The sequence below is a fragment of the Paenibacillus sp. FSL F4-0100 genome (genome assembly GCF_037993005.1).
Classification (GTDB): Bacteria; Bacillota; Bacilli; order Paenibacillales; family Paenibacillaceae; genus Paenibacillus_AQ.
In genome coordinates, this window is sequence record NZ_CP150303.1 from 778,839 (window position 1) to 894,181 (window position 115,343).

Here is a 115,343-nt window from a genome sequence, read left to right on the forward strand (position 1 = left end):
AAAAATATAAAGATGGCGCCAGAGGAAACACCCTCTTGAAACGCCATCTTTTTTATTCCTATTATGAAATAATCGCGATGTTATCGATCGGAGTCATGTAATGACTTCCAGTACCTGTAGTCATGAATGGCGAACCCGGAGAACGAAGGGTGCTTCTCCGCTTTGATACATACTTTGGACAACTGCTCTTCCATATAGGACGTGCCTTCCTCAAAAAAGGTAATATAAGCTCCCTCATTGCTCGATTTGGTCTCTACGGCAATCAGGGCTTCCTTGCCAAGTTCATCGGCTTCCTTAAGCTCGGCAGCAGCGACGCTGTAAATGTTATCTGCCTGATCACGATAGGCCATAATGACAACCTGGTCGAACTGCTGGATCATCCACCGACTGATCGACATCGACTGATCCGGCAGCTGGTAGCCATGCAGCCAGAATGTCATGTCAGAACCGATGGGTAGATTCATTGTGTGCGCTTCATGGACCAGATAGCGGACGCTCGCTTGCCATTGCTTTACCAAGGAGGGCTGGTTTGTTTTCCACTCGGCCAGCACATGTGGTTCGATATCGACATGAATGCCGGTGAAGCGCTCATTCGGAGCAGCGGAAGCCTGATAATCAGCGGTCCATTGAATGAAAGTTTCTAATCGATGACGCTCCGTTTCCAGCGCCCAGTTAGGCGCGCCGCCAAGGGCATGAACCTCGATCCCCTGTTCACCTGCTTGGCGGATAAAGCTGCGATAATATTCGGGCCGAACATCACGGTTCATCTGCAGATAGAGCACATTGACGCCTTGACTGGTGGCGAAATTCAGAATGTCATCAGCCGATTCTTGAATCTGCGGGGTATCCCAGAACCAGGTTGCCTTCTGGCGGGATTCGGCTGCAGCCGCATCAGGCTGAAGGGAGAAGCTGCTTAGCAGCAGACTGCTTGCGAGACAGAGGGCCAGCAAGTGGACGTATTTTATTTTCATTGTATGGATAATCTCCTTTACATTACGATAACGTCATAGAAAAACGACAAAATTCCAGCAAACACACGACCTTAGTAATGCGAATTAAGTCATTATGCAATATATATATATTCATAAAAATGCATCTATGTATTCTATCGGTGAAAATAATATTGTGATACATAGGTCTAAAGATCTATTGTTTTGAGGAAAAATGAACGAGTGGAGTTTGAAGAGGTCTGTAAGGGGATAAGTAAATAGGAGGTACGACAGCCCGGAACGGCTATAGTTGGCACTAGGTGTTTATAATACTACTTAAGATTCAGTAAAGAGCCATTCATCACCAGGGGTGATATAGTATAATTTCTAAGCGAAGGAGCGATGAACATGAAGGTAGCATTAATTGGAGCAAGCGGAACGATCGGGAGACGAATTACGGAGGAAGCGCTGCGCCGGGGGCACGAAGTCATGGCGGTATTGCGTAATCCGGATCGATTGGATTCAGAGCATGAACGATTAAAGAAAGTCAAAGCGGATGTCATGGATCCTTCATCATTAGAAGAGGCGATTCAAGGGCATGATGCTGTCATTAGCGCTTTTGGTCCGAAGTTCGGCCAGGAAGAGGAGCTCGTTGCAGCCGCACGCACGATTGTAGAGGGAACGAGACGCGGCGGCGTTACCCGTCTATTGATCGTTGGCGGTGCTGGCAGCTTGATTGCCGATAGCGGCGTACCGCTTATGGACACCCCGGAATTTCCGGAGGAGATCAGGCCGCTTGCCCGTGCGCATGCGGATGCTTACGACCTGTATAAGGAAAGCGATCTGGAATGGACGTATGTCAGTCCGGCGGCGATCATCGAGCCGGGGAAACGCACCGGACAGTTCCGGATCGGCATGGATCGCCTGGTGACCGATGATAGTGGAAGCAGCCGAATTTCGGTTGAAGATTTCGCGGTAGCCGTGATCGACGAGCTGGATGATCCGCAGTTTATTCAGTCCCGTTTTACTGTTGCTTATTAATAGAGGGGCATCCTGAGTCGACGGAACGTTTGTGTAGGATATATCGAAGCAAAGGGGAGAGCTTGGATGTATGTTGTAACGTCTGAACAGATGAGGGCACTCGACAACCATACGATTCATCGAATCGGTATTCCGGCGATTGCGCTGATGGAGAATGCGGGTAGGGCAATTGCCGAGGAAGTTCTGAAGCTGTGCCTAGAGCATGATAAGTGAGCCGTTCGCATTCCGCAACAGCCGCTCGGACAGCTGGACATGCTCATGCATTGATGCGGGAGGATGGGCGGTATGAACAGCGGGTATCCATATCATATCATTCGGCAGCGGTGGAGCCCCCATCCGCCGGGAATGACCGGGTTCTGGAGATGAGCCGCCCGTCGCCTGTCGTAGACGGGGAGGTTCCACTGCCCACCGCGCTCGCGGCGCAGGAGCACTGGCTCATTTTGGTGGGCAAGGGCAATAACGGCGGCGACGGGGTGGTCGCTGCCCGGCATTTGCGTGACGCCGGTATGCGCGTGACGCTGCTCTATGCCGCCGAGCCGTCCGCGCTTGCCGGCGAGGCGGCGGTGCAGCGGGATGCCGCGGCAGCGCTCGGCATCCCGGCTCTGGTCCACGGCCGTGAAGCCGTGGACTACGGCGCGTACACCGGCATCGTGGACGCGCTGCTCGGCACGGGCGCGTCGGGCGCGCCCAGCGGCGCTTACGCCGCGCTCATCCAGGCCGCCAATGCAGCGGCCTGCCCATCGTGTCCGCGGATATTCCGAGCGGACTGGACGCCGATACCGGCGCGCGGCACGAGCCGTGCATCTCGGCCGGGGTGACGGTATGCCTCGCCTTCCTGAAGCGAGGCTTGGTGCAGTACCCCGGCGCCGAGGCGGCAGGCCGGGTGGTGGTCCGCTCCATCGGCATCCCGGCATCGCTGTACCGAACGCAAACAAAGGAATCTTTTTGAATACATAAAACCAATGCTATATTCGTAACTTTTCTTTCATTTAAAACCTCAAAAAAGCTTAGGAACAACTCCTAAGCCTTTCTATTATTGAGTAATGCTTGATTGAAATCAGATTTTTTTAATAGCTAATTTAAACAAACTCCATTCTGAAAAATATAAATCAAAATGGAGTTTAACCTTTTTTATTTAGTATTAGATTTTTAATAAAGTTTGATTATTTTTGTACTCCTTATTTCACTAAAGCCGTTAGATTTGAGAGTCTAAGTATTATTGGACTCAATAAAAGCATTTTTAGCAACCATAAGAAACTCTTTTACAGCCGGAGATGCTTCAGAAATTGCAGAACAAGCTAATGCAACATATAGGTAACTTGTTAAATTAAGTTTTCTTATCTCGATGTTTTGTTGACTTTTTAAAAATAACTCTGTACCGATGGTAACGCCAAGCCCTTCTTGTACCATACTAGCAATGGTAGTGCAATCGCGTACTTCAAAACGGATAGATGGTTTGATTTGTGATTCTTTAAATAACTCCTCTATATGTGATTGGTACATTCCAGTTGGCATAATAAAAGGCTCTTTCTCTAAATCGTGCATATCTATCGTTTCTTTATGAAGGAATTTGTGCTCGGGATGAAAAGCTACAACCATATAGTCTTTCATGAGAGGAACTAGATCAAAGCTAGGATTTGCCTTCCCTTTTACAACAAACCCAATGTCTATAATTCCAGATTGTAACCATTCCGTAATCTCTTCATATGTCCCTTCATAAAACTTAAATTCTATTTTAGGATGTTTTTTCTGAAATTTCGCAAGCAATTTAGGTAATAAGCAGGAAGAAGCGCTCGCAAAAGTACCAATACGAATGGTACCCGTTTCTAAGTTCGTTGCTAATGCAACTTCTTGGTTAATTGCATCAATTCTTTTCAACACTTCTCTTATATGTGGTAGTGTTCTTTGTCCTATTTCTGTGAGTGCTATTCCCTTTCTACGGTCCCTAATCAATAATGGGGCTCCTAATTCTGTTTCCAAACTGGAAATAGCATGACTAACAGCTGATTGAGTCATACTTAATTTTTCAGCGGCTTTTGTAAAACTTCCTAACTCTATTACTTTAGATAAAATCTCGAAGCGAACGATGCTCATGAGTAATAACTCATCTCCATTATCAAAAATATCAATTTTACTTATGTTAACATGGCATTTAAAATAAATTCTACCCAAGAAATACCTAAGGAGATGTAAACGTTGGTAAAGAACATCAATCAATTTATTATTATTCTCTTAGCTTTAGGAGCCTTTGTTACAGGAACGGCAGAGTTTGTTGTTTCTGGAATATTAGAAACCATTTCTTTCGATTTAGAGGTATCAATCTCAACTGCAGGACAACTAATAACCATTTATTCGTTATCGTATGCAGTTGGTGCATTCGCACTGGTTTCGTTAACCGCCAAGTTTGAACGTAAAAAAGTATTATTATATGCTATTTTTACTTTTATTTTAGGGAATCTTGTAGCGTTTATTAGTAATGATTATATTATACTAATGTTGTCAAGAATCATTATGGCAATGAGTGGTGGGCTTTACATTGTTGTTGCAACAAACTATGCTGCTCAAATAGCTACAGTAGATAAACGTGGTAGTGCCATGGCAACGATTATCACTGGCTTTACCGTTTCATTAGTACTTGGTGTACCTATAGGGACATTTTTAGCTGCTTATTTAGATTGGCGTAATATTTTTCTAATTATTGCTTTCGTTACAGTACCTCTTTTACTTTTACTTTATAAATTATTACCTAGTATAAAAGGTAATAAGCCCGTACCATTAAAAAAACAGATACAAATTATAAAGGATAAACGGGTCATCACTGCATTAACAACAACTATCCTTTGGATATTAGGATACACCATGGTGTTTGCTTATATCTCTCCGTTGTTAAGTAATTCTGCAGGCTTTTCAATAGAGATGACTAGTATCGCCTTATTTGTTTTAGGCACGTTTTCTTTTATTGGCTCACGTTTTGGTGGATATGCTGTAGACAAATGGGGGCCAAATCAAACGATATCTATTAGTTTATTCGTTCATGCAGTTACTTTACTTGTATTAACATTTACACAGCATTCGATAATATACTTATTTATAACGTTAGCATTTTGGGGAGTAGTGTCTTGGACAGTAACACCTGCCAAGCAATTTTATTTGATTTCACTAAAACCACAATCATCTGAAACTGTACTCAGTTTTAATACAGCATTAATGAACATCGGGATGGTGATAGGCTCTGCTTTAGGAGGTATCATTATAAAGTATACTAACATTATAAATTTGAGTTGGATTGGTAGTTTATTTGTTATTCTTGCTCTCGTTTCTATCAAATACTCTTTTTACTTAAACAACTCTGATTCACGGAATATTGAAATGAAACTACAAACTAGTCAAGAGGAATGACACTTGAATAAAAGTTGCGTAAACAATTAAGGAGTGATTATATATGACTTTAGAGAATTTAAATAAATGGGCGTTTTTCTACTTTTCTCCCGAATTTTCCCCTAAAGAAAATACTGTCATTAACCGTAATGCAATGGGAACATGTGAAATGATAACAATTGGTTTTGATCCTAACGCTAAAAAAGATGGAAGTATTATTGAGATGGCTAAAAAGTTAAAAATGGAAGGTGTCCAATTCATTGAACTATGCGGTGGTTTTGGCCCTACTTGGGTTACTAAAATTAACGAAGCTTTAGATTATGAGATTCCAGTGGGGACCGTAACTTATGGACCCGAATTCAGAAAACAACTATATGATATTATGAATTAAATTAAGCTCCACTACTTATGATGAAATTATGGCAATAGTAAAGGAGGGATTTCATAATTTCACCACTACTTACAGCCAATAAAGCAAAGATTAAGTGTTGAACTCCATATAATGACCGTAAACACAAAAAGCCCAGTTGGCTGACATTACACAACTCTTCACAAATTAGAGTTTCTTTATATGGATGAAAAATCAATATATAGATCCCACGTTTGCATCAATTGAGTGATTGCTTTGTCGATATTTTCATATGGAACAGCATCCCATGCTTGTGTAGATATACCTTGAAGAAATGTATCAAAAAGTACAATCAACATGGAAATATTTGTTGAATCAGGCAACTCCCCATTGGCTACAGCCCGTTCAATACAGTCTTTTAACCAACCACGGCGCCTTTCTCGTTCCTTGACCAGCATCTCTGTGATGTGTTTTTGCTCAGGAGAACAGTTAACGGCTGTCAGAACCAGTAGGCAACCTAAAGGATGAGATTTGTCCGTCTGCAGCCGCGCTTGGCGTGTGGCTGCACGGCCGTGCCGGCGAGCGGGCCGCGCGGCACCGGGGACATCCCGCCTCGGTCATCGCCGGGGATGTCATCGCAGCACTTTGAAGTGAAGATCAAGGGGAGGGCCCTCGGAGGGCCCTTTTTGCATGGAAGGAAGCTATGGGCACTTGAATCAGATCACCCAGCACAAGAGGGGAACGGCCAAGGCAAAGAACGGGGTGGCCAGAGAATTGCTGGAGAACGTATGCTTTCCCCACAAGAAGAGCAGCAGTGTCAAGGCTCCCGCTGCTGCGCGAAGCCAGAGCTGCTCCGGATTCCCGCCTGTGGATAAGGCGAAGAACAGAAAACCGACCGCTCCGTACACGGCGGCTTGTTTACCCTTATGCAGGGAAGGTAGGAACGAGAGAATGGCATCCGCTGCAAGAGACGCGGTCAGCGCGTAACCGTATACCCAGTGCTCTTGCGGCATATAGAGGCCTAACCATTCCGAAGCTTGATCAGCGCTGGAAGGCCACACCCAATCAAGCAGGCTCAGCAGCAGCACAACGATGCCGGCACTGGCGAGCTTGTTTAATGCATAAAACCCCATGTCCATCCGGGCAGACCGTTTGGGAATTTCGGTGTTCATTGTACACATCCTCTGCTCGTTATTCATAGAATTCTCAGATGCTTGCGACATCCATGCTAGCTGGTTACCATCTGCCCTCCGTTGACGTGAATAGCCTGACCCGTGACAAAAGAGGAACAGATGGATGACGCCAGGTAAACATAGGCGGGTGCCAGCTCGTAGGGCTGTGCGGCCCGCTTCATCGGTGATTTCGTTCCGAATACGGCGACCTCTTCAGCGGAGAAGCTGGATGGGATGAGCGGCGTCCAGACTGAGCCGGGAGCGACGGAATTGACGCGGATGCCTTGATCGACCAGCGAAAGGGCCAGGGATCGGGTAAGGGAAACAATGGCGCCTTTGGTTGAGGAATAGTCGATGAGCTCCTTTAAACCGTCATAGGCGGTAATGGAGGCCGTGTTGATGATCGACGCCCCGGATTTCATGTGGGGCAGCGCTGCCTGGATCATGAAGAAGAAGGGAAAGATATTCGTTTGATAGGTGTGATGGAGCTGTTCTTCCGTGATGTCCAAGATGCTGCGCTGCACATACTGGACGCCATGGTTGTTCACGAGAACATCCAGCTTGCCGAAGCAGGCTATCGTTTCGTTAACCACGGCTTCGCAGTTTTTTTTGTACCGCAGATCAATCTTCATTAAGAGGCATCGTCTGCCGAACGATTCAGTCCGTTGTTTCGTCACCTCCGCATCCGAAGTCTCATATAAGTATGGGATGACCAGATCGGCACCTTCCTTGGCGAAGGCAATGGCGGCCGCTTTGCCGATACCGCTGTCTCCCCCAGTCACAATAGCGATTTTGCCATCCAGTTTACCGCTGCCTCGGTACGCGGGATCTTCGCTGATCGGACGCGGAGACATTAGACTCTCCAGGCCCGGCTGGCAGTGTTGATGCTGTGGAGGGAAAGCGATGGGCTGTTCCTTGCATTCGGTTTTGGAGCCTACGTAGGGAATGGGCTGTTGGGGATTCATTTCAGTCCTCCTTTTAGGTTGTTATCGTTGAACGTCGATGCTTTATCTCTATGCATTCGCCTAGTCCGGGGTGCCGCTTGTGAACAGAATAGGTGAAAGGTCGTGCTTTTACGTGTCGGCGCTATTGGGAATGGATGAAGAAGAGTGGCGAGGAATTGATCGCGGAATAGCGATCCAGCGCCGCTTTCGCTGCATCGCTATGAAGTATATGAACGGGATCATCACATTACCCAGGAAGTTTGGGGAGGAAATGAGCGTAGTGGTTCGCGAAATACCAAGGTTCAATTGCCGGTGCTGCTGCATTGACAAAAGCGCAGACACATTGATACGATGATATTAATTCTGACAAGTTTGCTCTGATTTATATTGGCAAACGTCGGATTTAAGAGCGACTGCTTACGGAAGACTTTGCCGTACCTTTGTAAAGTCTTCTTTTTCTAAAGATGTTGGCTAAGGCCGTCTGACTCTAAGTCGAGAGGACCTTACATAGCGATCTTATGAATGGATGAGATGGCGACACTATAAGATAAGCCGAGGTGAATGATTATGGCGAAAGCTGTTATTATTAACGGGAGTCCCACAGCCGGATCCCGATTGAATGCGATTATGGAGCATGCGGAGCAGGCATTGACTGCTGCGAATTTCGAGGTTAGCCGAATCGACGTGGCCGGGCTGCCGCCTGAGGATTTGATTCATACCAAGTTTGAGAGCGAGCATATTGTCAAAGCGAACGGGCTTGTGGCCGAGGCTGATGCCGTGATTGTGGCAAGTCCGGTTTATAAAGCTTCGTTTACGGGCGTTCTGAAAACATTTTTAGACCTGATTCCGCAAAAAGGATTGGCCGGCAAAATCGTGCTTCCGATGTTCATCGGCGGCAGTCTCGCGCATCTGCTGGCGATTGATTATTCGCTTAAGCCCGTGCTTTCTTCGATCGGAGCCCGTCATATTCTAGGAGGCGTGTACGCGGTGGATGCCCAGGTGGCACGTACTGAGGATGGCGGATTCGATGTAGCGGAAGTGCTTCAGGAACGCTTGACCTCTGCCATGGAGGAATTAATTGAAGAAACCCGTTACCGGATAGAACGTGCTTAAGGATGGCATGAGTGAACGGCAGCGATATGAAAGCGATAGAGATCATATGGAGGGATACCATTTGCAAAAGCTAGTGTTTTTTGTCGGTGTGGCCGGTACAGGCAAGACAACCGTAGCCAAGAAGCTTGCAGTCCGTATACCGGCTGCATTTCTCGACCGCGATACGGTGGGGGGACGCTTTGTTGAGAAGTTCCTGGAAAGTAACGGACTGGATCCGAACGATCGCGACTCTTCCTTTTATAAGGAGAACCTGCGCGATCTGGAATATGATACGACCAAGGACATTTGCATCGAGAACCTGGGTGCCGGACAAAATGTCTTTATGATTTCTCCGTTTACCGCGGAGCTCAAGAGCCGCCAATGGATTGAAGAAGTCATCGCATCGGCAGGTTTAACGAAGAGCGACGTTGACGTGAAGGTCATTGTGGTCGCGCTCAAAGACATGGATTTGCAGAAGGAACGGATCGTTGACCGACAGACCGAGCGGGATCAGTGGAAACTGGATCATTGGGACGACTTCAAGAAGCGCGTCGATTTCGTTCCGGAAGTGAACTGGGACATTCCTCAGACGTCCATTAAGGTATTCGATAACAGCGGCGATCTGACGGAAGAGAAGGTCGAGGAGCTCTATCAATTTATCGTAAGCGAATAGCATATCGGGACAACCGCATTCGATATAATATAAAAAAGTGCGTCATTCCAGGTGCCGGTGAGCCCTGTGATGGCGCATTTTTTGGATATCGACGAGGCATCAACAACTCTAAGGAAGCCTTCCTCTTATGGCAAAAAAGGAGGCGCTGCACGTGTTCATTCTTCAGGGAAATGTCCTATGCTTATGCTCATATATATCGAGCGATGATCCTGAATTGGAACCATTGCTGGAATAATATATAGTAGACTAGTAATTATAGGTTTCACAATCAAGGAGGGGAAGCGCTTGGATAACGCTGCTATGCTTGCCTATCTGCGAAGCGTTGTGTTAATGAGGGACCGTGTCCCGTCATTTCATGAATATCCTTTTAATTTGCCGGCGGTTGCGGCTTTGGACGGACTCCATTTTCATCCGAAGGTCACTTATATCGTGGGCGAGAATGGTATGGGCAAATCCACGCTGCTGGAGGCGATTGCCACGGCCCTTGGGTTTAATCCGGAAGGAGGAACGATGAACTTCTCGTTCTCAACCGAGGAGACGCATTCCAAGCTTCATGAATATATACGAACCGTTCGAGGCGTACGCAAACCGCGTGACGGGTTTTTCTTTCGGGCGGAGAGCTATTATAATGTCGCGACGAATATCGACCGGTTGGATGCCGAATGGAGCTTCGGCCCGCCCATCAAAGATTCCTACGGCGGCAAATCGCTTCACCAGCAATCGCATGGAGAATCGTTTTTCGCCACTTTTTTGAACCGGTTTTGGGGGAATGGCCTGTACATTATGGACGAGCCGGAAGCGGCGTTGTCCCCATTTCGCCAAATGGCGCTGCTCAGACGCATCCATGACCTGGTCCAGGAAGATTCGCAGTTTATTATTTCCACGCATTCGCCGATTGTTATGGCCTATCCGGATTCCGTCATCTATAAGCTGACTTCCGAAGGGGTGGAAGAGTCGAGCTTGGAGGAAACGGATCATTATATGATTACGAAGGAATTTGTGAATCGCCGGGAAGCGATGCTTCATGAATTGTTTGCAGACGATGAAGAATAGCCATATATCAAGTGTGAAGGGTTCCGAAGGCGTTAGTTGGCCTTACCGGGCCCCTTTTTTGTATAGCAGCGGGGATTTAGACTAGGCGAATCGTTATGAAGGGCATACCATGGGGAGTTTTTCTGGAAGGGTGTCTTCTTTAGGGATTCAGGCGGCTCAAATCCCCGCAGTAAACTTCGAATGATCTAAGTAGTTTAGTGATAAAACATGAATTAAAAGGGAAATTCGGTAATGAAAACATGAAAATGGTGTTTACAAGTTAGAATCATTGAACTAAAATAAGATCGAGGTGAAATGCTCTGGAGAACGGAAGAGAAGCAAGCGTGGAGAGACTCATGGATATGTACCGTGAGTTATCGGATAAAATGACGAGGCATCGCGTCGTATCTTTTTTGAATCACTTGAGAAAGAACGATTTAACGATGAATCAATATAAGATTTTAAGTTTGCTCGAGCAGCAGGGTCCGCTGCTTCCCAACCGGTTAGCTGAGCATATGGAGCTTAAGGCTGCAACGATCACGTATTTGGTGGACGCTCTGGGACAACGGGGATTGGTGGTTCGAACGCCCAATCCCAGTGATGGACGAAGCCATTATGTCAATCTTACGGCAGAAGGCCGGCAGCTTGTGCTCGATGCGCGCAGCGAAGGGGATTATGCCGTCATGGAATCCTTCAAGCAGCTGGATGAGGATGAGGCGGATAACCTGTATATTTTACTGCGATTGCTTGGCAAAAAATTATTTCCATAACCCTAGGACTGTACTCTTCGAATCCCGCCTCCAGCTCTGTTAACCAGATCCGGGCGGGGTTACTTTGTTTAGGAGGCTTCATGTGAATACACAAGATAAATCTTCATTTTGGCTTATTATGAGCGCTATCTTTTTCGGTAACTTTCTGGCGGTGCTCAGTATCACCACCATCAACGTGGCATTTCCGGTTGTGATGGAGCAGTTCGATGCCACGCTGAGCACCACCCAATGGCTGATGGCCGGGTACCTGCTCGCCACGGGCATTGTGGCTCCCATCGTAGGCTACATGGGGGACCAGCTCAGTTATAAGAGGCTGTTTGTCCTGGCATTGATGGGTTTTACACTCTCGTCGCTATTATGCGTCGTAGCCTGGAATATCGAGACCTTGATTGCGTTCCGGATTACGCAAGGTGTGTTCGGCGGGATGATTATCCCGATTACGATGACGATCATCTACCAGGTATTTCCCCGGGAACGGCAAGCTTATGCCATGGGCCTATGGAGCCTGGCTTCCATGCTGGCACCGGTGATTGGGCCGACACTTGGCGGATGGCTGGTGCAATATTTTGGCTGGAAATCGATTTTCATTCTAAATATTCCGATCGGCCTGATCTCGATTGTCATCGTAAGCAAATTCATTCCTTTTTACCGACTGACCGGGAAGAAATCGTTTGATTTCCTCGGATTCTTGACAGTGGTGGCAGGCAGTTCTCTTTTGTTGCTTTCCTTCAGCCATGGTAACGACTGGGGTTGGGGATCCTGGAAGACCCTGTCTCTACTCATCTCCGGAGTCTTACTGCTGCTGTTCTTCGTTAAGTGGGAGCTGCGGATTTCATCCCCGTTATTGCAGCTTAAAGTATTCAAATTCCCCCGATTCCGGTACAGCTTGATCCTGAACTGCATCGTGACAATATCCCTGTATACGGGAACCTTGCTGGTGCCGCTCTATTTGCAGACTGTGCTGAAGCTGTCCCCGATGGATACCGGCCTGATCATGCTGCCGGGCGCGATTGTCATGGCAGCAGCGTCGCCGCTTATCGGTAAATTTTATGATCGGATCGGCCCATTCCGGCTGGTGATCACGGGAGTTCTCATCATTGTGGCAGCCACGCTCGCTTTCAGCGGAATCGGCACCAACACCTCGGTTATGTACATTTCCTTGCTGCAGCTGGTTCGCTGCCTTGGCATTGCTTTATGCAATATGCCGTTAACGAACGCAGCGATGAGTGCGGTGTCCAGCGAATATTCAGGTCACGCATCGTCCATCACGAACTGGGCACGACAAGGGCTTGCTTCATTATCGATCGGCATATTCAGCGCACTGGTGGTATCCAGAACATCCTATTACATGGGAGCGGGGGCTTCGACCCAGCGTGCCGCAACAACGATGGGCATTGATGATGTGTTTATGATCGGAACGATGGTGGCTGTTATTGCCATACCTCTTACATTTTTGTTACGGGTCAAAAAGAAAAAATCGGTCCACCCTGTCGCCCTCTGACCCAGCGTTATCGGCCATGCTGGAGAAGATGATCCTTCGGGCTGTTGAAGCTTAGCGCAAGACAGGGTAACTCGAAAGGTATCAAGCGATTGAACGGGGTTGGTTGAACTGCATCATTGGCGTCATGCACAACCTTAAGTTATAGTCAAATAGGACGTTAACCGATGAGAGGGCAGCTGAAGGGCTGCTCTCTTTTTTTGCTATACACCCGTCAATGGATTGGACGAATTATGACAACGCTGTTCTTTTATTGAATTCGCGGTCTGTGGTAGGGTGAAGTATACGAATGTGCAGGTGGTAGGAGGAGCTTATGGAATTTATACGGAAGCTGTGGATTTTCGGTTATCAGCAGGCCTTGTCCTGCATATTTCCAGTGATTATCTTCGGCGCGCTGGGACTGACCAAGGTGATTGAAATTCCCGGTTTGGCGCGGTATGATCTCATCCTTCTCATATGTGTACTGGCACAAATCGGGATGTTGGTGAGCAAGCTGGAGACATGGGATGAGCTGAAGGTCATCTGTGTCTTTCACATCATCGGTTTGATGCTGGAGCTGTATAAAGTGCATATGGGCTCATGGTCTTACCCGGAGGAGGGCTGGAGCAAAATCGGCGGCGTCCCGCTGTACAGCGGCTTTATGTACGCCAGTGTAGCCAGTTATATATGCCAGGCATGGCGCCGAATGAATTTGCGCATCACCGGCTGGCCGCTGCCTGTGCTGACCGTGCTGATCAGCGCAGCGATCTATGCCAACTTCTTCACCCATCACTACGTGTGGGATGCACGCTGGCTTCTCACGGCATTGTTGTTCGTGGTTTTTGGCAGAACCATGGTGTATTTTGATGTGGACGGAAAAACCCTGCGGATGCCGCTGGTGCTGTCGTTTCTGCTGATTGGCTTTTTCATCTGGATCGCTGAGAATATTTCTACGTTTCTTGGGGCCTGGACCTATCCGGGTCAGGAGCGGACATGGAGCATTGTGCATATCGGCAAAATCAGCTCGTGGTTTCTGCTGGTGGTGATCAGTGTCATTATTGTGGCTCAGCTGAAGCATCTGAAACAGGGCAGAGGACCGGCCAAAGACAATCCGAAGGGAACGGTCATGTAAATCCAGTTTAGCGAATTTGACCATTCATTCGAAATCATGTATCCTATGGCTAATTAAGGTATGGAAGACTAACGTTGCGACTCGAGCTGTAAGGCGAGAGACTTTTTATGAACATAGATGTTTGGAACAGATGAACCGCGCGAAGCAGAAGGGAGGAGTATTCACATGAAAAAAAGATCATTGGCGTCTTTGGCAAAAGGCATGGGATACTCCACCGCTGTTTTCTTTGATCCGTCCGATTATGGGAGAAGTGTGTCCAAAATCGGATATTCAGCGATCAAGGATCCTTCCATTCGGTAACCGGATGAGGATGCAGTGGAATTGAACACCACAGGTCGCTTGCTTGTGGTTGCATAGATCGGTATGTACACCACAGGTGCGCTGTGGTGTTTTTTTGTGTTTCTAATGCTTCAAACAAAGGAGAGGATACCATGTTTATGCAAGGGAAACAGATTAATGTCAAGTCGGTAGAGGAATCGGATGTAGAGGCACTGCTGAAGCTCGAGAAGGATAACCGGGACTTTTTTCAGCGGTTTACGGGCTTAAGGGAAGAGAGCTTCTACACCCATCAGGGTCAGCTTGAGCGGATCCGAAAGGCCATGGAAGCCAGCAAGGCAGATCAAGGGTATGTTTATGTGATTGGACTGCAGGACACCGGAGCGACTATCGGCGAGATTATGCTGACCGAAGTGGTGCGGGGGAATCTGCAGAGCTGCTGGATCGGTTACTTTCTGGACCAAGACCACAACGGAAAGGGCTATATGACCGAAGCGGTTCAATTGATTGTGAAGTTTGCCTTTCAGGAATTGAAGTTTCACCGAATTGAGGCGGGTGTGATGCCGCACAACCTCGGCTCGATCCAAGTGCTTTTGAAAGCTGGATTCCATAAAGAAGGCATTGCCCGGAAAAACGTGAAAATCAACGGGACATGGGAAGACCATCAGACGCTGGCTATTTTGAATGAAGCCGATGAGGAACAGGCGTCTCCAATTCAGCGGTACAATCCGCCAGGTATCGCCCCGCCGATCGGGCCTTATACCCATGTAACCAAGGTTCCGAGAGGGGCTGAGCTGTTGGTCTTCTCCGGTCAGGTGGGAACCGATAGGGAGGGGAACTTGCCGGAAGATATGAAGCAGCAGGTGGAGAATACCTTGGCGAACATTGAGAGGTTATTGGCAACGGAAGCGATGTCGGCGGATCATATCGTCAAAATCAACATTTGGGCGGCTCAGGAGGTCGACTGGGATCACTTCCACCAGGTATGGGAGAAATTCCACAGGGGGAAGGCGCCGGCTATGACGATGGCCTACGTACCGGCACTGGCGATGCCGTCCATTCAGGTAGAGATTGAGGTATGGGCAGCGAAGGGGTAAAACGACCAGGAGGATAGATTGAATCTTCAGCTCCTTGGTTTCAACAAAATTAGCTGCTGATCAAGCAAAGAAGCGATGGTTTTTATAGGCAACCACGCGATAACAAGCGTCAAAATCTTTGTTCATTGTTGACAGACATATATTGGGTATGTATATTGTAATTACCGACTATCTAGTCGGTAATTACAATGAGAGATGGGTGCATGTCATGGAAAAAAAATATGGCCTTCAACCGCCGATACCATTCAGCTTCAAATCTGTAGCAGGGTTCATCGTTATTTTTATTATTTGGCAAGGCGGCACTTTATTATGGTTAAATCTTGTTAATGCTTTGATTCCCGCTACTCGCTCAGGATTACCTAGTTTAATCACACTTTATTTGTCTTTTTTATTCCTTATTCTCGGCATCTTCCTTGTCACCAAATATTTCTTCAAAATTCGTTTTAGAACATTTTTGTTTGAAGGCAAAAGGCCCGATTTCCGAAAGTTTGCGATTTATTTCTTGTGGTATTTTATGGCGCTTATTTTGTATTTGCTTGTCGATATCGTCGTGCATCCTCAAGCTTTTACGCTTCATTTTGACCCGCTTCCATGGTTAGGTGTACTCATTGTTACCGCTCCTTTGATTTTGGTTCAAAGTGCTGCTGAAGAGATTTTGTTCCGAGGTTATATGTACCGTATGTTTAGATCATTAAGAGGCGGTGTATTCTGGTCCATTTTCATCACTTCCCTAATTTTTGCCCTGATCCATGGTTTTAACCCCGAAATGCTAAACTACGGGATTTTTGGACCGTTGTATTACCTGCTGGGGGCATTCTTTCTGGGAATCGTTGCCTACCACACCAATGGTCTGGCTGCTCCCATCGGAATCCATTTTGCCACGAACATTTTTAATACATCCATTTGGGGATATGGATCATCGACGCTGGAAAACATGGGGCTGCAAAATATTGTATACCGCCACACGCTAGATATGCCGTTTGCATTTTCTATGGTTTTTGCTATTGTTATCTCATATGGTGCTTTTCAATTTTTCAAGCATAAAAGGAACCGTTCATAAGGTTCCGGGAGGAGCTTATGACCAGAAGGCGATTGCCAGCAGAAGAAGCAAAAACGATTATATTGAACCATGCCAAGTTATTATTTATTGAAAAAGGTTATGATCGAGCTACAATGGACGATTTATGTGTATCGACACAGATGAGTAAAGGCAATTTGTATCATCATTTTAAAAATAAAGAGGTACTCTTTCTCCAATTGCTTACCCAGCATGCCGAAGACATGTCACAAAAGTGGCTTCGTTCGGCCGAGCAATCCACGTCTCCCAGCGAACAGTTGCTTGAAATGGCTGATTTATTCGGACGAGATTGTGAAAGTCCCTTAATCCAAGCACTCGAAGAGTATGCTAAAACACTTTCAAGCGAATCCGAAGCATTGGCTACATTGAGAGAGATCACAGAAGTAGCCTATCGTGCGATTAGACAAGTGCTGCAAAAAGGGATCGAGCAAGGCGTTTTTATTAATGAAGATATCGAAACGTTGAGTTTTGGCGTGATGTCCACATTAGCTGGAGCAACGCAGCTCTGCCTAACGATGCCAAAATTAAGCGGGGACGAATATGCAGCCCTGCATGTCAATGCGATCAAGCTGCTTTTAAAGGGAATATCGATTGATGATCCCAACTGAAAAAAGAGAACACACTTGCTGAAAAATATTCATTGCTCGGACAATCGATGGTCGATAGATGTGCATCGTCGGCTTTCTTTACCCAGGCGATCTACTAGGCACTTCCCCCATCGATCCGGGTACAGCTTTTTTAGCAGCCTTCGGCTCTGCCTGGCGAATTCATCCGGAGTGGTGTCTTCAATGACGTGGCTGTTTCTAAACCGCTCCTTTAATTGCCCGCTCCTTTTTCTCCTGATGAAACTTCGTGAGATTCCAAGAAAAGCGCATGTTTTATGCTTGACGTTATGAAACATAATAGTTATTATAGATCTGTAAAGTCCTTAATTGAGGTGATGTTGAATGAAGTACTCCAAGGCTACCGATTATGCCCTCCATACAATGCTCTTTCTTACTGCGGCGACGCCCCAAAAACCAATAGGTGTACAGCAGTTGGCGGAGCGACAAAGTGTCTCTCCAACCTATTTGTCCAAAATACTGACAAAGTTGGTGAAGGCGGGCATGATTGAATCGATAACGGGGGTGAATGGCGGCTATCGACTCAAACGAAATTGGGAAAATATTTCGTTCCTAGATATTATTCATGCGATTGAAGGTTCGGCTTCCTTGTTCGATTGCAGTTTCGAGCATGGACCAGGATGCCCGATTCAAAAGGTGGTGTTATCGGCAGAAGAGAAGATGGAAGAACAGTTGAGAAATCAGAAAATGTCGGATCTTGTGCGGGAACATAATATAGTCATATGACACTTCTTTTTTTTAAGCCAATTAGTGACAACAAGTGTCTTTAAAATCTACAATATCGATTTATAACTAACCGGGGTGGCTGTCCTACATGAGCCGCGATTTGGATCAAGAAGCGGCCGTGCCGCCGGATGTGTCTGCCGATCGCATCATGAAACTTGTGATGGACCAAAAGGCGTACCTTGGTGAACAGCATGAAGGACAAGAGTGACCCTGGCAAACGGGAAGGAGAGGAGACCATGAATATGAAAGCAATTGCGCTTGGACAATACGAGGGAGCGAAATATCATCCTTTTACGAATATTGATCACGAATTACTAACCATATTTGAACATATGGACATGGACGTTGAATGTACGGATGATTACGCCGTGCTTCAGGAGGATAAGCTGGAGGGCTATGATCTGTTTATATCGTACGCGGATTTTTCGGATCTGGAGATACCCGAAGATCAGGTACAAGCGCTCATATCCTATGTGAGAAACGGCGGAGGACTGCTAGTTATCCACAACGGTATCTCGCTGCAGCAAAGCAAAGAGCTGGAAAAGTTAATCGGCGGCAGGGTTACGGGACATCCGGAATATACGTCACTGCCAGTTCGATATAATCAAGGGAGTCACCCTATTGTGGAGAACTTAAGCGATTTTACGATAGATGAAGAACCGTTTCGGTTCGAGCTGAGTCCGCATGAATCGGCGGTTATACTTGCCGAATATGTGCATGATGGCCAGCGGTGGCCTGCTGCGTGGGCACACACATATGGCTCTGGCCGCGTGGTATATCTGATGCCGGGGCATCATCTTCCATCTTTCCAGGTAGAATCCGTGCGTAAACTGATTCGGAATAGCGGAATGTGGGCTGCACGGGGGAGAGTAGAGTAGAGATCGACCACTAATTTTATGTAAACGTGCACCACTATTAAAGTGGTATTTTTTATTGCGCCACGCATGGCGATTAACTAGGTGGTGAAATCCACAATTTAACCCATACGTATCTTATTATCAAAAGGGGAGCGAGAAGATGGATGTATTCGAAAGCCAGTATGAATTGATCCAACGTACAAGGGAATCATTATTTAGTTATTGCGAAACTATGTCCCCCACAGATTATGTTAAAGAAGTTGAAACCTTAGGCGGAGTTTCTATTCGCAGTCTGCATGCTCATGTAGCCGATTGTTATAGGGTATGGTTGGGGAGTCGTGCCCTTGGTCAATCACTTCCCAAAATAAAACCAGAATTCGTTGACAATGTACAGGAAATGCGTGAAGTTTTTAAGAAAACGGATGCCCTGGTTCATGAATTTCTGAATGAATTTAAAAACAAATGGGATCCTACCATTCCAGCATCCTGGCAGAGTAGCAGCGTAGAGTTAACCGAATTATGGCTTTTTACGCACACCATCACCCACGAATTTCATCATAGGGGGCAAATTGTAAAAATGGGCAGGCAACTCGGGTATATCCCGCCGAAAATGAACCTCGTTAAACCTTAGTGATCGTCATAGAAATACTTTCGGAAATGAAATCGAAAAAAATATTACTTTTAAGATGCCCGATTCAAAAGGTGGTGTTATCGGCAGAAGAAGAGATGGAAGAACAGTCGAGAAATCAGAAAATGACTGATCTTGTGTGAGAACTGAATATAGTTACATAACAAGCAATTCTTTTTTCGACTAATTAAAGACAACTGATATCTTTAAAGTCTATAATATTGGATTATTACGAGGAGAGTGGAGAATATGCAAGCAGCGACGCCAGAAGCACAGCATAATGCGGTGCAAAAATATAAAGTTATTCCAATCATGGTTTCCTTACTATTAAGCGGATTTATTGGGATGTTTAACGAGACGGCTTTAAACGTAGTGCTCAGCGATTTAATCAACCAGTTTCATATCACCGCCGCAACCGCCCAATGGCTGACAACAGGTTACTTACTGACCCTCGGCATATTGGTTCCGATTTCCGGGTTGTTTCTCCAATGGTTTTCAACCAGACAATTGTTCACGGCTTCGCTCTTATTGGCTTTACTCGGCACAGCGGTGGCGACCGTTTCCCCGGGATTTGAGTTGCTCATGATTGCACGAGTCATTCAAGCTGCGGGCGTAGCGGTCATCCTGCCGCTGATGTTTCACACAGTGCTTGTCATTGTTCCACCTGAGAGGCGAGGGACGACCTACGGGCTGATCGGGCTTGTCCTTGTGGTTGCTCCTGCTGTCGGACCTACCCTTTCCGGTATGTTGATCGAGCAGCTTAGCTGGAACTGGATTTTCGGATTGACCCTTCCCGTTTTGGCGTTTTCTCTTCTGTTTGGAATGCGATATATGCAAAATATATCGACGATTACCAAGCCGAAAATAGATATCTATTCGCTTATCTTATCCACGCTTGGCTTCGGCGGAATTGTATTTGCTTTTAGCAGTGCAGGGGAAGGGGAAGGAGGATTTGGAGCGCCCAAGGTCGTGATTCCGATGATTGTCGGCATGTTGGCGATTATGATATTTGCGGTACGGCAATTGCGAATGAAGCAGCCGATGATGGATTTGAGGGCATTCAAACAGCCTATGTTTACGGTTGGCACTGTTATGCTTATGATTGCCGTAATGGTGATGATGGCAGCCATGATTATGTTGCCCTTGTATTTGATCAGAGGCCTCGGCCTTAACGCTTTTTCGGCCGGACTTGTTTTGTTGACCGGGGGGATTGTGAACGCGATCACGCAACCGATTATGGGCAGAATATTCGATAAATTTGGGCCGAGATGGGTTGTTCCCGCGGGTATGGCCTTGATATCCGTCGTTCTCTGGTTTCTCTCAGGAATTACGACAATGACGACAATAACCCAAATCATTGTGCTTCACACCTTTTTGATGATCGGGATCTCCATGGTCTGGATGCCTTCGCAGGCGAATGGACTGAACCAATTGCCTCCTTCACTTTACCCGCACGGTAGCGCGATTATGAATACGGTCCAGCAGGTGGCGGGTGCGATCGGCATAGCGGTTGCGGTAAGTATCATGTCTGTGGGCATGAGCAGCTTTCTGAAGCAAACGGCAGACCAGACGGACCCTGCTAACGCCGCGCTTGCTTTGACAGAAGGGATACAACATGTTTTTGATATTGCTGTTGTCGTTGCGATTGTAGGTTTTATCTTTTCTCTATTCATGAAGCGTGTTCACATATTGGAGCAGAAATAATCCTCAATATTTGAAATTTGAAAATCAACCAGCGCGGCCAGCAGTTTCAGCGGCACGGAACCGATCACGTACAGAAATGTCACCTTCATAAATGATGACACATTATTGTATTACATTTTATTGTAGCCGATCATATGATATAAAAAACCTCCGAGATCCCTGGTAAGGGAATCCCGGAGGTTTGTGTATTTGGAGAGGTTTTTATAGATCGTCAAAACCGTTGTCGTCGCCAACTTTGCCGTAGTTACGGGATTTAGCTTCGAAGAAGTCGGTCTTCGTCGCGTTAAGGGCTTCATCGGAGAAAGGCTTGATCCATGGCATGCAGTTAACGTCCACACCTTCGTAAGCTTTTTCCAGACCCATCATGGTGATGCGACGGTTCGCGATGTACTTGATGTAATCGCCCAATTCGTTCAGATCGATGCCGCGCACATTGCTGAGCGTGTAGTGGGCCCAGTTGGTTTCGAGCTCGACGGCACGGTCAATGGTGCGGTACAGGTAGTCGATGTTCTCTTTGGAGTTCAGCTCAGGGAAATCCTTGAGCAACTGCTTGAACACTTCGGCGAAGAAGTAGCAGTGCTGGTTCTCATCACGCTGAATATAGGAGATCATCTGGCTGGTTGCCATCATCTTCTGGTCACGAGCGAGGTTGTAGAAGAAGGCAAATGTACTGTAGAAGAAGATGCCTTCCAGGATCAGGTCCGCGACCATCGCTTCGAAGAAGGATTGCGGCGACGGATTGTCACGGAAGTTCTGATAAATGTTCGAGATGAACTGGTTGCGTTCCAGAAGTACCGGGTCATGCTTCCAGTATTCGAAGATGTCCTTCTGCTCTTGCTCCGATACGATGGAGGATAGCACGTAGGAATAGGATTGGTTGTGAACCACCTCTTGCTGACCGATGATAGCGGAGATGGCTTCGAGTGACGAATCAGTGAAGTAACGCTTCACGTCGCTGACAAACATCGTCTGCATAGAATCCAGAACAGCGAGCAGGGAGATGTTGATCTTGAAGGTGCGCTGCTCTTCAGGGTCCAGGCGCGGGAACTGCTGCGCGTCCTTGGACATCGGAATCTCGTCCGCGATCCAGTGGTTCAGCAGCAGGACTTTGTACAGCTTATACATATGAGGCATCCGAATGTCGTTCCAGTTCAAGATCCCGGAGCATTCACCCTCAATGACGCGAGTGGAGCGGTTGGGTGCTTCGGTATTAAATATCTTTTGCATTTGCATGCCGATTTTCTCTCCTTGTATATCATAGTAGGGCGGCGCAGAGGCGAAGCCGAGGGATATGGTCCAGCATACTCACGGGACGGGTATCCATCTCCAGCCGCTTGTTGTCCGCCCTTTGCCTGAATGTATTGTAAAGGTTGCAAAGGGCTCCCAAAGGCGGACGTAAACTCTTCCGATTGGATACCCTTACCCTTGAAGTCTTTTATTAGAAAGCATATTCAATCCCACTTACAGCCGTTCGTTGCTTGTAGTGAATCAAACATACAGCGATTCCCAAGGGGAGAGCCAGTCTCAGCGCCGCATGAGAAGCGATTCCCAAAGGGAGAGCGATCCCAGCAGGAAGTAACTCACCAATTGCACGAAGTAACTCATTAGCCTCGCACTAAATTCCAGCGTTCCCGAAGGGAGAAAGCGCTTCTTGCAACTAAAGTAACTTAGAGGCGCCTCATTCACACCCTGCCCACACCTTGCGGGTGTCCAGAGGGCAGAGCCCTTGGGGCCCTCCCTTGGAAGGGAGGGTTTGGGTGGGTTCGAAAATAGGTCTATCGACAGTTAGCTAGCACAGCTTTCGCACTCTTCAATCGTCAGCGCACGGCTGCGTACATAATAAGTGGACTTGATGCCGGCTTTCCAGGCATGCAGGTGCAGCTCCAGGAATTCCGAAGCCCGGATATCAGGGCGGACGTACAGGTTAAAGCTTTGCGCTTGGTCAACGTGACGCTGACGGGCGGCAGCCATTTTGATGGACCAATGCTGGTCGATCAAGAAAGCCGTTTTATAGTACCAGATCGTTTTTTCGGACAGATCCGGAGCCGGGTTAGCCACTTTGTAAGTGGTTTTTTCTTCATAAGACAGAAGTTCGTACAATGGGTCGATGCTCGCCGTGGAACCCGCGATGATCGATGTGGAGCCGTTCGGCGCGATGGCAAACAGCCATGCGTTACGGACACCGTTTTCTTGTACTTCTTGCTGCAATTCGCGCCATTGTTCGGTGGTTACGAACTTGCCTTCATGCTCGCCGTCGGTGTAACCGCGGAACGTGAAGTACTCGCCGCTCTCCCAGTCGGAGCCTTTGAATTTCGGATAGTGGCCTTTTTCCTTGGCCAACTCCATGCTGGATTTAACGAGCAGGTAGTTGATGTGCTCATACAGGTTGTCGTTATATGCAACGGCTTCGTCGGATTCCCAGCGGATGCCTTCCAGCGCCAGCAAGTGATGCAGACCGAAGGTGCCGAGACCGACCGCACGGTATTGGCTGTTGGTATATTGAGCTTGCAGAACTTCAATATTGTTAATGTCGATAACGTTATCCAGCATGCGAACCTGGATCGGAACGAGACGCTCCAGCACACCAGCAGGTACAGCACGAGCCAAGTGGATGGAGTTCAGGTTGCAGACAACGAAATCGCCAGGGATTTTGGAAATTACGATCCGGGTTTGGCCGTCTTTCGTAACCAGCTCCTCTTGCTCAACAACTGTCGGCGATTGGTTCTGCATGATCTCGGTGCACAGGTTGGAAGAGTAGATCATGCCATGCGCAGAGTTCGGGTTCGCACGGTTGACCGTGTCGCGGTAGAACATATACGGTGTACCCGTTTCAAGCTGGGATTTCATGATGCGCTTCATAATGTCGATGGCCTGTACCGTAATACGCGGCAGCAGCGGGCTCGCCACGGCTTCAGCATACTTTTGACGGAATTCGCCTTCGCCTTGTCCTTGATCATAGAAGTCTTCCAGGCCCAGGGGACGGCCGTTCTCGTCTTTCCAGCCCATGATTTTCTTCACTTCATGCGGACAGAACAAGCTCCACTCTTCACGTGCTTCTACAGCTTCCATGAACAGGTCAGGCAGACATACGCCGTGGAACACGTCATGTGCTCTCATGCGCTCGTCACCGTTGTTCAGCTTCAGATCCAAGAAGGACAGAATGTCTTTGTGGAACACATCCAGGTAAACCGCGATAGCGCCTTTACGAGTTCCCAATTGGTCAACGCTAACAGCGGTGTTGTTCAACTGGCGAATCCAAGGGATAACGCCGGAGCTGGTGTTCTTATGACCGCGGATGTCAGAGCCGCGTGCACGGACTTTACCGAGGTACACCCCGATGCCGCCGCCCATTTTGCTGAGACGGGCGATATCCGTATTGGAATCGAAGATTCCTTCCAGGGAGTCGTCCACGGTATCGATGAAGCAGCTGGAAAGCTGGCCGGCTACTTTTTTACCTGCGTTAGACATGGTCGGCGTAGCGGCCGTCATATACAGGTTACTCATGGCCCAGTAGGCTTCTTTGACAAGGTCAAGACGCTTGTCAGCTGGCTCGTTGTGCATGAGGAACATCGCGATGACCATGTACCGTTCTTGCGGAAGTTCCATGACGCGACCGTCAAAGTCGTTTGCCAGGTAACGCTCAGCCAGTGTCAACAGCCCGATGTAATCAAACAGCAGGTCGCGGCTTGGATCGATGCATTCGCCGAGTTCTTCGATTTGTTCTTTGGTGTAGCTGGTCAGAAGATCCTCGCGATAAATGCCTTTCTGTACAAGCTCCGTAATGAGCGGGTAGAAGGCACCGTATGGTTCTTCCGGGTATGCTTTGTATCGGCGGTTGGTGGCCGCTTTTTTATATAAAGAGGTCAGAAACGAACGCGCAGCTGCAAACTTCCAATCCGGCTCCTCTTTGGTTACAAGCTCAAGGGCGGACATCGTGAAGGCGTTGCTGATTTCTTCGCCGGTAACTTGCTCACCGCGCAATTTGGCATTGACGCCGCGAAGCAGGCGCTCTTTATCGAGCATGTCCAATCCTTTTAGAGTCCGGTCGGCATAGACGGAGAGACGAATTTCATCAAAGGCGAGCTGACGGTTGTTCGGTTTAACTACGAGCTGGGGCATGAATAAATTCCTCGCTTTCTTCGGGGGAAATATGAAAAAGGACATCAAAAAAACATTTTCTAAAACCCGCGGGCAGGCTTGAAAATGTCCGTGCGCTGTGATTCGAAAATGACGTTTGCCATAAGCCCATGAATGGGCATGATGTTATGTACAGACGCAAGCTTAACGAACACTTACCTAAAACCCCGTAGGTTGGTGTCTGCTGCATATAGGCAGGTCTCCTGACTTGAGCTACTTCCCTCGGCATTGCCTCCCCTGAGACCTTGATCCGGTTCCTCGGTGGCATATGTCGTATGTGGATGGCTGATAGATCATAAACAGCCTTAGGCCCTTACAGTGGCGGGACCGTGATGGATTTACACCATGCTTCCCTATTAAGCCGGACTGCCTTATAGGTTGATCCGGCACCTACACACACTATATTTGGTTGTTGTTAATCTAATTTAACCCAATATATTGTGTTTGTAAACTATATTCTTAAAATTGAACGCAAAAAGAATTATAGCAAACGAGCGGCCATTGTGCCAGTTAAGAAACTGCCAAAAGGCCATAACATTTCCTGAATTGTGACCAAATGCGACCTTTTCTGCGCAGATACCACGTATATTATCGTTTTGACAAAATAGGATATATTCGTACGGACGAAACGAGGAAGATACACCATATCTTGTATGAAGTTACAGACAGACGGACTTTGATATGGAGGGTCAGAATTGATATGATAACTGTATCCGGGAGTTTAACGCATTCGGAAGCATTCCATATAAATGAGATGCAACGAGGGAGGTATTCAAGATGGCTATAGCGGAGGTAACGGTGATTCCGATCGGAACCGCAACAACGAGCTTGAGTTCTTATGTTGCCGAGATGCAGCGTATATTGAAACAACAGGATGGAATATCCTATGAGCTAACTTCGATGAGCACCATCATCGAGGGAGAGCTTAACATGATCTGGCGGGCGATTGAGGCTTTGCATGAAGCGCCTTTTCTGTCCGGTGCGAAGCGCGTATCGACTTCCGTGAAGATCGACGACCGCAGGGATCAAGTCTCCTCGAGCAAACAGAAGATCCAGTCCGTGCAGGAGAAATTAGGCGGGTAATGCCGCCAGTTACGGAGGATATTTCCGTAAGAATAGGACTTGCATTTTGCTGCTGAAGTATTATAATAATTTTTGTTGTTTCGTGAGGAATATCATCGAACCACATTTGCTGGTGTAGCTCAGGGGTAGAGCAACGCACTCGTAATGCGTAGGTCGGGGGTTCAATTCCCTTCACCAGCATTGTTAGAAAGTCAATAACGGCGCGGTTTTCTGAGATTTTGGAATCGCGCCATTTTTGTTTATTAACCTACACTTCTAACATTCTTCCAACCTTTAGTCGAGTAAAGTGGGTTTTTCGTCCTCGATTTGCTTCCCTAAGATCGAGTCACCAATTGTATTAAGAACAGCTTCTTGCAAGTCGGATAGCACGTGGGAATAGGTATCTAAGGTTACATTAATAGAAGAATGGCCTAGACGTTCCTGAACGATTTTAGGGTGTATACCTGCTTTTAGAAGAAGTGTAGCGCGGGTATGGCGGAGATCGTGAAATCGAATTCTCGGAAAATCCGGGTGTTCCTTAATAATGGTATCAAGAATGCTATAGTAATTCCTCATGAGGTTTCGCGGTCCAAGAGGGGTACCCAAGCTTGTTTGTACGACTAAACCCGAATCTGTGTAGAATTTATTTGTTTCTTTCTCTATCCGCTGTTTTTCAAAATGGTCATGAAGCATTTGTACAGTGTTAGCAAATAGAGCGATTGATCGAATGCTGCTATCATTTTTTGTATCATCAAAGTCATGTCCAACCTCAGCAATTGTATATGCCTGTCTTACAGATATGCTTCTGATGTTTAAGTCTGCATCAATACGTCTTAAAGCAAGGATCTCACTCTGCCTCATGCCGGTAGATGCTGCGAGCTCGAAAGCGACGTAATACTGATTATGAGCTGCTGTATCCAAGAAAATTTTTAGTTGTTTTTCATTCCACACTTCAAACTTTGCCCTTTTCCCTTGGGGAAGATCGACTGATCTTGCTACGTTTTGGACTATCTCACCTCAGTCACGGCTCGATCTAAAGCGTCCATAATGATTACATGGACCTTTTTAATGGATCCAACTGCTAATTTCGGTAACAGCGTTCTATGATAAAAATCGTGGAAGTGCTTTGGTTTTAATTTTGTCATCTGCACCTTTCACTAGCTTAAGCTAGTGGGGTTCTTTCACATAAACGAAATTTTAATTAATAGTTGAGTTCCGTTAATACTGGCGTTCGCAACATCCCCGAATTGAACCAGTTTCTATATTTCACCCGCCCCTGGATCATCGGATTCAAATAAACGAATTTTTTATCCTCACCTGTGACAAGGAATTGACTCTTCGAATAAAACTCTTTCCTGGTTGCCTTTGTAACATATTCGACAATCCCAGCCGACCGAAGACCACCAGACTCATTCTGAACCGCGGCAAGTAATCCGAATTCGTTTTTTCGATACCCGGTTATGATCACGTTAGTATACGACCAATTAATAACCTTCTGCCAAGCTGGTGATCGGCTGCTTACATATAGACTATTCTTTCGTTTACCGACCATCCTTTCAAGTTTTCGGTTCACCATCTGTTCAAATAAAGCTTCGCCTGCGCCTTCCACGAAGGGAATGACGCCAAATTGCTGATTTGGCATTTTTATGCCGGCAAGGATCTCTTTGCGCTGCAGCAGTGGCATCTTCCGAAGGTCTTGCCCTTTGTATTGCAATATGTCGAACACAACAAACGTAACTGGAGAAGATGTGGTCAGCTGCTTGATGCATTGGTCCTTACTTGCTTTAAACCGGACCATAACTTCCTCAAAGTCCACGCCGTCGGGACCGGCACATGCTACTTCACCATCCAGAAGGATGTCATCATCAAACGGAACCAAGAGTTCAGGGTATTGTTGTGTACATTCCGTCTCATGACGAGTATAAAGCCGGATCCGGCCGGACTGTTGGGAAAACAGGAGCCTGTGCCCGTCAATCTTTGGTTCGAATATATAGTGCGAATCTGAGAAAGGAGCTGGCGCTGTTGCGAGAAGCATCGGTTCAATAAACATAAAAAAACACCTCGAAATAATTATAACGTTCAAGGTTATGCTGATCAGGCGGTAAGTTATGTCATAACAGATAGCGGCGCTGATTTTTGGGCTCGATACTTAAGTATAACGAAATAGGATATCCCTAAATAAAACGCTTATTTTTTATCTGGAATGGTTCCGGTTTGTTTGATACAAGTTATTCGTCCACCCCCATGGTGTGCATTTGACATATAGATATGACTATACACACAGTTATAAAGTCTAAGAGAAGGTGGCGAAAATGAAGGGTGGCAGCTAAACGAAAGTACAAATGTTTAAAGGCAAAAAGAAAATACAAACGTACCAAAAGAATTAAAAAAACAGTTTTTCTTAAGAAACTCCTTTGTAAAAGGTGCATATCAAAGTGGTGTTTATTAAATAGAAGAAAGCAAAATCTTCAAGCTCTAATTAACCAGAAAGCCTTACAAGCTGCAATACAGGAAGCTAAATCCAAAATGAAAGCTGAGTTAGCTAAATTGTGTGAAATGCAGAAATCCCTAAGCCAGCCAGGTATTCAAGGGATTTCAGGTCCGCAAGGCCCACAAGGACCACAAGGAGCAAGAGGGTTGGATGGATCACAAGGTCCTCAAGGACCGCCAGGACAACAAGGACCACAAGGAGCAAGAGGGCTGGATGGATCACAAGGTCCTCAAGGACCGCCAGGACAACAAGGACCACAAGGAGAAAGAGGGCTGGATGGATCACAAGGTCCTCAAGGACCGCCAGGACAACAAGGACCACAAGGAGAAAGAGGGCTTGATGGATCACAAGGTCCTCAAGGACCGCCAGGGCAACAAGGACCACAAGGAGAAAGAGGGCTTGATGGATCACAAGGTCCTCAAGGACCGCCAGGGCAACAAGGACCACAAGGAGAAAGAGGGCTTGATGGATCACAAGGTCCTCAAGGACCGCCAGGGCAACAAGGACCACAAGGAGAAAGAGGGCTTGATGGATCACAAGGTCCTCAAGGACTGCCAGGGCAACAAGGACCACAAGGAGAAAGAGGGCTTGATGGATCACAAGGTCCTCAAGGACTGCCAGGGCAACAAGGACCACAAGGAGAAAGAGGGCTTGATGGATCACAAGGTCCTCAAGGCCCACAAGGACCACAAGGCCCTCCTGGAGAAGTAGTCATTCCTGAAGTTACTGTCACTACTGCAATTAACCGTTATTTTTATGAACCAGAAACAGATCTGGATCTAACTATGTCAGCTATGATTCCAGCCGGTCAATTCACGAACGATATGGGAGCCCCCGTGGTGGAATTCTCGGCCCTTGGCCCAAACAGCTTTAACAATCTTTATATAAATGGAATTCTTCAGCTCAGTAACTCGTACGATGTAAATTCGCTCAGCTTATTTTTTCCAGCCCAAAGTAGCACAATCTATGCAGGTACTCCGATCGTTTTAGAAACAGTAGAGTTAACGGCTAATGTTATTGTCTAACAATTTTTGGTAGTATGCCTGCGCAATCCCTGAACTCTTGCATTAAATGTATAAGAGGATCAGGCATGCTTTCAAAGATTTCAGCTTGTGTTTCAGCATGATCCTCAACAAAGAAGGGAGGCGATGAAAATGCCAATAGTACCACCGTATCAAAACAGTAGAAGATTCACTTCTACAGTTGGTGCTGGAACGGGAACAGGAGCAACATTCGCAATTGCAGCCACAGCGTTTACCAATGATGCAGGAACAGCTGCCACGGTATTTCCGAGTACGTTCAACTATTACAACCTTTATGTGAATGGTATAATGCAAACGGCTGATGTTTCTTCTGTTACAACAACGACGATTACCATCCCTGGCGGCGATGCGTTAGATCCCGGAACACCTCTTGTAGTTCAATTCGTTGTCTCTTAAATGTTGGTATATTTGCTCTTATCCAAAAGCCCTGCTCTGTTTTTAAAGGAGCAGGGCTTTTTCTAAATACAAAAGGGGATGATCTTCCCAGATAGTGCTTTCTGAAACAAAATGCACTATTACATTGTGGCTGTTCGATGAGTATGAAGATAGAGTTAACAGGTATTATCGTACCGATCCACACGTTCAGACGAGAAATCAAATTGTCTTTAGCTGAAGGTGAATGGCAATGGATAAAGATTGATGAAATTGTTTCTGCTCACTAGAAAATTGCCCGCTAGCATTTAGCTGACGGGCCTCAGTCTTCTAACAGAACTTCTAACAAATCTTCTAACGGCCAAGAAATACTTCAAGAACCTTAAACGGATCTAGCGGTTTTCCGAGATTTTGGAATCGCGCCATTTTTGTTATTTATTACGTTCTTCTACCATTTTTCTAGCCTTTAATCTGATGAAGTGTTATTTTCACCGTCGATAGGATCACTTTTGTTCTCGATCAAAGCGTCAAATTCCTTGCCGAGTATAGAATCGCCGATATTATTCAGGACAGCTTCCTGAAGGTTGGGGAGAACATGTGAATATGTATTTAGTGTAACATTAATTGAACTATGACCGAGTCTCTCCTGGACAATTTTAGGGTCCCTTCGTCGCCAAGGCGATCATTTGCGACATTGACAAAACAAACATGAAATGGTAGTATTTTCATCACGTTTTTTGTACATTGTTATCTTGAAATAGAAAAAAAGGAGAGTGAAAGAATGTCCGCCCAACAACATTATTTAGTCAACGTAGTTCCCTACAGTTCTGACTGGTCTATGGAATTTGAGAAAGAGAAAGAGCGATTGCTTGAAATACTGGCCCCACACATCGCTGCCATTGAACATACCGGCAGTACTTCAATACCCAATCAAGGCGCAAAGCCCATTATCGATATTTCCGCTGCAGTTCATACTTTGCTTGATAAACAAATCTATGAAAATCTGCTTAGCAATTCAGGCTATGGTTATATTGGAGCCTTCAAGACCGGGCGACACTTCTTCGCAAAAGAACACGCAGGAATACGTACGCATCATTTGCATATCTTTCCACTTGAAGGATTTTACGAAAGAAATGAATTACTATTTCGCGATTACCTTAGGGCCCATCCCGATTTCGTAATAGAGTACGGGGAACTAAAACGAACGTTGGCTGAAGAATATCCTTCAGATCCTGAAGGTTATACGCGGGCAAAAACCGACTTTATCCAACGTGTTGTTGACTTGGCGCGAACAGAACGAGGACTTCCTCTTCAAAACGTATGGGTTGATTAGTTCGTCTAGTACAGTGCCGGTTGAATCCTCACAGATGGGAGGCAGTCCCGTCATTATAGAGGCTCTTCCTCTTTTGAAAATTTAGTTATTTATAAACATCCCTTTTTGTCTTCAAGTCGTAAATACTACGGAATCGATTTATCTGGAATTGTGTAAGACAAAGATGAGATATTTCAACTCCGAAGTGGGGATCCTGTCCCTGTCTAGAGGTATACTACGAAATAATTCTTTACTTGAAGCAATTCCTCCAGCTAATTTGTAACCCACGACTCATTAAAACTCATCGAGCGTGCCTCTAACTTCATGAAAACTTAATCCCTATTTTGGGTTAACGCATTCTACGAACAGTTTCAATCATTTTTTACGCATTCATGCGGAGTAACCACTTCTCCATCATGTCTCCTTTAAAAATTAATCTGAAGGATTTACTAGAATTCAGTCCACGAGTTAAGCTTTCCATTATGGAAGTGTATATAGGTTCTTCCATAAACCCACTGGTCTATTTTCATGTTAGCACTTGTGTACGAGTTTATTTCATCTGGTGCCCCCCAAGACAAGTAGACTTGATCCTCAGACATACCTATACTTATTTTTTGCTGTGTTATTTTGGTCCAGACATTAGATGACCAGTTGGTATACACACTCTTTGGATTGGTTGAATAAAATCCATTCTTAATTGGTTCACTAGGATCATCGTAAAAACTCAGCTTAAAAGTGACATCATGGCCGCTCGCACGTTTTGCTTGAATAATCAATTCTTTCCCCTTCATTTTAATTGATTTAAAATACACCTTTTCAATATTCAACAGGGGATTAGAGGTTGGTAAGAGATTTTTATTTGCCCAGAAATACTTGCCTATATAGAGATAACTCATGAGCTCATAGTGAAAGTATGTACAAAATGAATCGGGTACTTCACCAATAACAATTTCTTCAATTACCTTACCATTATTGAGAAGGATAATAAATCTAACTGAATCACTAGTTATAGGGTCTATTTCAATGACGTGACCTACTTTTTCTCCTTTATATATGTATATTTTCTTACCCATATAGATTTTTAGATCATCTGAAACCTTATCCATTTGTTCAATTAGTTGTGTAGTTTTAGATTTTCCATTCGTGTCACTCCATAAAAAAAGGGAGTTAGGCTCATATAAGTACTTCCCTGATAAGCCTGTCATTCTATAGAAATCTTCAATAGTTATATATGTCGTGTTATCATACAAATATGAATTAGTATTATTCAGTTTAAACGTGCCATTATCAGATTTGACCGTAATAGGCTTTTCATAATTTACTTTTACATTCTTGAGCTTGGCTAAAAGTTTTACTGGTAAATAGATCCCACTCTTTTTGATCCCATCAAGGTTGTACGTTTTTTCTTTTGTTACAACTATCTGCCCATCTAAAAATATCGCAATTGCTTCAGAGGCATATGCATTACTGGGGATAATATTGGATGCAGCTTCTAGTTTAGTTAATGGACTTATGAACAGAATTACTGAAACTAATGTAGCGATTAAAAGAGGTGTTTTTAGTTCCTTTTTCATAAATTCTCCCACCTTATATGGATATCAATACCTATCCAAAGGTATCATATGTAGTACTAATTAGCTAGCTCCTTGAGCTCTTCCTAATAATGAAATAGATGATTCATTCCCATTACAACTCATTTTTCCATAAGACACGTCTGAATGTGCGTTATAGGCAACGTCAGGTATCGGAGGGAAATAGCGCTATCTAGCGCACTCGTAATGCGTAGGTCGGGGGTTCAATTCCCTTCACCAGCATCTTTACAAAGTCAATAATGGCGCGGTTTTCCGAGTTTTTTCGGAACCGCGCCATTTTTGTTTAATAACCTACACTTCTAACATTCTTCTAACCTTTAGTCGAGTAAAGTGGGTTTTTAGTCCTCGATTTGGTTCCCTAAGATTGAGTCACCAATTGTATTAAGAACAGCTTCTTGTAAGTTGGGTAGTACGTGGGAATACGTATCTAAGGTTACATTAATAGAAGAATGGCCTCTGTGTTAGCAAATAGAGCTATTGATCGAATGCTGCTATCATTTTTTGTATCATCAAAGTCATGTCCAACCTCAGCAATTGTATATGCCTGTCTTACAGATATGCTCCTGATGTTTAGGTCTAAATCAATTCGTCTTAAAGCAAGGATCTCACTTTGCCTCATGCCGGTAGATGCCGCGAGCTCGAAAGCCACATAATGGCGAAGCAGTCGCCGTATTGATCAGGAGAATCTACATGCCGATAAGACGGCTAACGCCACGATTCTGATCGAAAAGCAACGTTGGATATCAGAGATATCAGTTTTATACTCATCAGCTTCGGAGAGCATTCGGCTTGATTCAGGATGACGACTCGAGGAAAGCTGTAGACTATAGATATATGTAAGGTTATTCATATAAAGAGACGATGCTGTTCTTTCGGCATGGTCTGAGTGACAGCACTATTCGTCGGAAGATAGCTGAGAGCACAGAGAGCATGGCCAACATGCTTAAGCTCATGGGGTTCTTTGATCAAGATAATGTGGAGTTTTGAAAGGGAAATAAATACAGCGGCTAACTGAGATGTCAAAACCCCAGTTTGCCGCTGTTTTAATTTTAAAGGTTCTATCTTTTATTTTACCTAGCAGACATGGCATCTGCTTTGGTTTCTTGAACCGTGCCATATGGATGCTCTGGAGGAGCATAGATCACGTATACTTTTAGTGGTACATTCCCCATATTGGTTACATTGTGCCATTTTCCAGCCGGTATCATGATTGCATAGTCATCATAGGCCATTTTTTGAAAATCCAAGTTATCTTTACTATCACCCATTTGAACAAGTCCTTTACCTTGTTCAATTCGTATGAATTGATCAGTTGTAGGATGAACTTCTAAACCAATGTCATCTCCAACATTAATGCTCATTAGTGTCACTTGAAAGTGCTTTCCTGTCCATAAGGCGGTTCGGTAAGTATTGTTTTGTTTAGCTGCTTGATCAATATTCAACACAAGAGGCCTTTGTCCATAATCAGTTAATTTCATATTTTCATCATAACGATGCCAATTGTTATTGTTCCAACTCGAATAACGAAAATTCAAATTATCGCTCCAATTTTGGTTATTCCAGTAGTTATGCGCAGGATTATACCCTTGGTAAGGGTGGCATGGATAACGGTACATATTCAATCTCCTCTTCATGGTTTCGTAATTTTCTATCTATCCTATGCAGTAGCCTATATAGAGGAGACAACAATGGGCTGGAGCCTATGGCTTATAACAATATTATCGACCGTTTTTTGGAAATGATATTTTTTCCTTTAAAACGGCTCTTAACAAGATATCTGGTCGCTGGGATGAAGGAGCGCTTTTCCTGGTTATTGGAAGAGTCATCCAGGATATCCTCCGGCCAAGGAGGATATGCAAATCGATAGGGAAAAAGCAATTATTGTTAAACTTTCTTGTCTATTCGTCTAATAAGTCCAATATCGTACCAGCATTAATAAAAATTGCCCGCCGGCTTTTAGCCAGCGAGCCGTAGTCCTCTACCAGAAACTCTACCCAAATCAGGAACCATTGATCATCTCAGCAGAAGTCATTCAAAAATGTCTGGAAGATGAAATCATCATAAAAGCAAGCAGGTAGCGCTTCAAGCGCCGGGAATCATCCCGGCGCTTGCGCATGTCTAACTATTGTAAGAAATCTTTCTTGTTCAGCGCATGATCGACGATACGAATTTCGCTGATCCATCCGTTAAATACGCCGTCCAGCTTATTGGCATATTGGCTCGCGCCGATGATCCACGGTTTGCCGGTCGTGGCGATGCCCTGCGGCTTTGTGTCGGGATTGCGCAATACTTCTACGCCGTCGATATACATCTTTGTCGATTGTCCGTTGTTTACCAGCGCGATATGATGCCAGCTATCGTCCATTTCCCACGACCAACTCGTTTGCTCGCTTCCGTAATTGAGCGGGAAGGACGCCCATTGAATCTCCCGTAAGCTTGACACAGCTAACGTTGCTAGCGGAGCGTCGGCGTCACCTTCTTTCTTGCCGACGTCTTGTCCGGTGCCGTACCGGCCCAGAATGCCCATCCAGGAATGTTTGTCGGCGTCAAAGTCAGGCCCGAGCTTCACGACCGCTTCAATCGTATATCCGTTCGGGAATGTTAGTGCATTGATAGGCGCTTGATCGGATGTTTTCAAATACGAGCCTTTCTTTTGTGACTTGTTATTGAAGAAGCGAATGCCCGAATTACTTTGCGGATTTTGCGCATTTCCTTTGTACCAGATCAGATCGCCTGGTTTGGCGTCGCCTTCGTCGATACGGTACAAATCGTTCCCTTTGCCGGAAAGATCTTCGACCGCTGCTCCCTTGCCTGCCACAGCTTGCCCTTCAGCGGCCGAACGGTTGTCCATTTGCCAGTAAGCGACCGTACCTTCTACTTTCGGCACTTCTTTCTTGACGGAAATGATGGGCTGAAATCCGGAGAACCGTTCTTCAAAATCCATCGCGACTGTAAAATCGTTAAAATCGTCTACTAATTTCTCCTCATCAAACGCGGTTCTTTGTTTCTCCGGCATTCCCATGACCCATGGGGAGAAGGAGGATGTATGAATGCGGTTCTTGTCCATATCGAATTCAAGCGTTCGTAACATTCCGTTGCCGCCGTGAAAGGCGCTCTGATAATCAACGACCATCATAACGACGTCGTGACCTTTGTTATTTTTCTTGACCGTATGAGCATAGCCATGATGATGACCGTTTACGGTGAGGAAGATTTGATCGTTTTTCGCGATCAGCTTGTCCCATAGAAATTGCCCGTGATCTGTCATGACGGCTGATTTTTTGTCGTTGGAAATGTTCAGCAATTGGTGGGTGAACACCATGACCGGGTACGTTGGATGTTTGTCGATTGCTTTTTGCGCCCACTTCAACGTCTCTTCGGACGCTCTCCAATCCAGGAAGAGTGCCATATACTTTTTCCCGGACCCTTCAAAAATATAGTAGGAATTAAATCCGTCCTCCGAATGGCCGGTAAAACCCGGGATGTTTTTCATCCGATCTGTCGAAAAATAGTTCAAAAACGGTTCCTTGGCCAAATCCCGTTCGTTGTCGTATTGCTGCGAGTTGAGCACATCATGGTTTCCTGCCAAAAAACCGTATGGAAGCTTGGCTTTATCGAATACTTTCATCGCCTCGTCGGCGTTGCGCCATTCGTACTCTTCATCGGCGCGATCGACCAAATCGCCTAAATGTGCGGTGAACACAATATTTTCTTTTTTCACGTTCTTTGCGATCCAATTCGTTTGCGACAGCCAAAGCTCGTTTTTGTAACGCGCATACTTTTGCGTATCCGGCAGTATGGCCATTTTGAAGCTATTGTCGCTATCTGGTGAAGTGGCCGGACTTGCGGACGCTTGAAAGCCCGACAGCAGCCCCGCAATCATCGTCGCTGGCAACAGCAGCGCGAGCAATTTCTTGAATTTCTTTTTCATTCTGTCATATCCCTTCATCGATGTAATGTGATAGGGACATTGTACGGAATATGTATTACCGGGATGTTAGGAGAGAAACGGATTTGTGTAAAGTATGGAAATGGTCTGTGCTGATTAAATTGCCGTTGGCTTCCAGTGTGGATCAATTGGCAGTATATCGATCATGGGAATCGCGAGCACCCGGCCACTAAGCTGTGAAGGAGTGATCAAAGAGTCATAAGGAGAATGCCTAACACTAGAAAAAGGGCTCCTAGAACGATCCAGAGAAGTCCACTGGATTTGATATATTGAATGTAGTCCGAACTTGGCTCAGACTCGTGGTTTACTTTCCAACTCTTATAAAACGAACCCCATGTGGGTTTGCGTATTCTCAATAGACCACGTATTAGAAAAACAACAGCGAACAGGATAAATGTAAACCCAGACATATAACCAGCCCCTCATCAATGGCTTAATGAAAAAGTTAAATGCGAGTAATACATATTACAAGTTAGAACAAAGTAGATAACCCTAAAAGAGCTAAAATAATACCAAAACCAACAACAAATACTCCGAGAAACTGCATTTTTAATATATCATTATCATCTATTTCATGGTATTCATCCCGATTCATGCGGATTGCCATTTCTTCAGGATTTCTGAATATTAATGTACCAAGCCAGATATTAATGGCACCGACGAACATGGTAAACATAGAATCAACCCCTTAACAGACAATACGCAAATCCCAATTTTAAGTTCCATTAAATGTAAAATGCAGAGCTCGTATCTAAACTCAAAAGGTGACTAGAAACCGATCTAGGCCGCTCAATATAGGCACAAGCAAACACCGAATGTGCTAAACAGGAGTATCTTATATATATACTCGTCCTTGCAGTAGGACTTACAGTTGCTTGCCTAATATAACCATTGAAGCATTAGTTGGAAGCAATTGCTGCAGTCGCCTTCGCTGTAATGGATCACCGGGCTATTCAACAACCTACAAAGGCGGTGAATGATCGTGAAAAAGGTTTGGATTGACGCAGGGCATGGCGGGAAGGATTCTGGAGCAATCGGAAACGACCTGCAGGAGAAGGAAATCGTATTAGCGGTGTCTCTTGCTGTGAAGAAACGATTGGAAGCGGAATATGGCGATGTCCAAGTACTACTCTCCCGATCCTCAGATGTGTTCCTTGAATTGGCTGAACGGACCCATAAGGCAAACGCTGCTGGCGCCGATATCCTAGTTAGCATCCATTGTAACGCGGGTGGCGGTGCTGGGGGCTTTGAGTCATATCGATATACCTCGGCAAGCTCGGCTTCGGTAAAATTGCAGAACGTTATGCATACGGAAATCATGAGTACCATTAAATCCTTCGGTGTCATCGATCGGGGGCAGAAGGCCGCTAATCTGCATATGGTCCGTGAATCTAAGATGCCTGCTGTCTTAACCGAAAACCTGTTTATCGATGTGGCGGCAGATGCAGCCAAGCTTAAACGGCAGGATGTGATTGATTCTATTGCGATCGGTCATGTGAATGGCATTGCTAAATATTTGGGACTTCAGAAGAAAGAGGGGGGCGTTACGGTGGAGGATAAGGTACATGTCATCGTAAACGGGAAGCAGATCGCGGACGGCAAGCTTGAGAATGGCGTGACCTATGTGCCGCTTCGGGCTATCGGTGAGGCGTTAGGCGCCAAGGTTGTCTGGGATAACAAGACCAAGACGGCTACAGTTACAACAAAGCCATAAATTATTAAGACCTTACTGGCTTGGACGCTGGCAGGGTCTTTGTTTTGTTTACCAAGTATGCATTTCTAAAACTCAATATTTTAGTAGTATCCGAATTCATTAACAGAGCTTCCCGATTAATTCAGGGAGTGGAGTTATTCGTTGGCATTATATGATCCATTTGCAGAGCAATATAATGAGATGGTTAAGGCTGGTGGGCCGGAGAATTCATATCAATACATTATGGAACATTTATCAGGAATTTCAGAGCTTCAGGGGAAAAAGATCTGTGATATCGGCTGCGGCCAAGGGGAGTTAAGTTATCGGCTCTCGTTACGTGGAGCTGTTGTTACAGGGGTTGATCTCAGTATTAAGCTGCTTGAATTTGCACAGCAAAAAACGGACAAAGTGACATGGGTTCATGATGATGCGATGAAATTAAGTAAGCTTCCAAATGAGAACCCAAAAGAATGGATAATTCAGTAGATTTGCTTCCTTCTTTATTAGCTGTTGTAGGACAAAAATCGTCAAACCATCTTTCCTAGTTCAGCCTAATTACAATACCATCAGAAACCTGAAACAATTTATGTCTCTTTAATCATAATTTAAGCTTCCATTAATATTTGGAGCATATGATAAAAGCACCCCTTAAAAAATATATCAGAAGCCCCTCTAACATAGGTTAGAGGGGCTTCTTTGGTTATCGTCCCTCGCCTGCGTACAGGCGGATTTCTGATTGAATATTTAGAATCCCAGCCATTTCGTGATATAAGCGGATACGGCTAACTCCTGGAAATCCTGCCAGCTGCGAAATGGGGTATGTTCAACGATAAATGGGTTAATCGTATGTCCTTGTATGAATTCGTCAAACTCTTCATCTGTGCTTCCCTCATAACCTGCGGCTTTCAGCAAGTGACCGATTGAAGAAAACTTGGTATGTCTTTGAATAAATGATTCCGAGAACAATTCTTCCACGGGCACTTCTTGTTTCATGTCCGAGAGCCTTGCGGCATTTTCGCGAATTTCTGATAGCTTCTGTTCATCCAGTCCGTCTAATCCACTGATCCCAGTATTCATTATGCCCACCTCCAAAAAGTTGCACGTCACTCTATTATACATATACGAGTATGCTGAATTATTGGATTCGCTTTTTTTTGAAGCGGGTATTGACTTGCTAGTTAAATCTTGCATAAGAAAATGTCGAAATGTTAAGAAAATAATAGAAAAATCATATATGGTATGATAATGTGGTATATATTACCTACACGGAGGTTAGTAAATGAGAACAAAGTTTGGTTTGATTTTGATGATTTGTGCATTTTTAGTTATTTCGGCATGCGGAAATAATCCTACGAGCAGTGACTCTGCCAAGCAAGACGAAAGTGTCAATGCAGTTGGGGAGACCGTTAAGGATGAGCCGAGCAAAGAAGCAACAACAGAGCCAGCCAAAGAGGAGCCAAAAAAGGAACCAAAAGAGGCTTCTAACAAACCTGGAGAAAAATTCACCTTAGGTGATTGGGAAGTTGTACTTGATTCGTTTGAGTTTGATCAAAAAGTAAGTGCAGATATGTTTTCGTCGAGTGCTGATGAAGGCAACAAGTTCCTTATTCTAAATTATACAGTCACCAATAATGGTAAAGAGGCAAAGGATTTCACATCAATCATTGGTGGCGTTAGTATGAAAGCCATATTTAAAGAGGAATATGAGTATAACTACACGGTAACCATGATTGATGGCGATCTGGGAACAGGCAGCATCAAGCCTTTGGCTACGAAATCCGGATTTGTTGTCATAGAAGTACCCGATGGCGTAGCTGATTCTAAAGAAAGCTTGGTCATCAAGCTTGAGGATCAGGACAAGGCACAAATCACATTACGATAACACCGAGAGAACGACCGACGCTATATTCAGCACAATAAACGAACGCCAACTCTGCATAGATGCAGAAGCTAGGCGTTCGTTTGCTTTTTCTTAGTACATATTATAATTATTCTTTACCTAGGAATGACTGTGGATATCATGTAGACTGGTAATGATTTACTGCCGCCATGCCTTGCTTTATGGGGAGATGGAGGTCTGTACATACTTGCTTGCATATGGGGGTGGGCACTGTGCCCAAACAAGAAAAGGTTTCAATGTCATGGCTGCTGCGGTATTTAAAACCGGTTAAAGGACGGCTGATACTGCTGATCATGATGCTGCTGACGTCGACAGGCTTGCAGCTTCTGAATCCGCAGATTGTCAAACGGTTTATTGACACGGCAGCCGAAGGTGGCGTTATAGCCACGCTGATTCAACTGGCGGGATTGTTTCTGGTCGTGGCTGTTTTTAATCAGCTGATTACCGTGGCTGTCAGCTATATGGGGAACGATATTTCATGGCGCGCCACGAACCGGCTTCGCGGCGATCTTTTGAAGCATTGCTTGCGGCTGGATATGCGATTTCATAATGTGAAAACGCCAGGCGAGATGATTGAGCGGGTTGATGGCGACGTGACGAATATTTCGAACTTCTTCGCGATGTTCATCGTGCAGGTTATCGGAAGTTTTGTGCTGCTCGCCGGCATACTAGGATTTATGTTCACAGTCAATCTGCCGATCGCGATCGTCATGACGGTGTTTACACTACTGTCTATTTTGTTCATGGTGTTCATCCGGAATATGGGCGTCAATTCTTCGAAGAATGAACGGGAAGCCAGCGCTTCGCTGTTTGGCTTAATTGAGGAACGCATCGCTGGCATTGAGGATGTACAGGCGAACGGCAATGTGCCGTATGTGATGAATCGGTTTCATCGCATGATGCGCAGCGTGTTTCTGAAAGGAAGAAAAGCCTGGATGCTTCGCGTCGTCCCTTGGAATACCACGGTGATTCTGTTTGCCCTTGCAGTTACCGCTGTCCTGCTACTAGGGGTTCGTTATTATTTGATCGGTGAAATTACGCTAGGGACCCTCTTCCTAATCTATCAATATACGCAGATGCTGAATGACCCGATCGAAATGCTGGGTGACCAGGTGCAGGAGTTCCAAAAGGCAAAATCCGGCATGCTGCGTTCCAGAGAGCTGCTGTCCAATAAGAGCGAGATTGTAGACGGAGAACAAGAAGAGCTTCCGGAGGGAGCGCTCGGTTTGGAATTTGAGGGCGTCAACTTCAGTTATAACGAAGATAAACCGGTGTTAAAAGACATCAACTTTGAGGTCAAACCAGGCGAACGCCTGGGGATTATCGGACGTACCGGCAGCGGAAAGTCGAGTCTCAGCCGTATTCTGCTTCGACTGTATAACATCGACAGCGGTGTGATCCGCGTTGGGGGGACCGATATCACGAAGCTGAAGCTGCCTGCGCTTTACCGCCGGGTGGGGATGGTCACGCAGGATGTACAGCTGTTTGATGGCTCGCTGCGTGACAACCTGACGTTGTTCGATAACGGCGTGTCGGATGCATTTATTCTGGAAACGACGGAGCGTCTGGGACTTCGGCAATGGATCGATGCGCAGTCGGAAGGTCTGGATACGCATCTGACAACAGGCGGAGCATCGCTATCCGCGGGGGAAGCGCAGCTATTCGCTTTAACCCGGGTATTTTTGACGCAGCCGAGCCTGGTGATTCTGGATGAACCGTCCTCACGCCTAGACGCCGCAACGGAAATGATGCTGCAGACGGCCGTGGATCAGCTGATGAGCAGTTGTACGGGCATCATCATCGCGCACCGGCTGGCTACGCTGGAGCAGGTGGATAAAATTATGGTGCTGGGTGACGGACGAATTCTGGAATTCGGCGCACGGGAAGCACTTGCACAAGATCCGGCATCGCATTATGCCAGACTGCTGATCACAGGCAGAGAGGAGGAACTGGCATGACCATCACAGGTTTTATAGGGCGCCTATTTCGTTTCAAGCCTTCATTATTTTTATTCAACGGTCTGTTGTGGTGCATATTTCATTCCTTGCCGCTATTGATCGGGCTTGGGATGCAGTGGTTTTTTGACCGGGCTACATCGAATTCGACGGATTATGTATGGCTAGCCGTTCCTTTGATCTTCATTGCCGCAGTAAGGGTTGCGCGGGTGGGGACGTTCTTTGCGGCCTTTTATCAATGGGTAACGTATATTTACCACATTCAGGCCATTCTGCGCACGAACATGCTGGCTGGGATCATGCGCTGGCCGGGGCGGAATTTGCCGGCTTCTCCAGGGGAGGCGATGAGTCGCTTCCGCGATGACGTGGAAGAAGTTGTGGAATACGTGGAATCCTGGGTGGATTTCTGGGGGCGCCTCGTTTTTGCCCTCGTCTCCGTAGTCATTATGGCGAGCATTAACTGGAAGATCATGCTGGTGGCCGTGCTGCCGCTCGTAGTGGTCACACTCTTGAACAATCTGTCCGGCAACCGCGCGCGTCGTTACGGGCTAAAGAACCGGGAAGCTACGGGGCGCATTACAAGCTTTATCGCGGAAACCTTCGGTGCGGTTCAAGCCTTGAAGCTCGGGCAGGCCGAGGATCATGTTCATGAGCGCTTCATGAAGCTGAACGAAGACCGCCGGCAGGCAGCGCTGAAGGATAATCTGTTCAAACAATGGATGCGATCCTTGAATCAGCATGTGCTTAGCATCTGTACGGGACTAATTCTGCTGATGTGCGCTGCTGAAATGCAGGCCGGGCATTTTACCGTCGGGGATTTCGCTTTGTTTACGTCTTACCTGGCTAATATCGGCTTCAGTATTTCCTTGTTCGGGTATATGGTGTTCCAGCACAAGCGGCTGAAGGTTTCCTTTGACCGGATGCGCTCGCTGTTCCGTCCTGGTGAGGAAGACCGGATTATTGAGGCACGGGAAACGTATCTGAACGAAGAGCCGCCGGAACTGCCCGTCATTCACAGAGAACCGGGGGAGAAGCTGCAGGAGCTGGAAGTCAAGAATTTATCATATCATTACCCGAATTCGGAGAATGGCATATCGGATATTAATTTCCGCTTGGAGCGCGGCAAGTTTCTGGTGGTGACAGGACGAATCGGAGCGGGGAAATCGACGCTTGTCCGGACATTGCTGGGTCTGCTGCCGAAGCAGGAAGGGACGATCCGCTGGAACGGGGAAGAGGTGGATCCGGCAACCTTCCTTATGCCTCCTCGGGCGGCGTATACACCGCAGGTTCCTAGGCTGTTTAGTGATCCCTTGAGAGAGAACATTGTTCAAGGGAAGAAAGAGCGGACGGAGGAAGCTCTGGAACGGGCCATCCGTCTGGCCGTCATGGAGAAGGATATCGAGAATCTGGATCAGGGACTGGAGACGTTGGTCGGTCCGAGGGGCGTTATGCTGTCGGGCGGACAAATCCAGCGGGCGGCTACGGCACGCATGCTGATTACGGGCGCGGATTTATTCATTTTTGATGATCTGTCCAGCGCGCTGGACGTGGAGACGGAGCAGCTGGTATGGGATGGGTTGTTCAAGGAGCAGGGCGTCACTTGCATCGCGGTATCGCATCGCAGGGCAGCCCTTTCGAAGGCCGATCATATCATCGTCATGAAGGATGGCCGGATCGAAGCGGAGGGCAGCTTGTCTGCGCTGCTCGCCACGAGCGAAGAGATGCAGCTGTTATGGCAGGGCGAGCAGTCCGTTGTCGAGGCTCAGGCCCCCGTAGAGGATAGAGTTGAGGTTAGCAAGGTATAACATTAAGTTTGGTTTGGAATTGGGGATGTTAGAACAGGTTTCGAGCAAGGCAGCTTCCGTTGGTATGAGGCTGCCTTTTTTTGTATAATATGAATGGAAAATAATGGGACGTACATTCTGATATATCAGGGGGAGCTCTAAATGAAGAACCGCGCCATTCATATTGGATAGTCACTGCGTATTTCCTCCACCCAGGAATACCGCGATTTGTGCTGCGTCCGCTCATCGTCAAACCTATCGAAAATTCCATTTCGCAGATTCTATTATTTTGCTTGCGAGAATAAGGATATAAATACAAGCCGATCGATAGGCTCAAGGAATAGGATGTAGAAGATGAATGGAAAGGTGGGTTTACCATGGAATGGAGCGTCATTTTTCAATTGATTGACCCGCGGCTCTTCATGGTCGTTGCTGCCTGTTGGGTAATCGGATATGTGCTGAAGCAAACCCCCAAGGTTCCGAATTGGAGCATTGTATATCTGGTTATAGTCGTATCGGTTCTATTCACAACCGGCTTGATCGGCTGGAGGGTGGAAAATATCATTCAAGGCATACTCGCAGGGGCGTTTGCGGTATTCGGGCATCAGGCCGTTAAACAAACAGCAGAGGCGATTGCGACTAGAAAGAAGTAAGAACGGCTGAATGACCCAGGGTGGTTTTTGCCTAAACCGAACTTTACCTGGCAGTCTGCCGCTTGAGCCTGTTATTCTTAGGTTCATGAGATGATGTAAGGGAGCGTGAAGATTTGCAGAGGAAAACGTTGACGGTTGAGGCATTGCCTGGGTTTGAGCCGGAGATCGGCCGGTGGATATGGGGACTTGAAGATGTGCGGCGAACGATATTGAGACGGCTGGAAGGGATTCGGCATGAGTTTTTGAACCATAAGGTGGACGGTCGGCAGTCGATCGGTTCACTGTTGTATCATATCGCTTACATTGAAGCGGACTGGCTGTACGCCGAGGTGCTTGAATCCGCTTGGGACCCGAAAATAAAGACCTGCTTTCCCTGGGATCACCGTACCGAGGATAATAGTCTTTCTGAAGTGCCGGATCAGTCATTGGAGGAACACCTTCACCGCATGCAGAGAGTACGTCATGAATTGCTTGCCCATTTCAAAGGCATGGACCTCTCAGACTGGGGGCGAGTCAGACAACTGGAACCGTACGATGTGACGCCCGAATGGGTCATCTATCATCTGATTGAGCATGAATCCCATCATCGGGGACAAATATTTCAGCTGTTAAGAGAGTTGGAACACGCATAAGGATCGATTGTCCACTCAAGTGAGAGTGGGGCCTTCGCGGCTAAAGCCGGAGCCTTTTGAGGCTGCTGCTATACATGTTAAAATTGCCCAGGGCAGGGAGCTTTCCTTGCTCTTTTTTGTATATCCTGCAACGATTCAGCATGTCAAAACGTAATAAGCAGATAAAGAGCACGGTATCGGAGGAGATATGATGAATAATGAATTTTACGTGGGATGGGGAACGCTGGCGTTAATTAATGCCGGATTGGCTCAAGGAAAAAACAGAACGGGATTAAACTGGTTTCTGCTATCCCTGTTGTTAGGCCCGCTCGCAACCCTGTTTCTTGTTCTGTCAGCTAAAAGATGATTTGAGTAATAAAAGAGCCGCCTCCCGGCAAGGGAAGCGGCCTTTATCTATTACATCCGTTGAAACATAGCGGTGTCACGGCTGTAGTGTGTCAGATAACCTGTCTCTTCGTTGCGGATGCGGACGACATCCGGTGTATAGCATTCAATGTAACCTCGCTCGATCTCCACGTATACACTTGCGGGATCCTCTTCCCATACGGAAACTATCGTTTCCGACAGTGCGGCCGCGAAAAAATGGATGTCTTGCGATAGGTACCGACTATTGCGGTCTGTATTCATTTATTTCATATCCCCTTGATGGTTAGAATCAGATAAAATACGGTCAACTAACTCGTTCATTCCCTTCCAGGAATCCTTCAGAATAAATTCATGCTGAATATGCGCGTTCCACGGACGCGGAATCAGAATGGTTTGCTTTCCGGCTTTTCTGGCGGCAATCGCATTATGGGGACCATCGTCAATCAGAAGATCGAATTCCACTAAATCCTTGCGCTTGGCCACGAAAAAATTCTCGAACGGAATAAAAGGCATATGCCGCTGCAGCCATCTCCACTTCTCGGGCACCGAGGAGGGACGGGCTGCGGTAACAACAATAACGTCATAATCATGCGTCATTCTGTGGACTTCGTCAATCGTATATTCATCAAATATTTCAAGTTCTTCATATAAGCCCGGCTTTCCGAAGAAAAACTCTTCTGAGCAGTCAGGATGCCAGATTTGGTGCAGATTATAATCGGTAATCTGATCCAGCGTCAGCTGAGGATCTTTGTACTGCAGATTGTGATAGTGAATGGCCTTGGGTATGAGATGGCAGATGGTATCATCCATATCGATGGCGACTATTTTTTTGCTCATATCGTCATTACTCTCCTGTAAACATGAATTCTAAGAAACGATGATGTTCCGTAATTGTAAGGGACAGGATGCTTATTGGCAAACCGGAATCAAAAATGGGAGGGTGTAACATTTTCTCTCCCCAAACTCTTATAAACTAAGTATAGCATTAATACGGTCAACAACCTTCCTGATATTTACCGGTTGCGGGAATAACTTAATAATAGAGACCTTCACCCATTATGACAGTACATGTCATGATTGCCCTTTTATAATAGGAACACTACAGGGTATAAGGGAGGAGCGGCCATGGCGCAAGAATATATCAACATACGTGGAGCCAGGGAGAATAATCTGAAGAATGTTTCGCTGCAAATTCCAAAACGGAAAATCACGGTCTTTACCGGCGTATCCGGCTCGGGCAAATCGTCCATCGTGTTCGATACCATCAGTTCGGAAGCTCAACGATTGCTGAATGAGACGTTTACCGCTTTTGTTCGTAACCGACTTCCACGGCATAGCCAGCCGGACGTCGATTCGATCGAGAACTTGTCGACGGCCATCGTCATCGACCAGAAGCGTCTGGGGGGCAATTCACGGTCCACGCTAGGCACGATCACGGATCTGTACGCCATACTCCGTCTGTTGTTTTCCAGGGTGGGACAGCCATTTGCGGGATACTCCAACGTCTTTTCTTTTAACGACCCGCAAGGCATGTGTCCGGAATGTCAAGGTATCGGCAGGAAGGTCGAGCTGGATCTAAATAAACTGCTGGATACGAGCAAATCTTTGAATGAGGGAGCAGTCCGATTTCCTATTTTCTCAGTGGATAGCTGGTATATGAAAAATTACACCATGTCCGGTTTCTTTGATAACGATAAGAAGCTGGCCGACTATTCGGAAGCGGAATGGGATCTCTTCCTATACGGCAAGGAGGGAAAGGTGACGTTTCCGTCCAAGGGTGGACCGGTACAGTCTGACTTCGAAGGTCTCGTGTTGAAGTTCAACCGGCTGTATATCCAGAGAGACAGCAGTGAATTGTCCGAACGCACCTTAAATCACGTCAAAAATTTTATTACGCATGGAACATGCCCGTTATGCGAGGGGACACGGCTCAGTCAAGCGGCATTAAGCTGCAGAATCAACGGGTATAATATCGCCGAGTGTGCGGCCATGGAGATTGGGGAGTTAAGAGAGGTCATCCTGAATATCAAGGAGCCGGTGGCTGCCAGTATGGTGGCCAGTTTGGCCGAGCGGCTGCAGCACTTGATGGATATGGGGCTGGATTACTTAACGCTGAATCGGGAGACGACCACGCTCTCCGGAGGTGAATCGCAGCGGGTGAAGATGGTTAGGCATCTGGGCAGCAGTCTGACGGACATGATGTATGTTTTTGATGAGCCGAGCGTTGGTTTGCATCCTCGGGATGTTCACCGCCTGAACGACATGCTCAGGAAGCTTCGTGACAAGGGCAACACGGTGCTGGTCGTGGAGCATGACCGCGACGTGATTGAAATTGCCGACCATGTGGTGGATGTGGGACCGAATGCAGGTACCCGGGGAGGGGAAGTTGTCTTCGAGGGTACGGTTGAGCAGCTGTGCAGCCAAGACTCTACGTTAACCGGGCAGTATATGAAACGCTGCATGCCGATGAAAGAACAGTTCCGGGTACCGACAGGACAAATGCGGATTGCCAATGCCAGTCATCATAACCTGAAAAATGTAACGGTGGATATCCCGGAAGGAGTGTTAACCGTGGTCACGGGCGTAGCGGGGTCAGGCAAGAGCTCGCTGATTCATCATGCCTTCCTGTTCCAGCATCCCGAGGCTGTCGTCATCGACCAGTCCGCCGTCGGCACCTCGATTCGTTCCAATCCTGCTACCTATACGGGGATCATGGATGACATCCGGAGCATGTTTGCCAAAGCTAACGATCAGAGTCCATCCCTGTTCAGCTTCAATTCCAAAGGAGCCTGTCCCGACTGCCACGGTCTCGGGTTCATCTATACGGACCTGGCGTTTATGGAAGGCATCAAGTCTCCGTGCGACACCTGTGATGGCAGGCGCTTTAAGGATGATGTGCTGCAGTATAAACTCCATGGAAAAATGATTACCGACGTACTGGATATGACGGTGCTGCAGGCACTCGATTTTTTCGAGAAAAAAGAAATCAGACGGCGGCTGGAGGCCCTGCACGATGTCGGCTTGCACTATCTAACGCTCGGACAGCCGCTAAGCACCCTGTCCGGGGGCGAAAGCCAGCGCATCAAGCTGGCCAGCGAGCTGCATAGACAGGGAAAGATCTACGTGATGGACGAGCCGACAACGGGGCTGCATATGTCGGATGTCGGGCATTTGCTGGACATGATGAATCGGCTCGTCGATAACGGCAGCTCGGTGATCGTGATCGAGCACAATCTGGATGTAATCCGTCAGGCGGATTGGATCATCGATCTTGGACCCGAGGGCGGCAGCAGGGGAGGCAGGGTCATGTTCGAAGGAACGCCTGCTGAACTGATCATGGCGGAACAATCGCTGACTGCAAAGTATGTACGGGGTTAGCGGGAGATCAAAGAAGTGGAGTGAATGGCGGGTCCTTACCGGAGTCTGACCAAACCCATGCAGTATGTTACATGGAGCAGGCACGAATTCATTTCCGTAGTTGTTTCATAGTGGACTTTATAGTGGCCATGCCGCATATCCCCGCGGCACGGCTATTCTATGGTTGTTAGGCTTATATGATCGCTTAAACGGCAATACTGTATGCTGCGACAGACTAAGTTGGTTAATGAAGTACGTGTAATGACTCGGTCTGCATTCCTAATAAGCAGCATCTTTATTGTAAACGGGGGATACAACAATGCAGAAAGTATGGTGGAAAGAAGCCGTTGCTTACGAGATCTATCCACGCAGTTTTATGGATTCGAATGAAGACGGCATCGGGGATCTGCAAGGGGTTATATCACGCCTGGATTATTTGAAGGATCTCGGGATTGATGTTATATGGGTATGCCCCATCTATCGATCATCCAATAGCGACAACGGTTACGATATCAGTGATTATCAGGATATTATGACGGAGTTCGGATCCATGGCCGACTTCGATCAACTGCTGGCCGAAATCCATAACCGCGGCATGCGCCTTATTATGGATCTGGTGCTCAATCACACCTCGGATGAACATCCGTGGTTTATTGAATCCCGTTCCTCAAGGACTAATCCGAAGCGGGATTACTACATCTGGCGGGATGCGAGGGATGGGGCCGAGCCGAACAATTGGGAATCCATCTTTACCGGTTCCGCTTGGGAATATGACGAGTTAACGGATCAATATTATCTCCACCTCTATTCCAAGAAGCAGCCTGATTTAAATATGGAGAATTCTGCGGTCAGGGATGATCTGGTCAGGATGATCCGTTGGTGGCTCGATAAAGGGATTGACGGTTTCCGCGTGGATGCGATCACCCATATTAAGAAGCTGCCGGGTTTGCCGGATATGCCCAATCCGAATCATCTTCGATATGTCGACTCGAATCCGGGACATCGGAATATAGCGGGCATCCATGATTTTCTTCAACAATTCAAACGCGAAGCGTTCGCCCATTATGACATTATGACGGTTGGCGAAGCGAGTGGCATTCCGATATCGGAAGCAGACCGCTGGATTGGGGAAGAGAATGGGGCACTGAACATGATTTTTCAATTTGAGCACGTCAATCTTGATTTCGGACTCGAAGGGCGCTGGGATTATGCGATCTGGGACTTGGCCGAATTGAAGCAGATCATGCATAAATGGCAGACGGGACTTGAAGGCGTGGGCTGGAATGCCCTCTATATGGAGAATCACGATCAACCGCGCTCCGTATCCCGCTTTGGCGATCCGGTCCACTATCATAAGGAATCGGCCAAGATGCTGGCTACTTTTTTTATGCTGATGCAGGGGACGCCGTTTATTTACCAGGGGCAGGAAATCGGAATGACGAATGTTGAGTTTGCGGAGCTGAGCGATTATCGAGACGTGGAGATCTACAACTATTACCGCGAGCGGCTGTTGGACGGGAAGGACGTGTCCGAGACGATGCGCAGAATCGCGTACCGGGCAAGGGACAATGCAAGAACGCCGATGCAATGGGATGACACGCTTTATGGCGGCTTTTCCACGGTTGTGCCGTGGATCCGCTGCAATCCGAATTATCATGAGATCAACGTGAAGCAGCAGTTAAATGATCCCGATTCCATTCTCAATTACTATAAGGCCTTGATTCGTCTGCGCAAATCCAGTGAGGCGTTGATCTACGGAACATATGAAGCGGTGCTTCAGGAGGATCCGGAGATTTTCGCCTATTCCAGGTCGCTCGGGAACGAGATGTACTTGGTCGTACTCAACTTCTATAGCGGAACACCGGATTTTCAATTCCCTGTCGAGTGGCGTGAGCATCAACCGGAAGTTGTACTCTCGAACTACAAGCGCTCGGAGCGAAGTTTCGGCGAATTCGCTCTACACCCTTATGAAGCGATAGTTTATCGTGTAAACTAAGTTCGTAAGCGATTTCTTGAGATGAGAGGTGAATGCAGCTTGTCACAACCAAACATGATGTCTGCCGCCGTTCTTGATCGCCCTTTATCCATTGAGGTGAAGCAGGTTCCCATTCCGGAGCCAAAGCCGGATGAAGCCTTGATTCAAGTGTATTGCATCGGCATATGCGGTTCGGATGTGCATTACTATGAGCATGGACGGATTGGCAGATATGAGGTGAAGGAACCGTTGATTCTGGGACATGAGCTTGCCGGCGTTGTCGTAAGGACGGGGGAGAAGGTGAGAAATGTCTCCGCCCTTGACCGCGTGGCCGTGGAACCGGGCGTTACGTGCAGGCGCTGCTCTTATTGTAAAAGCGGACGTTACAACCTGTGTCCGGATGTTGTATTTATGGCCACCCCGCCGGTTGACGGAGCTTGGGCCGAATACGTCGCGGTGCGAAGCGACTTCCTGTTCCGGCTGCCGGATGAAATGTCCTTTGAGGAAGGCGCTTTGCTTGAACCGCTGTCCGTAGGACTTCATGCCGTACGCCGCGGGCGTATCCACCCGGAGGACCGGGTGCTGGTTCTCGGTCTGGGGCCGATTGGCCTGCTTGCTATGGAGGCGGCCAAAATGTCCGGAGCTTCTCAGGTATATGGCAGCGACGTCGTAGAATACCGGCGTAATTTGGCCCTTCAGATGGAAGCCTCCGGCGTGATCAATCCGATGGATGAATCCGTTCCGCAGCGGTTGAACGAACTTACGGGCGGCAAAGGGATTGATCTTATTATTGAAACGTCGGGCAACGCCGGTGCCATCGCGGATTCAATCGGTTATGTGAACCGCGGAGGCCGGATCGTGTATGTAGGTCTGCCGACAAAGGATGCCATCCCGGTGGATATCGGCGCTTTGGTTGACGCCGAGCTGGATGTATACGGCGTGTTCCGCTATGCGAACACGTACCCGGCGGCTATACAGATGCTGCAAAACAAGGGCAGCCGCATACGCGATATCATCACCCACCAGTTTTCCTTAGATCAGATCGAGGAAGCTGTAGAGCTTGCTCGCACGCACAAGGACACCAGCGTAAAAGTCATGATCTATCCTCATTCAACCGCATAATATGGTTGCAGCCGGGAGAGCCGCTTCCGGGACCGGCATGTTCAATATTGCCCAAAAAACGTCATTGATCATCATAAAAAAGGCACCGCTCCAACACTTGTCGGAGCGGTGCCTTTTCATAATCCAGGTTAGTTCGGGCGTTCATTGCTCATCCAGCTGTCGATACGCAGATCATCGCTGTAGCTGTCGCGAGCCGAAATTTCACCAAGCTTATGCTCGGCTTCCTCACGGGTATCGAACCCGCCGATGACCGCGATGAAGTCACCGCCAGCGGTCTTAATGAAGGTCACGTCGTCTTCCATATAAATCTCTTCAAGAATAGCAAGGGATTCCCCTTGTGGCATGGCTTCACTGCGGATATAGAAGACCTCGCGCGGGTTTACCGGCTCGCCGGTCGAAGTGAGCTTCAGCTCAATATAGCCGGGGTCATTATATTCGGATACGGTATGCTTCACGCCATCCTTCAGTTCAACGACAAAACGCATGGCCGAGTCGTCCAAAATCACATTTTCATAGACATCCTTCACCAGCGGCAGGGCCAGCATGTCTTTCTTGAGGGTTTCATAATCAAAGTTTCGTACACCGTTAAACGTGAAGATCAGACGGTTTGGTGCATCCCGATGATCCACGGTGTAGGACGGGACACTGGAAACGGACTTGCCTTCCTGATCAAATTGAATCTTAATCACGTCCTCGGAAGCTTCCGTACCCACGGTAACGCCGTCGGTCCGCTCGCCTCCGCCCCCGAACTGTAGAACCTGAACGATGCTGCCCACCACGGGGACTTTGGCTAAGGCGTTTGCCACCGTCGGGATGTTGACCACGAATAGTACGGCAATGGCAGCTGCAACAACGGACGAATATCTCGTCAAGCGCATGGATCGTTTGCGGGCAGCCGCCTTTTTCTGTGCTGCGGCCATAACATCGGTTAGCTGGGCAGGGATCTCAATGTGTTCGTAGCGTTCTTTTCCTGTCATAGATTATCGACCTCTCCCTCGATTAAATACGATTTTAATTTTCCGATAATGCGGTAGAATCTGGTCTTGACCGTGTTTTCGGACAATGACAGCACTTCCGCCATTTCTCGAAAGCGCAGGTCCTCAAAAAACTTCAGAATAATATAGGTTTTCTCTTCTGGCATCAGTCTGTCCAGCGCATCATATAAATCCATTTTCTCTTCCAGCGGTAGGGTATGCTCTGCGGCTGCATAGTCTTGCGTTTGGTCCTCCATATAAGTTACCCGCTTCTTGCGACCGAGATGGTCGATGGCAGCGTTAATGACAATCCGGGTCATCCAGGACTCAAAATACTGCGGCGTGTTCATCCGCTCGTAAGCGAGATATCCCTTATAGGTTGCCTCGGAGACGATATCGAGTGCCTCCTGCTCATTTTTGACATAGCAATAGGCCACCCGGTATAACTTGCTTTTGCATTTCTCAATATTTTCACTGAACTGTTTTGGCTTCGACTCTGTCGCTCTCAGTTCACTCACTCCTAACTACTAGCGCTAGTATTTTATGTCATGGCACGAATTCGTTTTGATCTATTCCTGGTTTAATGGGTTGGATCATGCTCAAGTACTTGAGTGCGCTTGACTGATCATTAGACCGTGGAGCGGGCCAAATAGTTTTAGCCGGGGATAAAAAAGTTGCGGTTGGTGAGATATGCCATCTGATTCGCTTGAAAAAATTAATCCGTGAACTTAACAGAAGTCCTTAACGGTGTTACTATATTAACCATATAAAATGTACGGAGGCCAGAACATGTAGGTTTTTCTACCCTAACCAACACAACTAAATACAGAATTGGGGTAGAAAGATGAAGAGGAAATCTTTTCGGTATCTCTGGATAGGTCAGGCGCTCGCCAATAGCGGCGATTTGTTTTACATTGTCGGCCTGATGGCAATTATCTATGGGATTACGGGATCCGCCATGTTGATGGCCATGATACCTTTTGTCACGACGATGGCACGGTTTATAAGCGGGAGCTTTGCGCCCGTGTTGATGGATAAATACAGCCTCAAGTCGCTGCTTGCTTCGTCGCAAATCGGGAAAACGGCCGTGTTGTTCCTATTGTTAATGACCTACTATATGCTGGGAGAGCAGGAGGTGACGGTCTATGCGATCCTCGGATTCGTATTCCTCATCTCTTTGCTTGATGGCTGGGCTGCACCTGCAAGCCATGCCATGCTGCCGCGTCTGGTGGATGCCACCGAGCTGACGAAAGCGAATAGCTTTGTTGCCATCGTGGATCAGCTAATTCAACTGGGAGGCTGGGCCGTTGGGGGACTGCTGGTCGTAGTCTTGGGCGGAAGCAACGTAATATGGCTGACCTTTGCCCTAGCCCTCGCCGCCGCAGTCTTCATGAAGCTTATAGAGGATCGGCATGAATCTACCCAGGAACAGAAAGAGAAGGCTCGCGTTTCGAATTGGCGCTCCATTCAGGAAGGCTGGACACTCATTTGGAAACAGCCTTCTCTTCGGGCAATTCATGTGATTTATGTATTGGAGACGATGGCGGGCGTGATTTGGATCGCAGCGACCATCTACGTGTATGTAGCCGATGTGCTGCACAGGGAGGAGGCATGGTGGGGATATATCAACGCAAGCTTTTTCCTGGGACTCATGCTGGGTGGACTGTTTGGAATGAAAAACGCGGGGCTGATCGACCGCAACATCCGCAAGTTCGTCATCTGCTCTTCCTTCGGCATTAGTATCATGACGTTCGGTTTTGGATTGACCTCGGTGCCTTGGCTGGCCCTGGTGTTCTCGGCAGGCTTCGGCGTTTTTGAACAGCTTAAGGCAGTCTCGCTTCAGACTACACTGCAGCGGGGCGTATCTGTCCATGTATTGCCAAAAGTGTACGCAGCTCAAAGCGCGCTTGTTTCGCTGGTATTCGGATTATCCACCCTGTTGTTTGGGTTCATAACCGATGAATTCGGCGTTCGGGCTACGTACATCATCGCTGCCACGGTATTGTTCATCTCGGGATGTTACGCATTACGGATACGAACGAGATTGCCGGAGTTAGGGGAGGGGCTTTAACAAGGACGGATCGGCATCGAATAATCAATAAACAAAAGGCGAGCTTAAAGCTCGTCTTTTTTGCATGCATAAATCGCGGGGCGATATTGGTTTGAAAATATTTGGAAATCCGGTTGACAATCCATCTACTATGTATTACGATATACCTGTAGTAGGTCACACTGAATACCGACATCACTGAACAATGAGGTTGCAAAAATATTTTAAAGAAGTTGTTGACACCCCCTGCTACTCAGTATTACAATATACGTGTAATGAGTAATACTTAATAGTGTGTTTTTCCAAATGCTATTAAGTAAAAATTTCCTTCGGTACTATGTTATACTGAATATAGGTAATACTAAGTAGGGGAGGGCGAAATAGAGGAGGCTTTCGAATATGGAAAATTTAACTGAAATGCTGAAGGGTTCGCTGGAAGGCTGTGTGCTGGAAATCATCAGCCGCCGTGAAACCTATGGTTACGAGATTACCCGCCGTCTGAACGAGCTTGGGTTTACCGAAGTCGTGGAAGGAACGGTCTACACCATACTCGTGCGGTTAGAAAAGAAAAAGCTGGTGAACATTGAAAAGAAACCGTCAGACATGGGGCCTCCGCGCAAGTTTTACTCACTTAATGAGGCTGGCCGCCAGGAGCTTGAATCGTTTTGGGAAAGGTGGGATTTCTTATCATCAAAAATCAACGTCTTGAAGTCAATCTAGCCTCATAAGATATTCCGTTCGATATTTTTGGAGTGCCTTGTTCCGCTTTATATAAAAGGAGGAAAATTATATGTTGGAAATGTTCAAAAAAATGATTGGTGATAAAAAAGAGTACAAAATGATGATGGCACGGGTTGAAGCCCTGCCTGAGGACTACCAGTTTGTATTTAAGAAAATTCAAAACTACATGTGGAATTTCTCAGCGGGCAACGGGATGGATATGCTGCACATGCAGTATGAATTAATCGAGTTGTTCGAAGCCGGAGCAGCTGAAGGCAGACAAGTGCTGGAAATCACCGGGGAAGACGTGGCGTCCTTTGCTGACGAACTAGTAGCAAACGCTAAAACCTATGTAGCCAAGTATCGGGAAGATTTGAATCAGAGTATCATGAACCGATTGGGTAAAAAATAAATTCAATAGATCATACCGACTGATTAGCTGGTTACTAATGTGAATTGCCACCTTCGCTATTCAGTTAATTTTTAACCCGGTAGTAAGTTATACAGATTATCAGTATTACTAAATAGTTGGGTGCAGGCAACCTAGCTCCGCAAGGCGCTAATTATGAGGAGGAAAAAATATGAGGAATGCAGCGATTTCTGTAAAAGGGTTAAAAAAATCCTTTAAAGACAAGGAAGTCTTAAAGGGGGTGGATTTTGAAGTGCGGCGTGGGGAAATTTTCGCACTGCTGGGCTCAAATGGAGCAGGCAAGACAACGACAGTCAACATTCTCTCAACGCTGATGAAGCTCGATGGCGGCCAAGTAGGTATTTGCGGCTTTGACGTCCAGCGTCAACCGGATCATGTTCGCCAGAGCATCAGCCTGACAGGGCAGTTCGCAGCTTTAGACGGCATGCTTACCGGGCGGGAAAACCTGATGATGATTGCCAAGATGCGGGGAGTTTCCAATCCAGCTCAAGTCGCCGACGATCTGCTTGCAAGATTCAGCCTGACCGATGCGGCTAGCCGCCGGGCAGATAAATATTCCGGCGGGATGAAGCGCCGGCTTGACATCGCCATGAGCCTGATCGGGACACCAGCCGTCATTTTTCTCGACGAACCGACGACAGGGCTTGACCCCGAAGCGCGGATTGAGGTCTGGAATACCGTCAAGGAGCTTGCCGGCGGCGGCACGACCATCTTGCTGACGACCCAGTACCTGGAGGAAGCCGAACAACTGGCGGACCGTATCGCCATTCTGCATGGCGGAAAAATCATCACGACCGGTACCCTTACCGAACTCAAAGAGATGTTCCCGCCAGCCAAAGTGGAGTACATCGAGAAGCAGCCGACATTGGAGGAAATTTTCCTCGCGATCATCGGCAACAAGGAGGCGATGTAAATGAAAAGCAAAACAGGGGTGTTACTAGGGCGTTTAATGCGCAACATCATGCGCAGCCCGGACACAATTATCACGGTGGCGATTACGCCAATTATGATGATGCTGCTGTTTGTCTACGTATTTGGCGGCGCCATAGAGACAGGTACGGACAATTACGTCAATTATTTATTGCCGGGAATTTTGCTGATGGCTATCGCCTCCGGCGTTGCTTACACTTCCTTGCGGCTGTTTACGGATGTAAAGAGTGGGTTGATGGCGCGTTTCATTACCATGCCGATCAAGCGCTCGTCGGTATTGTGGGCTCACGTATTGACCTCACTTGTTTCCAATGCGCTTACTGTCGTGGTGGTTTTCCTCGTCGCGCTCTTGATGGGCTTCCGCTCCGGCGCCGATATCTTGGATTGGCTCGCAGTAGCTGGGATACTCGGGTTGTTTACGCTGGCGCTGACATGGCTGGCGGTCATTCCCGGATTGACAGCGGGGTCTATGGAAGGGGCGACAGCCTACTCGTACCCGCTAATTTTCCTGCCGTTTATTAGTTCAGCCTTTGTCCCCACCGAAACCATGCCTAAAATTGTCCGTGCGTTTGCTGAGAACCAGCCCGTGACTTCAATCGTGAATGCGATTCGTGCCCTCTTATATGAAGGGACGGTTGGCAACGATATCTGGATCGCGATTGCCTGGTGCGTCGGCATCATGGTCATCGCTTACTTCTTCGCCAGTAAAACATTTAAACGCCAGTTAGGGTAAGTAAACCATTATGGGAATGTGGAGAAATTGACGTAAAAGAGGCCCTCCCGTGTTACCCAGGGGAGGGCCTCTTTTGGAATGCTATGGTGTTACCGTGAAGGACCGATCGCAATCCAGGACATGAAACCATAGGCGAGATTGCAGTTAGGCTGGCGGCTCACTTCAAGGACGGCGGTATCCTCGCGCTGGGATTTTAGGGAGATCTGGAAGCCTGGATTGTTGCTCATCCCCACAATGATATAGTTGATCCCAGCAAAAGCCTCCTCGAATTGGACGGTCACCTCGGTCAAGGCTTCAGCACCAAATACAAAAGGCGTCATGCCGAATTGCTGCAGCTTCGGCTGGCCGGCTACGCTGCGCACCGGCGTAAAGGCCAGATGCTGTGCAGTGACTGCTGCCTCAGCCAATTGCTGGCCGGTAACAGCACCGTCGGAAATATGAACGCTAGTGACTGTCGAGTTGCTTAATTTGGCGCCATCAATGCTGCCATCAGCGAGTGTAAAGGTATCAAAGACGTCGGGTCCAAGGTGCCGGCTCTCGATGGAGCCTTCGGCAATCTGCGAACCGTCCAATGAACCCGCCGCAATGTTCGATCCCGTGATGGTACCTTCAGCGATTTGGCTTCCGGTAACAGAGCCATCAGCGAGGGTAAAGTTATTGAAGGCATCCGCTCCAAGGTGCCGGCTCTCGATGGAGCCCTCGGCAATCTGGGAGCCAGTCAATGAACCTTCCGCAACGTTCGATCCCGTGATGGTACCTTCGGCGATTTGGCTTCCGGTAACAGAGCCATCAGCGAGTGTAAAGGTATCAAAGACGTCCGGTCCAAGGTGCCGGCTCTCGATGGAGCCTTCGGCAATCTGCGAACCGTCCAATGAACCCGCCGCAATATTCGATCCCGTGATGGTACCTTCAGCGATTTGGCTTCCGGTAACAGAGCCATCAGCGAGGGTGAAGTTATTGAAGGCATCCGCTCCAAGATGCCGGCTTTCAATGGAGCCTTCGGCAATCTGGGATCCAGTCAATGAACCTTCTGCAACGTTCGATCCCGTGATGGTACCTTCGGCGATTTGGCTTCCCGATACAGAGCCATCAGCGAGGGTAAAGTTATCATAGACGTCCGGTCCAAGGTGCCGGCTCTCGATGGAGCCTTCGGCAATCTGCGAACCGTCCAATGAACCCGCCGCAATGTTCGACCCGGTGATGGTACCTTCAGCGATTTGGCTTCCGGTAACAGAGCCATCAGCGAGGGTGAAGTTATTGAAGGCATCCGGTCCAAGGTGCCGGCTCTCGATGGAGCCTTCGGCAATCTGGGATCCAGTCAATGAACCTTCTGCAACGTTCGATCCCGTGATGGAGCCTTCGGCAATCTGCGAACCGTTCAATGAACCCGCCGCAATGTTCGACCCGGTGATGGTGCCTTCAGCGATTTGGCTTCCAGTAACAGAGCCATCAGCGAGGGTGAAGTTATTGAAGGCATCCGGTCCAAGGTGCCGGCTCTCGATGGAACCTTCGGCAATCTGGGATCCAGTCAATGAACCTTCTGCAACGTTCGATCTCGTAATAGTACCTTCGGCGATTTGGCTTCCGGTTACAGAGCCATCAGCGAGGGTGAAGTTATTGAAGGCATCCGCTCCAAGATGCCGGCTTTCAATGGAGCCTTCGGCAATCTGGGAGCCAGTTAATGAACCTTCCGCAACGTTCGATCCCGTGATGGTACCTTCAGCGATTTGGCTTCCCGATACAGAGCCATCAGCGAGGGTGAAGTTATCATAGACGTCCGGTCCAAGGTGCCGGCTTTCAATGGAGCCTTCGGCAATCTTCGAACCGTCCAATGAACCCGCCGCAATGTTCGACCCGGTGATGGTACCGTCAGCTATGTTCGCGCCGGTGATGGTGCCTTCAGCGATTTGGCTTCCAGTAACAGAGCCATCAGCGAGGGTAAAGTTATCATAGACGTCCGGTCCAAGGTGCCGGCTCTCGATGGAGCCTTCGGCAATCTTTGAACCGTCCAATGAACCCGCCGCAACGTTCGATCCCGTGATGGTACCTTCAGCGATTTGGCTTCCGGTAACAGAGCCATCAGCAAGGGTGAAGTTATTGAAGGCATCCGGTCCAAGGTGCCGGCTCTCGATGGAACCTTCGGCAATCTGGGATCCAGTCAATGAACCTTCTGCAACGTTCGATCCCGTAATAGTACCTTCGGCGATTTGGCTTCCGGTAACAGAGCCATCAGCAAGGGTGAAGTTATTGAAGGCATCCGGTCCAAGGTGCCGGCTTTCAATGGAGCCTTCGGCAATCTTCGAGCCGTTCAATGAACCTTCCGCGACGTTCGATCCCATGATGGTACCTTCAGCGATTTGGCTTCCGGTAACAGAACCATCAGCGAGTGTAAAGTTATCAAAAGCATCCGGTCCGAGGTGCTTGCTCTCGATGGAGCCCACGGCAATCTGCAAACCATTCAATGACCCCTCGGCTACGTTCGCGCCGGTGATGGTACCTTCAGCAATTTGGCTTCCAGTTACAGAGCCTTCAGCCAGGGTGAAGTTATCAAAGGCGTCGGGTCCAAGGTGCCGGCTTTCAATGGAGCCTTCGGCAATCTGGGAGCCGTTCAAAGACCCCTCGGCCACGTTCGCGCCCGTGATGGTACCTTCAGCAATTTGGCTTCCTGTAATAGAGCCGTCAGCCAAGGTGAAGTTATCAAAAGCATCCGGTCCAAGGTGTCGGCTCTCGATGGAGCCTTCGGCAATCTGCGAACCGTCCAATGAACCCGCCGCAACGTTCGATCCCGTGATGGTACCTTCAGCAATTTGGCTTCCGGTAACAGAGCCCTCAGCGAGAGTAAAGTTATTGAAAGCATCCGGTCCAAGGTGCCGGCTCTCGATGGAGCCTTCGGCAATCTGCGAGCCGTTTAAGGACCCGTCGGCCACGTTTGCGCCCGTGATGGTACCTTCAGCAATTTGTCTTCCCGTAACAGAGCCTTCAGCCAGGGTGAAGTTATCAAAAGCATCCGGTGCGAGATGCTTGCTCTCGATGGAGCCTTCGGCAATCTGGGAACCGTTCAAGGACCCATCGGCCACGTTCGCGCCGGTAATGGTGCCCTTGGCGATTTGTCTTCCGGATACAGATCCGCCGGCCAGGGTGAAGTTATCAAAGGCGTCGGGTCCAAGGTGCCGGCTTTCGATGGAACCCTCTGCAATCTGGGACCCGTTCAACGAACCGTCGGCCACGTTCGCGCCGGTGATGGTGCCCTCGGCGATTTGTCTTCCCGTAACAGAGCCCTCCGCTAAGGTGAAGTTATCAAAAGCATCCGGTGCGAGATGCTTGCTCTCGATGGAGCCTTCGGCAATCTGGGAACCGTTCAAGGACCCATCGGCCACGTTCGCGCCGGTGATGGTGCCCTTGGCGATTTGTCTTCCGGATACAGATCCGCCGGCCAAGGTGAAATTCTCAAAAGCGTCGGGTCCGAGGTGTTTACTCTCAATGGTGCTCTCGGCAATCTGGGAACCGTTCAAGGACCCATCGGCCACGTTCGCGCCGGTGATGGTGCCCTTGGCGATTTGGCTTCCGGTTACAGAGCCCTCAGCGAGAGCAAAGTTATCAAAAGCGCCCGGGCCAAGGTGCTTGCTCTCGATGGAGCCTTCGGCAATCAGAGAACCGTTCAAAGACCCATCAGCCACGTTTGCGCCCGTGATGGTACCTTCAGCAATTTGGCTTCCGGTTACAGAGCCCTCAGCCAGGTTGAAGTTATCAAAAGCGTCGGGTCCAAGGTGCTTGCTCTCGATGGAGCCCTCTGCAATCTGCAAACCATTCAAAGAAGCCGCCGCAATGTTCGCTCCCGTGATGGTTTCCTTGGCGATTTGGCTTCCCGTAACAGAGCCATTAGCCAGATTGAAGTTATCAAAAGCGTCGGGTCCAAGGTGTTTGCTCTCGATGGAGCCCTCGGCAATCTTGGAGCCGTTCAAAGAACCCGCCGCAATGTTCGAACCGGTGATCGTTCCATGGGCAATTTTAGCCCCCGTAACCCCATGATCCTGAATAAGCTCCGTTGTAATCGCGCCGGCTTCAATATGCTCCGTGCTGATGCTCTTCGTCTGCAAGTGATGGGGAAGAACTGCGCCTTCTGCTAATTGCCTTGATTTAACTGACCCGGGTTGCAATTGATCAACCCCGACACTATCCGGCTGCAAGTGGACATGGCCGACGGACTGATCCGCCAGATGGGCCATGTTGACGGAGTAAGGGGCAAGATGGTGACTCTGAATAGAGAATAACTCTATATGCTTGGAGGCCACAGCCCCTTCGCTGAGATGGTCGCCATGGATCGATTCTCCGGCAATATGCTCGGAAAGAACGGCATCGCTTGCGATGTGCGATGATTCAATGCTGTCGATCTGGATATGCTTTGCGTTGATCGAGCCTGGTGCAATATGCCGATCGGTTACGGCAATATTCTCAATGTGCTGTGATTTGACCGCCTCCTCACCAAGATGGTCCGAAAGGACGCTCGCTTCTTGCAGATGCACTGCCGAGATGGAGAGCGGTTTGATTTTTTCTCCGCTTACGGCGTTTGTTTTCAATGCCGTCCCCGATACGGATGAAGGCGTGAGGTGATCTTCCGTAATCGATTGCGATTCAAGCTTTGCTCCTGGAATGCTGCCGTCTGCAAACAACATGTCGGCCGAACGGCTTTCGTCAGCCAAATGGTTTAGCGTAATGGACTTCTTTTTCAAATGATAGCCGTGGATCGCTTCTTGCGTAATATGTTTGCCCAAGATGGATTCCAGTCCTAGATGCACTCCCTCAACCGCCTGCTGGGCAATTTTGTCCGAGGTAACGGCCCCATTCTGAATGGTTTCCTTGGCTACGGAATGGGCTGACAGGTGAGTGGACCGTACGGCTTGTGATGCTATTTTGTCAGCAGTTACACTACCCTCCGCAAGTTTGGACGACGTAACGGAAAGATCCACCAGCTTGTCGGTTGACACGCTTTCCGGTGACAGTTTTAAGGACGTTACAGTATGGTCTGCCAGATGCCGAGGTGCAATAACCCCATCGCCGATGGACGATTCGACAATGCTGCCTTCCGCAATTTTATCGCTTGTTACCGCTCCGCGTCCGAGCGCTTCTGTCCCTACGCTCTCGGTCTGCAAGTGGCAGCTGGCAACCGAGCCGTTGGTTAAATGCGAAGCTTGGATCGCTCCGTCTTGTATGGCATGTGCTCCGACGCTGTCCGCAGCAAGATGCTGCTGTAGAATGGATTGGCTTGCGATATTGCTGGAAGTTACGCCACTCTGCCTGATGATGCTGCCACCAACCGAGCCTAAAGCCAGCTTGCTGCTCGTTACGCTTTCGGGTGCGAGCTGTTCTTCCCCAACCGATTCTCGTTGAAGATGCTGTCTCGCGATGGAACGGTCCGCCATGTGCTGCTCTCCAATCGATCTGGAATGGATTGCCGCCCCGAGCACGCTTTCAGGAGCAAAGTGCTGTGGCAGGATGCTGCCAATTGCGATATGTTTTGCTTTCACTGCATCTTGAGAGAGGTGCCGGGCTTGAATTGCTTCCGAAGCGATTTGGGATGATTCCACGGCCCCTTTAACCAGATGGCGCGTTTGTACGGCTTCATTGGCAATCTTACTCGGGAGAACACTCTGGTCAGCGATTTTTGAGGCCGTAACAGCCTGCTCGACCAGTTTGGCTGTATGGACCGACTGATCGGCAAGTTTGGAGCTCGTTATGCTGGAATCGCTCAGGTGACGGGTGGACACGGCACAGATGTCAATCTGATCGGGACCGACGGAACCAGGCTGAATCTGATCAGGTCCTATCGCCCCGTCTTCCAAATGGCGGGCGCCCAGCGATCCATTCTGAATATGGTCAGCTCCAATGCCTCTAACAGCAATTTGGTCAGTGCCGATGCTGCCCTTGGCAATATGCTCTGATGTCACGGCCCCGCTGGCGAGATGGTCGCTGTTAATGGCTTTCTGCTGTATATGGGAGCCGTCCACGGCACCATCGGCTATTTTGTTTCCGGTGACGGCGCCATCGCGAATTTTGGATGATGTGACGGCATTATCGGCAAGCTTGGAGGTGTGAACTGCATCATTGCAAATATGCCGGGTTTCTACGGCACTTGATGCGATTTTCTCTCCAATAACGGATTGGTCGTCCAGGAGCTCTGTTGATACGAGCAACTGCTCGAGATGCCTTGCAGTAATAGCGCCGTCGGCTATTTTCTTCCCTTCGACGGCATGGTCCGCCAACTTTTGGGTGGTTATGCTCCCATCCTTGATTTTGCTTGCGTTAACCGAGCCGTCCCTGAATTTACGCGTCGATAAGGTTCCATCCATGAGATGCTCGCCTGTGACTGACAATGGAGCAATCTTGCTGGAGGTCACTGCTTCGTCTGCAATGTGAAGGCTTGAAACGCTGTAGTCTTGCAACGCTTCGGGACCGACCGATCCTCGAGCCAGCTTGGAAGCCGTAATAGACTTGGAGGCGATCCGGTTCTCGGTTATGGCATATTCACCTATATCCTCTGTAAATATAAATGCTTCCTTAATTTCGGGCATTTCCTTTTCAAGAATCAACTGCTCCGGCTCGATTTCCGAATCCGGAAGGGATGGGGGATCGGAAGGGAATGTCAGGTTGTCAGAAGACAACGTCAGGTTCTCAGAAGACAACGCCAAGGAGTCAGTAGGTATCGTGAAGGTGTCAGAAACTGCAGGATCTTCCGTTTGTATGGCAAAAGTTTCGCCAGATACCACTGGAGGAGTGACTTCTTCTCTTTCTTGCTGCCTTAATTCGATAATGCCAATGAGATCCTCTTCCGGATCCGCGAGGGGTAATGTTGAAAGAATGTGGGCATCTTTTTCTTTTTCTTTTTCTTTTTCTTTTTCGGGACTGCGTCCATTACCGCGTAACAGGTCGAGTTCCCTGGTACTAGGGTCAACTCTGAAGGGTTGGTTAGAAGATGTTGACGAGTTTTTTTTCTTTTTCTTCAAAACTGCACGCTCCTTCCGAATACTGATCGTCTCCGGTATCATATGCAGCCGTTTAGGCGGCTGTCACTGGTCTTTTGGGATTCGACACACGAAAGGGCAGCGTAACATGGAAAAGGACCCGGCCAAAGGCCGAGTCCTTGATTGAGCGCTAAAAAGCACATATAAAATTTAACCCCTGACGGCCGATAACGGCTGTACAGTCGGTTCCGTATTTGAAGTATTTTCAAGAATCTTTGCTTCTAAAACGACAAAAGCCCTGCCTCTCTTTCGTCCTTGCGGCTCCGATGACCGCGCCAGTGTGAATCAGAAATCCGTTCCATAAAACTCATACTCTAGGGTCATAAAATAGGAATTTGCACTTCAACAGAGATGTAAATAACCATGTTTCGAGGAACTAACGGGGTTAAACTTCATGTAACAATTACTTATTATAGCACAGGTGCTCGCAATAAGCAAAGATATTCAAATGTATATTAGAATGTTATGCAAAAACGCTTGATTTTTTCTGGAAATCCAACGATATTCATATTAACAGTTTTTTCTTGCAAATTCTGCTGTTGGGCTCTTAAGCTTGTAGCATCATGTCGAATACGTTCGGATTCACACCTGCCTTGCCGATGTTTATTATCTGTTAATGAAAGTAGGCGTTCCATGCAACTGTATAAGTCTTTTCTTAAACAGCTAATCCGGAACTATATGATCGGGTCCATTGCAGCTGTGCTTGTTGTGGGTGGCGTATTAATGGTAACAACTCTGGAAATTCCTTTTGAGGAAGGCGCGCGTCTTGTGGTCATACTGGCTATTTCGTTCATGGTGATGATGGCGTCGGAGCTGACCGTCTTTCTTCGGTATTTACGACCGATTCACGCGGGCTTTGATGAAGGCCATACGGATTTGGAAACGTTGGAAAAAGCATATTTGAGTATACACCGCATGCCGCGTATGGTGGTATACCGCATATTCGGACCTCATCTGCTCGGTTTGTCACTTCCGGCTATACTGCTTACGGTTTGGATGATGGAGCAGGGAAAACTGAATTTTCCGCCGTTCTATATATGGCTGGCTTGCCTGGGGGCGGTCTTGCTAGCCAGCTGTCATGCCATGATCGAATTCTTCCTGACGATTGCTGCTATCCGTCCGCTGATCAAGGAGATCCGGCGGCAGGCGTTGTCGCGATATGGCGTGGATTTTTCCCTTGAGGGCCATGTATTCATGGCGATTCGGACGAAGTTTCTGCTGAGCACGATGCTGATCGGCACCTTTCCGCTGTTTCTGTTCAGTCTAGCGGTGCAGATCCGCCTGGAGGGGCTCAGTCAGATTGTAGCTCAGCAGTACTGGGGTTGGGCGGGATTTATATTGCTGCTGGGTGTCGGTTTTGCTTATATCGGCGCTTGGCTCTTGACCCAGGATTTACAGCGGCCGATCCGGCAGCTGTACCGGGCGATGAATGAGATTAAGGAAGGACGTCTGATCCAGACCTCCAATCTCTATTCCGATGAATTTTCCAATTTGATCGCTGGTTTCAATATGATGGTTCGCGGTCTGCAGGTGCGGGAGGAGCGGAACCGCAAGCTGCTGGACAGCTACTTTGCTGCCCTGGCAGCGGCGCTGGATGCCAGAGATCCTTACACAGCAGGACATTCGCTTCGGGTGGCGGAATACTCGGTATTAATCGGCCAACTGGCGGGACTCAGCGAAGTGCAGGTTGATCTTTTGCACAAGACGGCATTGCTGCATGATATCGGTAAAATCGGGGTCCGGGACAACATTTTGCTGAAGGAAGGAAAGCTGACGGCAGAGGAGTTCGATCAGGTAAAGGCCCACCCGGCTCAAGGAGAGAACATTCTGCTGCAGATCGAGCCTGCCGATGCGATGGCGCCTTATCTGGAGGGAGTGCGATCCCATCATGAGCGTTATGACGGGGGCGGATATCCTGATGGGTTGAAGGGGAAGGAAATCCCGCTGTTTGGCCGGATTATTGCTGTTGCCGATGCCTATGATGCCATGACGTCGGATCGGCCCTACCGCAGCGGCATGAAATCCGTTGATGCCTTGAACATACTGGAAGCCGGTAGGGGAACCCAGTGGGATCCCGATTATGCGGGCATGTTCGTTAAATATATGAAAGCGGAGAAGAAGGTCATTACGATCCGCTAGAGGTGACAAGCAGGGAATCGCAGCTAGTTCTGTGGAATAGGAAGAATAAGAAGGAGACCGTACCTTGCAGGTAAACGGCCTCTTTTTTGTGTGACTGTCGTTAACATATCACTGGACCCCAGGGCAGCCAGGCAAGTGTTGCGATTTCCATACTGCTTCTGCCAGTTGGCTAGGGATGAATGAAATACAATTTTCATATCATCTGGTGAGCCGTATCGATTTCATTGCTTTCTTCATGCTCCACATGCTTCTGCTTGCGATGCATCCAGCTTGCCAGCCATGTGCTGATCTCATACAGACCGATGAGCGGGATGGCAACCATCAGGTGGGATACGAGATCAGGCGGCGAGATTAGTGCTGCAACTATCACCAGAACGACATAGGCATACCGTCTCATCGTGTGCAGAATAGCCGGGCTTAATATTCCTATTTGCGTTAGAAACAGGACGACGACGGGAAGCTCGAAGGCAAGGGACAGCGGGATGACGATATTGAACATGAACCCGAAATACTGGGATACACCGTAAGTCTCCACGAGGTCCATTTGACTGTTGATTCCTGTCGTAAAGGCAAGACTCATCGGGAAAACGACAAAATACGCGAAACTAACCCCTACGATAAAGCACAACGCGGACAAGGGGATAAACCGGAGAGCTGCTCTCTGCTCGCGGTTGTTCAGCCCCTGATTGACGAACAGCCATATTTGATAAAGGGCAAACGGCAGGGTAGGAAGCAGCGATAATACGATGCTTATGCTCATATAGATGCGAAGTCCGTCCCAAGGCGAGAACACGTTCCAGGTTACCTGAAAGGCCGGTGAGTGATGTTTCAATACGGATAACACATGGGGGGCGGCAATCAGGCCAACAGCCATGCTCAGAATGAAGACGGCGGCCACCTGAAGGATCCGCTTCCTTAGCTCGACGATGTGCTCCAGCATCGTCATCGTATTCTTGAACTCCATAGTCTTGTTCACTCCTTTTTTCATTATCGGAGGATGGGCGTGCAGCGCTGTTTTTTCGTTTTGTTTAATTCCTTCAGTTCAAATGTATTAAATCCCTCCTGCATTTTTTGATGGATTTCCCGGATGCTTTTCACATCCTCAAAAGAATATCGACGATTTCCTCCCTTCGTACGCTCCGGAAATATAAGCTTCCGTTCCTCGTAATACCGAATTTGCCGTTCCGTCAAGCCGGTCAGTTCGCAAACAACCCCAATACTCATCACTTTACTCTCCATGATCTTTACCTCCTATGTAAGTATAGTTAACCCTTAGCTACTGTTAATGGTTTGGGATTAAAACCGAAGAAGATAAAACGGCAATAATTTGGGCGGATTCATTTTGTTTGGAAGGATTTATGACATGATTTTATGAAAAATGAGGTGAAAAAGCAATCATTTTTCAAAATGAAAAAAACTATGTAAGAAAACCTAACAAAATTTAAGTCAAAACTTGTTTTCTCTGCTAAGATCGGCTCATGAATCCAATACCAAACTAGCGAAGGAGTGAACGAGGTGGCTACAAAAGAACAACCAAAAGAGATGACCCGAAGACAATTTCTGACGTCCGTTGGCAAGGTGGGTGGATCTGTCGCCGTCTTCAGCTTGATGGGTACGATGGGGCTCCTTACGCCGGAAACGTTGAAAGCAGCGGAATATACGCCTCCCGGAAAGAATGACCTGAATCTAAGCGGCCGGGGCGGCAAGAAGATTGTTATTCTCGGCGCAGGGATCGCGGGTCTGACGGCAGCGTATGAGCTCGGTCTTGCAGGTTACGACTGTACGATATTGGAAGCGAAGAGCTTTGCCGGTGGGCGAAACTGGACGATCCGCAAAGGAACCTCCGTAGCAGAGATCGGATCCGGCCGACAGACTTCCCGCTTTGATAACGGACTGTATTTCAATGCAGGCCCGATGCGGATCCCGCAATTTCACGTCACGCTGGATTATTGCAAGAAATTTGGCGTAGCCATCGAGCCATTTAACAATGTGAATGAGAGCGGCTATTACTATAACGAGAATGTAGGGGCTTTATCCGGGCAGCGCGTCCCCAAGCGTGCAGCCAAGGCCGATGTGCGCGGTTACGTGGCCGAGATGCTGGCCAAAGCCGTGAATCAAAATGCGCTGGATCTGCCGCTAACGGCGGAAGAGAAGCTGAAGCTGGTCGATTATCTGAAGGCCGAAGGAGATCTGAATCCGGACCTGTTCTATAAGGGGTCGGAGCGCGGAGGATATAAGGATGAACCGGGAAGCCGCCTGGATGCCGGTGTGCTCCGGGATCCATTCGATCTGAAGGCTATCATCAATTCCGGCTTCGGCAAATATTTCAGCAACGAATACGGTTACGACCAGCAAATGATGATGTTTCATCCGGTCGGCGGTATGGATGCGATCGTCACGGCATTTGAGAAAAAAATCGGCAACCGGATCAAGTACCGGGCAGAGGTGAAGGAGATTCGCCAGTCCTCTTCCGGTGTGCGGATTGTGTACACGGACGGCCATTCCGGCAGAGAGCAGGAAATCCGCGGCGACTACTGCATCTGCACCATACCGCTGACAGTATTGAAGAAGATCCCGGCCGACTTCTCGCCGGAAATGTCCAAAGCGATCAGCAGCGTCGGCTACGCCTCCGCAGGTAAAATCGGCTTGCAGTTCAAGCGGCGTTTCTGGGAAGAAGACGAGTATTTGTACGGCGGCAGCAGTTTGACGAATATGGACATTACGCAAATCTACTACCCGCCGACAGATTATTTTGGGAAGAAGGGGATCCTGCTCGGCTATTATGCTTATGGAGGCATCGCCGATAAACTCGGCGGCATGTCGTATGCCGAGCGCGAGAAGCTTGCGTTGACGCAAGGCGCCAAAATCCATCCGCAGTATCCGAAGGAGTTTGAGGCGTCCTTCTCTATCGACTGGAAGAAGACCAAATACCAGGAGGGAGGCTGGGTATCCTATTCCGCTAACGATAGGAAGACCTATTACCCCACCCTCTGCAAGCCGGATAACCGCATCTACTTGGCAGGGGAGCACATCAGCTACATTACGGCCTGGCAGGCAGGCGCCATTGAGTCCGCCCGCGAGGTCGTAACTGATATCCATCAGCGCGTGATGAAAGCATAAATAGAAGGGAGACGATTCCAATGAATAATAAATTGAAGACGATCCTGGCGCTGGCCCTGCTGTTCAGTGCCGTGAGCGTAACCGCGTATGCCGACAGTTCTTCTGCCTATAAGAAACCGTCCAAAGCTACACCCGCCCCGAAATTTTACGGCAGTCCTACATCCTCTATTTCCAGCGGAGTAATCGTACCCGAAGGGGCTTCCTACCTCTTTACAAGCGGGACGGTTCCGCCCTTGCTGAACAAGGACGGCAAGACAGTCTATGAGCGCTATGGCGATACCAAAGCCCAGGGGATCGGCATTTTGAAGGAAATCGAGAAGCAGCTGAAGGAGCAGGGACTGACGATGAAGGATGTCGTTTATTTGAGAGTGTACCTGACCCCGGATGCAGCCAACAACGGAACCTTTGATTATACTGGCTGGTTTGATGCTTACGCCCAATTTTTCAATACGAAGGAGAATCCGGTTAAGCCTGCGCGTTCCACAGTGGGAGTAGCCAGCCTCGTGAATGCCGATTGGTTGATTGAGATTGAGGCCGTCGCCGTGTACCCGAGCAAGGATAAGAAGAAGTAAGTCATTATGATTCCATGAAACAGGCCGGTCCAAAGCGGCTTCGTTTCCAAAAAGACAATCACCATCACTTAATAAAGGAGTTGGGTCTTTATGTTCCAAAATGTCGGATTTGTCGGGTTGATGATGATTTTGATTGTCGTGCTCATTCTGTTCGGGCCTTCCAAGCTGCCGGAGCTTGGCCGGGCGGTTGGCCGCACGTTGTCTGAATTCAAAGCCTCTGCTAGAGAGCTGGTTGGCGAAGATAAAGAGGAGGAAAAGGACAAGGAGAGGGAAAGGGAGGGAGCGGTCATTAAACTGAAGGGATGATCGGGCAGTTTAATCCTGCTTCTAGTAATAGGAAATTGGATATGCAGGCGCAAATAAAGCGGCCCCATGGATCTATTGAGATCTATGGCGGCGGCTTTTTTTGAATGTGGACTCTTGAGGGTCAGTTCAAGGCCAGGATTCAGAGAAACTTCTAAGGGGTATACACAAGTACAGGCAATTCTACATTTCATCATTCATTACATTACTCTAAGAGGAGCTGATATTTATGGATAGCAACGTATTTAAAGGGAAATGGAAACAGATGAAGGGTGAAGCGAAGAAGCAATGGGGCAAATTGACGGATGACGATCTTGATGTGATCGACGGCGAGAAAGATAAATTGGTTGGCAAGCTGCAGGAACGTTACGGGCATACGAAGGATGCGGCGGAGCGTGAATATACGGATTGGAGTTCAAGATACCGCGACTAGTCTTGAGGACGATAAGGGAGGCAGAACGAATCATGTTGGAATCCCGGGTTGTGACCGGCAAGGTGATCGATATTCGTGACGGCAAGGTGTTTACCTTACACGGAGACATGGTCAGCACCTATCATTTGGGATACTATGAGATGATGAATGAAGTTCTTCCTGTCACAGACAGTCAGCAGGCGTCAGTGTCCACCGCGGGGCTTATGGCGGAGGAAACTGCCGAGTCCTCCGGCTGGCTCCGCAGGGAGTGGAAACCGCTGACCAGCTTCATAACCGCTTGGAGAAAGAGTGCAAATCGAGCCTGATTTGCGCTCTTTTTTTGTCTTTTTAAGCTTGGATGTCCAGGTCATGCGCCATGAGAAATTCATGTGAGTTTTATATTTAAAAAGTCATATTGACTTGGGTACGATGCGGTGTAGAATGAGGTCAAAAGGAAGTTTGATCAGCCCATTTGAAGTCATCGAAGGAGTGTATCACCATCAAGGCTGTCCAGGTTATTCACAAGCCGCGCAAACAGGTTTCGCACCAACGCAAACATTTGATGACGGCTACATGGGAAGGGGTGCCGGCGATCATTTTGCAGACGCTGCTGGGCGGTCCCTTCTTGACAGGGTACTTGTTGTACTTAGGTGCGGAATCCAGTGAGGTCGGGTTTGTTCTAGCCGTCACAACACTGTTCAACGTGCTTCAGATTCTGGTTGCGTACCTGATCCAGCGCCTGCAATACCGTAAGAAGGCGATGATTGTGTTCACTTTTATGCACCGCATTTTGTGGGGTGCGACGGGCATTATTCCGTTTATCTTCCCGGAACGATGGTGGATCCCGGTGTTTATGATCCTCTATATGGCCGCCTTTATTGCCAATACCGTATCCGGTATGCTCTGGACCTCGCTGATCAGCGATATGGTGCCGTCCAAGGTCCGGGGACGTTATTTTGGCATACGCAATACCATCTTGAATGCGCTTGGCGCCCTGACCCTGTTTGTTGGCGGGGTGATCCTGGATCGTGTCCCCGGCGGCGGGGGCTTCCTTATTCTGTTTATCATTTCTTGGATCGCCATCGCGGCGAATTTATCCTTATTCTTTTTGTACCCTGACCCTCCCTTCGAGCACTCGAGCGAGCGTCAGTTTAAGGCGATGATCCGAAAGCCGCTGTCGGATACCGCGTTTATCAAATCTACGCTGTTTCTGGCGGGCTGGCTCTTTCTGCAGACGCTGATTGTGCCACTCTATTCGTATGCCATGCTGGATGTCCTGCATATTTCGTATTCGGTGGTATCCGTCATGACGGTTGCGCAGACCGTGATCATGATGATCGGTTTCTATGTATGGGGAAATTTGAATGCGCGCTTCCGCAACAGAACCTTGCTCTACTGGACATTGCCGCTGATTGCGGGGTCATGCTTGGCATGGGGCTTGCTGTCCGTCCTGCCCGTCATACCGGTGCTGCTGCTGTCGCACATGCTGCTTGGTGCCGGAGTAGGCGGCTTTAACCAGCTTGCCTTTAACTTTATGATCGGGGATACGCCGAAAAGCGAACGACCGATGTTTATCGCCGTATACTCCGCCATCACGGGGTTTACCTCTTTTCTGGGTCCCGTGCTGGGAGGATTCATATTCAAAGGGATCGCAGATGCACCGGACTGGGTAGCCCGATATGGTTTTCAAACCGCAGTGGGTATGCTGATGGTGCTCATTGCTTTGACGGTGGGGCGGAGAGTGCTTCGTGCTGCTTAGAAGAGCGGCAGGCTGCAGGCGTTTTTCATGTCATTCATAGTTCATATCATGAATTGAGGGAGGGTGTGAGGTGGAATGGTTGCACTCGTAGTCGGGGCCACGGGGCTTGTGGGTCGTATGGTAACCGAAGAACTGCTGGGCCGCGAGGAGCTTGAAGAGGTCCGCGTGCTGGTACGCAGAATTCCTGATGTTGCGCATCCCAAGTTGTTGCCCATCCTGGTGGAATGGGATCAGCTGGATCGATACAGCGAAGCTTTTTCCGGCGTCCATAGCGTGTACTGCTGCCTGGGAACAACGATCAAAAAGGCCGGTTCCCAGCAGCAGTTCCGTAAAGTGGATGTGGATTATGTCATCAAGACAGCGGAATTGGCTAAGCGGCAAGGGGTGAGACAATTTATGGCGGTCAGCTCCGCAGGCGCCAATCCGAAGGTGCGTAATTTCTATCTTCGGACCAAGGGAGAGGTTGAAGAAAAGCTGGCCGGGATCGGTTTTCGGGGGCTGCATCTGTTCAGACCATCATTATTGCTGGGCGAGCGGCCAGAGCGGCGGTTTGGAGAGCGGGTGGCATCGGTTCTCATGACTTCCCTCGACTTTGCCTTCAAAGGTCCGAAGCTGGCTCCATACCGGGCCATACCAGCGCGGAAAGTAGCCAAGTCGATGGTGAATATCGGCTTAACGGATATGAAAGGCCATCATGTATACACCAATGAAGTCATCCATGTTCTCGGCGAGGCCGCTGATTAAATTTGCCAGAGTACCCGTAGCAGATTACAATGTACACAGATAGGAATACATAGAAAGGGTGACAAAACATGAGTAAACATATCATATCGACCAACAAAGCCCCGGGAGCTATCGGACCATACAGCCAAGCTGTAGAAATCAACGGATTTGTGTATACTTCAGGCCAACTGGGATTGAATCCGGAAACAGGGGAATTCGGTGAAGGGGTTCAGGAGCAAGCGAAGCTGTCGCTCAGTAACGTAAAGGCGATCCTTGAAGCAGCCGGGACAAGCCTCGACCACGTGGTGAAAACCACCGTGTTTTTGAAGGATATGAACGATTTCGCAGCGGTGAACGAAGTGTACGGCAGCTTTTTCTCCGAGCCATACCCGGCACGCAGCGCCGTTGAGGTTGCTCGATTGCCGAAGGACGGACTGGTTGAGATTGAGGTCATCGCCGTTAAGCAATAAGCGATATTATCACATGTAAAAGGGAGCTTTGCCTGCATTGGCAAAGCTCCTTTTTTAAGAGATAAGAAAGTATAAACATCCGAGGCTCAGCATCCTTATCTCGCAAGAAAAACTTCCGCTAAATGCGGTCTGTCTTCTGAGAAAGTACGTCGATAGACGTTTTTCTTATATTTAATGGAGATCGTGCACATTGAATAATGCGAACTTACGTTCTATAATACACTGAGAAGCAAGTATATAGGTCAAACTAATAATAGGGAGGGGATACCTTGGGGATGGAGCCTAATATGAATAAGGATATTCGAGAATGGATGGAGCGATATCAGGTATCCGGTTTAAGCATGGCACGGATTGCTGAAGGTCATATTCGGGTGGCAGAAGGCTACGGCACTTTGGAAGCTGGAACCGGCAACATAGTAACCGGACATTCAATATTTAACGCTTGTTCGATCAGTAAATTCGTTACCTCGATGCTCGTTATGAAGCTGGTTGGTCAAGGGCTGCTGGATTTGGATGAAGATGTTAATGTTAAACTCTCTACCTGGAAAGTTCCGGAGAACGAATTCACCCGGCATAGCAAAGTGACCCTTCGAACATTATTGTGCCATCAGTCGGGAATCATGGATCCTGAAGGCAGCTTTGGCGAATGGGACCCCGCGCATGGTTTCCCCTCTATGGTAGAACTGTTGGAGGGAAGGACGCCATATTGCAATGAAGCGATTCGTGTCACATATGAGCCCGGGAGTGAATTTGCATACTCGGATGCCGGTTTTGGCATCATTCAATTGCTGATCGAAGACGTGTCTCGTAAGCCATTTCAGGTGCTGATGAAGGAGCAGGTATTTGAACCGTTAAATATGAAGGACAGTATACTGAATCCGACCATTTCCCAATCCATAAGCGGACAGTTATCATGCGGCCATCACAAGAACGGGGAGTTAGTTCAGGGCAAATATCCGATGTACCCCTACGCGGCAGCATCCGGTTTATGGACCACACCATCCGATCTAGCCATCTTGGCGATTGAATTCATGGATTCTTTAAATGGCAGAAGCAGAATAGGGTTATCCGAGGACAGAGCGAAGGAATGGATTACTCCTCAATTCAGCAAGGAATGGACCGGGCTGGGTGTTTTTTTGGGTGGGTCTGATCAAGAGGTTGAGGTTTCATCACTCGGATGGGGTGTAGGATTTCAATGCATGATGACCATGCGGCCGTATTCAGGGAAGGGGATCATAATCATGACAAATACAGATCTGGGTGTTCATCAATCCAAGGGGATTATAGGAGATATTCAGAGATCAATGGAATAGAACCCTTTCAACCCCTTGGATTAGATCAACAACAGTATTTACGTTTGATCGAGTAGGAAGCGAATCGAAAGCAAGAAACTTCTCTTTTGCGTAAGATCCGGACTCGGTTTAATACCGGGATCTTCTCCGATTGCGCGTAAAGAAGAGCCATATGGCATATACAAGCAGGACGATAGAGAGTACAAAGGCGGTCATTAAGATGCTGTCGGTCTCCCGGTGCTCGGCTGCGATGGCGATGTAAGCCCAGGTGAAGACCAGCGGCACGATGCTGTCCCGGTAACGTTGACCGATCAATATGGCGAGTAATGCACCAATACAGAGCAGCACAATCCCCAAAGTGGTCTCGCGCAGGCCGAAGAGGCTCCAGTCATTCTTCTGAAACACGATCCCGACATTGACGATAAAGGCAGGGCACACCCAGCCGAGATATAGGCTGAACGGCAATTTCAGACAGAACTTCTCGCCTGACGTCGGATAATCTATCGTATGCGTACGCACATATAGAACCCACAGGGTTAACAGCAGTAAGAACATCATCACGACAGACCATTCAATATACAAATAGTGCCATAATACAAGCCACGCCATATTAAATACACAGCTAAGTATAAACCATGGTCCGATGGATCTTACGGAATCGCGGTTTCCGGTATCACGACGCAGCTGGTAGATGACAAAAAAGAACAGCAGCACATAGATGACGGACCATATGGAAAAGGCATATCCTGCGGGGGTGATCGCCGTATAATACATATCCGATATCTCCCCGGTTGTTCTACCGCCAAGCGGCAGCATGCCTGATAACACATTCATGGCGATTACCCCGGCGAAAAACAGCAGATTCCACCAGCGGTACGGGTTGTTGCGGTACATATAATCTCCTCCTGATATCAGTCTGGAATATATAGAATATACCCAAAAGAATGAATATCGAGCCAGCAGATAAGAAAGGGGCGCAGGCCCTTCACTTAACTCATATGTTTCTTGCGGTATTCGTTGGGCGTGACCCCCTCCATCTTCTTGAACACTTTGCTGAAATACTTCTCATCCTGGTAACCGACCATCTCCGCGATTTGGGCGATCCGGATCTGGGGATTGAGCAGCAGCGTTTTAGCCTTGTCGATTCGAATCCGCCCGAGAAAATCCGATAGCGTCACGCCGAATTCCTGCTTGAATTTGCGCGAAATGTATTCCCTGCTAAGAAAGAACTTCCCCGCAATTTGCTGAAGGGAAATCTCCTCATGATAGTGCTGCTCCAAATAGCGGGCAATGTCATGAATGATATGATTGTCCTTGGAATGAATCTGAGTAAGAACGCGGGATGCCGCATAAAGCCTTCCGCTGATCTGTTCGCGCCAGCGATCCCAGCAGATCATGCCATCCTCGCTGTAAGGAAGCGGGAAGGGAAGGTCTTGCGAGATTTCAGCGTCTTCGACGGGTTCTTGCGTGCTGTTTACCTCATTTTCCGTCCAGTGATACTGAATCCAGTCCCATTCTGAATTCCACCTTGCCAGATGCTCAGGCGATACGAGATCCCTCTCGCGAACATCCTGCAGCCACTCTTCCGTGGCTGTCTCGATGCGTTCCTTACTCCCGCTGAGTGCAGCCAGCTTGAATTTCTCCTCGTAGGAGGAGAGCCGCAGGGTGCGCGATGCTTCGCTTTCAACGGCACGTTCGCGATGAATGCGGCATTTGCCGGTTAATAAATTGCGGCTGTATAAGGCTTGGACGGCATTTAGATAAGCCTTCGGCAGATCGTCGGGAAAGGCGCCTGCTTTGGCGGCACCGAAATGGCTCCGCCTGCGAAGGGTGGAGAAGAACCCGTCATTTATTCGATCCAGTACGTCGTTAAAGGGAAGCCGCGGATTCCAACAAAGAATAATGATTTCCCCGGGTTTGTCGATATGTCGAAAGGCAACCCCCTGATCCATTAACAGCTCATTGCAAATATTAATGAGCGTGAAGGATAGCAGATGGCGCCTGTTGCGGAATTTGGACAGCAAAGCTTCGTCAAATTGATCATCGCGTAGCACCGCAACATTATAGACCATGCTGGTTACTGGCAGCGTCATCCGGTTCCGCAATTGAGAAACCACGCTGTCCTTGTTGCCATAGCCGTTAACTAGATCCGAGAGCAGGCGGTCCATATAGAAAGGGGTCATCTGATTCATTTCGATATTCTGATTGGTAATCTGCTGCCGTTTCTCTTCCTCGAGTTGCCAGGTTTGAACCGCTTTGGTCAGCGCCTCGTTCAAGCTGTCCGGTTCAACGGGCTTGAGAATATAGTCAATGCCTCCCGAACGGATCGTATGACGTACATATTCAAAATCATCATATCCGCTAATGACGAGCACTTTAATATCCGGTTTCGTGTTATGCAGCCAGGTGAGCAGCTCCAGTCCGTTTTTGCGGGGCATTCGCATGTCGGTCATGACAATTTGCGGTTTGTTTTCCTCGATTAAGCGCACCGCTTCCTCACCGTCAGCGGCCTGATCGATTTCCGTGATTCCATGCCGCTCCCAGTCTGCCAGGAGCCCTATAGCCTCCCGCACATGCTGTTCGTCATCTACGATCAATACTCTCATTTTACTGTTCACTCTCCCATATGTTGATATCGAGCGTGACCCTGACGCCGTGTGGCACTACATTCTCTATCGTTAACCCGGCCTTGTTGTCGGAGTATAAGTTCAAACGCATCAATACGTTTAAGAGCCCGATCGAATCATTGCCGGCATCGTGTCGGTCAGGGTGGCCGTAAGCAGTTGCAAGCTTGCTGCGAATCGAAGCGAGCTCGGCCTCTTCGATGGATGACCCGTTATTTTCAACGACGACGATCAAGCGGCGATCTTCCGAGATGAGGGAAGATATGGATATATGTCCGACGCCGGGGTGTATATTCATGCCATGCTTGAAATAATTCTCGACAATCGGCTGCAGGATCATTTTCGGAACCGGAGCCGTAAGGCTCTCCGGATCCAAATCCCATGTGATGTCCAGTTGGTCCCGGAACCGTTGCTTCTGCAGCTCAAGGTACAGCCGCACATGGTTGATCTCATCCTGGAGCGTTACTTTGCCCTCGCTGTTGCGCATATTGTAGCGCATCATATTCGCCAGCGAAGAGAGCAGGGAATAGATTCGCGGCACATTGTGCTGCAGGGCCAAGGTACCGATCGACTGGAGCGAATTGTATAGGAAATGCGGATCGATCTGAGCCTGGAGCGCCTTCAGCTGATTGGTCTTATTGGCGATTTCCAGCCGGTACTCACGCAGGATCAGGTTGTTGATGGTGTCCATCATGGTTCGGAAGCGGCGGGAGAGAATCCCGATCTCATCCGGGCTTGTAACCTCAATTTCCACGTCAAGCCGCCCGGTTTTCACCTGATTCATATAGCTTGTGAGTTGTTTAATGGGTTTTGTAATCCGAATGGATATCCATAGCGTGCCGAATATGACAATGAACAGTGCTAATATCGCAATAATCGCGTTAATGCTCGTTAGTTCTGTCGAATGTTTGTACAGCGTTTGATGTGGGATTTGTTTGACAAGCGTCCAGGGAGCGTAAGGCAAATCAAGCTTCTCGTAGACAATCATCGCGTCTTTGCCATCGTAATATCCATTATCCGATTGAGCGATTTCGCCCATTAGCACAGGGTCGTCCAGAATTTGTCCTCTCTGCTGCGAATCCGGACCGTAGATGATGCTCCCCTTGTCATCAATCAAGTATAGCTGTTCTTCCCCTTTAGCATACAACTGATCGCAAATAGCCAAAATACTGTCAAGTTTCACATCGATGGCCATAAGGGCATATTGATCGGGTGACGGTACGTTGGTGATGGATCGATAGAAGGTGAAAACTTCAAAATTCAGAATGTCCGCAGGCCGCGGAGGGAACCCGTAACTGTGCACCTGATGGACTGGTTCGATGGCCGTATTGCCCGTGCCGAACTCTTCTATTTTGCGATAAGGCGCCTGCCGGAATTCCCTGCGAGGCAGATTGCTGGATACTTGGGTGGACTGTCCTGTCAAATTATTGTGCAGATAGATTTGATGCACGTCCTGCGTACCCGTTTGAATGGCCTGCAAGGTCGTATACAGCTCGGCTACAACCCGGTGATTATCGGGATCCAGAGCAAGATTGCGCAGAAAATGGGGATCGGAATATACGGACAGGGAGGCGCGGTCGATGCCGTGCAAATAGTTCATCAGATTGGTCGCTCCTTGATAAATCAACCGTATATTTTCATTCACCGTCTGCTCCTTCACGGACTCGCGGGTATGCGTAAACGTAATGAATAGCGAGAGCAGGAGCGGAATGGTAGTGACAGCGAGCATGAACGTGATCAGCCGGGTCTGGATGCTGCGGTATTTCATGAAGGATCACCCCCTGGATTATCGAATGCGCATAAGCGCGTATGGTCAATATTTTACACCTAACGGTTCATGATTCTCCGTGTTTATTGTTTACAGGTTACCGCATAATGGCTGTACATCATACAACAACTTAAACGAAAAGGGGAGATCAAGGGATGAATCGAAAAAAATCTTCGGCGCTGCTGCAGCAGTTTCTTTTCGTGGGACCTTCCACTATTTTTTTCATCCTGATCATGATCATTCCGTTCCTTCTGGGTCTTTATTATTCCTTCACGAACTGGAATGGCGTGTCAAGCAAAATCGACTTTGTCGGCTTTGATAATTTTGTTACCATCTTTACCAATGATGATAAATTCCGTGATGCCTTCTGGTTCACAACCCGGTTTACGGTGCTTGGCGTCATCCTGACGAATCTGCTCGGATTTTTACTGGCTTACTTCCTGACCAAGCCGCTTAAGACGCGAAACATCCTCCGGACGATCTTCTTCATGCCAAACGTGATCGGCGGCTTGCTGCTCGGTTTCATCTGGCAGTTTATCTTTGTCAAAGGGTTTGCAGCGATCGGCAATGCCACGAACCTGGGATTCTTTAACCTGCCGTGGCTTGGCACCAAGGGGACTGCCTTCTGGGCAATTGTAATCGTTTTCGTCTGGCAGACGGCCGGTTACCTGATGGTTATCTACATCTCCTCACTTAACAACGTGCCGAAGGATATTCTGGAGGCTGCCGAAATTGACGGTGCGAGCAGAGGGCAGGTCCTGCGGTCCATTATTATCCCGCTTGTCATGCCGGCGGTTACGGTATGTTTGTTCCTGGCAATTTCCTGGTCCTTCAAAATGTTCGATTTGAACCTTTCCCTGACCAAAGGAGGGCCGTTCGGTTCCACGGAGTCGGTGGCCATGAATATTTACAACGAGGCTTATACGAATAACCGTCTCGGACTCGGAACGGCGAAGGCAGTCATCTTCTTCATCGTTGTTGCCATCATAACAAGTCTGCAGGTTCGATTCACGAAGAGCAAGGAGGTTGAGGCGTAATGGAGACCACGAGAAAATACCGGCTGAACACCATGGCCACCGAGATCATCATGATCATCGTAGCCTTGCTCTTCCTGGTCCCGTTCTACTTCCTGTTCGTGAACTCCGTCAAAACCTTCGGCGATCTGTTGACGGACTCAGCAGGGCTTCCGACCACTCTTGAATGGAGCAACTATTCGCGGGCGTGGGATATCACCAACTTTCCGCAGGCGTTCTGGAACTCGCTGGTCGTTACGGTTGCGAGCAATCTGCTGCTGGCGATGTTAAGTGCCATGACCGCCTACCAGATGGTTCGCCGGAACACGCGTTTTAACCAGATCATGTTTGCGCTGTTTGTGGCGGCGATGGTCATTCCGTTCCAATCGATCATGATTCCGCTCGTGAAAGTGACGGCAACGCTTGGGATTAACAACAGCTTGTATGGACTTATTATCTGTTACTTGGGCTTTGGAGTTCCGCTGAGCGTATTCCTGTTCCATGGGTTCGTGAAATCGATTCCGATGGAGATCGAAGAAGCCGCAACTGTAGATGGATCCAGCGGATACGGCGTCTTCTTCCGGGTGGTATTCCCGCTGATGAAGCCGATGTTCGTTACAGTCATCATCCTGAACACCCTGTGGATCTGGAATGACTATCTGCTACCATCCTTGATCCTGCAGTCCGCAGAGCTTCGGACCATTCCAATTGCTACTTTTGCCTTTTTTGGGCAGTATACGAAGCAGTGGGATTTGGCTCTTCCGGCGCTGGTGCTGGGGATCATGCCGGTCATTATTTTCTTCCTGGCCATGCAGAAATACATCATTGAAGGCATCACGCAAGGAGCGGTGAAGGGATAGCCGTCAATCGGTCAATTCCCTCCCCCTCAAAGATCAATATAATACCTGATTTAACGAAAAAAGGTTGATTATACTGAAAAAGAAAACGCTATCAATGAATGCTGCACACAATTTATAGAAAAAAAGGGAGGATTCACAATGAAGAAATACGGTAAGCTGCTCCTGGTCATGGTTCTGGCTTTCTCCACGCTTCTTGCGGCCTGCGGCGGCAAGAGTGAGGACAATCAAGGCGCTGAAGGTGGTGCCGAAGGCGGAACGAAAACAATTAAGATTTTCCAATTTAAAGTCGAAATCGCCGAGGCTCTGAATAAACTGAAAGCTGAATACGAAAAAGAACATCCCGGCATTAAGCTGGACATTCAAACCGTTGGCGGCGGCTCCGATTATGGCGCGGCGCTGAAAGCGAAGTTCGCTTCCGGCGATGAGCCGGACATTTTCAACGTTGGCGGATATCGCGATCTCGAAACGTGGTTCGAGAATGTCGAGGATCTCTCGGATCAGCCATGGGTGAAGGACGTGGTTGACGTTGCCAAAGAGCCTATGACCAAAGACGGTAAACTGTACGGACAACCGATGACTATCGAGGGTTATGGATTCATTTATAATAAAGACTTGTTTGAGAAAGCGGGTATTACCGAGCTTCCTAAGACGCTTACGGAGCTTGAGGAAGCGGCCAAAAAACTGCAAGCGGCTGGCATTACGCCATTCGTTAATGGATACCAAGAGACCTGGATTTTGGCCAACCACTTGTTGAACATTCCATTCGCCCATCAGGAAGATCCGGGTTCATTCGTAAAAGGAATGAATGAAGGTACGGAGAAACTGGTAGGCAACGCGAAATTCGACGAATGGATGAGACTGTTCGACCTTACTGTTCAGTACGGTCAGAAGAACCCGCTGACGACAGATTACAACACGGAAATCACGACCTTTGCCAGCGGTGAAGCAGCCATGACCCAGAACGGGAACTGGACGCAAGTGCAAATCGACGGCATCAATCCGGATCTGAACATTGGCCTTCTGCCAATGCCGATCAATGACAATGCCGAAGAGAATGACAAGCTTCCGATCGGTGTGCCAAACAACTGGGTCGTGAACAACAAATCCAAGGTGAAGGATGAAGCCAAGGAATTCCTGAACTGGCTCGTTACTTCGGAGACCGGTAAACGTTATATTACAGAAGAGTTCAAGTTCATCCCAGCACTGACCAGCATCGAGGCGAATAGCGAGACGCTTGGCGATCTGGGTAACGATGTCGTGAAATACAGTAAAGAAAACAAAGCGCTCAGCTGGGAGTTCAACAAATTCCCTGATGGCGGTATGAATGAATTCGGCAGCCAGATGCAGGGTTATGTTGCTGGCAATGTGGACAAGAACCAATTGTTCGAAGGCATTCAGAAATCATGGGAAAGCTTGAAGGCGAAGTAATCACGAAGGTGACGTCTACCATGCTATACCATCGAAATGATCCATTGACGTGAATAGGGGCTGTCTCAAAGATATATCGTCTTTTTGAAAACAGTCCCGATGTATTCATGCATCATAAAAGGTCGAAGACAGACTCATTTAGAGCGCTGGTCTTCGACCTTTTTGTTCGTCACATACCTTAGCTTTGGGGCAACGTCTTTATAGTTGATAAGTATGCCCCGTCCCAAGGGGAAGAAGAAGCGGAGCATGGTTATTACTAATAATTATTTCGGATCAGTAAATAAATAATGAGACCGACAATAGGGAAGAACAACAAGCCCAGCACAACCAGAATCGCAAATTCGGGGCTGCGGCCTTTTCGCCGGGCGTCATTATAACCCCATACGCAGACGGCAATGTGAAGAAAGAAGAAGAAGAATCCCAGTAATAACGTCACAATCCCTAAGATACCAAAGCCAACAAAACTCATAATAAAATACCCTCCCGAACTCTAAATGTATGATCTACATACGGTCGATCAGCAGAAGGGTCGCAAAAAAAAACAAAAAGATTTGGAATTTTCCTGCCGGGGGTAACCGGAGATTGCATAAGAATAGGGATATTTTATTAACCTATATAGGAGAATTCTGCAATACATAGATCACAACGAAATAGTAAATACATGGTATGATAAAGGTTGACGTTATTTTGGCGTGGGAACGATTTCGCCATCGTTTTGAAATGTTGAAGCTATCGTATAAGATAGTAATAATATCTATAAAGCAGGAAAAGACGGGAGACAACGATGAATCAACCGCTCTATGGCGTATGGCTAGGTGACGTATTCTTTTGTTTTTCCGGTGAGGTTTCGGAACCGAGAGTGGATGCTTGGAGCCGCGTGGTCCGTACCTTTCGCAAACCGGATGGAACCCGTCCCTTCGCTAACGCTTCCCTCCGGCTTGCCGAGCTCAGATATCCGGCCAAAGTCCTCGGATCGAAAAGCACACGGCGTCCGGAACGGAAGACACTTGGCGGACGGACGATGGAAGGGCTTGCTCTGACACCGGGAGACGCATTTCAATTGCTGATCTCGCTGGATTCTGAGTATTATCAGAATCAGGGACTAAACGTCGGTGAAGAAATGGAATATTGGGTACAAGTGAGCAGATTTGCATTGGAGCTGCTCCTGCAAGGGAAGTTTGCACCGGGGACAGCCGAGGTGCCTTCCGTGGGCAGGCGCCGGACAACGATGCAAAATATAAAAGCGGTATGGAAGCCGCAGCTGTCTGCCGAGGATACAGCACGCTTTTTGCAGCTGGCAGCGAATATCCCGCCCATTGCGATTGGGACGCCCGCAGCTCTTGCCGGATTCGATCCTTCAACCCGTGAGGAAGCAGGGGCTATTGTGCTGTATTCTTTTCTGTGCGGCGTGATCGACAGCCAGGCCCGGGCAGCTGTCCGTGAATCGGAGGATAAGCTTCGGACCTATCTGGCGAATTACCGGCGGGGACAATCTCCCCTGGCCGAGCTGTGGTGGAACAGCCTGTTGACCGTCAGTCGGGATATTCCCATTCAAGGGACGGCTGAGGAAGTTAGCGAGCTGGAGGAAGCTGTTGAACGTGTTGGAGGGACAACGTTTCCTTATGCCAGCGGGGAGGATCAGCCTCCCGAGAACGGAACCGTTGGACTTGGGCTGCGGCTTGAGCCGCCTTTGGACGAGACCCAGAAGGACTGGAAGGTGTCCTTCTGGGTACGAAGCCAGGAGGACGAAGGCTTATCAATGCCAGTCCGCAGCATTTGGGGAAATCCGGAATCCGATCAGCTGATCCGTGGACGGATGTATTCTAGGATTCAGCTGCAGCTGTTAATGAAGCTGGGAGAAGCGGTAGAACTGGCACCGGAGCTGGCCGCAGGCTTGTACGGGCGTGCTCCCGAGAGCGTGTCGCTATCGCTTGACCGCTTGTCCACGTTTATGAAGGAATCGGTTCCGAAATTAACGGCGAGCGGAGTCACGGTCCAAATGCCTTCACGATGGAGCAGGGAAGGGCGCCGCCGCGTCGGCTTATCTCTCAAAATGATGCCGGATGCAAAATCATCCGGTGAAGCGCATCGACTGTCGGTGTTAGGCATGGAGCATCTGGTCAGCTTTCAGATCTCTGCAGCGATGGGAGGCCAATCCCTGACGCGCGAAGAGTTAAAGTTTCTGGCCGAACAGAATCTGCCCTATGTCCAGTTCCGCGGGGAATGGGTTGAGGTGGATCTGAAGGAGATCAACCAAGTGCTGCGGTTCATGAAGCGCCATGAGAAGGGCGAGATGGAGCTTGCGGAATGGATGCACCTTAGCGCTGATATGGATGGAGAACGCCTGTGGAAGGGTCTCTTTATCGAAGAAGTGGAGACAACGGGTTTGCTATCTTCTTTACTGGATGGAGAGACGTCCCGCAAGCTGCCATCCCGCCCGATTCCTTCCTCGCTTCACGGCGAACTGAGACCGTATCAGGAACGGGGATATCAGTGGCTAAGCGTGATGCGCGATTTGGGATTTGGTGTTTGCCTTGCCGACGATATGGGACTTGGAAAAACGGTACAGGTCATCACCTGTCTGCTGGAGCGTCTCAATACGGAATCCACTGGCGGTCCGGTGCTGATTATTTGCCCGACCTCGCTTCTGGGTAACTGGCAGCGGGAAATTCAGCGATTTGCACCGGATCTGACCTTGCATGTGCACCATGGCGTTCGACGCCTGCGTGGCGAAGACTTTTTGCAGGAAGCGGCCAATCATGATATCGTGCTGACCACCTATCACTTGGCGGGAAGAGACGGCGGTGATTTATCCGCTATCCAGTGGTCGAGTGTGGTGCTCGACGAAGCACAATACATTAAGAATTACCGTACGAAGCAAGCGCAGAGCGTCATGAAATTATCCGCGCCTCACCGTATTGCCATGACCGGAACACCGGTGGAGAACCGTTTGGCGGAGCTGTGGTCGATCTTTCATTTTCTCAATCCGGGATATCTCGGCTCCTTTAACACCTTCCGTCAGCGCTATGCGCCAGGAGAGGGGCAGCAGGAGAGATTCCGTGAGCTTCATAAGCTGGTATCTCCATTCATGCTGCGCAGACTCAAGAGCGATCCGGATATCCGCAAGGATCTGCCGGAGAAGCTGGAATTGAAATCATATTGCCCGCTGACCGAGGTTCAAGGCGCGATGTACCAAGCGGTTGTCGATGAGATGATGGGGCAGATCGAGAGCCGGTCGGGCATAGCCCGCAAGGGACTCGTGCTTTCGTCCCTCACCAAGCTGAAGCAAATATGCGATCATCCGCAGCTGCTTCGACATGACGAAGGACGCGCGGTGCGTGCGGAGTCCTCGGGCAAAATGGAGCGTATGCTTGAAATTCTCGACAACATCGCAGATGTCGGAGAATCGGCGTTGATCTTTACCCAGTATGTGGGCATGGGTGAACTGCTGGTAAGCATGCTTGGACGTAAATACGGGAAGGAGCCGTATTTCCTTCACGGAGGGGTGCCTAAACGGGAACGGGATGAGATGGTACGGGCATTCCAGGCAGGCGAGGGGCCCGAGTTCTTTGTTCTCTCGTTAAAAGCCGGGGGCGTAGGCCTGAATTTGACCCGCGCGAACCATGTGCTTCACTATGACCGGTGGTGGAACCCGGCGGTCGAGAATCAGGCGACGGACCGTGTATTCCGGATCGGGCAGCACCGTAACGTTCAGGTGCACAAGCTGATTTCTCAGGGAACGCTGGAGGAGCGGATTGACGAGCTGATCGAACAGAAGAAGGCGTTATCCGAGCAGGTTGTCGGGTCAGGCGAAACATGGCTGACGGAAATGTCGGACGGTGAGCTCCGCCAGCTGATTGAGCTGCAGGAGCAAGATTGGATGTAACCGGATTGCGTACGGCGCATGGAGCAGCCGATAAGACATACAAAAATGGATGCCAGGGAGGTGTGGGCTATGGAATCTGCGGAATCGGCCGAACGAATCAGGCTGGAGATCGAACCTGGATGGTTAAAGGGGAAAGTGGATGGAGCTGATGAATCATCGGGGACGTATGAGGTCAGCGTTCAGGTGAAGACGCTGAACCCCGCTGCCCGTGAGGCGGTGCTGGCTTATCTGGAGGAAGACCCGCAGGCGCTGTACCGCCTGCTTGCAGGGCAGGACGCCCTTTGGCTGGCCGAGCTGGCGCCATCGCCCCTGCAGGGCGAAGAGCCGGCCGCCGATGCCCGCTGCACCTGCGGCCAAAGGGCCTGCGGGCATGCCGCAGCCTTGCTGGCTGCCGCGGCCCTGCGTCTTGCGGCAGAGCCGCTCCAGCAGCTGACGCTGCTGGGGCTGCCGCGGGAAGCGCTGCTGGCCGGCGTCTTCGACGCCTGGGCCAAAGCAGCCCCGCCGCCAGCAGGCGGCTCTGCCGCAGAGAAGGCCACCCGGGCGAAGGAGAAGGGACCGTCCGGTCCTTCTCCGGGCGAATGGGTGGCCGAAGCGGCGGCCGAGGGCCGATTGCACCGGCCTGGCCCGCAGCTTAGCGAGCTGGCGGTGCAGCTATCACCGCCGCCTCCGGCAGATCAGCTAGGTCCAGTCGGCGACTGGACAAGCTTACTGCCTGGCGTTCGCGGCGCTTCCAAAGCGCTCAGCGTGATTGCCCGCGGAGCGGCCAAACAAGCCGAGCAGAAGCGTCGCAATTTGAAGTCGCCGTAAGGTTGGAAATCCATCACAGAATTGTAATGGATTTGATAGAAGCGGCGCCATAAATCGAGGGAAACGGCCGGATATTTGACGTAAACGGAGATTATCCGGCAGGATTCGACAGCCACTCGTTTGTTCTGTTCATTCTGAATAAGGTACAATGGGGTCAGGACAAACCGTGGGAAAGGAAGAAGCAATAGATGAATGCATTTTCGGGAAAACGAACACGATTTACAAGCGTAATGCTGTCATCCTTGATGTTAGCAGGGGCCATTCTGGCAGGATGTCAATCGAATGATACCGGTTCCGGTAAGGAACAGGGTCAGGAATTGCAGTCGCCGGCCGAGGGCCAGGAAGGAAACACAATTCCTGAGGGTGGCGCGGGTAATGGAGAGGCAGGGGCTGAGAATCAGCCAGCGGATCCGGTTATGGCGAAGCGCAGCGAGAATGCACTTCAAGCCACGATCCAGGAGAGCGACGGCAAGCAGGTCGTAACCAACGCGGAGGCTATGACGGTGGTTGTAAATAAGCAGCGCAGCTTGCCTGATGGTTATGAACCAAGTGATCTCGTGGAGCCGAATGTCCCATTTTCTTTTGATGAGCCGCATGAAAAACGGCATCTGAGAAAAGAAGCGGCTGACGCGCTCGAGGAATTGTTCGATGCGGCCAAAGCGGATGGCATCGAACTGCGCGCCGTATCGGGATACCGTTCCTATGCCCGTCAGAAAAGTATATATGAGAATAATGTTCGTACCAAAGGGGAAGTCGAGGCTAATCGTGTAAGCGCGGTGCCGGGTACGAGTGAGCATCAGACAGGCCTTACGATTGACGTGTCCAGTCCAAGCGCAGGTAATGCGCTGGAGGAAACGTTCGGTCATACGGCGGAAGGGCAGTGGCTGGCGCAACACGCGTCGGAATTCGGCTTCATCATTCGTTATCCGGAAGGAGCCGAGAATATTACCGGTTATGTATACGAGCCATGGCATATCCGTTATGTAGGCAAGGATCTGGCGCCGGATATTGCCGACAGCGGCATGACGCTGGAAGAATACCTCGATGAGGCGAACATTAAACTGTAAGCTGTGCTAATAGTCGTAGGATAAACGGGACTTTTTATCCTTGTACACCGGCTTGCGAATCTATAAAGTAGAACAGGACCTGCGCAAGGCCGGGCGATGTTCTTGTTATACGAATGAATCCCGGGGCGGCTTGGCTCCGGGATTCATTCGTATTTTAAGAGATAAGAAAGCATCAACTTCAGAGGCTTACCATCCTGATCTCGCAAGAAAAACTTTCGCTAAATGCGGTCTGTCATCTGAGAAAGTTCGTCGATATACGTACGGACTGATAGTCTTTACTTATTTAATGGCGAGTCCTCATAACCGGGATCATCGTAGCCGGTGTCGGTCAGCTTGCCGAGGATATTCATGTCCTCAATGGTTTTGCGCGTGCGTTCATCACCATGTTCATGGAGAAAGTGGTAGAGGTTCATCGTTCGTTCATCATATTGCTCGGCAGCATCGTCATGATCCGCCGACTTGTAAGGGACGAATGTACGTTTAAACGCATACCGATCGCTGCTGCTGACTTCATACAGCAGCCCCCTCAGCTTGGAGACCTCTTCATCATCCATATATACGACATATTCATTCGTATCGTTCGGTACATCCTGGATCAGATTGTGATTGACTGAAACATAATACGTCTTTTTATCGTTTCTCATATTAAATCCCTCCAGACTTCGGCAGCTAAGGGCTGCTCGGAATAGGACGAGGCTGCAAGCCGACAGTATAATGGCATGGTACTGTCCAGTTTTCTAATCATATACACGTTCGGGACACGGATGAATCAGCAGCGGGGTTGGAAGGTGCTTCCTTTTTCACATGGGGCAAGGAATTTGGTATGATAGAATCACCATGGTGGCAGTATACTGGACGATGAGGAGCATATCATCACAATGAGTAGTATGCGAAACGGTAAAAAAACATGGGATAGCCGGTTTATGGCTAGCTAAAAATCGTTAATAACCTTAATGAAGAGATATGACAATGCGCCGGCGGCTCGCTGGTGAATCGGGATATGAGAAAGAGGAGGATTCATAAATGAATATTTTACAAAAGCTCAAGGATGGAGCCAACCGCGCAACGGAAAAGGCTCAGCACGTGGTGGAAGTGAATAAGCTCAACAGCCAAATTTCCGAAATCGAACAGCAGAAGAACTCATATTACTTGCAGATGGGTAAAGTGTTCTATGAGGGCTACCGTCAGCAGGACATGGCGATGGCTGAAAAAGAAATGGTCGAGCTTGCGCAAACCTGCGATGGATTGCAGGAGCAAATCGAAGCAATTCGGAACCGCATTGCGGTCCTCAAGAATGAGCGGGTCTGTGAATGCGGGCGGGTGGTCGCGCTGGATGCAAATTTCTGTCCATACTGTGGGAATAAGCTTGATAATTTAATTCACCCTGAGAAGTCAACAGCGGAAGAACCAAGGGAGCCTGAGCGTAAGATCATGTTTGATAAACATGAATATGCAGCGGCTGAAGAACAACAGGAGCAGGACGAATTGCATACCTATGATTTCCGTTCGAATCCGGATCCATACGAGCCGGATATGTATGAACCGGAGCCGGAGCGGCAGCACGAGGAAATGGAGCTGTCTGAACCGGAGGTTGATCCGGAACAGCTGCGTATCAAGCAGGAGGAGCAGGAGAAGGAGCGCCGTCACTGGGAAGAACTCGAGCGGGAGCGGGAGAGGCAGCTGGAACTGGACCGCCGCATTCGTTTCTGGCAGGAGAATAACCAAAGTCAGGACTATGTTGGTGATGATGAGGCGGCGCGCGATATGGTGAAGTGCCAGATTTGCAGTGTCGACCTGCCAAAAGGCTCGAAATGGTGTCCGCGCTGCGGAGCTGAACAGATTTAAGATATAGGGATTCGGACGATCATGCCCTTAACGCGAGTGTTAATATGACAGTATGAATGATAGAGCAAGCGTTCGAGCATCTTGGGAGGACTAATATTATGGAACAATTGCTGCATCATTTGCGGAATTTGGGATTTACGGAGATTGAATCGAAAATTATGGTGGACCTTGCCGAGTATGGGCCGGCAGGTGGTTATGAGGTAGCTAAACGACTTGGAGCTTCGCGCTCTAATGTCTATGCAGCCATGCAGCGTTTGGAGCGGCAAGGGGCACTTGAGCGAATGGACGGGGAACCCGTCCGTTACCGTTCGTTGAAACCGGAGGAACTGACGCGAATGATATCCGGCCGTGTGGAGGCATCACTCGCTTTTGTTGAGAAGAGCTTGCCGCGAGGAAGCGGTACCGCTGCTCCCTTCCTTAGTATGGAAGGAGATCAGGCGGTGCTTGATGTGCTCGTCCGGGAATTGAAGCGAGCGAAACAAGAGATCGTGGTTGACGTCTGGCGTGAAGAGGCATCGCTTCTGCGTGAACCGCTGGCTGAAGCGGAGGCTAGGGGAGTCAAGGTGCTGTGGGCTTGTGACGGCCCGGACCAGGGACTCTCAAGAACGCTGGCATGGTCTGGCTGGAACGGCCTGGCGGAGCGCAGAGGAGGCGGCCGGAAATTCTCCTTTGTTGTGGACCGGCAGTGGTGCATATTAGGGATGCGCGGCGGGGAATATGATACAGGAGCGGTCATCACGGAGCATCCGGTACTAGCGGAGCTCCTGCTGCATCATTTTACTCAGGAGATGGTATTGTTCCAGCTTGAACAGGACATGGGTGAGCAGCTGGAGGCGCGTTATGGAGAGCACTTTGGTCTGATCCAGAGCCTGTATCTTAATGCGGAAGCCGATGCCGAAGCTCAGGAAGACCAGGCTCCGGAACCGAAATCCAAACTAGCGGAGCATGAAGCTGATTCTAACTCAATGGACGGGGATAGCAGTCGAAATACGGCCTAGGGTTTCGGCTCAGCTCATGGGAAGCTTTTCTAGAAGTGACTTTTGTCACAGTTAGACATTATGGTTCATCGTACAATGTAATAAACATATAGATAAGGAACGCCGGGATTTATCTTGGCGTTTATTTGCTTAAGATCCAGCAACACGTGGGAATGAAGGTATGTAGCTGGTAGGAGAGCATGAATGAGGCGGTTTTTAATCGCAATCATGACAACCAAGAGAAGGGGGATGAATGAGCATGGAATGCATCGTTCATTTTACAGTGGGACATAAGGAAGAACCTAAGAAGCTTCGGGGATTGATTTTTGTGGATAAAGGAGAGAATCCTACAGGTCAGCAGCTGCTCGATATGTTTCATGAAATGGAGTATAAGGTGGTACCTGACCCGCATGATGAACTTCTTTTTAAACCGGAGAATCCCACGGAAAGTTATACTTATATACGTGTGAACGAACTCGATATGGGTCAAGAAAAATATACGGAAGACCGCAATCTGAAATCGCTGCTAAACGAGCTGCTGCCTAAACAGCGCACGGGCTTGTAACGGCTTGCTGGAGACATCATACTTGCGAAGAAATGAATAACCCCATCTGCCTTTCGTAACGTCCGCTGGGATTCGCAAAATCCGCTTGTTATAATGGATGTACGGAAGGGGATGGAGATGTTTATTTTTGCAGGAATCGTTGCATTATTGATTTACGGCTTGCTGGTTTATTATATTGGTCGAAGCGTATGGAGCTGGATGAAACCGGGTCCATCCCTTGTGCTCAAATGGACATACATAGTCGTACTGACGGTGGCATCGACATCGTTTATTTCAGGACGGTTCTTTGGTAACCTCACCGTGTTGAGTGTGATAGGATCGTATTGGATGGCTATTTTCTATGTCCTGATCATCCTTCTCCCGTTGATGCATATCATGTTGTGGCTGCTGAGATTGACGGCATTGCGAAGAGATGGCCTGGAGAAGGCGGCGGGTTCTATCGTGTTGGTGCTCATGGTGATTGTGATCGGTTTCGGCTCATTTAATGCGTATAGTCCAACGGTTCGAGCTTATGATATTCACGTAGATAAGAACGCCGGCACACTTGAGCAGCTGAATATCGTTATGGCATCCGACATGCACTTCGGCGTCTTGTCAGGTAAAGCCCATGCTGCGCGCATGGTGAAGGAGATCAATGACTTAAAGCCGGATCTGGTATTGTTTCCAGGCGATATCATCGATGACGACCTGGATGCTTATTTACGCCAGGGGATCGATCAGATTCTGACCGGTATCCAGGCAACGTATGGTGTGTATGCCTCACTGGGCAATCATGACCGATTCGAAGGGGAAATTCCGGAACTGATCGTGGCTCTTGAGCAGAGCGGCATGACCGTGCTGTATGATGAGAAATTGACGGTGGAGGGCCTGACGCTGGTTGGCAGACGGGATAAACAGGATCAGGAGCGGGCCGAATTGTCCACGATCATGGATGGGACCGATCTATCCCAGCCGATCATTCTGCTTGATCATCAGCCGAATGCGCTGGAGGAAGCACAGCAGCAGGGCGTAGACCTTATCGTTTCTGGGCATACGCACCGTGGGCAGGTATTCCCGGCACATCTGATTACGAAGGCCATGTTCGAGAATGATTGGGGATATCTGCAAAAAGGCCAGATGCATTCCATCGTCTCCTCGGGCTACGGCTTCTGGGGACCGCCGATTCGTCTGGGTTCCCGCTCCGAGATTGTTCAAATCCATGTTACATTTCAATAGATGATATTGAGGGTTGAGGGGTATACCGAGTGAACGCAGGTTTAACCGCTGGCGACATGGAAATGGAAGGGAATGGGAATGATATCTTATTCCCCTAGCAGCAAGCTCATGGTGGAACTTATACGCTCCGTATCCAGCTGGTTGATGTAAACGGGGATGTGTCGGTGCCCATCGGTGATCCTATGGAATCGATTATGGAGGTTTTTTAGCGGATTTAGTGCCTCTGCAGGCTGTCCCATGAAACTTATGGGGCAGCTTTTTTTCCTTTAATTGACCGGCAGTTTATTATTTCCGTAAATTTTCACTTTATTTTTTCATAGGGAATGCGTTATACTTCATTCATTCGGAAATATAACATTTACACGTAAGCATTCTAAGGAATTTGGATATTATACATTTTCTCGTATAGGTGCAGGAATTGGCCTGCATGTCTCTACCCGATCACCGGAAATGATTGGACTACGGGTTATAGCAGCAGCAGCGGACAAGCCAGGTCAATTCCATTTGACCTCAGGTGGCTCACGGTGCGTTTTTGTTGCTTATGCCCATTTGTTTCTTTCCCGGCGATTCGGTGAAAGGAGGAAGTGGGCTTTTTTTGCTTGGAATGTAAACAAATTTAAGGGGGAGCATCATGCAATTACTGCAGAACAAAGTGCAAGAGGAAGGCATTGTATTAAGCGGACAGGTACTTAAGGTGGATTCATTCCTGAACCACCAGATGGACCCGGTATTGATGAAAGAGGTGGGGAAGGAATTTACGCGATTGTTTAAGGAAGCGAACGTGACTCGTGTATTGACCATTGAATCCTCCGGCATCGCGCCCGGCATTATGACCGCCCTTGAGATGGAAGTGCCTCTCATCTTTGCACGGAAGCAGAAGTCGCTGACCCTCCGTGAGGATATATTCGTGGAGAAGGTGTATTCCTTCACCAAGCAGGAGACGAACGAAATTACGGTCGCGAAGAAATTCATCAAACCCGGCGATAAAGTGCTGATCGTGGATGACTTCCTTGCTAACGGCGAGGCGGCATTCGGGCTTGCTCGAATCGTAGAGCAGGCGGGCGCCGAGGTGGTAGGCATCGGGATCGTCATTGAAAAGGCATTTCAACCAGGAGGACGCTTGTTAGCCGAAGCGGGCTACCGGGTAGAATCGCTCGTACGGATTGCATCACTTGAAGATGGCGTAGTGACATTCGCATAGACCGAAAGCTGACAATTTAATTGGGGGGAATCAAGGAGCCATGGAACAACAGAAACAAGCGGTGCAAGAACCGATTTTTGATAAAAATCGGAGTCCGGGCAAAACCTTTTCATTGGGTTTACAGCATGTATTGGCAATGTACGCAGGGGCTATCATCGTACCGCTTATCGTTGGCGGGCAGCTCGGCTTAACTACGGAGCAGCTGACGTATCTCATCGCCATCGACCTGCTTGCTTGCGGGGTTGCAACCTTGCTGCAGGTATTCGGCAACAAGTACTTCGGTATCGGTCTTCCGGTCATGCTCGGCTGCGCATTCCAGGCTGTAGGTCCGATGATCATTATCGGGCAGAAGCACGGGATGTCGGCAATTTATGGAGCGATTATCGCTTCCGGTTTATTTGTCATTCTGTTCTCCGGTTTATTCGGTAAGCTGATTAAGGTATTCCCGCCTGTCGTGACAGGCTCGGTTGTTACAATTATCGGGTTGACGCTGATTCCCGTAGCTTTGAATGACCTTGGCGGCGGTCAAGGCAGCGAGGATTTTGGCAGTGCGCTCAACATTTCCCTTGGCTTCGGCGTTCTTGCCTTCATCATTATCATGAATCGGTTTGCCAAAGGTTTCTTGCGTTCGATATCGGTACTTCTAGGTCTTATTCTAGGCACCTTGGTAGCGGCATTCTACGGTGGAGTGGATTTAACCCCGCTGCGCGAAGCCGGCTGGTTCCGTGCTCCGCAGCCTTTCTTTTTTGGTACGCCGGAGTTTAAGATCGTTCCGATCATGACAATGATTCTGGTAGCGATTGTCAGTGTTGCCGAATCGACAGGCGTATTTATGGCGCTTGGCAAAATCGTGGATCGTGACATTACCTCCAAGGATTTGTCCCGTGGTTACCGTGCGGAGGGTCTTGCGATTGTGGTAGGCGGTATTTTCAATTCGTTCCCTTATACCACATACTCTCAAAACGTGGGTCTGATTCAGATGAGCCGTGTGAAGACGCGTGACGTGATCGTTGTGGCAGGCGGCTTGCTGGTCTTGATCGGATTTGTTCCGAAGATTGCCGCCATGACACAGCTTGTACCAACATCCGTTCTGGGTGGAGCCATGGTAGCCCTGTTCGGCATGGTTGTATCTTCTGGTATTCGGATGTTAGGGGATCAAGTAGACCTTAACCGACACGAGAACCTGTTTATTATTGCATGTTCCGTCGGCATGGGCCTTGGTGTGACAACCGTACCGGGTCTGTTCGCGAGTCTGCCTGACAACCTGCGTATTCTTGCCGATAACGGCATTGTGGCGGGCAGCTTGACAGCGATTGTGCTAAACCTGATCTTCAATGGTTTGAGAAATACCAAGCCCACTTCCACAGAGCAAGGTGATTCAGCAGAAGGACACGCTGCATAACAAATGTCTTTAAAAGCAGCCGGATGAACTCCGGCTGCTTTTTTTGTCCGGTCCCGTTAGTTCGAACCCCAACAAAACGGCTACCTTCATAGAGTGAAGGTAGCCGTTTTTACGTGAGGTACAAAATCTTTAGACTCGCTGCATTTGTTTCTCTGCAATATTGCCGATCCAGGGCAGCTTGAACCATTTTCCCTGAATGGCGTTGGCCATAAGCACCAGCCACATCAAGACGCCGACCAGCGCCAGGAGGGCGGAGGCCAGTAGGCCGATGATGGGCACCGCGCTCGACAGCAGGTGAGCGACGGCCAGGATGCCGAAGGCCAGCAAGGACTGCAGAGCATGGAATATGACGTAGCGGCTTCTTTTTTCTAATGATAGAAACAGAATTCCTCCGACCATCGGAAATAGATAGCACAGCGTAGCCGCCAGATTCTCGGGAAGTCCTGTGGACGATTTGAAAGGGGACATCTCATCAACTCCTTGTCTTAGACCGGTACTGGGGTAGGGCAAGCTTTATACCTTACCTTATGAGCCGATGGGACAAAGTATGATGGTTAAATCCCGAACTTATTTCATTTTTAATTGCAGCAGATACTTCACGAGAGCATCCTGCTGCTCTTGCGTGAAACCGCTGCTTTCGTCCACCCAATACTCATGCCCCTGACCGGTGACATGGGTGTCTCTCAGCCTTGAATCCTTGCGGTTCGCCTCGATGACCTGCAGTCTCAGCTTGCGGTCAAACAGGGCTTTCAGGCTGTTGTATGGGTCCGGGTGGATCCCTTTCATAAGCGTCTGCGAGACGCCGGTTTGTGTCAGCTCAGGCCCAACCGCTACGCCGCCGTCGTGCAAATACGGTGCGGACCAGCGAAGACCGATCAACCCTTTGACCTTATAACCGCCGCCCAACTGTTTATGGCCGAAGCCCAACTCGATCTGTTCGGGGGCGATATCATCCAGCGGGATTTTGGTTACCTTGGCATCCGGAGGGATCGGCACAGGCGTGTCGGGTGGATAGAACTCTGCTTCGCCAAAAGCGTTCTGCGTACGATGGAAAGCCTTGGCCCTAGCAGGCTCGGTACCAATTTCGGTCGCGCGCATAACGCGATTATTCGTAAAGAAGTCGCCAGCATGGCAAGTGATGCATTGTGCTTTTTTGAAGACTTCCGCTCCGAGGTTGATCGTTTTGGCATCCGAGATTTCCTTGGGATCCGTTTCAGGCGGACGGATGGTATTCTGATAGGCGGACATGGCGTTAACCTGCTCCCCAGCCTTGAATCCCGGCGAGCTGATGTACAGCCCGTTCGGTGCGATGGCTGAAACCTTCGGGAAATTCGGAATCTTAATCACCTCATTCACGCCGGGGGTTCCAGGATTGGGATCCAGCCGGTTAAAGAATTCGGTTGGCTTCAGCCCGCTGCTCGGATCATAGCGGAATTTGCGATGGGCTGCATTTTGCAGAATGGTGCCCACATAAATCTCTTTATCGATCCCCCATAACGGTTCGCTAACCTCAGTTTGACTCAGGGTGTCCGTATTCTGGGCGTGAACATTGTTGCTGAAGGTACTAAGTCCCTTGAAGGGACCCATGGTAGCGAAGCCACTCCAGCTGTAGGGATGATCGCCCTTCGTAAACATATCGGGAATTTGGGTCACGTCGCTCACCAGATCCACGGTTGTATCGAAAGTGCCGGGCATCCATTTGATCAGATTTTCGTCAACGGCTTTCTCTAGTAGGGTAGGATCGGGCAGCGCTTCGGTTTTTCCTTTAGAGTTTACAACCGTACGCTGCTCATTCTTAACATAATCCACCAGACTCGTAATGTCAGTATGGGTAAAATACGCCGCGCTATTCGAGGCCAGTGCCAGCATTAAACCGAGGTTTAGATCGGAATTGGGCGCTCCTTCCACAACCATTCCCGTTTCCCGGTTTACGGTCGCATGGCAGGCCATGCAGCTAACGCCGATGCGGGCTTTGCCTTCGGCATATTTAACCGTAACGCCAATGGGGGAATAGGCGCCTTTGGCTACGTCAAAGCCGGTATCAATCTTATCTCCCTTACGGAAGGATTTGTCGCCGATCGTAACATCCTGATCGAGTTCAACGCGTAGATTGGTTGTTCCGCGTCCCTTTAACTCGGCGATAGCTTTTGCCACGTTTTTCAGCTTCATCGGACCATCGACGATCCCCAAGATATCCGTTAAAAACACCTCATTGCCAAAGGACTCCTCATACAGTGTACGGCGCCCTAAGGCAAGCAGCTCTTTCGTCACCTCAACGGCGCCATGGGCGGCTGTTAATCTGGGGTCCTGATCCTTCAAGGCGGTACCGGGAACCGTAAGCGTCTTGCCCCAGATATCATACTGACGAATGAAACCCGTTTGCTGGGCTTGGAGCTGCGTGGTATTCTCAAGCTTATGTGCCGGTGGTATATAGGCGTATTCCGGCTCCACGATAGAAGCTGCAAGCCATATGGCTCCTACGATGGCGATCGGGATCAGCCATAGCAGAAGACGCTTCGATTTTCGCATGTCATATCACCCTTTTATAAGCAGGTCTGATGAATCATCTCTTCACTGCCGATATGCAAGGGTTTTAATCTACTTCCACATCATGCCGCAGCGGAGATTCGGCATTCACCTGTTTATCAGGACCTTTTTCCTTCGGAACCAGTCGCTCATCTGTCATGCCTCGATGGTGGTTTTCAAAATCATACTCCGCCAGCCGCCACTCCGTGGAGCCCTTCTGGGGATCGAACGGAAATTCCTCGCCGCGTTTCAAATATTCCTCCCGTCCCCATTCATTCGTGTAGGTTCCGTCTACTTCAACCTCTTCTCGTGAAATAGGGTGGAGATCCTTGTCTTTACCGGACATGTCGCATGCTCCTCTCAGGCTTGATTTTAGAAATGATTCATATCGCATAAAGTAACCAGAAAGAGGAGGTACTATCCGCTGAAATTTGCATGAAAGGTCAGGTTATAGGCGTGCCAACGAATCGAGTGCTTCTTGCACAGAGTCCGACGCTGGCGATCTGTCAGCTATTTGGCGAAGACGTTGCGGATATTGATTTTAGAGCATCGAGAATATAGCGCTCCAGCAGAAACCGCGGGTTCTTCCAGCGGCTGACCTTGCTGTCGGCCGTAAATACGGCGACTGTACCCAATTGGGGGAAAAGGTAGATTTGCTGTCCTCCATGGCCGTGTGCGAGTGCAAAGGGAGTCCCGTTCTGAACTCCGGTCCACCACTGGAATCCGTAATCGCCAAACGCGGGATAGCCCTCAACCTGCGGAGCGAGTGCTTGCTTAAGCCATGATTCCGGGATGAGTGTTGTACCTTGCCAACGTCCCCCATTCAGGCAGCAAAGACCGAATTTGGCCATGTCGCGTGAGGTAAGATAGAGGCCAATGTGACCCATACTGTGGCCCTCGGGACTTGGGGACCAGGCGGTATGACGAATGCCGAGCGGCTCGAATACATGTTGTCTGGCATAGGCGTAAGCATCCATTCCTGTAGCCTCGCTAATGGCAACGGAGAGCAGATGGGAATCAATGCTCCGGTATTGAAAGAGGCCCATTTCCTGTTCAATGACAGGGAGGGATAGCGCGAAGCTCGTCCATTTTCGGTTGCGGTGGAACCGGTGAATAAGCGGTTCCCCGAGCTTTTTACCGGTTTGCCACGCAAAGCCTGAGGTCATCGTCAGCAGATGATGAAGGGAAACCTTTTGCAATAGGGGATGGGCTCGTTCGGGAACATATCGCTGGAAGATGTCAATTACTGAGGAATTCAGGTCAGGTAATTCGCCGCGTGAGTGGGCGATGCCGCATAATACAGACGTAAAACTCTTGGTAGCGGACCTGAGATCATTCAGCGAGGTAATGCCATGACCGTTGTAATAGCGTTCGTAGATGAGTTTGCCGGCATGGAGCAGAAGAAAGCTGCGCATTTTCGGGTATTGTTTCTGAATAATCTGATCGACCTGATCGAGCACATCGCGCTGAAGGCCTGCGTCTTCAGGCTCCGCGACAGGAATAGGCGAGCTTATGTCAACAGAGGAGTGGAGAAAAGACTGGGTATTCGACATCATATTTAAAAGCCTCCTTGTATCTTACATATGTTATTCTGAGTATCAATTTGTGATATTCACTGATTTCTAGAGTTGGCGGGAGGTTCGATTGAATGTATCTTAACCAATTCCGGGCACAAAGAATGACCTGATGAAAAAACATAGGACATAAAAACATTTTTTGGGAAAGATGAAACAAACAGAAGAATATGATATAATATATTAATGATTCAGTTGCATGCTGTTAGGGTATGTATAGTGTCAGGTGCATTGGTAAGTTGCTGAATATCAACCTAATCATCACCGTAAGAACTGCAATATGGCTTCAACTTAATGAGGTAGATCTTTTCGGCATTCTCTTTAAACGGAGTAATTTTATTCCACACGTTTTGGGAGGGATCCATCATGGCAACGAAAGGTCACAATGAGGTTAAGGAAAGTCTGCGGGAAATGACACGAATTTTCCGGCCTAAAGATCCGAAAAAATTTGTAAAGGAGTATGTCCGGAAGTACCATATTATGGGAGGCTATGAAGAAGAGCTTACTCTTGTTGTTGAGCATGAACTTGGCAAGCTGAATTCCTCCGTTTCGTAACCTGTAATAGCACCTGGTCTATAAAAATATCACCAACACGCATCGAATCTTTACCTTGTTAATGACTAATGACATGAACCATTTAGAGTCTATGGTTAAACCGTTTTTGGGACAAATGTCCCGAAAGCGGTTTTTTTGCGTTTGTGAGTCCCCGTTTAGTCAACAGGCTCATACTTCTCGGAAAGTCCATTTTCAAGGGGTATTTTGCAACTTTCCCTACATATATTGTTAGCAATCGATCCGATTAGGATATAAGGGAGTGGACAGATGTGAGGATACAGCTGAGACGTAAGGAAGAGATCGGACATATCCGCGAGGCGGGACGCATATTGGCTGCGTGTCACCGTGAAATAGCGAAAGTCATTAAACCGGGGATCACAACGAGCGAGATCGATGCCAGGGTCGAGAAATTTCTGGAGAAGAACGGAGCCTTTCCCGAGCAAAAAGGATATAAAGGATTTCCATACGCCACTTGTGCATCAGTAAATGATGTGGTGTGTCACGGATTTCCCGACCAGAGGCCGCTGAAAGCGGGGGATGTCGTGACCATAGATATGGTGGTGAACAAGAACGGATGGCTGGCGGACTCCGGCTGGACCTATGCGGTAGATAAGGTTTCCCCAGAAGTAAAGCAGCTGATGAAACATACGCATGAAGCGTTGTTTAAAGGGATCGAGGCGGTACGGCATGGGGCAACCTTGGGTGACGTGGGCTATGCGATCGAGCAGGTTGCCGAAAGGGAAGGCTACGGGATTGTCAAATCGCTAGTCGGTCATGGCATCGGCCGGGCCATTCACGAACCGCCCGATGTGCTGAACTATGGAATTCCGGGAAGGGGACTCAAACTCAAACAAGGAATGGTGATTACCATCGAACCGGTGTTCACCCTGGGACCTTCGGGTGCCGTGTTCTGGGGGGATGACGGCTGGACCATCTCCAGTGCGGATGGATCGGTAGGCGTACAGTATGAGCATACCATTGCGGTTACTCGTGAAGGAGCTGTTATTCTGACGGATTAAGATCGCGAAAAATATACCATAATAATAGAAGGTATTCTTCGCGATGTGGCCTAGGCTTGCGGAGAACGCCTCCTTTATCATGGGGGCTCAGATGAACGGGGAGTAGCTGCATACAGATTCAAAAAGGCGGAAATGACTGTATATATAGCTATGAAGGCTGTCGCTGACGGGTTGCAGAGGATGTCGAATGATAGGTCGTCGGGTGGGAGATACCGTTTGAAAGCGATTGCAAAATCAGCAACGGCGCGACTTTGACGACTTTTCGAACAATTTGTGAACTCCCTGTGAATGATTGACAAAAGCAACCCATGAACTTATATTTAATAAGTGATTGCTTTAATTGACAGGATTACTTCATCCGTGATTGTGCAGGTAGATTACCGCTGTTTGCGCCGGATGGTAGTCTACGAAAATCGGAAAAGTGGGGTAGATCAATGATGAAACGGTGGCAGGCTGTAAAGCGTCTTCTTCCTTTGATGGCCATGTTTGCTTTGGTGTTATCCGGCTGCGGCCGAGAGGATTTGTCGGTCCTAAGACCACAAGGTCCGGTAGCACAAGGTCAACTGGATTTAATTAAGCTCTCCATTTCGATTATGACCGTCGTAATGGTTGTGGTATTTGGAATTGCCGCATACGTGCTTGTTAAATTCCGTAGAAAAAAGGGACAAGATGAAATTCCTGAGCAAGTAGAAGGTAACCATAAGCTTGAGATTATCTGGACAGCGATTCCGCTGCTCTTGGTACTCGTGCTTGCAGTTCCTACTATTCAAAAGGTATTTGCTTATGGAGAGAACGACTGGAACAATCCAGATGCAGTTAAGGTGGAAGTTACTTCTCACCAATTCTGGTGGGAGTTCAATTATCCGGACTACGGCGTAAGAACCGCTCAAGAGCTGGTTGTTCCTGTAGGCAAGAAAATTGCTTTCCAATTAAAAACGAATGATGTGCTTCACTCCTTCTGGGTACCATCGCTCGGCGGTAAGATGGATACAAACACAGAAGGCAGCGTTAACTACATGACTCTGGTTGCTGACAAAGCGGATACATACATTGGTAAATGCGCAGAGTTGTGCGGTCCTTCTCACGGCTTCATGGAATTCCGGGTGAAAGCGGTTGACGATGCGGCATTTGACAAATGGGTTGCGGCATTTAAAGAACCTGCAGTGCTTCCTGCGGATGCGGCACTCGCCGAGAAATTTAAAACCAACTGCCTTTCTTGCCACGCTGTGGGCGACCAAGGCGGGGCAATGGGACCTAACCTGACCGGCATTGGATCACGTGAGACGATTGCGAGTATCTTGCTGAACGACATAAGCGGCAAACCAGGCACAAAGCCGACGAAAGACAACCTGGTGGAATGGCTGATGGAGCCTCAGGCTGTAAAACCTGGCAACACGATGCCTAATCCGAAGGATCTCGGCTTCAGTGATGAAGAAATCGAGCAGATCGCCGATTACTTGGCCAATTATAAGTTGGATTATTAATACAGCAGCAAGAACTTTAAAAGGGGGTACAAACCTTGGCTCACGCTCATGCTCAAAGCCATAGCGTCAAACGCTACACGGGGTTAATGGATTGGCTTACAACCGTTGACCACAAGAAAATCGGTATATTATACCTGATAGCGGGCGGCTTATTCTTCGGGATTGGCGGTATTGAAGCGATTCTGATTCGCTTGCAGCTGATCAAGCCGATGAACGATCTAGTATCAGCTCAGGTATTTAACGAATTGATTACGATGCACGGAACGACGATGATCTTCCTTGGCGTAATGCCAGTTATCTTTGCCGTGATGAATGCGGTCATTCCGCTTCAGATCGGTGCACGCGACGTCGCGTTTCCATTTTTGAACTCGCTCGGATTCTGGACATTTTTGTTCGGTGGAATTTTGCTTAACCTTAGCTGGATTATGGGCGGAGCCCCTGATGCGGGCTGGACATCCTATACGCCGCTATCCACAACGGACTATTCATCTACACATGGTGTAGACTTCTATACGATAGGTCTTCAGATTGCAGGTCTGGGTACGTTGATCGGTGGTATCAACTTCCTGGCTACCATCATAACGATGCGTGCACCTGGAATGTCATTCATGAGAATGCCAATGTTTACATGGACGGCTTTCATTACATCGGCCATGATCCTATTCGCATTCCCTGCAGTTACGGTAGGTCTCGTATTGCTCAGCTTTGACCGTTTGCTCGGTGCCAATTTCTTTGATGTTGCGGCTGGCGGTAGCCCCGTGTTGTGGCAACATATTTTCTGGATCTTCGGTCACCCTGAAGTTTACATTCTGATTTTGCCGGCATTCGGTATTATCTCAGAAGTTATTCCGACATTCTCCCGTAAACGTTTGTTCGGATACAGCTCCATGGTATTTGCAACCATCCTGATCGCCTTCTTGGGCTTCATGGTTTGGGCTCACCATATGTTTACGACAGGTCTTGGACCTGTAGCGAATGCGCTCTTCTCCATCGCAACGATGCTGATCGCCGTTCCTACCGGTATCAAAATCTTTAACTGGCTCTTTACGATGTGGGGCGGTCAAATCCGCTTTACCAGTGCAAACCTGTTCGCGATCGGTTTCGTACCGACGTTCGTTATGGGTGGGGTTACCGGCGTCATGCTGGCATCTGCTCCTGCAGACTTCCAGTACCATGATACGTATTTCGTTGTAGCTCACTTCCACTACGTTATCGTTGGTGGTCTGGTATTCGGATTGTTTGCCGGACTCCACTACTGGTGGCCAAAAATGTTCGGTCGCGTACTGAACGAAACGCTTGGCAAATGGACGTTCTGGTTGTTCGCAATCGGCTTCCATTTGACATTCTTCGTACAGCATTTCCTTGGACTGCTAGGTATGCAGCGGCGGATTGTCTCATACTTGCCGAACCAGAATTTTGACGAACTTAACTTTATAAGTACCATCGGCGCAATCTTGATGGGTATCGGCGTTTTGGCTTTCCTGGCAAACGTTGTTGTCACTTCGAGAAAACCGGTTGGTGCTCCGAACGATCCATGGGAAGATGGCCGTACGCTCGAGTGGAGCATTCCTTCTCCACCGCCAGAGTACAACTTCAAGCAAATTCCGCTTGTTCGCGGCATTGACGCTTATTGGAAAGAGAAGATGGCAGGCAACAAAGAGATGACACCATCCGAACCGGTTGGTCCGATTCACATGCCTTCGCCAAGTATTCTACCGTTTGTAATGTCACTGGGTCTGTTTATCGCGGGTCTTGGTTTCATGTTTAGCACGGAGGACTTCTCAAATTCGTTCATGAGCTTAATCTTCAATAAATATATTGTTCTGATTGTTGGTCTTCTGATTACGTTCGCGGCTATGATCGCTCGTTCCCTGTACGATGATCATGGATATCACATCGAAGTTGAAGAACTGGAAGGGGAGGGGAAAGCATGAGTCACGCTGAACATGTAAACGGCGAACTTCCTCACGAGCCGGAGAAGGCAACACTCGAAGGCCGTAATAAGGTTCTTGGTTTCTGGCTCTTCCTCGGTGGAGAGGCCGTGCTCTTCGGTACGTTGTTTGCAACGTTCCTGGCGCTTCGCGGCCAGAACAACGAAGGCCCAACCGCAGCCGAGCTGTTCTCTCTGCCAATTACGGCAGCAGCAACGCTGATATTGCTTGTCAGTTCCTTGACCAGTGTGTTCGCCATTCAGGCGCTTCACCGTCACAAAATCGAGAAGCTGAAGTTGTGGCTGATCGTAACCGTTGTTCTGGGTCTTGGGTTCCTTGGCCTTGAGATTTATGAGTTCTATGAATATGTTGTGCATGAATCGTTTAACATGAAGACGAGTGCATTCTCGTCTGCATTCTATACGCTGGTTGGCTTCCACGGTGCCCACGTTGCTTTCGGGGTTGTGTGGATCAGCCTGTTGATCGCTCAGCTGTACAGAAAAGGGTTAACCGTGGTTACAGCACCTAAGGTATATGTTTCTGCCATGTACTGGCACTTTATCGACGTTGTATGGGTGTTCATCTTCTCGGTCGTATACCTTCTTGGAAAGGTGGGCTAAGGAATGACTGCGAATCAACAATCTAATGAGGGGCCTACAGTTAAACACCGCCATCGTGTGGAAGGCCCTGAGAAACACATTGTTGTCTTTATTTTCTCCATTGTCCTGACTGCGATTGCTTTTGCGGCTGTCGCAGCCGGTGGCATCAACACAGCATTTACGATCATCATTTTGCTGGTTATGGCTGTGTTGCAGGTGTTCGTACAAATGGGTTACTGGATGCACTTGAAGGACAAAGGGCATCTAATGCCAATCCTGTTTATGATTGGCGGCTTCTTCGTAGCTAGTACCTGTATTGTCATGGCACTGTTCTGGGTTTGGTGGTAGAATGAAAAAGAGGTGGGCTACTTTCAGCCCCCTCTTTTTTTAAATCGTAGGTAGGTGTCACAATTTGGACAGAATTTAACCCGTTATGGGGAGGTTTTTGCATGCTGGGCTTAGAATATTTTAGTTTTGCAGATAAATGGAGTCCCTTGTTCCTAGCATTTATGCTGCTCGTAACAGCAGGTTACTTCCTGTTGACCGGGCCGCTGAGCAATCGATTCGAAGGGAGTGCTCCGGTTTCCGCAGGGAGGAGAACACTGTTTGTAGGCGGTATGCTTGCGTTCTATCTTGCACAGGGTGGACCCATTGAACTGCTGGGGCATACGATGTTCTCGTTTCACATGGTCAGTATGGCAATGTCCTATTTAATGGCGATGCCGCTCTTGATTCTGGGTATTCCTGTTTGGATGTGGCGTGCCTTCGATAAGGTCAATCCGTTTAAGAATCTCGGTTTCCTTGCACGTCCGATTGTTGCCGCGGTTCTGTTTAACGGCTTATTTTCTTTTTATCACATCCCGGTTATCCATGATTTTGTTATGTTGAATTTCTGGGTGCACCGTTTGTACTATTCAATCCTGTTTATCGCCTCGCTGCTGATGTGGTGGGCCATTATTAACCCGATCCCGGAGAAGGACAAGTCCTCAGGGCTTTTGAAAATGGGGTATATTTTTCTCAATATGGTCTTGCTGACACCGGCATGTGCGCTCATTATTTTCTCGAGCGAGCCGATGTACGCAACTTATAGCGATCCGGTGGTATGGGCAAAGGCGATGGGGTACTGCGTAGCTGGCGATACCTCGGCGTTGCTTAGTAAATTCGGCGGACCTGAGTTCTTTGGATATCTAGAGCCTGCAATTGACCAGCGAGTGGGCGGGATCATCATGAAGTTTTTCCAAGAGATTATTTTTGCTTCGATGCTGGCCTATGTGTTCTTTCATTGGTACAAACGAGAAAATCAGGAAGACGATCCTTTGCCTGGCGAGATTCCTCCCGGCAAGCTCAATCAGGCGTAACAGGATTATTGAAGGGGGATCCATATGGATTGGTTTTTTATTTTTCCCACGGTCAGTACAACGTTTATTGTCATCAGCGCCGTGCTGGTAGCGATTGGCTGGGGTCTTATTATTAAGGGGAAGCGCGAAGCCCACAAGAAAGTGATGATCTGGGCGGCCGTCGCGGCTGTCATCTTCTTTATCATCTATTCCTCGCGCACCGTATTCATCGGCAACACGGCATGGGGTGGTCCCGATGATCTAAAGCCGTATTATCAGGTATTCCTGGTCTTCCACATTGTACTGGCTACCGTAGCAGCGGTCTTTGGGATCACGACATTGACCCTCGGCTTTAAGGAGAAGTATTCCAAGCACCGCAAGTGGGGCAGAGTTACGTCGATCATCTGGTTCTTTACCGCCATTACCGGCGTAGCCGTGTATACCTTGCTGTACCTGTTATATCCGGGCGGGCATACTCAGCCTGTATGGAAAGTGATATTTGGAATGTAAGCGTGGGAGAACACCCGTCAGAGAGATCTGGCGGGTGTTTTTTAATTTGAGGAGCGGCTCATTTAAGAGGCAATGTGAGGGATGTGGTGGGGAGTGTATCCGTTCCGGTCGCTGTTGAAACCAGGAAACTGGGATGAGATGAAATGGATGTTTCCCGGTTTCAAAGGCGAACGCCAGGTCTCCTCCACGGCTACACTCCCCTCGTGCAGGGAAGCTCTTGAATGAGCCGCAGCAGGGGAGAGTGACACCCGGCAGGAAACCTCTGCCAGGTGTTTTTTTACAACTTCTATTGACACTGTTTATATACACACTATATACTGTGTATAAAGATATACACAGTGAGCACAGTAATCACACTAAGCACAGTGAAACTTAGACTGCGATGATAAAACGAAATGAATATATGAAGGAATGAAAGGATGAGACGCATTGCAACAGGTTTTCCATAATGCGATGAAGATCGTGAAGAAAGACTTCGCAAGCGATAAGTTCCAACTCATATGGACGATACTGTTCATGCTGTACATGGGGCTTTCCACGAGTTTCGTCATAAACGTTCAGTTTGAGCATCTAGAGGAATACAACAACCCATTTGTCGATTTTATCATGGTGCTTTTTGCTCCTTTTGTAGGTTTTGTATTTAACAGAAGGTCCTTCAAATATTTGAACGAGGATTCATACACCCGAATGCTGTACTTTTACCGGAGCATACCGGTGCCGGCTTCCGCGATTTTTGTTAGTCGGATCATAAATAGCCTGATCGCTTTTGCCATCAACAGCATCGTGTTTTATGGATTCATCTACGCAATGGGGAATCACCTAAGAAGTGCGATGGCTATTCCCGAATATATCGCCTTTATGCTGACGTGGGTCGGTGTCGGATTTTTATTAACGGGGCCTTTTATTTACTGGGAAAACATGTGCAGCGGCAAGGTGTATCTCAGGAACACCGTTCTTCTGAATCCGCTCATTGCCGGATCGGTCGCCGTACTAAGCTTGCTGGGCTACAGCATCTTCGAATTCGTAGCGGACGCCTCCATCAAATGGGGGCTGTTATCTCCGGTGATGTGGGGCTCCCTGATTGTGGGATTGGCATCTATGCTGCTTATGAGCAAATTAACCTGCATTCGGCAGCAGACCCGGGATTTATCATGAAGAATATGAAGATGAATCCGTATGGCTTGCGATGGCACGGGTTTATGTTCTTAGAAAAGCGAGGTGGTAAAAGGTGCGACTTCTGATACAGATCAATGAAAATAGCGCAGAGCCTTTATATCACCAGATTGAAACACAGCTGCGCTCGCTCATTATTAGCGGTCAGATCGAGGAGGGAACGCTATTGCCATCCATTAGGGAATTTGCCGGGAATCTGAAGTGTAGCGTTATTACGGTGCGCAGGGTGTATCAGGATCTTGAGAATGAAGGGTTGCTGCGAACGAGACAAGGTACGGGAACTTTTGTTGCTGGTGTCGGCGACCAGGCCCGAGAACAATATAAACGCGATGCGGTTATAGAGGCATTAAGGACTGCTGTAGATAAAGGGCTTGCCGTTCAATTCAATGAAGATGAGATGAAAGAGATGTTCATGGAAGTTGTCCGCGAAAAATATGACACAAAAGGAGGTCGCTAACATTCCATGGAACCGCATGTTATTGAGTTTCGTAATGTCATTAAACGACGGAAAACGAAAACCATCGGTCCGATACAATTATCGATCCCTCAAGGATATATTGTTGCTCTGGTGGGGCCTAATGGCTCGGGGAAAAGCACCTTGCTGAACATGATGATGCAGACCGTGTTTCCGGACGAAGGGGAGATTACTTGGTTCGGCGAGCCTTACCGGGGAGAGCTTCCCGTCTCCATCCGTAAACAAATGGGCTTCGTACCTGAACAGCTGAGCGTAGAGGAACAGAATATGTCGGTGGATGAAGCGGCCAGCTTTCGCGCATCCTGGTATGACACTTGGGACGGTTATTTTTTCGATGAGCTGTTATCCCGGTTCGATGTCCCGCGGGGCGTAAAACTTCGCAAGATGTCCAAAGGGGAACGACGCAAATTTGAGATTGCCGCTGCACTTGCGCCAAGGCCCAAGTTCTTGCTGCTGGATGAACCTTCTTCCGGTCTTGATCCTTTCGCTTGGAAGCTGATGATCGATCAGCTGCACAAAGTGATGAAGTCCATGGACACAACAATCGTGCTCTCAACCCATGTGGTGGATGAAATTCGTCGTCTGGCGGACTACGTCATTCTCATCCATCATGGGAAGCTGCTGGGCATGGTGGAGAAGGACTCGCTGCTGGATAACTGGAAGGAGTGCTGGATTCAAGAGGATGCCTCCATTGTCGAGGAACTGCCGGGTATTCTGAGTTTCAAACAAGAGACAGCGACTACGATTTCTTTTATAACGACGGAATGCTTGGAAGTGGAGAAGATCCTGCAGTCTGCAGGCATACCGTTTATTCAGACCCGTTCCCTGGAGCTGGATGAAGTGCTTCGATTATGGATTGATGGAAACATTCCTGCCAATGTGCAGAACTAGGATAGAGAGGGGTTTATACGATATGCAACGATTGCAATTAGACAATGTAGTAAAGATTTATGCGGACAAAACGGCGGTAAACCAGATTTCGCTTCAGGTTGAGGAAGGTGAAATCTACGGACTGCTGGGTGCGAACGGCGCCGGCAAAACAACCACCATGCGAATGGTGCTTGGATTGATCTACCCGGATGACGGAACAATTCTGTATAACGGAAAGCCGTATAACAAGGAACTGCGTCACATTATGGGTTACTTGCCGGAGGAGCGCGGGTTATACCCGAAAGTGAAAGTCAGTGAGCAGATTTCCTACTTGGCACAGCTGCGGGGCATGTCCGCGAAAGACGCGGATAAGAGTTTGAAATATTGGCTGGAACGGTTTGAAGTACCGGACTATTACGATAAGAAGATTGAGGAACTGTCCAAGGGTAACCAGCAAAAAATGGGCTTTATCGCAGCGGTTGTTCATGACCCGCAAATTCTGATTCTGGACGAAGCCTTCAGCGGACTGGATCCGGTGAACGTCGAACTTCTGAAATCAACAGTAAAAGAACTCCGCGACAAGGGCACAAGCATTCTGTTCTCCACCCACCGGATGGAACATGTTGAGGAGTTGTGTAAGAACATTACCATTCTGCATCGCTCCAATACGGTAGTGAAGGGGAATCTGAAGGATATCAAATCCAAGTATCCTCGTGAAGAAGTGGTGCTCGGTACGTCCGGTGAAGTCCGGGGTCTTGAAGCCCTGCCTGGCGTAACGGCTGTGGAGCGAACAGAAGATGGCTACTCCATCCGGATCAGCCAGGTTGATGCAGCGCAAAGCATTTTGAATACAGCCATGTCGCAAAGCACGATCCATCGGTTTGAAGTGAAGGAGCCGACACTCAATCAAATCTTCATAAAGGCGGTAGGTGAATCCAATGAATAATATGTGGACCGTTATCCGATTTACGTTCATGAATAAAATAAGAACAAAGTCCTTTCTCGTTTCAACCTTGATTTTTGCACTCATTATTACGATCGGGATCAATCTTCCTTTTCTGATCCAAATGTTTACAGGAGATAAAGCAGGCTCTGAAGAAACCACCCGCATCGGCCTGGTATACGGACAGGAGCAGACGCTCGCTGAACAACTGGAGACTACCTGGAGTAACCTGCCGACAACCTCCTATGAATTGGTGAAATACGAAACGGCTGATGAAGCCGCTCTGAATAAGGATATTAAGGATGGCGTAATCGAAGGTTATCTGAAATTCGAAGCGCAAGAAGGCAATACGTTCCCGACCGTGGTTTACAGCTCTGAAGATGAGGCTATGAGCCCGGAACTGCAATCCAATCTGCAAGCAGCTCTGCAAGTGGCGAAGACGCGCAGCATTGTAGACGGACTTGATTTGTCCGATGCGCAGATTAATGAACTGAATCAACCGGTTCAAATTGACGCTCGGAGTATCGATCCTACAGAAACAGGTAACGCTGACGGAGCTTCCGGAGAGAAGGAAGGAGCTTCCGAGGTTATTAACTACATTGTTGTGTATGCACTGATTATTCTCTTCTTCTTCACTTTGATGGGGACAGGTAACATGATCGCTTCGGAAGTAACAACAGAGAAGAGCTCCCGCATTATGGAGATTTTGATTACAAGCGTATCTCCGCTGAGCCAAATGTTTGGTAAGGTTATCGGCATGTTCCTCCTGGGACTATCCCAGATCGCGGCATTTGGAGTTGTAGTTGTTGTGAACTTGATACTGCCGCACAATATAGATACATTGAAGGAAATGGATCTCGACCTGACAGCCATAGACCCGATGCTGCTGGTGTTCGGTTTAATCTTCTACATCCTTGGCTATTTCTTGTATGCGATGCTCTACGCGGCTATCGGTTCGATTGTCAGCCGTACCGAGGATTTGGGGCAGGCGGTCATGCCGATTACGATGCTGTCCCTGGTGGCATTCTATATCGCCATCTTTAGCCTAAGCGCTCCGAATTCGATGCTGATGAAGGTATCCACCTACATTCCGTTCATCTCGCCGACCACGATTCTGGTTCGTATCGGCCTTGGCAGTATCCCATTCTGGGAGATCCTGCTTTCGCTGGCGATCCTGATCGTATCCATCCTCGTTTTCGGTTGGCTGGCTGCGAAAATCTATCGGACCGGTGTCCTGATGTACGGCAAGCGCCCTACATTCAAGGAGCTTAGAAAAGCGATGAAGGCTTATAAGATGTAAGCATAGGCAGCACTAATTGTATTGTTTTGGGCTGCTGGAGAAAAAAGTGGAAGACTAGTGGGCGCCATACCGACCATCGGTATGGCGAATCATCATAAATCTTTAATCATAAAATGAATTTTCAAGATCACACGAAAATAAAGGAGATTACATAAATGAAAAACTGGAAAAGAATGCTATTATCCCTCGCGATTTCGGTTGGTTTGCTCTCTTCGGCAGGGGCTGCCATGGCGGCTCCACAACAACAGCCGGCAGTAAAAGTGGATAATCAAGTGGTTGCCTATTCGCAAGGCTTACCGATTATAGAGAAGGGCACAACGCTTGTTCCGCTCAGAACAACACTCCAGGCTTTGGACGTGAAACTGACGAATGCAGCAGATGACACCATTACCGTGGTCGTGGATGGCAAAACCATTACCCTAAAAGGTAAACTGAAACAAATCAATGGCGTAACCTATGCGCCAATTCGAGTTGTTGGGGACGCTGCGGGTTATAAGGTTAGCTGGGATGCGAAGACTCGCGCCGTTCTGCTGGTTTCCAAGGAAACAGAAACCGCACAAGCTGGCGGCCGCGGCTTCATGTGGGAAGTGGAGAGCAACGGGAATACTGTGTACCTAGTAGGCTCCATGCATATCGCGGATGATAGCTTCTACCCGTTACGTCCGGAATTTGAAGAAGCATTTGCCGAGGCCGACTATCTCGGTGTCGAAATTGATATCAGCAAAGCGGCTGATGAAGAGCAGCAGAAACTGATCATGGATCTGGGAATGTATCAGGATGGGACAACCTTGAAGGACCATGTATCCAGTGAGACCTATGCTAAGCTTGGCGGAATTCTGAAGCAAAGTGGCATGCAGCCGAATGCACTCGATGCATTCAAGCCTTGGGTTGCCGAAACCACGATCAGTAGTCTGAAATCCGTAAAAGCCGGGTACGAAGCATCAGCTGGGATCGACCTGTATTTCATCCAGAAGGCCATCGAACGCAAAGTTCCGATTCTGGAGCTGGAATCCTACGAATCCCAGCTGGGTATGTTTGATGGCTTCTCCAAGGAGCTGCAGGAGAAAAACCTCAATACCGCCCTCGATAACTTCGACGTACTGGACGAGAGCGTGAACCAGATGGCCGAAATGTGGAAAACAGGCAATGACGAGCAGTTGCTCGAGTTAACAAACAGCATGTCGGGTGACGAGGAATATAACAAAGCGATGCTGATCGACCGCAACATCGGCATGGCAGACAAAATCGACGGATATTTGAAAAACGGCAAAAACGAAGAGTATTTCATTGTGGTAGGGTCAGCTCATTATCTGGGTGAGCATGGCATTGTGAAGCTGCTTAAGGATAAAGGCTATACGGTTGTTCGCAAGTAAAATAACTGCAGGGTGGTAGTCTTCGGGAAACAAAAAACCTTCCAATGATCGTCATTCGATCATTGAAGGTTTTTTGTTGTTCTTGCAGGTATATCCGTGACAAATGATGAGTAGAGCAAAACTTGCTCCCTCTGTGTAAGTTGATCTTGGAAGGGGGGGCGAGCGATTACCTTCCAGCGTAGGTGTTTTCCCAACCAAAAATTTCATGATGTTTCAGAGTCTGGATATCGGCTACAAACCGTTCTGTATCAGCCTTTGGCAGACTTCCCGTCAAATGGTTTCAGCAGTGGCAATCAATGCAGCGCTTTCATTTTTCCAAAAAAAGAGTTGATAATTGAGAAATCATCCTCTATGATAATGTCATCAGACCGGATATGAAAATTAAAGCACTTTAACTTTTATACATACATCATCCTATGAAACCCTGAAAACAGGGGGAACTTTATATTGAAAGTTAAAGCGTTATAATTTTCAAAATAAAAAGAAAGGTTGGTGTTTCCGTGACCCATCGCGAAAGCCGGCGGCAGACGTTATACATGTACCTCTTCATCGCTCCATGGCTTATCGGTTTCCTGGTGTTTGCCTTGTACCCGATTCTGTCATCCCTTTATTACAGTTTCACGGACTATGACATTATCCACCCACCGAAATATGTCGGCCTGGCGAACTACACCGAAATGTTTCAAGATGATCTGTTTTGGAAATCCGTTGTGGTAACGGTGCGGTATACGTTTATAAGCGTACCGATCCAACTGTTGCTGGCACTCGGATTTGCGCTCCTGCTCAATACGAAAATACCGTTCCGCGGATTTTTCCGGACCGCCATGTATTTTCCGAGCATGGTATCCGGCGTGGCGATGTCACTGCTGTGGTACTGGATTTTCAATCCATCGATCGGTCTGTTCAACTACGTTCTGTCCTGGTTCGGCATCAGTGGCCCGTCCTGGCTTATGAGTCCGGATTATGCGCTTTACGCTCTGATGATTATGTCCTTCTG

The 115,343-nt window shown here is 48.5% G+C and carries 103 protein-coding genes, 2 tRNA genes, 1 pseudogene and 2 riboswitches (1 of these 108 only partly in view); of the genes and pseudogenes, 77 read left to right on the forward strand and 29 right to left on the reverse strand.

Going from position 1 to position 115,343, the window contains the following annotated elements; genetic code table 11:
- Positions 1 to 80: 80 nt before the first annotated feature.
- Positions 81 to 971, reverse strand: a complete 891-nt coding sequence (locus tag MHH48_RS03440) for a hypothetical protein (protein ID WP_076322256.1) — start codon at positions 969 to 971, stop codon at positions 81 to 83.
- A gap of 366 nt (positions 972 to 1,337) precedes the next feature.
- Between MHH48_RS03440 and MHH48_RS03445 the strand changes: the two genes are divergently transcribed.
- Together MHH48_RS03445 and MHH48_RS03450 are read left to right on the forward strand one after the other, a co-directional pair.
- The gene (locus MHH48_RS03445) at positions 1,338 to 1,970 is read left to right on the forward strand and encodes an NAD(P)-dependent oxidoreductase (RefSeq protein WP_076322255.1); all 633 of its coding nucleotides are present in this window, start codon (positions 1,338 to 1,340) and stop codon (positions 1,968 to 1,970) included.
- 66 nt (positions 1,971 to 2,036) lie between these two features.
- Positions 2,037 to 2,889 (forward strand): annotated as a pseudogene (locus MHH48_RS03450) (NAD(P)H-hydrate epimerase); the annotation flags it as partial.
- Positions 2,890 to 3,179: 290 nt separating this feature from the next.
- Here MHH48_RS03450 and MHH48_RS03455 read toward each other — a convergent pair.
- Positions 3,180 to 4,064, reverse strand: coding sequence for a LysR family transcriptional regulator (locus tag MHH48_RS03455; RefSeq protein WP_076322673.1), 885 nt, complete (start codon positions 4,062 to 4,064; stop codon positions 3,180 to 3,182).
- Positions 4,065 to 4,166: 102 nt separating this feature from the next.
- Here MHH48_RS03455 and MHH48_RS03460 point away from each other — a divergent pair, with 102 nt between their 5' ends.
- Together MHH48_RS03460 and MHH48_RS03465 are read left to right on the forward strand one after the other, a co-directional pair.
- The gene (locus tag MHH48_RS03460) at positions 4,167 to 5,369 is read left to right on the forward strand and encodes an MFS transporter (RefSeq protein ID WP_076322254.1); all 1,203 of its coding nucleotides are present in this window, start codon (positions 4,167 to 4,169) and stop codon (positions 5,367 to 5,369) included.
- 43 nt (positions 5,370 to 5,412) lie between these two features.
- Positions 5,413 to 5,739: a DUF6506 family protein gene (locus tag MHH48_RS03465; RefSeq protein ID WP_076322253.1), complete on the forward strand. Its 327-nt coding sequence runs from the start codon at positions 5,413 to 5,415 to the stop codon at positions 5,737 to 5,739.
- A gap of 674 nt (positions 5,740 to 6,413) precedes the next feature.
- On the opposite strand, the gene MHH48_RS03470 is transcribed toward MHH48_RS03465, so the two are convergent.
- Entirely contained in the window at positions 6,414 to 6,869 is a 456-nt protein-coding gene (locus tag MHH48_RS03470; RefSeq protein WP_076322252.1) for a hypothetical protein, read from the reverse strand.
- 56 nt (positions 6,870 to 6,925) lie between these two features.
- A complete protein-coding gene (locus tag MHH48_RS03475) occupies positions 6,926 to 7,834 on the reverse strand; it encodes an SDR family oxidoreductase (RefSeq protein ID WP_076322251.1) in 909 nt (302 codons plus the stop codon).
- A 546-nt stretch (positions 7,835 to 8,380) separates the two neighbouring features.
- On the opposite strand from MHH48_RS03475, the gene ssuE reads away from it, so the two are divergent.
- From ssuE to MHH48_RS03545, 14 genes are all read left to right on the forward strand, one after another.
- The gene (gene ssuE / locus MHH48_RS03480; protein WP_076322250.1) at positions 8,381 to 8,926 is read left to right on the forward strand and encodes an NADPH-dependent FMN reductase; all 546 of its coding nucleotides are present in this window, start codon (positions 8,381 to 8,383) and stop codon (positions 8,924 to 8,926) included.
- Between the two features lie 61 nt (positions 8,927 to 8,987).
- Entirely contained in the window at positions 8,988 to 9,578 is a 591-nt protein-coding gene (locus MHH48_RS03485; RefSeq protein ID WP_076322672.1) for an AAA family ATPase, read from the forward strand.
- A gap of 285 nt (positions 9,579 to 9,863) precedes the next feature.
- Positions 9,864 to 10,631, forward strand: coding sequence for an AAA family ATPase (locus MHH48_RS03490; protein WP_237566272.1), 768 nt, complete (start codon positions 9,864 to 9,866; stop codon positions 10,629 to 10,631).
- Between the two features lie 323 nt (positions 10,632 to 10,954).
- The gene (locus MHH48_RS03495) at positions 10,955 to 11,380 is read left to right on the forward strand and encodes a MarR family transcriptional regulator (RefSeq protein WP_256720506.1); all 426 of its coding nucleotides are present in this window, start codon (positions 10,955 to 10,957) and stop codon (positions 11,378 to 11,380) included.
- An 82-nt stretch (positions 11,381 to 11,462) separates the two neighbouring features.
- A complete protein-coding gene (locus MHH48_RS03500) occupies positions 11,463 to 12,881 on the forward strand; it encodes an MDR family MFS transporter (protein WP_076322248.1) in 1,419 nt (472 codons plus the stop codon).
- 310 nt (positions 12,882 to 13,191) lie between these two features.
- Complete coding sequence (locus MHH48_RS03505; protein WP_076322247.1) at positions 13,192 to 13,989, forward strand: DUF817 domain-containing protein; 798 nt, start codon at positions 13,192 to 13,194, stop codon at positions 13,987 to 13,989.
- A 165-nt stretch (positions 13,990 to 14,154) separates the two neighbouring features.
- On the forward strand, positions 14,155 to 14,289 hold the full coding sequence (locus tag MHH48_RS03510) for a hypothetical protein (protein WP_256720505.1): 135 nt from the start codon (positions 14,155 to 14,157) through the stop codon (positions 14,287 to 14,289).
- Positions 14,290 to 14,420: 131 nt separating this feature from the next.
- Positions 14,421 to 15,362, forward strand: a complete 942-nt coding sequence (locus MHH48_RS03515) for a GNAT family N-acetyltransferase (RefSeq protein WP_076322246.1) — start codon at positions 14,421 to 14,423, stop codon at positions 15,360 to 15,362.
- Between the two features lie 208 nt (positions 15,363 to 15,570).
- The gene (locus tag MHH48_RS03520; protein WP_083659631.1) at positions 15,571 to 16,422 is read left to right on the forward strand and encodes a CPBP family intramembrane glutamic endopeptidase; all 852 of its coding nucleotides are present in this window, start codon (positions 15,571 to 15,573) and stop codon (positions 16,420 to 16,422) included.
- A 17-nt stretch (positions 16,423 to 16,439) separates the two neighbouring features.
- Positions 16,440 to 17,048, forward strand: a complete 609-nt coding sequence (locus MHH48_RS03525; protein WP_076322245.1) for a TetR/AcrR family transcriptional regulator — start codon at positions 16,440 to 16,442, stop codon at positions 17,046 to 17,048.
- Positions 17,049 to 17,387: 339 nt separating this feature from the next.
- Positions 17,388 to 17,789: an Rrf2 family transcriptional regulator gene (locus MHH48_RS03530; RefSeq protein WP_076322244.1), complete on the forward strand. Its 402-nt coding sequence runs from the start codon at positions 17,388 to 17,390 to the stop codon at positions 17,787 to 17,789.
- Positions 17,790 to 18,025: 236 nt separating this feature from the next.
- Positions 18,026 to 18,667, forward strand: coding sequence for a ThuA domain-containing protein (locus MHH48_RS03535; protein WP_256720504.1), 642 nt, complete (start codon positions 18,026 to 18,028; stop codon positions 18,665 to 18,667).
- A gap of 139 nt (positions 18,668 to 18,806) precedes the next feature.
- Positions 18,807 to 19,277 (forward strand): DinB family protein, encoded by a 471-nt coding sequence (locus MHH48_RS03540; protein ID WP_076322243.1) that lies wholly within the window; start codon positions 18,807 to 18,809, stop codon positions 19,275 to 19,277.
- A 246-nt stretch (positions 19,278 to 19,523) separates the two neighbouring features.
- Positions 19,524 to 20,978 carry an MDR family MFS transporter gene (locus MHH48_RS03545; protein WP_076322242.1) on the forward strand — a complete coding sequence of 485 codons (1,455 nt, stop codon included), beginning with the start codon at positions 19,524 to 19,526 and terminating at the stop codon, positions 20,976 to 20,978.
- 201 nt (positions 20,979 to 21,179) lie between these two features.
- On the opposite strand, the gene MHH48_RS03550 is transcribed toward MHH48_RS03545, so the two are convergent.
- Positions 21,180 to 22,211, reverse strand: a complete 1,032-nt coding sequence (locus MHH48_RS03550; protein ID WP_076322241.1) for a ribonucleotide-diphosphate reductase subunit beta — start codon at positions 22,209 to 22,211, stop codon at positions 21,180 to 21,182.
- Positions 22,212 to 22,763: 552 nt separating this feature from the next.
- Positions 22,764 to 25,097, reverse strand: coding sequence for a ribonucleoside-diphosphate reductase subunit alpha (locus MHH48_RS03555; protein ID WP_076322240.1), 2,334 nt, complete (start codon positions 25,095 to 25,097; stop codon positions 22,764 to 22,766).
- Positions 25,098 to 25,290: 193 nt separating this feature from the next.
- Positions 25,291 to 25,524: riboswitch (cobalamin riboswitch) on the reverse strand.
- A 368-nt stretch (positions 25,525 to 25,892) separates the two neighbouring features.
- Between MHH48_RS03555 and MHH48_RS03560 the strand changes: the two genes are divergently transcribed.
- Entirely contained in the window at positions 25,893 to 26,198 is a 306-nt protein-coding gene (locus MHH48_RS03560; RefSeq protein WP_076322239.1) for an MTH1187 family thiamine-binding protein, read from the forward strand.
- Between the two features lie 108 nt (positions 26,199 to 26,306).
- Positions 26,307 to 26,378 (forward strand) — tRNA-Thr (locus MHH48_RS03565).
- A 93-nt stretch (positions 26,379 to 26,471) separates the two neighbouring features.
- Here the strand turns inward: MHH48_RS03565 and MHH48_RS03570 are convergent.
- The gene (locus MHH48_RS03570) at positions 26,472 to 27,128 is read right to left on the reverse strand and encodes a site-specific integrase (protein WP_076322238.1); all 657 of its coding nucleotides are present in this window, start codon (positions 27,126 to 27,128) and stop codon (positions 26,472 to 26,474) included.
- Positions 27,129 to 27,378: 250 nt separating this feature from the next.
- Positions 27,379 to 28,227 (reverse strand): ATP-dependent DNA ligase, encoded by an 849-nt coding sequence (locus MHH48_RS03575; RefSeq protein WP_076322237.1) that lies wholly within the window; start codon positions 28,225 to 28,227, stop codon positions 27,379 to 27,381.
- Between the two features lie 591 nt (positions 28,228 to 28,818).
- On the opposite strand from MHH48_RS03575, the gene MHH48_RS03580 reads away from it, so the two are divergent.
- From MHH48_RS03580 to MHH48_RS03590, 3 genes are all read left to right on the forward strand, one after another.
- Positions 28,819 to 29,379 (forward strand): hypothetical protein, encoded by a 561-nt coding sequence (locus MHH48_RS03580; protein WP_340390405.1) that lies wholly within the window; start codon positions 28,819 to 28,821, stop codon positions 29,377 to 29,379.
- Positions 29,380 to 29,822: 443 nt separating this feature from the next.
- Positions 29,823 to 30,107, forward strand: a complete 285-nt coding sequence (locus MHH48_RS03585; RefSeq protein WP_076322235.1) for a DUF4183 domain-containing protein — start codon at positions 29,823 to 29,825, stop codon at positions 30,105 to 30,107.
- Positions 30,108 to 30,864: 757 nt separating this feature from the next.
- Entirely contained in the window at positions 30,865 to 31,416 is a 552-nt protein-coding gene (locus MHH48_RS03590; RefSeq protein WP_076322234.1) for a GrpB family protein, read from the forward strand.
- 428 nt (positions 31,417 to 31,844) lie between these two features.
- Here the strand turns inward: MHH48_RS03590 and MHH48_RS03595 are convergent, their stop codons facing one another.
- Positions 31,845 to 32,969, reverse strand: coding sequence for a hypothetical protein (locus MHH48_RS03595; RefSeq protein ID WP_076322233.1), 1,125 nt, complete (start codon positions 32,967 to 32,969; stop codon positions 31,845 to 31,847).
- A 174-nt stretch (positions 32,970 to 33,143) separates the two neighbouring features.
- On the opposite strand from MHH48_RS03595, the gene MHH48_RS03600 reads away from it, so the two are divergent.
- Positions 33,144 to 33,206 (forward strand) — tRNA-Thr (locus MHH48_RS03600).
- Positions 33,207 to 34,057: 851 nt separating this feature from the next.
- On the opposite strand, the gene MHH48_RS03605 is transcribed toward MHH48_RS03600, so the two are convergent.
- The 3 genes from MHH48_RS03605 to MHH48_RS03615 form a co-directional block, all read right to left on the reverse strand.
- On the reverse strand, positions 34,058 to 34,603 hold the full coding sequence (locus MHH48_RS03605) for a cupin domain-containing protein (protein ID WP_076322231.1): 546 nt from the start codon (positions 34,601 to 34,603) through the stop codon (positions 34,058 to 34,060).
- A 506-nt stretch (positions 34,604 to 35,109) separates the two neighbouring features.
- Positions 35,110 to 36,918: a LamG-like jellyroll fold domain-containing protein gene (locus MHH48_RS03610; protein WP_076322230.1), complete on the reverse strand. Its 1,809-nt coding sequence runs from the start codon at positions 36,916 to 36,918 to the stop codon at positions 35,110 to 35,112.
- A gap of 490 nt (positions 36,919 to 37,408) precedes the next feature.
- Entirely contained in the window at positions 37,409 to 37,612 is a 204-nt protein-coding gene (locus MHH48_RS03615; protein WP_076322228.1) for a hypothetical protein, read from the reverse strand.
- 306 nt (positions 37,613 to 37,918) lie between these two features.
- On the opposite strand from MHH48_RS03615, the gene MHH48_RS03620 reads away from it, so the two are divergent.
- Together MHH48_RS03620 and MHH48_RS03625 are read left to right on the forward strand one after the other, a co-directional pair.
- The gene (locus MHH48_RS03620; RefSeq protein ID WP_076322668.1) at positions 37,919 to 38,650 is read left to right on the forward strand and encodes an N-acetylmuramoyl-L-alanine amidase; all 732 of its coding nucleotides are present in this window, start codon (positions 37,919 to 37,921) and stop codon (positions 38,648 to 38,650) included.
- A 141-nt stretch (positions 38,651 to 38,791) separates the two neighbouring features.
- The gene (locus tag MHH48_RS03625) at positions 38,792 to 39,115 is read left to right on the forward strand and encodes a methyltransferase domain-containing protein (RefSeq protein WP_076322227.1); all 324 of its coding nucleotides are present in this window, start codon (positions 38,792 to 38,794) and stop codon (positions 39,113 to 39,115) included.
- A gap of 258 nt (positions 39,116 to 39,373) precedes the next feature.
- On the opposite strand, the gene MHH48_RS03630 is transcribed toward MHH48_RS03625, so the two are convergent.
- Positions 39,374 to 39,706: a hypothetical protein gene (locus MHH48_RS03630; protein WP_076322226.1), complete on the reverse strand. Its 333-nt coding sequence runs from the start codon at positions 39,704 to 39,706 to the stop codon at positions 39,374 to 39,376.
- A 202-nt stretch (positions 39,707 to 39,908) separates the two neighbouring features.
- Between MHH48_RS03630 and MHH48_RS03635 the strand changes: the two genes are divergently transcribed.
- From MHH48_RS03635 to MHH48_RS03660, 6 genes are all read left to right on the forward strand, one after another.
- Positions 39,909 to 40,511, forward strand: coding sequence for a DUF4352 domain-containing protein (locus tag MHH48_RS03635; protein WP_076322225.1), 603 nt, complete (start codon positions 39,909 to 39,911; stop codon positions 40,509 to 40,511).
- Between the two features lie 230 nt (positions 40,512 to 40,741).
- Positions 40,742 to 42,487 carry an ABC transporter ATP-binding protein gene (locus tag MHH48_RS03640; RefSeq protein ID WP_076322224.1) on the forward strand — a complete coding sequence of 582 codons (1,746 nt, stop codon included), beginning with the start codon at positions 40,742 to 40,744 and terminating at the stop codon, positions 42,485 to 42,487.
- Positions 42,484 to 44,289, forward strand: a complete 1,806-nt coding sequence (locus MHH48_RS03645; RefSeq protein WP_076322223.1) for an ABC transporter ATP-binding protein — start codon at positions 42,484 to 42,486, stop codon at positions 44,287 to 44,289. The genes MHH48_RS03640 and MHH48_RS03645 overlap by 4 nt, the downstream gene beginning before the upstream one ends.
- Positions 44,290 to 44,645: 356 nt before the next feature.
- Positions 44,646 to 44,921 (forward strand): phage holin family protein, encoded by a 276-nt coding sequence (locus MHH48_RS03650; protein WP_076322222.1) that lies wholly within the window; start codon positions 44,646 to 44,648, stop codon positions 44,919 to 44,921.
- 113 nt (positions 44,922 to 45,034) lie between these two features.
- Positions 45,035 to 45,553 (forward strand): DinB family protein, encoded by a 519-nt coding sequence (locus tag MHH48_RS03655; protein ID WP_076322221.1) that lies wholly within the window; start codon positions 45,035 to 45,037, stop codon positions 45,551 to 45,553.
- Positions 45,554 to 45,740: 187 nt separating this feature from the next.
- Positions 45,741 to 45,899, forward strand: a complete 159-nt coding sequence (locus MHH48_RS03660; protein ID WP_202618862.1) for a hypothetical protein — start codon at positions 45,741 to 45,743, stop codon at positions 45,897 to 45,899.
- Between the two features lie 50 nt (positions 45,900 to 45,949).
- Here the strand turns inward: MHH48_RS03660 and MHH48_RS03665 are convergent, their stop codons facing one another.
- Together MHH48_RS03665 and MHH48_RS03670 are read right to left on the reverse strand one after the other, a co-directional pair.
- Positions 45,950 to 46,180, reverse strand: coding sequence for a hypothetical protein (locus tag MHH48_RS03665; RefSeq protein ID WP_076322220.1), 231 nt, complete (start codon positions 46,178 to 46,180; stop codon positions 45,950 to 45,952).
- Positions 46,181 to 46,756: a hypothetical protein gene (locus MHH48_RS03670; RefSeq protein WP_076322219.1), complete on the reverse strand. Its 576-nt coding sequence runs from the start codon at positions 46,754 to 46,756 to the stop codon at positions 46,181 to 46,183.
- Between the two features lie 288 nt (positions 46,757 to 47,044).
- Between MHH48_RS03670 and MHH48_RS03675 the strand changes: the two genes are divergently transcribed.
- The 3 genes from MHH48_RS03675 (at position 47,045) to MHH48_RS03685 (ending at position 52,373) form a co-directional block, all read left to right on the forward strand.
- A complete protein-coding gene (locus MHH48_RS03675; protein ID WP_076322218.1) occupies positions 47,045 to 49,297 on the forward strand; it encodes an excinuclease ABC subunit UvrA in 2,253 nt (750 codons plus the stop codon).
- Between the two features lie 298 nt (positions 49,298 to 49,595).
- Positions 49,596 to 51,272, forward strand: coding sequence for an alpha-glucosidase (locus MHH48_RS03680; protein WP_076322217.1), 1,677 nt, complete (start codon positions 49,596 to 49,598; stop codon positions 51,270 to 51,272).
- Between the two features lie 39 nt (positions 51,273 to 51,311).
- Entirely contained in the window at positions 51,312 to 52,373 is a 1,062-nt protein-coding gene (locus MHH48_RS03685) for an NAD(P)-dependent alcohol dehydrogenase (RefSeq protein WP_083659627.1), read from the forward strand.
- 128 nt (positions 52,374 to 52,501) lie between these two features.
- Here MHH48_RS03685 and MHH48_RS03690 read toward each other — a convergent pair whose 3' ends face one another.
- Together MHH48_RS03690 and MHH48_RS03695 are read right to left on the reverse strand one after the other, a co-directional pair.
- Positions 52,502 to 53,350, reverse strand: a complete 849-nt coding sequence (locus MHH48_RS03690) for a DUF4179 domain-containing protein (RefSeq protein WP_076322215.1) — start codon at positions 53,348 to 53,350, stop codon at positions 52,502 to 52,504.
- Positions 53,347 to 53,865: a sigma-70 family RNA polymerase sigma factor gene (locus tag MHH48_RS03695; RefSeq protein WP_076322214.1), complete on the reverse strand. Its 519-nt coding sequence runs from the start codon at positions 53,863 to 53,865 to the stop codon at positions 53,347 to 53,349. The genes MHH48_RS03690 and MHH48_RS03695 overlap by 4 nt, the downstream gene beginning before the upstream one ends.
- 326 nt (positions 53,866 to 54,191) lie before the next feature.
- Here MHH48_RS03695 and MHH48_RS03700 point away from each other — a divergent pair, with 326 nt between their 5' ends.
- The 5 genes from MHH48_RS03700 to MHH48_RS03720 all read left to right on the forward strand — a co-directional run bounded on the left by MHH48_RS03700 (position 54,192) and on the right by MHH48_RS03720 (position 58,210).
- Positions 54,192 to 55,418, forward strand: coding sequence for an MFS transporter (locus tag MHH48_RS03700; protein WP_076322213.1), 1,227 nt, complete (start codon positions 54,192 to 54,194; stop codon positions 55,416 to 55,418).
- Positions 55,419 to 55,796: 378 nt separating this feature from the next.
- Complete coding sequence (locus MHH48_RS03705; RefSeq protein WP_076322212.1) at positions 55,797 to 56,117, forward strand: PadR family transcriptional regulator; 321 nt, start codon at positions 55,797 to 55,799, stop codon at positions 56,115 to 56,117.
- Positions 56,118 to 56,187: 70 nt separating this feature from the next.
- Positions 56,188 to 56,529: a DUF1048 domain-containing protein gene (locus tag MHH48_RS03710; protein WP_076322211.1), complete on the forward strand. Its 342-nt coding sequence runs from the start codon at positions 56,188 to 56,190 to the stop codon at positions 56,527 to 56,529.
- Between the two features lie 169 nt (positions 56,530 to 56,698).
- Positions 56,699 to 57,460 (forward strand): ATP-binding cassette domain-containing protein, encoded by a 762-nt coding sequence (locus tag MHH48_RS03715; RefSeq protein ID WP_076322210.1) that lies wholly within the window; start codon positions 56,699 to 56,701, stop codon positions 57,458 to 57,460.
- Complete coding sequence (locus MHH48_RS03720) at positions 57,461 to 58,210, forward strand: ABC transporter permease (protein WP_076322209.1); 750 nt, start codon at positions 57,461 to 57,463, stop codon at positions 58,208 to 58,210.
- Positions 58,211 to 58,299: 89 nt separating this feature from the next.
- Here the strand turns inward: MHH48_RS03720 and MHH48_RS03725 are convergent, their stop codons facing one another.
- Complete coding sequence (locus MHH48_RS03725; protein ID WP_340390428.1) at positions 58,300 to 65,211, reverse strand: WIAG-tail domain; 6,912 nt, start codon at positions 65,209 to 65,211, stop codon at positions 58,300 to 58,302.
- A gap of 651 nt (positions 65,212 to 65,862) precedes the next feature.
- Between MHH48_RS03725 and MHH48_RS03730 the strand changes: the two genes are divergently transcribed.
- A complete protein-coding gene (locus MHH48_RS03730) occupies positions 65,863 to 67,368 on the forward strand; it encodes an HD domain-containing phosphohydrolase (RefSeq protein ID WP_076326030.1) in 1,506 nt (501 codons plus the stop codon).
- 193 nt (positions 67,369 to 67,561) lie between these two features.
- Here the strand turns inward: MHH48_RS03730 and tatC are convergent, their stop codons facing one another.
- Together tatC and MHH48_RS03740 are read right to left on the reverse strand one after the other, a co-directional pair.
- Positions 67,562 to 68,332 carry a twin-arginine translocase subunit TatC gene (gene tatC, locus MHH48_RS03735; protein ID WP_076326029.1) on the reverse strand — a complete coding sequence of 257 codons (771 nt, stop codon included), beginning with the start codon at positions 68,330 to 68,332 and terminating at the stop codon, positions 67,562 to 67,564.
- Between the two features lie 23 nt (positions 68,333 to 68,355).
- Positions 68,356 to 68,607, reverse strand: coding sequence for a MerR family transcriptional regulator (locus MHH48_RS03740; protein ID WP_076326028.1), 252 nt, complete (start codon positions 68,605 to 68,607; stop codon positions 68,356 to 68,358).
- Between the two features lie 276 nt (positions 68,608 to 68,883).
- Here MHH48_RS03740 and MHH48_RS03745 point away from each other — a divergent pair, with 276 nt between their 5' ends.
- From MHH48_RS03745 to MHH48_RS03785, 9 genes are all read left to right on the forward strand, one after another.
- Entirely contained in the window at positions 68,884 to 70,488 is a 1,605-nt protein-coding gene (locus tag MHH48_RS03745; protein WP_083659830.1) for a flavin monoamine oxidase family protein, read from the forward strand.
- A gap of 20 nt (positions 70,489 to 70,508) precedes the next feature.
- Positions 70,509 to 71,060, forward strand: a complete 552-nt coding sequence (locus MHH48_RS03750) for a RidA family protein (protein WP_076326027.1) — start codon at positions 70,509 to 70,511, stop codon at positions 71,058 to 71,060.
- A gap of 90 nt (positions 71,061 to 71,150) precedes the next feature.
- The gene (locus MHH48_RS03755; RefSeq protein WP_012818889.1) at positions 71,151 to 71,366 is read left to right on the forward strand and encodes a twin-arginine translocase TatA/TatE family subunit; all 216 of its coding nucleotides are present in this window, start codon (positions 71,151 to 71,153) and stop codon (positions 71,364 to 71,366) included.
- 226 nt (positions 71,367 to 71,592) lie between these two features.
- Positions 71,593 to 71,796, forward strand: coding sequence for a CsbD family protein (locus MHH48_RS03760; protein WP_076326026.1), 204 nt, complete (start codon positions 71,593 to 71,595; stop codon positions 71,794 to 71,796).
- 32 nt (positions 71,797 to 71,828) lie between these two features.
- The gene (locus MHH48_RS03765) at positions 71,829 to 72,101 is read left to right on the forward strand and encodes a hypothetical protein (protein WP_076326025.1); all 273 of its coding nucleotides are present in this window, start codon (positions 71,829 to 71,831) and stop codon (positions 72,099 to 72,101) included.
- Between the two features lie 146 nt (positions 72,102 to 72,247).
- Positions 72,248 to 73,534, forward strand: coding sequence for an MFS transporter (locus MHH48_RS03770; RefSeq protein WP_076326024.1), 1,287 nt, complete (start codon positions 72,248 to 72,250; stop codon positions 73,532 to 73,534).
- 75 nt (positions 73,535 to 73,609) lie between these two features.
- Complete coding sequence (locus MHH48_RS03775; RefSeq protein ID WP_076326023.1) at positions 73,610 to 74,278, forward strand: NAD(P)H-binding protein; 669 nt, start codon at positions 73,610 to 73,612, stop codon at positions 74,276 to 74,278.
- A gap of 68 nt (positions 74,279 to 74,346) precedes the next feature.
- Positions 74,347 to 74,727 carry a RidA family protein gene (locus tag MHH48_RS03780; protein ID WP_076326022.1) on the forward strand — a complete coding sequence of 127 codons (381 nt, stop codon included), beginning with the start codon at positions 74,347 to 74,349 and terminating at the stop codon, positions 74,725 to 74,727.
- A 275-nt stretch (positions 74,728 to 75,002) separates the two neighbouring features.
- The gene (locus MHH48_RS03785) at positions 75,003 to 76,040 is read left to right on the forward strand and encodes a serine hydrolase domain-containing protein (RefSeq protein ID WP_076326044.1); all 1,038 of its coding nucleotides are present in this window, start codon (positions 75,003 to 75,005) and stop codon (positions 76,038 to 76,040) included.
- Positions 76,041 to 76,148: 108 nt separating this feature from the next.
- On the opposite strand, the gene MHH48_RS03790 is transcribed toward MHH48_RS03785, so the two are convergent.
- The 3 genes from MHH48_RS03790 to MHH48_RS03800 all read right to left on the reverse strand — a co-directional run bounded on the left by MHH48_RS03790 (position 76,149) and on the right by MHH48_RS03800 (position 80,411).
- Entirely contained in the window at positions 76,149 to 76,913 is a 765-nt protein-coding gene (locus tag MHH48_RS03790) for a tryptophan-rich sensory protein (protein ID WP_076326021.1), read from the reverse strand.
- Positions 76,914 to 77,008: 95 nt separating this feature from the next.
- On the reverse strand, positions 77,009 to 78,625 hold the full coding sequence (locus tag MHH48_RS03795) for a response regulator (RefSeq protein ID WP_076326020.1): 1,617 nt from the start codon (positions 78,623 to 78,625) through the stop codon (positions 77,009 to 77,011).
- 1 nt (position 78,626) lies between these two features.
- A complete protein-coding gene (locus MHH48_RS03800) occupies positions 78,627 to 80,411 on the reverse strand; it encodes a sensor histidine kinase (protein WP_076326019.1) in 1,785 nt (594 codons plus the stop codon).
- A gap of 155 nt (positions 80,412 to 80,566) precedes the next feature.
- On the opposite strand from MHH48_RS03800, the gene MHH48_RS03805 reads away from it, so the two are divergent.
- From MHH48_RS03805 to MHH48_RS03815, 3 genes are all read left to right on the forward strand, one after another.
- Entirely contained in the window at positions 80,567 to 81,448 is an 882-nt protein-coding gene (locus MHH48_RS03805) for a sugar ABC transporter permease (protein WP_076326018.1), read from the forward strand.
- The gene (locus MHH48_RS03810) at positions 81,448 to 82,284 is read left to right on the forward strand and encodes a carbohydrate ABC transporter permease (protein WP_076326017.1); all 837 of its coding nucleotides are present in this window, start codon (positions 81,448 to 81,450) and stop codon (positions 82,282 to 82,284) included. Before MHH48_RS03805 ends, MHH48_RS03810 begins: the two co-directional genes overlap by 1 nt.
- Before the next feature lie 138 nt (positions 82,285 to 82,422).
- Positions 82,423 to 83,712: an ABC transporter substrate-binding protein gene (locus MHH48_RS03815; protein ID WP_076326016.1), complete on the forward strand. Its 1,290-nt coding sequence runs from the start codon at positions 82,423 to 82,425 to the stop codon at positions 83,710 to 83,712.
- Positions 83,713 to 83,968: 256 nt separating this feature from the next.
- Here MHH48_RS03815 and MHH48_RS03820 read toward each other — a convergent pair whose 3' ends face one another.
- Positions 83,969 to 84,181, reverse strand: a complete 213-nt coding sequence (locus MHH48_RS03820; protein ID WP_076326015.1) for a PLDc N-terminal domain-containing protein — start codon at positions 84,179 to 84,181, stop codon at positions 83,969 to 83,971.
- Between the two features lie 315 nt (positions 84,182 to 84,496).
- Between MHH48_RS03820 and MHH48_RS03825 the strand changes: the two genes are divergently transcribed.
- The 3 genes from MHH48_RS03825 to MHH48_RS03835 all read left to right on the forward strand — a co-directional run bounded on the left by MHH48_RS03825 (position 84,497) and on the right by MHH48_RS03835 (position 89,472).
- A complete protein-coding gene (locus MHH48_RS03825; RefSeq protein ID WP_076326014.1) occupies positions 84,497 to 87,598 on the forward strand; it encodes a DEAD/DEAH box helicase in 3,102 nt (1,033 codons plus the stop codon).
- Between the two features lie 69 nt (positions 87,599 to 87,667).
- Positions 87,668 to 88,405, forward strand: a complete 738-nt coding sequence (locus MHH48_RS03830) for a hypothetical protein (protein WP_076326013.1) — start codon at positions 87,668 to 87,670, stop codon at positions 88,403 to 88,405.
- A gap of 188 nt (positions 88,406 to 88,593) precedes the next feature.
- Positions 88,594 to 89,472, forward strand: coding sequence for a M15 family metallopeptidase (locus MHH48_RS03835; protein WP_076326012.1), 879 nt, complete (start codon positions 88,594 to 88,596; stop codon positions 89,470 to 89,472).
- A gap of 275 nt (positions 89,473 to 89,747) precedes the next feature.
- Here MHH48_RS03835 and MHH48_RS03840 read toward each other — a convergent pair whose 3' ends face one another.
- Positions 89,748 to 90,116: a hypothetical protein gene (locus MHH48_RS03840; protein ID WP_076326011.1), complete on the reverse strand. Its 369-nt coding sequence runs from the start codon at positions 90,114 to 90,116 to the stop codon at positions 89,748 to 89,750.
- Positions 90,117 to 90,495: 379 nt separating this feature from the next.
- On the opposite strand from MHH48_RS03840, the gene MHH48_RS03845 reads away from it, so the two are divergent.
- The 6 genes from MHH48_RS03845 to MHH48_RS03870 all read left to right on the forward strand — a co-directional run bounded on the left by MHH48_RS03845 (position 90,496) and on the right by MHH48_RS03870 (position 96,677).
- On the forward strand, positions 90,496 to 91,317 hold the full coding sequence (locus MHH48_RS03845; protein ID WP_076326010.1) for a zinc ribbon domain-containing protein: 822 nt from the start codon (positions 90,496 to 90,498) through the stop codon (positions 91,315 to 91,317).
- A 98-nt stretch (positions 91,318 to 91,415) separates the two neighbouring features.
- Positions 91,416 to 92,315, forward strand: coding sequence for a TrmB family transcriptional regulator (locus MHH48_RS03850; protein ID WP_076326009.1), 900 nt, complete (start codon positions 91,416 to 91,418; stop codon positions 92,313 to 92,315).
- Between the two features lie 238 nt (positions 92,316 to 92,553).
- Positions 92,554 to 92,859: a hypothetical protein gene (locus MHH48_RS03855; protein ID WP_179090732.1), complete on the forward strand. Its 306-nt coding sequence runs from the start codon at positions 92,554 to 92,556 to the stop codon at positions 92,857 to 92,859.
- Between the two features lie 117 nt (positions 92,860 to 92,976).
- A complete protein-coding gene (locus tag MHH48_RS03860) occupies positions 92,977 to 94,074 on the forward strand; it encodes a metallophosphoesterase (protein ID WP_179090731.1) in 1,098 nt (365 codons plus the stop codon).
- 381 nt (positions 94,075 to 94,455) lie between these two features.
- A riboswitch (purine riboswitch) is annotated at positions 94,456 to 94,556 on the forward strand.
- Positions 94,557 to 94,705: 149 nt separating this feature from the next.
- Positions 94,706 to 95,275 (forward strand): xanthine phosphoribosyltransferase, encoded by a 570-nt coding sequence (locus tag MHH48_RS03865; protein WP_076326006.1) that lies wholly within the window; start codon positions 94,706 to 94,708, stop codon positions 95,273 to 95,275.
- Between the two features lie 40 nt (positions 95,276 to 95,315).
- Complete coding sequence (locus MHH48_RS03870; RefSeq protein WP_076326005.1) at positions 95,316 to 96,677, forward strand: nucleobase:cation symporter-2 family protein; 1,362 nt, start codon at positions 95,316 to 95,318, stop codon at positions 96,675 to 96,677.
- Between the two features lie 129 nt (positions 96,678 to 96,806).
- Here MHH48_RS03870 and MHH48_RS03875 read toward each other — a convergent pair whose 3' ends face one another.
- The 4 genes from MHH48_RS03875 to MHH48_RS03890 all read right to left on the reverse strand — a co-directional run bounded on the left by MHH48_RS03875 (position 96,807) and on the right by MHH48_RS03890 (position 100,756).
- Positions 96,807 to 97,145 carry a hypothetical protein gene (locus MHH48_RS03875; RefSeq protein WP_076326004.1) on the reverse strand — a complete coding sequence of 113 codons (339 nt, stop codon included), beginning with the start codon at positions 97,143 to 97,145 and terminating at the stop codon, positions 96,807 to 96,809.
- 99 nt (positions 97,146 to 97,244) lie between these two features.
- Positions 97,245 to 99,206 carry an electron transport protein gene (locus MHH48_RS03880; RefSeq protein WP_076326003.1) on the reverse strand — a complete coding sequence of 654 codons (1,962 nt, stop codon included), beginning with the start codon at positions 99,204 to 99,206 and terminating at the stop codon, positions 97,245 to 97,247.
- Positions 99,207 to 99,270: 64 nt separating this feature from the next.
- Entirely contained in the window at positions 99,271 to 99,549 is a 279-nt protein-coding gene (locus MHH48_RS03885; protein ID WP_076326002.1) for a transposase, read from the reverse strand.
- Positions 99,550 to 99,709: 160 nt separating this feature from the next.
- Complete coding sequence (locus tag MHH48_RS03890; protein WP_076326043.1) at positions 99,710 to 100,756, reverse strand: serine hydrolase; 1,047 nt, start codon at positions 100,754 to 100,756, stop codon at positions 99,710 to 99,712.
- Positions 100,757 to 101,143: 387 nt separating this feature from the next.
- Here MHH48_RS03890 and MHH48_RS03895 point away from each other — a divergent pair, with 387 nt between their 5' ends.
- The 15 genes from MHH48_RS03895 to MHH48_RS03965 form a co-directional block, all read left to right on the forward strand.
- On the forward strand, positions 101,144 to 101,332 hold the full coding sequence (locus MHH48_RS03895; protein ID WP_006208082.1) for a hypothetical protein: 189 nt from the start codon (positions 101,144 to 101,146) through the stop codon (positions 101,330 to 101,332).
- 269 nt (positions 101,333 to 101,601) lie between these two features.
- Positions 101,602 to 102,351 carry a type I methionyl aminopeptidase gene (gene map, locus MHH48_RS03900; protein ID WP_076326001.1) on the forward strand — a complete coding sequence of 250 codons (750 nt, stop codon included), beginning with the start codon at positions 101,602 to 101,604 and terminating at the stop codon, positions 102,349 to 102,351.
- Between the two features lie 434 nt (positions 102,352 to 102,785).
- Positions 102,786 to 103,835: a cytochrome c oxidase subunit II gene (coxB, locus tag MHH48_RS03905; RefSeq protein WP_076326000.1), complete on the forward strand. Its 1,050-nt coding sequence runs from the start codon at positions 102,786 to 102,788 to the stop codon at positions 103,833 to 103,835.
- A gap of 35 nt (positions 103,836 to 103,870) precedes the next feature.
- Positions 103,871 to 105,769, forward strand: coding sequence for a cytochrome c oxidase subunit I (ctaD, locus tag MHH48_RS03910; RefSeq protein ID WP_076325999.1), 1,899 nt, complete (start codon positions 103,871 to 103,873; stop codon positions 105,767 to 105,769).
- Positions 105,766 to 106,386, forward strand: coding sequence for a cytochrome (ubi)quinol oxidase subunit III (locus MHH48_RS03915; RefSeq protein ID WP_076325998.1), 621 nt, complete (start codon positions 105,766 to 105,768; stop codon positions 106,384 to 106,386). Before ctaD ends, MHH48_RS03915 begins: the two co-directional genes overlap by 4 nt.
- Positions 106,387 to 106,389: 3 nt before the next feature.
- Positions 106,390 to 106,713, forward strand: a complete 324-nt coding sequence (locus MHH48_RS03920; RefSeq protein WP_071222061.1) for a cytochrome C oxidase subunit IV family protein — start codon at positions 106,390 to 106,392, stop codon at positions 106,711 to 106,713.
- Between the two features lie 101 nt (positions 106,714 to 106,814).
- Positions 106,815 to 107,723: a cytochrome c oxidase assembly factor CtaG gene (gene ctaG, locus MHH48_RS03925; RefSeq protein ID WP_076325997.1), complete on the forward strand. Its 909-nt coding sequence runs from the start codon at positions 106,815 to 106,817 to the stop codon at positions 107,721 to 107,723.
- Positions 107,724 to 107,747: 24 nt separating this feature from the next.
- Positions 107,748 to 108,212 carry a DUF420 domain-containing protein gene (locus tag MHH48_RS03930; RefSeq protein WP_076325996.1) on the forward strand — a complete coding sequence of 155 codons (465 nt, stop codon included), beginning with the start codon at positions 107,748 to 107,750 and terminating at the stop codon, positions 108,210 to 108,212.
- Between the two features lie 429 nt (positions 108,213 to 108,641).
- On the forward strand, positions 108,642 to 109,367 hold the full coding sequence (locus MHH48_RS03935) for a hypothetical protein (protein WP_076325995.1): 726 nt from the start codon (positions 108,642 to 108,644) through the stop codon (positions 109,365 to 109,367).
- A 73-nt stretch (positions 109,368 to 109,440) separates the two neighbouring features.
- Positions 109,441 to 109,842 carry a GntR family transcriptional regulator gene (locus MHH48_RS03940; RefSeq protein ID WP_076325994.1) on the forward strand — a complete coding sequence of 134 codons (402 nt, stop codon included), beginning with the start codon at positions 109,441 to 109,443 and terminating at the stop codon, positions 109,840 to 109,842.
- Between the two features lie 6 nt (positions 109,843 to 109,848).
- Complete coding sequence (locus MHH48_RS03945) at positions 109,849 to 110,751, forward strand: ABC transporter ATP-binding protein (RefSeq protein ID WP_076325993.1); 903 nt, start codon at positions 109,849 to 109,851, stop codon at positions 110,749 to 110,751.
- Positions 110,752 to 110,773: 22 nt separating this feature from the next.
- Positions 110,774 to 111,676 (forward strand): ATP-binding cassette domain-containing protein, encoded by a 903-nt coding sequence (locus MHH48_RS03950; RefSeq protein WP_076325992.1) that lies wholly within the window; start codon positions 110,774 to 110,776, stop codon positions 111,674 to 111,676.
- The gene (locus MHH48_RS03955) at positions 111,669 to 112,973 is read left to right on the forward strand and encodes an ABC transporter permease (RefSeq protein ID WP_076325991.1); all 1,305 of its coding nucleotides are present in this window, start codon (positions 111,669 to 111,671) and stop codon (positions 112,971 to 112,973) included. Before MHH48_RS03950 ends, MHH48_RS03955 begins: the two co-directional genes overlap by 8 nt.
- 155 nt (positions 112,974 to 113,128) lie before the next feature.
- Complete coding sequence (locus MHH48_RS03960) at positions 113,129 to 114,346, forward strand: TraB/GumN family protein (RefSeq protein WP_076325990.1); 1,218 nt, start codon at positions 113,129 to 113,131, stop codon at positions 114,344 to 114,346.
- A gap of 500 nt (positions 114,347 to 114,846) precedes the next feature.
- Positions 114,847 to 115,343, forward strand: partial view of a sugar ABC transporter permease gene (locus tag MHH48_RS03965; protein WP_256720821.1) — the 5' portion only. 397 nt of this gene lie beyond the right edge of the window; only the first 497 of its 894 coding nucleotides appear in the window; the start codon lies at positions 114,847 to 114,849; its stop codon lies off the right edge, out of view.

Bases quoted from the DNA above. Each gene is read 5' to 3' on its own strand.
- MHH48_RS03440 (WP_076322256.1), bottom strand. From the start codon at position 971: ATGAAAATAAAATACGTCCACTTGCTGGCCCTCTGTCTCGCAAGCAGT.
- MHH48_RS03445 (WP_076322255.1), top strand. From the start codon at position 1,338: ATGAAGGTAGCATTAATTGGAGCAAGCGGAACGATCGGGAGACGAATT.
- MHH48_RS03455 (WP_076322673.1), bottom strand. From the start codon at position 4,064: ATGAGCATCGTTCGCTTCGAGATTTTATCTAAAGTAATAGAGTTAGGA.
- MHH48_RS03465 (WP_076322253.1), top strand. From the start codon at position 5,413: ATGACTTTAGAGAATTTAAATAAATGGGCGTTTTTCTACTTTTCTCCC.
- MHH48_RS03470 (WP_076322252.1), bottom strand. From the start codon at position 6,869: ATGAACACCGAAATTCCCAAACGGTCTGCCCGGATGGACATGGGGTTT.
- MHH48_RS03475 (WP_076322251.1), bottom strand. From the start codon at position 7,834: ATGAATCCCCAACAGCCCATTCCCTACGTAGGCTCCAAAACCGAATGC.
- ssuE (WP_076322250.1), top strand. From the start codon at position 8,381: ATGGCGAAAGCTGTTATTATTAACGGGAGTCCCACAGCCGGATCCCGA.
- MHH48_RS03505 (WP_076322247.1), top strand. From the start codon at position 13,192: ATGGAATTTATACGGAAGCTGTGGATTTTCGGTTATCAGCAGGCCTTG.
- MHH48_RS03510 (WP_256720505.1), top strand. From the start codon at position 14,155: ATGAAAAAAAGATCATTGGCGTCTTTGGCAAAAGGCATGGGATACTCC.
- MHH48_RS03515 (WP_076322246.1), top strand. From the start codon at position 14,421: ATGTTTATGCAAGGGAAACAGATTAATGTCAAGTCGGTAGAGGAATCG.
- MHH48_RS03520 (WP_083659631.1), top strand. From the start codon at position 15,571: ATGGAAAAAAAATATGGCCTTCAACCGCCGATACCATTCAGCTTCAAA.
- MHH48_RS03525 (WP_076322245.1), top strand. From the start codon at position 16,440: ATGACCAGAAGGCGATTGCCAGCAGAAGAAGCAAAAACGATTATATTG.
- MHH48_RS03530 (WP_076322244.1), top strand. From the start codon at position 17,388: ATGAAGTACTCCAAGGCTACCGATTATGCCCTCCATACAATGCTCTTT.
- MHH48_RS03535 (WP_256720504.1), top strand. From the start codon at position 18,026: ATGAATATGAAAGCAATTGCGCTTGGACAATACGAGGGAGCGAAATAT.
- MHH48_RS03540 (WP_076322243.1), top strand. From the start codon at position 18,807: ATGGATGTATTCGAAAGCCAGTATGAATTGATCCAACGTACAAGGGAA.
- MHH48_RS03545 (WP_076322242.1), top strand. From the start codon at position 19,524: ATGCAAGCAGCGACGCCAGAAGCACAGCATAATGCGGTGCAAAAATAT.
- MHH48_RS03550 (WP_076322241.1), bottom strand. From the start codon at position 22,211: ATGCAAATGCAAAAGATATTTAATACCGAAGCACCCAACCGCTCCACT.
- MHH48_RS03555 (WP_076322240.1), bottom strand. From the start codon at position 25,097: ATGCCCCAGCTCGTAGTTAAACCGAACAACCGTCAGCTCGCCTTTGAT.
- MHH48_RS03560 (WP_076322239.1), top strand. From the start codon at position 25,893: ATGGCTATAGCGGAGGTAACGGTGATTCCGATCGGAACCGCAACAACG.
- MHH48_RS03575 (WP_076322237.1), bottom strand. From the start codon at position 28,227: ATGTTTATTGAACCGATGCTTCTCGCAACAGCGCCAGCTCCTTTCTCA.
- MHH48_RS03580 (WP_340390405.1), top strand. From the start codon at position 28,819: ATGGATCACAAGGTCCTCAAGGACCGCCAGGACAACAAGGACCACAAG.
- MHH48_RS03585 (WP_076322235.1), top strand. From the start codon at position 29,823: ATGCCAATAGTACCACCGTATCAAAACAGTAGAAGATTCACTTCTACA.
- MHH48_RS03590 (WP_076322234.1), top strand. From the start codon at position 30,865: ATGTCCGCCCAACAACATTATTTAGTCAACGTAGTTCCCTACAGTTCT.
- MHH48_RS03595 (WP_076322233.1), bottom strand. From the start codon at position 32,969: ATGAAAAAGGAACTAAAAACACCTCTTTTAATCGCTACATTAGTTTCA.
- MHH48_RS03605 (WP_076322231.1), bottom strand. From the start codon at position 34,603: ATGTACCGTTATCCATGCCACCCTTACCAAGGGTATAATCCTGCGCAT.
- MHH48_RS03610 (WP_076322230.1), bottom strand. From the start codon at position 36,918: ATGAAAAAGAAATTCAAGAAATTGCTCGCGCTGCTGTTGCCAGCGACG.
- MHH48_RS03615 (WP_076322228.1), bottom strand. From the start codon at position 37,612: ATGTTTACCATGTTCGTCGGTGCCATTAATATCTGGCTTGGTACATTA.
- MHH48_RS03630 (WP_076322226.1), bottom strand. From the start codon at position 39,706: ATGAATACTGGGATCAGTGGATTAGACGGACTGGATGAACAGAAGCTA.
- MHH48_RS03635 (WP_076322225.1), top strand. From the start codon at position 39,909: ATGAGAACAAAGTTTGGTTTGATTTTGATGATTTGTGCATTTTTAGTT.
- MHH48_RS03645 (WP_076322223.1), top strand. From the start codon at position 42,484: ATGACCATCACAGGTTTTATAGGGCGCCTATTTCGTTTCAAGCCTTCA.
- MHH48_RS03650 (WP_076322222.1), top strand. From the start codon at position 44,646: ATGGAATGGAGCGTCATTTTTCAATTGATTGACCCGCGGCTCTTCATG.
- MHH48_RS03660 (WP_202618862.1), top strand. From the start codon at position 45,741: ATGATGAATAATGAATTTTACGTGGGATGGGGAACGCTGGCGTTAATT.
- MHH48_RS03665 (WP_076322220.1), bottom strand. From the start codon at position 46,180: ATGAATACAGACCGCAATAGTCGGTACCTATCGCAAGACATCCATTTT.
- MHH48_RS03670 (WP_076322219.1), bottom strand. From the start codon at position 46,756: ATGAGCAAAAAAATAGTCGCCATCGATATGGATGATACCATCTGCCAT.
- MHH48_RS03675 (WP_076322218.1), top strand. From the start codon at position 47,045: ATGGCGCAAGAATATATCAACATACGTGGAGCCAGGGAGAATAATCTG.
- MHH48_RS03680 (WP_076322217.1), top strand. From the start codon at position 49,596: ATGCAGAAAGTATGGTGGAAAGAAGCCGTTGCTTACGAGATCTATCCA.
- MHH48_RS03690 (WP_076322215.1), bottom strand. From the start codon at position 53,350: ATGACAGGAAAAGAACGCTACGAACACATTGAGATCCCTGCCCAGCTA.
- MHH48_RS03700 (WP_076322213.1), top strand. From the start codon at position 54,192: ATGAAGAGGAAATCTTTTCGGTATCTCTGGATAGGTCAGGCGCTCGCC.
- MHH48_RS03705 (WP_076322212.1), top strand. From the start codon at position 55,797: ATGGAAAATTTAACTGAAATGCTGAAGGGTTCGCTGGAAGGCTGTGTG.
- MHH48_RS03710 (WP_076322211.1), top strand. From the start codon at position 56,188: ATGTTGGAAATGTTCAAAAAAATGATTGGTGATAAAAAAGAGTACAAA.
- MHH48_RS03715 (WP_076322210.1), top strand. From the start codon at position 56,699: ATGAGGAATGCAGCGATTTCTGTAAAAGGGTTAAAAAAATCCTTTAAA.
- MHH48_RS03720 (WP_076322209.1), top strand. From the start codon at position 57,461: ATGAAAAGCAAAACAGGGGTGTTACTAGGGCGTTTAATGCGCAACATC.
- MHH48_RS03730 (WP_076326030.1), top strand. From the start codon at position 65,863: ATGCAACTGTATAAGTCTTTTCTTAAACAGCTAATCCGGAACTATATG.
- tatC (WP_076326029.1), bottom strand. From the start codon at position 68,332: ATGGAGTTCAAGAATACGATGACGATGCTGGAGCACATCGTCGAGCTA.
- MHH48_RS03740 (WP_076326028.1), bottom strand. From the start codon at position 68,607: ATGGAGAGTAAAGTGATGAGTATTGGGGTTGTTTGCGAACTGACCGGC.
- MHH48_RS03750 (WP_076326027.1), top strand. From the start codon at position 70,509: ATGAATAATAAATTGAAGACGATCCTGGCGCTGGCCCTGCTGTTCAGT.
- MHH48_RS03755 (WP_012818889.1), top strand. From the start codon at position 71,151: ATGTTCCAAAATGTCGGATTTGTCGGGTTGATGATGATTTTGATTGTC.
- MHH48_RS03760 (WP_076326026.1), top strand. From the start codon at position 71,593: ATGGATAGCAACGTATTTAAAGGGAAATGGAAACAGATGAAGGGTGAA.
- MHH48_RS03765 (WP_076326025.1), top strand. From the start codon at position 71,829: ATGTTGGAATCCCGGGTTGTGACCGGCAAGGTGATCGATATTCGTGAC.
- MHH48_RS03775 (WP_076326023.1), top strand. From the start codon at position 73,610: ATGGTTGCACTCGTAGTCGGGGCCACGGGGCTTGTGGGTCGTATGGTA.
- MHH48_RS03780 (WP_076326022.1), top strand. From the start codon at position 74,347: ATGAGTAAACATATCATATCGACCAACAAAGCCCCGGGAGCTATCGGA.
- MHH48_RS03785 (WP_076326044.1), top strand. From the start codon at position 75,003: ATGGAGCCTAATATGAATAAGGATATTCGAGAATGGATGGAGCGATAT.
- MHH48_RS03790 (WP_076326021.1), bottom strand. From the start codon at position 76,913: ATGTACCGCAACAACCCGTACCGCTGGTGGAATCTGCTGTTTTTCGCC.
- MHH48_RS03795 (WP_076326020.1), bottom strand. From the start codon at position 78,625: ATGAGAGTATTGATCGTAGATGACGAACAGCATGTGCGGGAGGCTATA.
- MHH48_RS03800 (WP_076326019.1), bottom strand. From the start codon at position 80,411: ATGAAATACCGCAGCATCCAGACCCGGCTGATCACGTTCATGCTCGCT.
- MHH48_RS03805 (WP_076326018.1), top strand. From the start codon at position 80,567: ATGAATCGAAAAAAATCTTCGGCGCTGCTGCAGCAGTTTCTTTTCGTG.
- MHH48_RS03810 (WP_076326017.1), top strand. From the start codon at position 81,448: ATGGAGACCACGAGAAAATACCGGCTGAACACCATGGCCACCGAGATC.
- MHH48_RS03815 (WP_076326016.1), top strand. From the start codon at position 82,423: ATGAAGAAATACGGTAAGCTGCTCCTGGTCATGGTTCTGGCTTTCTCC.
- MHH48_RS03820 (WP_076326015.1), bottom strand. From the start codon at position 84,181: ATGAGTTTTGTTGGCTTTGGTATCTTAGGGATTGTGACGTTATTACTG.
- MHH48_RS03825 (WP_076326014.1), top strand. From the start codon at position 84,497: ATGAATCAACCGCTCTATGGCGTATGGCTAGGTGACGTATTCTTTTGT.
- MHH48_RS03830 (WP_076326013.1), top strand. From the start codon at position 87,668: ATGGAATCTGCGGAATCGGCCGAACGAATCAGGCTGGAGATCGAACCT.
- MHH48_RS03835 (WP_076326012.1), top strand. From the start codon at position 88,594: ATGAATGCATTTTCGGGAAAACGAACACGATTTACAAGCGTAATGCTG.
- MHH48_RS03840 (WP_076326011.1), bottom strand. From the start codon at position 90,116: ATGAGAAACGATAAAAAGACGTATTATGTTTCAGTCAATCACAATCTG.
- MHH48_RS03845 (WP_076326010.1), top strand. From the start codon at position 90,496: ATGAATATTTTACAAAAGCTCAAGGATGGAGCCAACCGCGCAACGGAA.
- MHH48_RS03850 (WP_076326009.1), top strand. From the start codon at position 91,416: ATGGAACAATTGCTGCATCATTTGCGGAATTTGGGATTTACGGAGATT.
- MHH48_RS03855 (WP_179090732.1), top strand. From the start codon at position 92,554: ATGGAATGCATCGTTCATTTTACAGTGGGACATAAGGAAGAACCTAAG.
- MHH48_RS03860 (WP_179090731.1), top strand. From the start codon at position 92,977: ATGTTTATTTTTGCAGGAATCGTTGCATTATTGATTTACGGCTTGCTG.
- MHH48_RS03865 (WP_076326006.1), top strand. From the start codon at position 94,706: ATGCAATTACTGCAGAACAAAGTGCAAGAGGAAGGCATTGTATTAAGC.
- MHH48_RS03870 (WP_076326005.1), top strand. From the start codon at position 95,316: ATGGAACAACAGAAACAAGCGGTGCAAGAACCGATTTTTGATAAAAAT.
- MHH48_RS03875 (WP_076326004.1), bottom strand. From the start codon at position 97,145: ATGTCCCCTTTCAAATCGTCCACAGGACTTCCCGAGAATCTGGCGGCT.
- MHH48_RS03880 (WP_076326003.1), bottom strand. From the start codon at position 99,206: ATGCGAAAATCGAAGCGTCTTCTGCTATGGCTGATCCCGATCGCCATC.
- MHH48_RS03885 (WP_076326002.1), bottom strand. From the start codon at position 99,549: ATGTCCGGTAAAGACAAGGATCTCCACCCTATTTCACGAGAAGAGGTT.
- MHH48_RS03890 (WP_076326043.1), bottom strand. From the start codon at position 100,756: ATGTCGAATACCCAGTCTTTTCTCCACTCCTCTGTTGACATAAGCTCG.
- MHH48_RS03895 (WP_006208082.1), top strand. From the start codon at position 101,144: ATGGCAACGAAAGGTCACAATGAGGTTAAGGAAAGTCTGCGGGAAATG.
- coxB (WP_076326000.1), top strand. From the start codon at position 102,786: ATGATGAAACGGTGGCAGGCTGTAAAGCGTCTTCTTCCTTTGATGGCC.
- MHH48_RS03915 (WP_076325998.1), top strand. From the start codon at position 105,766: ATGAGTCACGCTGAACATGTAAACGGCGAACTTCCTCACGAGCCGGAG.
- MHH48_RS03920 (WP_071222061.1), top strand. From the start codon at position 106,390: ATGACTGCGAATCAACAATCTAATGAGGGGCCTACAGTTAAACACCGC.
- ctaG (WP_076325997.1), top strand. From the start codon at position 106,815: ATGCTGGGCTTAGAATATTTTAGTTTTGCAGATAAATGGAGTCCCTTG.
- MHH48_RS03930 (WP_076325996.1), top strand. From the start codon at position 107,748: ATGGATTGGTTTTTTATTTTTCCCACGGTCAGTACAACGTTTATTGTC.
- MHH48_RS03945 (WP_076325993.1), top strand. From the start codon at position 109,849: ATGGAACCGCATGTTATTGAGTTTCGTAATGTCATTAAACGACGGAAA.
- MHH48_RS03950 (WP_076325992.1), top strand. From the start codon at position 110,774: ATGCAACGATTGCAATTAGACAATGTAGTAAAGATTTATGCGGACAAA.
- MHH48_RS03955 (WP_076325991.1), top strand. From the start codon at position 111,669: ATGAATAATATGTGGACCGTTATCCGATTTACGTTCATGAATAAAATA.
- MHH48_RS03960 (WP_076325990.1), top strand. From the start codon at position 113,129: ATGAAAAACTGGAAAAGAATGCTATTATCCCTCGCGATTTCGGTTGGT.